This window comes from Acinetobacter sp. YH01010 (assembly GCF_013420775.1).
Classification (GTDB): domain Bacteria; phylum Pseudomonadota; class Gammaproteobacteria; order Pseudomonadales; family Moraxellaceae; genus Acinetobacter; species Acinetobacter amyesii.
In genome coordinates, this window is the sequence record NZ_VOYF01000005.1 from 57,672 (window position 1) to 173,014 (window position 115,343).

The following is a 115,343-nucleotide window of genomic DNA, read 5'->3' on the forward strand; positions in this document are numbered from 1 at the left end:
AGTAGACTGAATGGCTCAATTCTTTATTCATCGCCCCATTTTTGCGTGGGTGATTGCATTGGTAATTATGCTAGCGGGTGTACTCACGCTATCTAATATGCCAATTGCACAGTATCCGACCATTGCGCCGCCAACGGTTTCAATCTCTGCGACTTACCCAGGTGCGTCTGCAGAAACAGTTGAAAACACCGTAACCCAAATCATTGAACAACAAATGAATGGTTTGGATGGCTTACGTTATATTTCGTCAAACAGTGCGGGTAACGGTCAGGCATCTATTACATTGAACTTTGAACAAGGGATCGATCCAGATATCGCCCAAGTTCAAGTCCAAAACAAACTCCAGTCTGCGACAGCGTTATTACCTGAAGATGTACAGCGTCAAGGTGTAAAAGTCACCAAATCTGGCGCAAGCTTCCTACAAGTTGTAGCATTCCACTCACCATCGGGTAAGTTGACTGCGGACGACATTAAGGACTATGTAAACTCGAATATTTCTGAACCTCTCAGCCGTGTGGCAGGTGTAGGTGAAGTCCAAGTATTTGGTGGCTCTTATGCGATGCGTATTTGGCTAGATCCAGCCAAAATGGCAAACCTACAAGTTACACCGAGTGATGTGGCTGCGGCTATCCGTACACAGAATGCTCAGGTTGCTGTTGGTCAGTTAGGTGGTGCGCCTGCAACTGAAGGTCAAGTGCTGAACGCGACAGTTACAGCACAAAGTTTGTTGCAAACGCCTGATCAATTCAAAAATATTTTCCTGCGTAATAGTATCAATGGTGCTCAAGTACGTTTAGGTGATGTTGCACGTGTTGAATTAGGTGCAGACAACTATCAGTTTGACTCTAAGTTCAACAACAAACCTGCTGGTGGTGTAGCGATCAAACTAGCAACTGGTGCAAACGCATTAGACACAGCCGAAGCTGTTGAAGCACGTTTAAAAGAACTACGTCCAAACTACCCTGAAGGTTTAGAAGACACGCTTGCATTTGATACGACTCCATTCATTAAGTTATCGATTGAAAGTGTTGTACATACCCTTGTAGAAGCCGTGATTCTCGTATTCTTTGTGATGTTCTTGTTCTTACAGAACTGGCGCGCAACGATTATTCCGACATTGGCTGTACCTGTAGTGGTATTGGGTACTTTTGCTGTCATTAACATGTTTGGTTTCTCTATCAACACTCTCACCATGTTCGCGATGGTACTGGCGATTGGTCTCCTCGTGGATGATGCAATTGTTGTCGTAGAGAACGTTGAACGTGTCATGGTTGAAGATCATCTTGACCCAGTGACTGCAACTGAAATCTCAATGAAACAGATCTCGGGTGCCCTCATCGGTATTACCTCTGTGTTAACCGCTGTATTCGTGCCGATGGCATTCTTCGGTGGTACGACAGGTGTAATTTATCGTCAGTTCTCAATCACGCTGGTAACAGCAATGATTCTGTCATTGATTGTGGCATTGACCTTTACCCCTGCCCTATGTGCGACCATGTTGAAACAACATGATCCAAACAAACCTGAAAGCAACAATATCTTTGCCCGTTTCTTCCGTTGGTTTAACAGCTCTTTTGATAAAGTTGCGCATAAATACCAAGGCGGCGTGAACTTCATGACACACCACAAGATTTTCTCTGGTGTGATTTATGCAGTTGTAATCGGCTTATTAGTGCTTTTATTCCAAAAGTTACCATCATCATTCTTACCTGAAGAAGACCAAGGTGTTGTAATGACACTGGTACAGTTACCACCGAATGCCTCACTTGAGCGTACGGATAAAACTGTCACTGCAATGACCGATTACTTCCTGAAAAACGAAGAAAAATATGTCGAGTCTGTATTCAGTGTTGCCGGCTTCTCGTTCACAGGTGTGGGTCAAAACGCAGGTCTTGCTTTCGTCAAGTTAAAAGATTGGGAAGACCGTACATCACCTGAATCTCAAGTAGGTGCGATTATTCAACGTGGTATGGCATTGAACATGATCGTGAAGGATGCTTCATACATCATGCCAATCCAATTACCAGCAATGCCAGAATTGGGTGTAACTGCTGGCTTCAACTTGCAGTTAAAAGCTTCTGCAGGTCAAACCCATCAACAACTTATCGATGCCCGTAATATGGTGCTCGGTATGGCTGCTCAAGATAAACGCCTCATGGGTGTTCGTCCTAACGGTCAAGAAGATACGCCACAGTACAAAATCACGATTGACCAAGCTCAAGCCGGTGCTATGGGTGTCAGCATCTCTGAAATCAATACCACAATGGGTATGGCATGGGGTGGTTCTTACATCAACGACTTCGTTGACCGTGGTCGTGTGAAGAAAGTCTATGTACAGGGTGAAGCTGCGGCACGTATGATGCCTGAAGACCTGAGCCAGTGGTATGTTCGTAACAACCAAGGCACAATGGTTCCATTCTCGACCTTCGCTACTGGCGAATGGACTTATGGCTCACCACGTCTTGAACGTTATAACGGTATCGCATCTGTGAACATTCAAGGTTCACCGGGTGTGGGTGTAAGTTCGGGCGACGCGATGAAAGCGATGGAAGAAATTGTACAAAAACTTCCTTCGATGGGCGTTCAAGGCTTTGACTATGAATGGACTGGTTTATCTCTAGAAGAACGTGAGTCTGGCGCACAAGCACCATTCCTATACGCACTTTCATTGTTAATCGTCTTCCTATGTCTTGCTGCCTTGTATGAAAGCTGGTCTATTCCGTTCTCAGTATTACTGGTTGTACCATTAGGTGTATTGGGTGCGTTATTACTGACTTTCCTTGGAATGGTGTTCTTCAAAAATCCAAACTTGGCGAATAACATTTACTTCCAGGTGGCTATTATTGCCGTCATTGGTTTGTCCGCGAAGAATGCGATCTTGATCGTAGAATTCGCCAAAGAACTTCAAGAAAAAGGTGAAGATCTGTTTGACGCAACTTTGCATGCCGCTAAAATGCGTCTACGTCCAATTATCATGACCACTTTAGCCTTTGGTTTTGGTGTACTTCCGCTTGCCCTTTCTTCGGGTGCAGGTGCAGGTAGTCAGCACTCTGTAGGTTATGGTGTATTGGGTGGCGTAATCAGTTCTACCCTACTTGGTATCTTCTTTATTCCTGTGTTCTACGTATGGATCCGAAGTATCTTTAAGTACAAACCAAAACAACAAAATAATCAGGAGCATTTATCGTGATGCAAAATGTATGGTCTATTGCAGGTCGTAGCATTGCGGTTTCTTCACTTGCGCTTGCTTTGGCTGCCTGCCAAAGCATGCGTGGTCCAGAGCCGGTTGTTCAGACCAATATCCCCGAAAGCTACACAGCAAGTGCTTCTGGCACTTCTGTGGCTGAGCAAGGATATAAAGATTTCTTTGCTGACCAACGTCTGGTACAAGTTCTTGACTTAGCTTTAGCCAATAACCGTGACCTACGTACGGCTGCTTTAAATATTGAACGTGCACAACAACAGTATCAAATCACTGCCAATGGTCAATTACCAACCATTGGTGCAAGTGGTAGCGTACTTCGTCAAGACACGTTGAATACGCAAAAGCCTGTAACTTCTTACAATGTCGGTTTAGGTGTCACTGCCTATGAACTTGATTTTTGGGGTCGTGTACGTAGTTTAAAAGACAACGCCTTAGATAGTTACCTTGCAACTGCAAGTGCCCGTGATGCAACGCAAATTGCGCTCGTGGGTCAAGTGGCTCAAGCATGGTTAAACTATGCGTATGCCAACTCAAACTTGAAGCTTGCGGATCAAACCTTAAAGGCTCAGCTTGAATCTTATAATCTCAACAAAAAGCGTTTTGATGTCGGTATCGACAGTGAAGTTCCTGTTCGTCAGGCTCAAATTTCTGTAGAAACTGCACGTAATGATGTTGCGAACTACAAGACTCAAATTGCTCAAGCACAAAACTTATTGAACCTATTAGTGGGTCAACAAGTGCCTGCGAACTTGCTGCCGAACCAACGTGTCAATCGAATTACTTCGACCAATACCATTGGTTCAGGTATTCCAAGTGACTTGTTGAACAATCGTCCAGATGTCCGCGCAGCTGAATACAAACTTTCTGCTGCTGGTGCGAACATTGGTGCAGCTAAAGCACGTCTGTTCCCTACTATTAGCCTGACAGGTTCTGCGGGTTATGCTTCAACGGACTTAGGTGATCTATTTAAATCAGGCAACTTTGTATGGTCTGCTGGCCCGAGCCTAGATATTCCAATCTTCGACTGGGGTACACGTCAGGCCAATATTAAAGTTTCTGAAACTGATCAGAAAATTGCATTGTCTGATTATGAAAAATCAGTTCAGTCTGCTTTCCGTGAAGTGAATGATGCGCTTGCAGTTCGTCAAAACATTGGTGACCGTATTGCAGCACAGCGCCGTTTAGTTGATGCAACCAATACAACCTACAAACTATCAAATGCTCGCTTCCGTGCTGGTATTGATAGCTACCTAACTGTACTGGATGCGCAGCGTGCATCTTATGCAGCTGAGCAAGGTTTGTTGTTGCTTGAACAAGCAAATCTCAACAACCAAGTTGAATTGTATAAAACACTTGGTGGTGGTATCAAAGCCAACACTTCTGATGCTGTGCAATACCAACCGTCTACTGCTGAGCGTAAAGCTGCGTCAAAACAATAATTTGATTTAGCCTAGCCAGTAATATTTGAAAAGCTCACTTCGGTGGGCTTTTTCATTTTTAGATCGAAACTTCAAAATAAAAATGAACATATTGCTTTTTGCTGAAGAGTTTCCTATCTTCAATTCACCTTTTTATATTGATAACTAAAAAATGCTTTTAAGTAATCTAGAATCTGTTCCGGGTCATACCATTACACAACAACTTGATGTCGTTTATGGCAGTACTGTCCGCAGTAAACATGTTGGTCGTGACTTTATGGCTGGCCTAAAAAATATTGTAGGTGGTGAGCTCAAAGGTTACACAGAACTACTCGAAGAATCCCGTCAAGAAGCCATGAGCCGTATGATTGATAAAGCACGTGCCTTAGGCGCGAATGCGGTCGTCGGCATCCGTTTTTCAACCTCAAATATTGCTCAAGGTGCTTCTGAATTATTTGTGTACGGCACAGCAGTTCGCGTAGAAGCCAACTCAGCAAAACTCCCAGACCCATTTCCAACTCAGGACTAAGTCATGGATGCCTTTATTTTTAAAGTCCTGATCTTTGTGGTGCTCTTTTGTATTGGTTGGGGCTTCGGTCGCCATATCGAACAAAAGCATCTCAAAGAACTCGAAGCTCAAGAAAAGCGTTTGGCACATATACGAATAGACAACAACCGCTTTAAAACTACTGAACATTTTGGACAACTGATTTCAAGTAATGTGGTAATTTCGCATGATTATTTTAAATATGTGATTGCCAATATTCAGAACTTCTTTGGCGGACGTTTGACCAGTTATGAAAGCATCATCGATAGGGCACGTCGTGAAGCCGTGGTGCGTTTAAAGCAAGAAGCTGAAAAGATGGGCGCAACGCAAATTATGGGCCTGCGTCTAAGCACCACTGAGTTGGGTATGCAAGGCGGCATGGTCGAAGTCTTTGCGTATGGAACAGCAATTCAAAAGAGAGACATCTGATCTCTCTACTTCTCCCCAATTCATTTTTACTATTTAATTTACTTTACACAATGTGTTTTCAAACTCTTCATAACTCACATTTTCATTGCGACAAATTTTAAAGCAAACCTCATTAAATTTCTTTTCATCAATATTTGGATCATGATAACTAAATGCAACATCTCCAGCATAAGCACGTGCCAGATCTTGCACCACAATGTCAGCTTTACATCCATATAAAGTTGGACATGCCTCTAATGTTCCTTCGTAATACTCTTTACACTGAGTCGGTTCGACATCCACCTTATTGGGTTTTTGCATCGACACATTTAAACCATTTTCATTCATTAGAAGAAAATATTGAAGTTTTCTAAATGGTTTTAAGTCAATCTCGAGTCCCGAATGATTGATACGAGCCAATTGATCTTTGTAAGAATTATGATCATCTGAGATTAACTCTGCATTACCAGCTTTGTCGATTTTGATAAAGTTATAGTTGACAGGCATATATGCACCACTCCCCTTATGTGCAATCACTTCGATCAAATGATCTTTCGCAATAAATGCTCCTGTAAATACAGTCGATTCAACACTGGTCAGCAACTTACCTTTCACTAAAATACAATATCCAAAACATTGATCTTTGAATCTAGCCTGATCGCCTTTAAAATCATCAACAGGATGAAATTCAGCTCGCCATTTAAAATCACCAATTTTATTCGAGCTATAAGGTAATTTATCAACATCTGAATCTTGAGGATTTTGACTGTAATACTCAGACTTCAATAATCCTTTTTCATCAAATAGTGCTTCGATCGGTAACCACCCCTCATTTGGTCCTCGTATTACAACTTCTGCACTCGCCGCTTCAACATTAGGTTCAATCTCAACAGATTCAGTAACTGGTTCTGATACAGTTCCTATTTCTTTTTCAGGCTTTTCGAGCGTTGACTTCTGCTCAATTTTTTGAGTTTTCTGTTTAAAATAAAAATAAGCCACCGTACCAATTACACCAATGATTGCGCACAAAATGATGGCTATTCCCCATTTGTTAAAATTATTCTTTTTCATTTCTTATAATCTCGATACTCATTAAAAAAGTCACTGTTAAGAGTGACTTTTAAACTATTTAAACTTGATAAAATTTACTTCACTTTGGTTTTACGAATCATTTTATACAACGTTGTTGGTGATAATCGAGATACCCAAACACCGAGCTTTTCTTTAGAACCACCCACCACGATGTATTCTTCCCCACGTTGCAAAGATTGCACCACCGTTTCGGCAAACTCATTGGCTTCTAGACCATTTTCAATGGCTTCATCCTGATGCCCTTGTGGCTTGCCTGCACCATTGAGTGCATTAAATGAAACATTGGTTTTGACAAATCCGGGGAATATCACTGATACGCCCACCCCTTGATCCGCAACTTCCGCACGTAGACTGTTTGCCCACATATGAATAGCAGCTTTTGCAGCAGAATAGGTCGCGCGGTATTGTGTCCCTAATAAGCCTGCAACACTTGAAACAAAAGCAATTCGACCAGACTTTTGCGCTAAAAAAGTCGGTAGAACGGTTTTAGTCAAAAATACTTGAGAAAAATAATCTACTTCCATGATGGCTCGTTCAGTCTGCATGGTCGTATCCGTGATCAATGCACGCTGACTCAATCCCGCATTATTGATTAGCCAGTCAATTCGACCTTTATGCGCAAGGACTTGTTCATAAGCATGGCGAACTTGTTCTTCATTGGTAATGTCTGCACACACTGAAAGATGCTGATCTGGATGTAATAATGAAACACGGACTTTTTCCAACTCTTCAAAACGACGTGCGGTCAAAATGACCTGCGCCCCTTGCAAAGCACATTCTTTTGCTAAAGCTTCACCCAAACCTGAAGATGCCCCAGTAATCCACACCACTTTTCCATTCAAATCATCTCGTTTTGCCATTTTGACATCCTTTTAAATAACTAATTTATTCATTTATATGTATTTTATGCTTTATGTAGTACAGGCTCATTGCTCAAAAACACCATAAAATGGTCAAAGTACTGACTCATCGATTGTGCATCATAAATTTTGCCGAGTTTATCAAAACGTTTATAACCGAGTTGCGTGGTGAGATTGATGACACCGGTTAAAGTTTTATCCACCACCATATTAAATTTCAGCATTTTTTTTGGTTCTCGCACCAAATGCGTCACCCCGGCATCGACCACTTGTGTAAATGCCTTCAATGCGAGTGGGACATATTGATTCTGCCCTTCTTTCATTTGACTGACATAGGCAAGCAAGTCGGTGGCTAAAGAGGCATCGATCGGATAATGCATATAATGCTGACCATCTTCGCTGTAAAAACGTCCATATAAATAATTTACCATCGGTACAAGGCGGTCATTGCTGAAAAAAGACACCGACCACGGCATATATTTACGGGTCGTTTCACGTATTTGCTGAATAATTTTTTCGGATTCATTGTCTCCAGACTTATTCATGCGCGCCATTTGGCCAAAAACTTGATCTAAAATTTCACATGCAATATCCGCTAAATTATCCCCTAAGGCTTTGGACTGACTTTCTGTTTCACCTTCATTGAGTTTTTGATGAATCGTCTCAAAACGTTGATATGTCGTAGGTTGAATCTTTAAAGAAATAGAATAAGTCATTTGATATTGCTCCTTTTATCTTAGTTTTGGGATCAATGGATACTTCTTATCTTAGGTCCTATCATACGGACTCTTTTATTTACTGCCAAATCCTAAAAGTTAACATTCGCCCAACATCCCTAATTCACCATTTTTTTTGCTACAATAGATCTAATTTTTTATCCACTTTTGATCTGTTTAGACTATGACTGATTCAGCGCAAAATATTGCTACGACCTACGATCCGACCGAGATCGAAAAAAAATGGTACAAGACTTGGGAAGAGAGAGGCTACTTCAAGCCATCTCAAAAAGGTGATTCATTCTGTATTATGATTCCGCCACCAAACGTCACTGGTAGCTTGCACATGGGTCATGGTTTCAACAATGCCATTATGGATGCGTTGACTCGTTATAACCGTATGTCTGGCAAAAATACCCTTTGGCAGCCGGGTACTGACCATGCCGGTATCGCAACGCAAATGGTTGTTGAACGTCAATTGGGCGCTGAAGGCATCAGCCGTCACGACCTAGGCCGTGAAAAGTTCATCGAAAAAGTGTGGGAATGGAAAGAACAATCTGGTGGTAACATTACTCGTCAAATTCGTCGTCTAGGCTCATCTGTAGACTGGTCACGTGAACGCTTCACCATGGATGAAGGTTTATCAAATGCCGTTAAAGAAGTGTTTGTTAAGCTACATGAAGAAGGCTTAATTTACCGTGGTAAACGCCTTGTGAACTGGGACCCTAAACTACAAACTGCCCTTTCTGACTTAGAAGTTGAGTCTGATAAAGAAGAAGCAGGTTCACTGTGGCACTTCAAATACTTCTTTGAAGACAAATCAATCCGCACCCATGACGGCAAAGATCACATTGTCGTTGCGACCACTCGTCCTGAAACATTGCTTGGCGATACAGCTGTTGCGGTTGCGCTTGATGATGAACGCTATGCAGCGCTTGTTGGCAAGAACATTATCTTGCCAATTACAGGCCGTGCTGTTCCAATCGTTAAAGACGAATATGTAGACAAAGAATTTGGTACAGGCTGTGTGAAAATCACCCCTGCGCACGACTTCAATGACTATGAAGTGGGCAAACGCTGTGAACTTCCAATCATCAACATCTTCAACAAAAATGCTGAAGTTCTTGCTGAATTTGAATACATCGCGAAAGCGGGCGAGCAAATTTCTAAAACCATTCCTGCCCCTGCGGACTACATTGGTTTAGAACGTTTTGCTGCACGTAAAAAATTGGTTGCTCAAGCTGAAGCTGAAGGCTGGTTAGATCAAATTCAACCGTACACCTTGAAGCCACCTCGCGGTGACCGTTCAGGCGTGATCGTTGAGCCACTTCTAACTGACCAATGGTATGTGAAGATCGCTCCTCTTGCTGAGCCTGCAATTAAAGCGGTTAAAGATGGCGACATCAAATTTGTACCTGAGCAATACAGCAACATGTACATGGCGTGGATGAACAACATTCAAGACTGGTGTATCTCACGTCAATTATGGTGGGGTCACCGTATCCCTGCTTGGTACGATGCTGAAGGCAACGTATTTGTAGGTCGTGATGAAGCTGAAGTTCGTGCGAAAAACGGCATTGCACCTGAAGTTGAATTAAAACAAGACGAAGATGTACTCGATACTTGGTTCTCTTCAGGTCTTTGGACATTCTCAACTTTAGGTTGGACAGGCGACGCTGCGAAAGATAAAGAAAACTATTTCTTAAATACTTTCCACCCGACTGATGTGTTGGTAACAGGTTTCGATATCATCTTCTTCTGGGTTGCGCGTATGATCATGATGACCATGCACTTCATGAAGAATGAAGATGGTACGCCACAAGTGCCGTTCAAAACTGTGTACGTTCACGGTTTGGTTCGTGATGGAGAAGGTCAGAAAATGTCTAAATCTAAGGGCAACGTGCTTGACCCATTAGATTTGATTGACGGCGTTGATCTTGAAACTTTAGTACAAAAACGTACAACTGGTTTGATGAACCCGAAACAAGCAGCGAAGATTGAAAAATCTACCCGTAAAGAATTCCCTGAAGGCATTCAATCTTACGGTACGGACGCTGTTCGTTTCACTTTCTGTGCGCTTGCAAACACAGGTCGTGACATCAAGTTCGATATGAAACGTGTTGAAGGTTACCGTAACTTTGCCAACAAAATCTGGAACGCTACTCGTTTCGTAATGATGAACTGCGAAGAGCAAGTGATTGGTATCGATGCTCGTCAAGATCTTTGGGAATTGCCTGAACAGTGGATCGTGAGCCGTCTGCAAAAAGCTGAACAAGCAGTGCAAACAGCATTCGCGACTTATCGTTTAGACTTGGCTGCACAAGCGACTTACGAGTTCATTTGGAATGAATACTGTGACTGGTATGTAGAGCTGACTAAGCCTGTTCTAAATGACGAAAACGTATCGGTTGAACGTAAAGCTGAAGTACGTCGTGTTCTTCTTGCTGTAATGGAAGCGTCTTTACGTTTGGCTCACCCATTGATGCCTTACCTAACAGAAGAAATCTGGCAAACACTTGCGCCAAAACTGAACATTTCGGGCGAAACAATCATGTTAGCTCAGTACCCTGTTGCTGACCAAGCGTTAGTGAATGAACAAGCTGAAGCAGATATGCAATGGCTGCAAGGTTTGATTGGTGCGGTACGTAACATTCGTGGTGAGATGGGCTTAGGTAATGCTCGCTTGTTGCCTGTTCTACTTCAAAACACGACGGATGCGGAAAAAGCTCAAATCGCTCGTATTGAACCATTGTTCAAAGCATTGGCAAAAGTTGAAAGCATTACCTTCTTGGCTGATGCTGAACAACCACCATTGTCTTCTTCATCTGTTGTAGGTCATGTATCAGTATTTGTTCCAATGAAAGGTTTAATTGACCCGAAAGCGGAATTGGGTCGTCTACAAAAAGACTTAGACAAGGTTCAAAAGCAGCATGACCAAATTGCGACTAAACTTTCTAACGAAGGTTTTGTTGCGAAAGCTCCTGCTGCTGTAGTTGAAGGCGAGAAAGTTAAACTTGCTGAGTTTGCTGACCAGTTAGCGAAGATTAAAGCGAATATGGAGCAGATTGCAGCGCTTTAATGCTGTAGTTTGATTCAAAAAATCCCCTCTTAGTGAGGGGTTTTTTTAATCTTTTACCCATATTTTAGATTTAGCCTCCAACACATACTTACGACCTTCAGCAAAAAAATCTGGTACAGATAAATTAGACTTACGGTAGTCATCAATACAATTTTGTATTTTTGAAATCAGAGCGATGTTCATTTTTTTTGCGAAGGACATCCCAACTAAATCTTTTAATTCACAAAACAAAAAAATACACCTATTAAGTTTATATAAGTCCAAAATATGTTTTATCAATGGCATCAAAAAAGCACTCATATAACATAAATAAAAAATGATAATTTCATAAATCATTTTTTGTTTAGAATAGAAACCATCAGACCAGAAAGAAAAAACAATGAATAAAGAACCACCTAAAATTAGAAAATTTAAAATAGATAAAAATATTACATAATGTTTTTTAAGTTCTCTAGTCCACATAAGATTTTGCTTTTGACAAGATATGATATCTTCTGGAAATGCTTTATTACCAATTGCTGATGTATACCAGCCTTCAATCTTTTCTAGATTACCTACTTTTGAATTATGTTTTTCAGCATATTTTGATGCTTTTATCTCATCTTGGGTTGTTATGTCATAATTCAAATCGAATAAATTACTATCAAATTTTTTTTGAAATTTAGATGCAGACTCCCTATCAGACTCAAAACCCCATATTAAAAAATAAGAAACAATAGCAACACCAATACAAAATAACTCTCTAATTACAGAATAAGTATCATCTGCCTGTATAGAATTATTTAAGACCAAGACACTTATGGCAAATATCAGAATACTAAACAGCCTTACTATTGACCTTTTTGCTTTAAGGTCACTATTTATTTGTCTTTGAGCTGCTAAAAATCTTAAATTTTCGTCTAGATTTTGCTTATGTAAGATATTAGACACTTAAATCATCCATAAGCAGGAAAAAATGAACCCAATACTTTTTCCCAATATTCAAAGGCTCTTTCTTTTTCACCAATACTTTCATAGTAATTACCATATTTAATATTTTCCAAGTCATTGGTAACACGTGCATGAATTTTATTTTGAACATCATGATCTAATCTGTTGATATTACCTTCAATCCCTTTTGGATCTTCAACCCAAGAGTAAATATTATCACGTATATAAATTAGACTTTTTTCAACTTCTTCTTGCAAAGTTCCTGCTGTTGTCAACCATCTTGATTTATAAAAATATAACAACATAACTTCCAACAAATATGATGATGGTATAGACGGCTTTCTATCTTGTTTGTTCCAATATTTCATCAAACGAATAATTTCTAATACTTTTCCATTATGCTGTCGATTAACTTCCGTTGCTAAAGTCTGATCTTTCCTTGGATCAGTTTGCATCCAATAATTACCATTCCCACTTGGGATTAAATAAACTCCACTTTGAGTATAAAAACATGGAACTAAATCGAAGTTCCATTCATTACTGGTCATTTGAAATGTCACAGCTTGCTGACGTCTGTTTAATTGTGGATTTTGATACCCGCTCATTCCACTCAACATGCGCTTAAATCTATTCAGAACCTTAATAGGACTCAAAGTATCATCATCATTCAGAAGTTGAGACCAAATCCCTTTATCCAATGGATTTAGAATTGAAATAATAGCTTCATCATAATTGGTAGCTTCATTCCATACTAGTTTGCCACCATTTAGACCTATCATTTGATCGATATCATCAAGTGGTTTAACTTTAGTTCTTCTAGAAAATGAGCCAAATGGCAAATTATAGGTTTCTGCAAAATCTAGCTTTTCCAAACTATTGTCATTAAGTCTTTTAATTTGCTCTAGCAAGTGATCTCTGCTTCTTCTACCTGCATCAGTGCGACTTTTTACCAAATTAACTTTATCTTCAACTAATCGAGTAAGTGCACCATTAATCGTTCTTGCCATTTTTATATCTCTTATTTCTAAATGCATTCTTTTATAAATATGGGTTATATACATTTTTTCAACAAAAAATCGTCATTTCTTTACAATATTAATTAAATTATTGTTTTTATTATTTTTAATTTCTATAACGGGGGAGTGAGTAATGCTAGATTCAATGAGTATAGGAATTTCACAATGGTGTTCCCTCTCCTCTCAGGAGAGGGTTAGGGAGAGGTGCTTCTAGTTTTTTCCATTATAAATTCTACCCTCACCCTAGCCCTCTCCCCGAGGGAGAGGGAATTTTTCATTCTTGATTTACTTTCAGCTCAAGACATAAATTCCACAAATCCTCCAACACCACATCCGTCCTCCCCAACACATCATAATTCCAATATCGTACAACAGTTAAACCCAAAGCCTCTAAAAACTTAGTTCGCTCAGCATCGTATTCAATCGCATCATTCGTTCCATGCTGACTACCATCCAACTCAATCACTAAACCAATTTCATGACAGTAAAAATCCACAATATAAAGTTTGATCACATGCTGACGGCGGAATTTCAGGTTCATAAAACGTTTGGCACGTAGAATTTGCCACATGAGGTTTTCAGCATCGGTGGCTGTGTGGCGCATGTTTTTGGCAAACTCTAATAATACAGGGTCTATTTTCATTTTTATTTCCCTCTCCCTAGCCCTCTCCCATAGGGAGAGGGAACATTCATTGTGAATCTAATTTTTATTATGAAATTTCAGCCCCACTAATACATCCAAATTTATAACTTAAATTTGATATGTAATGGATTTCCCCTCTCCTTTCAGGAGAGGGTTAGGGAGAGGTGATTTTATAAAACCCCATTCCCCAACAACACTTCCAACCCTTTCACCTTCTCCATATATTTCAGCCGTTCTTTTTCCCACTTCACTTGCTCTTTCAGCACTGCAACATCGCCATCAATCACCTTATACACATCTTTCACCTGCATATTTTTCGGCTTCGGCTTTTCGCTCCAGTGAAAACTATCCGTAATGTCATCTATCTGACTGGCTAGGCGTTGGCTTTGAGCCTCTAAAGCCGTTTTATAAAACTTTAAATGTTCATCAGTTAAAGCTTTAGGGCTTTTGCCTTTATTGGTTTCAAGCTGTAATTGCAGCTTTAATAAATAAAACAAATCCTGTGCTTCATGAGCTTGATTCACCACTTGCTGCAACTCGGTTTTTTCCGCTTTTTTAGCTTCATCAGGTTCACGGTCTGGGTGAATCATAGCGGTGATTTTTAAATACACGGTTTTCAGTGATTGATTCACTAACTTTTCAGTTTGCTCACGTTTTTGCTCTAACCGTTTACGCTGATGCTCTTCTTTTTCACGTTGATATTGCTCACTGTCCCATTCTTCATAAGACTCATGTTGTTCTGTAGCTTCTTGTTCAACATCAAAATGACCTTCTACTTTGCTCTGTTCAGTTTGGGTCAACTTAGCTTTTTTATTCGGCTTTTGATTATGTGCATGATGCTGCTGATAAAAAACATCCACCTCAGCAACCTTTTCAAGTTCGGCAGTATTTAAGTAATTGGATTTTTTCAACTGCTTTGCCAATTTCGCAAGCTTGGCATCGAGCTGAGCTAAATCCGCTTTGGCAAAGTCTTCTTGCTGTATGTGCAACCAAAGCTGTGCAAGCTGACGGTAGTACACCGCATGCAAATCACGATATATCGGCACAAGTTTCAGTTGGATATAACTCTGAATCTCACTTTTGGCATTTTGCCAAAGCTGTAAGTCTTGCTTTTGCTGTTCGATTTGCTCAATCAGTTTGTTCAGCTTTTTATGCTGTGGGGATAAAGCTTCAACACTCGGGAGTAAACTGACTTTTAACTCAAAAGACATAAGCAAATTTAACGCAAAAAGAAAATTATAGCCGATCTAAGCACTAAACTTTTGAGCACTTTGCCTAAATCAAAAATCACGTTTTATGAATTAACGCTCAAACCGATGCAAATATTGACTCAACTCTTCCCGAACCACCACCTCATGTCCTGCATGACTTCGACTTTGTTCCAAAAGATGCTCAGAGTCGATCACTGCCACGCGATGACCATCCGCAATTAAACGATCTACACCTTCAAACAACATTCGGACACCAACATCGTGTATCAAAGAAATATTAGTCAGATCTAAAACAATATGGTTATTCGCGACAGGTTCATTCTGCAATAGTCGCTGCCTCATTACAGATGAAGCGCTGTTGAACACATTTTTGTACCCACGCCGCTAAGCCATGATCAAAATGAATATTCTTTTGCTCGGTCTGAAAGTGGAGCTGCGCTAATCCGAGCTGAAATTGTAATTGCTGCATAACTATCATTTAAATTATTTAATCTTCTGCCAAGTTTAACTCACGAAAGCTGCGTACTTGGTTACGACCTTGTTGCTTTGCCATGTACAGCGCTTGATCGGCCATACGCGTGACCACAGCAGACGGTGTTCCCTCAATTGCTGTTGCCACACCAAAACTTGCACTAATCTTCAACATTTGATGGTTGGCTATCATGGTTTCAGCTTCAAAAATTGCCAATCGACAGCGTTCAGCCACATCTATCGCCTGCTCTAAACTCTGATTTTTTAGAATTAAAATGAATTCTTCACCGCCATAACGCCCAACCACATCTTGTACACGAGTATTGTCATTTAAAATTTGAGCAACACGTTGTAAAACGGCATCTCCTGCATCATGTCCATATTGGTCATTGATCAATTTAAAATGGTCGAGATCAAGCAAAACCACTGCAAATTCAGGCCGTGTCTGTTTGCTGAGCGTATCAAGTTCATGACTGACATAACGACGGTTAAACACATTGGTCAGGCCATCAACACGGCTGAGGACTTCCATCTTTTGTTCACGGTGTCGCCACTGTAAAAGCAAAATCTGAAAAAATACTGCACTGACGATCAATATGGGCAAATACAACTCCGCCATACTCATGAGCCAAAAGGCGTTGTCGTAAAACTCACTCTGTTTTAAAGCTGGGCTGAAAATCGGTGCATATTCTAGATGGTCAATCGAAGTTTGATAGCAAATGTAGCCAATAAACAGTGTGATCGGAAATGTAATACTGAGCATAATCGCAGGACGATAAAAAACCAAACCGACCATCAGCAGATTGACCGTCCCCGCCATAGTGGCAGGACTATAGATCCCGATCATATAGCCACCATAGATCATGCCGATCCCAAACAGGACGGGCGCAAAATAGCTAAAAAACAGTCTAAAATTTAAATATTTTTTGAAATAAAGACTGAGTACTGCCAATACGCCATAACTGAGTAGGACTATACAAGCGACGATGATCCTGAACTTGAGTTCACTCGGATTAAACCAAATCCGATTGGTCGAATAATAAAAATTCATGATGCACCACTTCAACACGCTAACTTGACTCAGCATGCCAAAGATGAGGAGTAAACGCCCTTTATCGTAGTCAGACCAATTGATGATGAGATAGTCTGACTCAAACAAAAGATGCTTCAATTTACGCCATTGTACGCCCCATTTTGTACAGACAGCATTGCCCCAATTTTTCCCCATTAATCTACTTTTTTATTTTATTATTTCGCTAGTTATACAAGGTTTTAGCTTCAAAAAGAAAGTCTATTTTCACAGTTAAGCATGCAATCTTTGAAGCCTTTAAACTTCACTTGCACCACTATTCAAATTACTTTTCCGCTATTTTTTTAGCTCAATTGGTCACTTTTATATTTTTGGAATAGCACGGTTTTTATTCTAAACGCTCGGTGAATAAGATCCCATTCAGATGATCGACCTCATGTTGTACGATCCGTGCGGGAAAGCCATTCAAGGTTTTCTCTTTGACTTCACCTTGAAGGGTCAAATATCGCACGTGAATTTGCTCGGCTCTCGGGACTTGTCCTCGTGCATTCGGCACACTTAAGCAGCCTTCTTCACCCAAAACCGTGGTCGTAGATCGAGATGTAATCACTGGATTGACCATCACGATCGCCTCCATTTCAGGCGCATCGGGATAGCGTAAATTTGCACGTGAAGCCACGATAATTACCCGCTTAGAAACATAAATTTGCGGTGCGGCAATGCCTACGCCTTGACGCTCAAGCATAGTGGCATGAAGTGTTTCACTTAGTGCAGTTAACCATGCAGAACCTATTTCAGATGCTTGCACCTCTGCGGCAGTGAGCGTCAAAATTGCTTCACCACGTTGTGCAACAGCAGCAATATGACTCATGTATTTATCCTTTTTTAAGTCTAGCAAGCTTAAATTATTTAACTGATGTTACGCACGTAAAAGTAATTACGCATTTTTAAAATGATATTTAAGTTTATTCGACGAAGTCTTACATCTAGGATTTAAATAAAGGGATTAGCCTTCGGCTGGAGGTACTCTTACGAAACAATGTTTCTCATTAGGCAAAATGAGAAGCAAAGCTTCGCAAGGAAACCATCTTGCGGTGCAATGCACCTCACCGACAAAACTCGTTCACTAGTATCAAATTATTCAAAGTATCGCAAAAACATTTTTGATTAGAAGGAGTCCTGTCTCAAACACTTGCGGATGACGTTACCGCTTATCATTCTTTCATTTGAATCAAATTACGCTTCTGATGTTACTGCGTAACATCAGTTATTTAAAAAAAAACAACCATGCAATATGCATTATTATCGGTTCTGAGTATAAAACAACGGCATGCTATGGCTTTGAATCTTTTATGGTTTATATAGAGCACAAAGTAAAATAGCAGATCACACCGCCCTATACTATTGATATTTATCATTTATATTCCAAGATTTAACGCCATCCATCACCAATCATTCTTTAAGTTAATGCGACTTTATCTATATTATTTTGTTCTTAATTCACGATATTTTCATAACTATAAGTTTTTAATAAGGCAACAAAGTTTGATTATTCAATAAAAATTTGAATCACTAAAATCCTCAAATGCTATTTGCTGCTGGAAAATATTTGCATGGAAGCTCAGCCACGCCTGACTCGTCAAGATAAACGTACCCTCGGACTGTCATCCCTCGGTGGCGCACTCGAGTTTTATGACTTTGTCATTTATGTGTTTTACGCCAAAATTATTTCGGAACTGTTTTTCCCCACTGGACTCAGTCCATTTTGGGCGATGCTGAATACTTACGGTATTTTTGCAGCCGGATATTTTTTCCGCCCGTTGGGTGGTGTGGTGATGGCGCATTTTGGCGATTTGATTGGTCGTAAGCGTTTATTTAGTTTGTCTATTTTACTCATGGCTCTACCTACACTGATGATCGGTGTGATGCCGACTTTTGAAAGTATTGGTTATGCAGCACCACTTTTGCTCCTACTGATGCGTGTGATTCAAGGCATCGCGATTGGTGGTGAAATCCCTGCGGCATGGACTTTTGTTTCAGAGCATGTGCCTGAGCAAAAAATTGGGATCGCCAATGGCTTACTCACTGCTGGCTTATCTTTAGGTATCCTATTGGGCGCACTGATGTCTTTGTTTATTTCATTACAATTTACAGAGTCAGAAATCCATGATTGGGCATGGCGGATTCCATTCATTCTAGGCGGAATCTTTGGTTTTGTTGCGCTCTATCTCCGCAGTTATTTAAAAGAAACGCCTGTATTTAAAGCCATGCAAGAAAAGAAACAATTGGCTAAAGAGCTTCCTGTGAAACAAGTGCTGCAACAGCACAAAACAGGCGTTGTGATTGGTATGCTGTTTACATGGTTCTTAACTGGCTGCGTTGTTGTATTGATTTTAGCGATGCCAAATCTACTCACGGGCGCCTTTGGTTTTGAACGGGCCGATGCCTTTAAAATGCAAAGTGCCGCTATTGTGATGCAAATGGTCGGTTGTATCTTGGCAGGTCTTTTGGCAGATCGCTTCGGTGCGGGTAAAGTGATGTTATTCGGTTCCCTCCTTGTTGCGATAATTGCGGGCGTGTTCTATAACAGCTTGGGCCATGTGGCAGCATCGACCGTGTTTGCGCTCTATATGCTGCTCGGTTTGGCATCAGGCACGGTTGGTATGGTGTCTTATAGTATGGTGAAAATGTTCCCTGCACAGATTCGTTTCTCGGGCATTTCATTTTCATACAATTTGGCCTATGCCATCGCGGGTGGTATCACCTTGCCATTGGTTCAATGGTTGAGTTTATACAGCAACATTGGCGCCATGTATTATATATGGAGCGTCTGTTTGGTGACCTTCTTTACTGCGATGCTTTATCGTCAACGTTTTGAAAAAACTTCGCACTAAAAATAAAAAAGCGGTCAATGACCGCTTTTTTTAACTTGCTTTCAAATCAATTCAGGCTTTTAAATTTTTACGCAATTCATCTTCTACAATTTCAATCTCAAGCTGACTAAAACGACGAATTTCACCTTCTGCATGTTTTTCAAGTAATCCACCAATCAGTGGAACTTTGACTTTCACCGTCCAGTCCAAATTGAAACTCACTTGTGTTGCATCACCACTGACACTTCGTTTACAACTGGCTTCGAGCGGTAGGTTCGGATCTAGTTTGACGTCAGAGGTTAATGCCGCCAAATTACTAATATCCGTACGTTTCAGACGAAACGCATCTTTTAAAAACTTCTTGGCAATATCTGGAATATTTACATCCAAGTTATAGGCACGTTTTAAGGTATACATATCACCTGTTTTTTTTGATTCTAAAATTTCTAGATTTTCACCCGGTATGCGTTTGCACACCGCTTCATGCAAGCTGATATCTGCGGCTAGTCGTTTAAAATCTTCAAGTGAAACGCCATGAATTGTGGCATTGACGGTAAATTGATGTGCCATTCTCGTAATCCTTCAGGTCAATATTGGTTTTATTGTTTTATTTCGCCCAGTCTACAGTTGCTAAAACTGTGCTTTGGATTAAATCGGAAAGCGCTGTGGCTGTCATTGACCTGAAACCAAACTGAAAAAACAGAATTGCCATACTGCAACTCATTGGACTCTGCCTTAAAGGACTTTTTGATAGATTTGCCCATGCTGATCTTTAAACTCGAGCTGAAATTCCCAGCCCGCATCAATTTTTAAATACATCTCCGCGTAGGACAACTTTGCGTACCAATGACCAAAGTCGAGGCTAAAAATATCAAAGCTGGCTTGTTCAGGAAGCTGTTGCATTGGTTTTGCATGTATTAAAGCGCTAGGTTCAAAAGACTTGCAGTGCGAGCCATAATGATGAAACAGTTCAAAACATAGCTGATTAAAAATTTCAAATGTTGAATCTTTGGGATCAAGTTGCGTCATTGCTTTAATAGCTTCCCATATCTTTTCATTTCTTCTTGCGCTTATTTTTATATTTCTATAACAAATCTTTGTGGTACTGCTTTTATAAATCTCAGTTTAATTTAAGTTGTTAATTTAACAGCATGCTATGCACTACACCATCCCGATCACGGTGTACCAATTTGATCGGTTGTGAATAATCGATCAAGATGCTTTGGTGTTTATAACTGATTTGGATGCCGTATTCATCTGCACCATCATCCAAACCGCTGATGCTACATTGCGTCCCTTGTGGAAATGCCTTGAGCCATTCAGCGTTATACACATCTGCTATTTGCTCAAACTGAAAAAAGCTCGCTTTTTGCTGCAATAGAAACCCAGCTTGTCGATCAAAACGCAGTTGCTGCTCAAGTTGAAAGTCGATAATCATGACTCTGCACGCTCTTTACTTATTCATCGGGTTCGGAATCGGCTATTAAAAGTAGCTTTGCCATCACCCAATGATCCTTATAAAGCTTTCATCGCCTGTTGCTGCTGTTTATTTTTGACTTGTGTCCATTGCCACCAACCAAATGCCGCCAAGCCCACAAAACCAGCATACAACGCCGCAGTGAGATACAGGTCTTTGTATATAAACATACCCACATAGATAATATCGACAAATACCCAAAGCACCCAAGTAGCAATATGTTTCCGGCTGGTCCAATACGTTGCGAGTAAGCTAAACGCGGCCAATTGTGCATCCAAAATCGGTACGGCTGCATCGGTAAAATAGTGCAAACTTAAACCAAAAATCAAACCGCCCACCGCTGCTAAGAGCATTTGAAAGATCACGAGTTTGGTCGCAATCGGTTCAATACGGATGTCATGATCTTGTTGTTTGCCCTTCAACCAGTGATAAAAACCGTAGAAGTTCACCACCACAAAGAAAAACTGCAAAATGGTTTCGCCATAAAGTTTGTAGGTATAAAACAAGTAGGCATACAGCAAAAAAGCTGCAAAGTTAAACCACCAACACCACATATTTCGCTTAATGGTTAAACTCACCCCGATTAAGCTAATAATAACTGCAAATATTTCTAAGTTCGACATGGTTGATTGGGCCTTAAAAAAGCTGCAGCTATTATGGAAAAAATCAGCCCAAAGGCAAGCTATATCCCACACTATTTCATATCAACTCTGTAAATTTTAAATCAAACCACTCATCCACCAGACGATGATTTTGATGTTTTGAACGCATCAGTTTTGACAGTTTTCTAACAATCGTTTAAAAACTTAGCTATGCATAAAGAATAATTAGAAGGAATTATCCAAATGTCAGAACAACAAGGTCGTGTAAGTCGAGAAATTCGTGGTCATCTTTATTTAATCGGTTTGGACCGTGCAGATAAACGAAATGCGTTTGACAGTCATTTAATTCATGACCTTTCACTGGCGCTCACTGAATATGAAGATGATCCAAATTTACGCTGTGCGGTGATTTTTGCTCATGGCGATCATTTTACTGCGGGTCTAGATCTGGTCGAACTACAACCCAAACTTGGCAGCGGGCTGTTTAATTTTCCTGATCAGCAAATTAATCCGTGGGGAACCAACTCACGACAACGAAAAAAACCAGTTGTGGTCGCGGTACAAGGGTTCTGTTTTACAGCGGGTATTGAACTCATGCTGAATGCCGATATCGTGATCGCACAGCGTCACACGGAGTTTGCTCAAATGGAAGTGCAACGTGGCATTCTTCCCTTTGGTGGCGCAACAGTTCGCTTTGTGCAAGCAGCGGGTTGGAATAAAGCCATGCGCTATTTACTCACAGGTGAACGTTTCAATGCGCAAACGGCATATGACATGAACTTGGTGACTGAAATCACCGACCAAGCGCCCTTATCTCGTGCAATAGAACTTGCAGAACAAATTGCACAGGCTGCACCACTGGCGGTTCAGGCAACACTCGCTGCAGTACAGCAAGGGGTGCATTTGGGAGCCGATGCTGCCTTTGCTCAATTGGATCAGCACTTACAACCACTACTAAAAACACAAGATGTACAAGAAGGTGTGATGGCCATGCTACAACGTCGCGCAGCCAATTTTCAGGGCAAATAACCCTTTATTTAAAGTGAGTAAACCCTTTACGTCCTACCTATCAAGAGAAAAATTATGTCAACGGATTTAGAACCAGCAGCGCAAGAAATACATAGTACACCCGTGAGTTTCCCTGCAACCGATGGTTATACGCTTTCAGGCGTTGAATATCGGCCTAATACTGCCGCTAAGGCCAATATTATTATTTCAAGTGCTACAGGTGTACCTCAACAATTTTACCGTCGTTTTGCCGAGTATGCCGCAGGACTCGGTTATCAAGTATTAACTTTTGATTATCGTGGTATTGGACGTTCTGCTCCTCCAAAACTCAAAGGCTTTAAAATGTCCTACCTCGACTGGGGACGTTATGACCTTTCTGGTGCCATAGCTTATATGCAACAACACGGTCAGGAAACTTTTCTAGTGGGACACTCCTATGGCGGTCAAGCACTAGGACTTACCTCAAATCACGATCAGATACGTGCCATGTATTGTTTTGGCACTGGCGCAGGTTGGCATGGCTATATGCCCTTTAAAGAAAAAATGAAAGTTCATGTTATGTGGAATATCGTTTTTCCGCCGATGGTTGCCATCAAAGGGTATTTGCCTTGGAGCAAACTCAATATGGGCGCTGACCTTCCTGTCGATGTCTATAAACAATGGCGCCGTTGGTGTAAAAACCCAACCTATTTCTTTGCCGACCCTGAGCTGAGTGAGCTATCTCAACAATATGCTGCAGTTCAAACGCCGATTTATGCGGTCGCTGCACTTGATGAAGACTGGGCATTACCCAATTCACGACATGCTTTTATGCAACATTATGCGCAAGCGTCAATGCACTATATCAATATTGAAGCGGAAGATTACGGCCTAAAACAGATTGGTCATATGGGATATTTCCGCAAAGGTGCTGAACCCTTATGGCAGGAAGTGATAGGAAGGTTTGATGAACTATTAATCGCCTAGAGCAATTTACTCCATACACATCACATTGATTTATTCATATAGAGAGATACATGCGTCCACGGAAAAACACCTCAGAATATCTATTGCTACAGTCAGCACACGCCTTTAAACGCTATGGCTATATGGGCTGCAGCATGGGGAAATTGGCTGAAGCCTGTGGACTCTCAAAAGCTGCGTTTTATTATGACTATCCGAATAAAGACGCTTTACTGATGGAAATTTTAAACCTGACGCATATAAAGTTACAACACAGTATTTTTCAGCAATTACAGCAAACTACTAAATCCCCTCAACAGGCTTTCTCGAACATCCATCAACAGGCCATCCAGTTTTTTAGCCAAGGTGGATTAGGTTGTTTGGTCGGGATTTTAAGTATGGAACGGCAACATTTGCCTACCGAGATTTTTGCAAAATTACAGTCCATCTTTCACGAGTGGCAACTTGCCTTTGAAGTGTTTTTTCAGCGATGCATGAGCATCGAACATGCCGCTCAACTTGCCAAAGTCAGCTTGGCGGATTATGAAGGCGCGATTTTAATGGCCCGAATAACCGATGATTTGAGTTATCTCGATTTAGTCCAAGATCGCATTTTGCTTCAACTTGCGGAGTCTTGATAGCGATATTCAATTTTATGTTCTTCGCCAAAACGGTCGACATGTGTATAAAACTCACCGTATCGGCCTAAATAATACTCGAGCGATTGATTGTAAAAACTCCAATAAATCGACCATTCATTCAGATCTAATTGGCGAATTTGAGTTTTACAATTGACTGGCATGCGACGTAAAAAAACTTCTTGTAACTGTTCGGCCGCCTGTAGCGAATCTAATTTGTATTGTTGTTGAAAGAAAATTTCCGCAATATCATCAAAAAGTTGCTGTTCATATTCATCAACTTCAATGACCTGATCGACTTGGCGTATAGCATCATCATTCGATGCTAAAGAGATACTTTTCGATTTTTTTGGTGCTTGGTAACGCGTATATTTTTGACGATATTTTTCTGTTTTTATTATTTTTTTGACCACGATTCCTGCTGCAGACAACGCAATCAGAATACACAGCACAATGAGAAAATTAACCATAATGACAATCTACTGCCGATGACACGCCTTTACATCTTGAGCCATCGAATATTTTTATGAACTAATATAACGCACAATAACGATTAAAATTCATACAAAAATATTTTAAAGCTGAAATTTGGCCTATTTTCTTCGCTAATTTATTTCAAATTATTACTCCTGCTCAATTCATTGAATATGTATCGATTCATGCTACATCTATTTTTAGTTTTAAAATCAGTATGGATGGATGCATTTATGTCGATCTTTCTCTGGATTTAGCGATTAATCCATAAATATACATTTGTAAATTTTGCAACAATTTTGAAATAAAAACCCAACCCAACAGCGCAATGGCAGCAAAAAAACATAAAACGCAACAATAAGCCTCTTTAAGCACAGGGCGATATCTTCTGAAATGGCAGGCTGTTGGAGTTTTTTATAAAAAGAAAAAATTATGATACGCGAAGCACAAATCCAGGACATACCCGAAATTATTCACGTGATTCACAACAGCATTCGTTCATGTATCCAGGACCATCAACGTAATGAAAGTGTGATTCAAACTTGGCTTGAGGAGGCAAACCAATCAAATATTTTAATGTGGATGCTTTACAACGACAGTTGGGTCTACGTCAGTGACAATCGAGTGGTCGGCTTTATTTTAGTCAGTGATCAGGGACAAATTTTACTGAACTATATCTGCCCTGAACGTCAGTACCAAGGCATTGGTAAGGCGTTATTGTTAAACATGATGCACTGCGTCCGGAAAAAGAATATTACCGAGATCAGTCTAGAAAGTACCCATACGGCACTCGCCTTTTACCAAAAATATGGCTTTGTCGCACATCAGGATTTTGAGCCTACTGATGTTCCGCTCAAATTGGTTAAACAGCTCTGTTAGTAGAGAGATAAAGTTCATAGAAGATAGATTTTCAAATAGGATGAATATGATAGGTGAATTTAAAAAGAGATCAATCTAAATAAGTATTGGCAAAGGATACTAGCGATATCACCTCAGAGTTTTTAAACCTATACAATTCATGGTATCAAGGCTTAAGTTGATCGCGTCCTGCCTGTTTGGCCATATATAAATAATGATCTGCATGCTTCATTAAGGCTTCGATACTGTCGAAGTCATTTTGCTTATCCATCCATGCCATGCCCAAACTCAGTGTGACATAATTTTTTTCATCACCCCGATTAACATGTTCAAGTTGTTCATTACGCATGGCTTCGAGTACCAATTGTAATTGCTCTTGGGCAATCGCATACGGAACATCATGCATCAATATGGCAAACTCCTCTCCACCGTAGCGAGCCACATAGGCTGAACTTGGCAGGGTATTTTGCATGGTTTTCACGATCTGCTGTAACACCTCATCGCCTTTGAGATGTCCATAGTGGTCATTATAATTTTTAAAATAATCGACATCTAGCATGGCAAAGACCAATGTTCGATGGCTATGAAAACGGACCTCCGAATATAAGCGTTGAATTTCGGCATTCAGCGCACGGCGGTTGAATGCCCCTGTTAAGGCATCAATACGAATTTGTAGCTCTAATTTTTTATTCAGTTCGTGAAGCTGTAAGGTGCGCTCTTTAACTTTCTGATCGAGTGAACTGTTTAGCTCAAGCAAACTATTATTCAACTGCTCGGTATGCATCGACTGCTGTGCATAATGGTGCGATTGCTGAAACATGATCAACAAGGCATACAAACTGGTTGAAATGAACGATAAATTGACTGAATCAATCAAATTCATCATCAGCAAGAAGTCGTTTAAAAAAGTAATGCACAGGAAAATAACCGCGATTAAATTTAATTTTGAATACGGTTCTTTCTTTTTCAGTGTTAGGTAAAAACCATACGCAAAATTACTCAGAACAACGATCACATAGGCAAAGCTGTAGGTTGCCAAAGGCTGAAAAATTTCAGGCATCGAAACAAATGTCACTGAAATATTCAAAGACAACAGCAACATCACGATCTGATAATTTAAGGTAAATAAATAGCGACGACTGAGTAAGTGGATATAACTTAAAAAGAAAATCGACGCCAAATAAGTAAATAAATATTCTAATCGCGTGCCCCACAACCAATTGATATCGGTAAAAGTGGTATAGGCATAAGGTGCTGAAAATAAATTATGGAATGCTAAAAAGACAATAAATAAGCCAAACACCAAATTACTTCGGCTATTGCGACCGCGTAAACCTCGGAAAACAGAAAATAGGATCGTAAAGAGTCCCACACCCAAGACGGCGCCCGACACCATTCCAATACTCATCATTTGTTGTTGGAATTGGCGGTTTATTGTCTTAGCAATACCAATACGCATCGGGTTTTCAAACCCGCCGTGCATACTGTTAAAACTTGAAGCCTGAATGGTTAAAGTGAAATATTCATCTTGTGCCACAAAATAGGCAATTCGCGGTGCATTCTCCGTTTTTTGTTCTGCTTCAGTACCCCCCACCTCGCCCAAACGAACGATCGCATCACCATTTAAAAATACCCGATACGCACCGTACTGATTTGGAATCAATACCGCGATACGTCGACCAATAAATTGTTTAGGGATTTGGAAATGTCCAGTAAATGTCCCAAAACCTTTACTGTCCCCTGTGATGTCTTTAAATGATGCAGGCAGATAGACCGTTTGACCGACTAGAACCGAACTCGGAGACGTTAAAAATTGATTTGGATAAAACAACCATTTGCCTTGTAAGAGGCTACTGGTGTCTTCCGTGAAGTAGATTTGGTTAACTTCGTTTTGATGTTTTAAATAAAACGATTTAGGAGCAGTTTCATACTGTGCTTGAGCAGTCGATACAGTGAGTGCCAATGTAAAAATAATAAAGGTAAGAACCCAGAACAATCTGGTACAAGGCAACTGTAAAGACAACGGCTTTGATTCCTGCGTTTATACTCGAGCAATTATTCTAATCTACGGTAAAAGACAAAAATAACAACTACTATTTTATCAAATTGATCAATAACTTCCATGTCACTGATCTAAAACAGTCACTGTATTAATCGCGCGTTTTTACATCATACAATTCAATCTCAAAAATAAGATTTGAATTGGCAGGAATCACATTGCCCATTTTACGCTCACCATAAGCCAAATGTGATGGCACGATTAACTTACGTTTACCACCGACTTTCATCCCCATGATGCCCTGATCCCAACCTTTAATCACACGGCCTGTACCAATTACCGTTTCAAAATAATTACCACGATCCAGTGATGAATCGAATTTAGTGCCGTCTTCTAACCAGCCTGTATAGTGTGTTGTAATCAAAGCGCCTTTAACCGCTTCTTTACCTTCGCCTACCACTAAGTCAATAATTTCTAATTCTTTGCTCATGCTCTCAACCTCAAATGCCGCAATCAAAATAAAACCCTATTATAAACAGGATTACTTTGGATGCCGTAGTAAATACGCTGTTAAAAATTGAGCTCCAGAATATCCTGATCATTCATTAGATCTTGAGTTAATTTTCTATGGTTTGTCGCAGAGCCAATTAAGATCCAACGCCCACTGATTTTATGTTCAGTTTTATGTCGCACACTACGAACCACTTGCATTTGATAGGTTTTAAACAGCTCTTCATAGTCATCCAGCGTTTGTTGTCGAAAGTGACAAACGATACGATAACTCCGTGCTTGGTTTTTCGCTTCAATCCACGCTTGAATATAAATCAAAACAATTAAAACTATCAGCACAATCACCGTACCAATCAAGCTCAGCATGACATAGCCCGCTCCCGCAGCCATGCCTAAGGCAGCGGTCATCCAAATGGTAGTTGCTGTGGTAATGCCTGAAATTCGATTTTCATCTTTAAAAATTACCCCCGCACCCAAAAAGCCGAGGCCAGTCAAAATATTGGCCGCAATTCGATCATGACTATCAACGCCGATACGTAACGATAAGATAGTAAATAAACATGAACTTAAACTGACCATAATCATGGTGCGCAGACCTGCCGACTTACTTCGGTACTCACGTTCCGCACCAATGACAGCGCCAATCATAAGCGCCACAAATAACAAATAAAAATCAGGGTACATCGGCTGCTCCCCATCTTTAAAATTTTCTCATTGTTTGTAGATATACCGAATTTTATAGTCAGGATGCAAGCCTGAACTCACATCCATCGTGATGAGTTAAATCACATCAAATGCTTATTGCAATTGTGTCCATTCAATCACCGCTTGAGCTTTATCACCAATCAAAGTCCATTCGCCATCCATTACATTTAATTGTAAAGACATGGTTCGTTCGCATAACTCTTGAATGGCAGCTGTACTCGCTTCAGATAATTGCCAAATTTCAACATTCTTCAGGGTTTTCAGTTTGCTGTTGCGTTTATACCATTCGTCTACTGAAGAACCATAGGTAATCACAGCAACGTGTGGGCAACGAGCACTGGCTTTTTTGACTTTGTCTTCGTCAGGGCAACCGACTTCAATCCATTTCACCAATTGACCTGTTAAATCTTTTTCCCACAGCGCTGGTTCGTCTGTTTCGAAAAGATCTTTGGTAAATTCTAATGCTTCATCTGCATAGCGTGCATATGCCAAGACACGTACCATCAAACGTTCAATCGTTTCAGAAGGATGCAAAGCCATCGTCAATTGATAATCACCATATTGGTGTACATCCATATTGGCAATGTTCAAATCTGCTTTATAAATTGTAGCTTTTAGCGCCATGTGAAAGTCCTCAAATTTGGCGCTTAGCATATAAGATTTAGCAAGCTTTTGCTGCGTTGATTTACTTATTTCTCCGCTTTATCGGCATCGATACGACACTGCATTAAGCGATCTTCAAATTCGAGCCATTCACGTTCAGTTTGGTAAATAATTTCGACACGATTATCGATACTTTCCTCGCTCGACTGATAATTAAACTGATCAGGATTAAAGTTAAAGGTTTTCCAACCTTGGTCTGTCTGAAAAATACCTTTGATCCGTAGCCAATCTTGCTGCTCACAGAGTAAATCTAACAACTCAAAAAAATCGAAGGTCCATCGTTTTGGGAGTTTCCAACCTGCCACACTATAGCCCTGAGCGGATTCAACATAATGATAAGGCAACTGTTTAATTTCTGTGGGCACATCGACCAACGTTTGCTTTTGTATTGCCAATAAAGGCTGAATTTTACGAGGACTTCCCACATAGGCAAGATCAATATTTGTCAGTTTTAAATCACCTTTGACAACATTGATCCATTGCTGCTGATACGGTAAATACGCTAGTTTCAGTCGTTCTAAACCAGCTTGATCGGCATCACTCATACAATCAACATGAGACACCACAACGATTTGTGCCACTTTGAGTTGATCGGCATACAGATTTTGCGAAGTCCACTCTTGATCATGTAAGCGTGAGCCATCAACCACGGTTACCAATGCCCGCATGGCTAAATGCGGATGCCAATGTGGCTCGGTCAATTGCTCCAATAGTTGTCCCGGATGCCCTAAACCTGTCGGCTCAATAAACAGTCGGTCGGGTTTCACCTCTGACAATAATCGTGACAACGCAATTTGCATCGGCAGTTGGCTACTACAACATAGACATCCACCCAATAATTCCTTCACCGCAAAGCCCTGATCTTGCGGCAACATCTGTTGATCGACCCCGATTTGCCCAAACTCATTCATCAGTACGGCCCAAGTTTCGCCCGCTGGCTTTTGCTTTAATAACTGCTGTAAAACTGTGGTTTTACCCGCACCTAAAAAGCCAGAAATAATATGAACCGGAATCGCACCGTGGGTAGAAACTAATTTCAAAAGTGAGTCACTCAAATAAATAGCCAATGATTGATGGCCTTTACCATAATGATTTCAAAAAAATGCTGCAAGTCTAGTCTTCATTTCTCTGTCTTCATTTTTCTAAAGCATAGATCAGCCTAGTATCCGAGGCATTGAATGATGATCTGGCTGTTAAACAGCCTGTTTATTCCATTTGCATGAATGCATGACATATCTGGTCATACTTTATTGACAAAGTTAACTCTTATATTTAAAAAAAATAGCCATATCGAAAAGAATCCTTACATTTGGATTTTAGTGAAATTTCTAGATTCTGCTTATTTACGACATCGATGTAATCATCATGTAAACAATGAATGAATCATAAAGTCGATTTGGTCATTTTTTCTTGCAAAGTTAAATGAAGATTCCGATATTTTTTTTACATTTAAAACACAGGATGGACGGTTATGTATTCATCCAGTTAACCAGTCTGTTTCACTTTGTTGCTCGCATTGATCACTCGGTTTTCTCGATTTAGCATGAGCTCTCTCCTGATGGACGTGATGATCTTTTCAGGACTTACTAAAATATATAAGGATGCTCAAAATGAAATTAACTCAAATTTTACTTGCTTCTACTCTAGCTGCTGCAGCTGCAACAAGTTTTGCTGCAAGCAAAGATAAACAAGAAGCGCCTGAACAAGAAAAAGTAGTGGTTAGCACTCAAGAACAGCCAGCGACTGAAACAACTGCTGCTGAAGGTACTGCTGCTCAACCTGCTTCAGAAGCAAATGCTGAAGGTTCTGCACCAGCTCAACCTGCTCAGTAATAGACGAATAGCGTACTCCACACGCTAAATTCATTTAGTCTGCTGCTCAACATTTATCCCTCACTAATAAAATGTTGTGCTAAATGAATTAAAGTCGCCGGATCATTGAAAAATGGTTCGGCTTTTTTATGCTCAAAGCTACTAATTGATAGATTTTAATGATCGATAAATCATTCAAAATGATTGATCATTTTAATATAAATAAATATATATCATTCACTTAAAATAAAACCCTGCAAAAAACACGACAATTCGATTCATCGTTTCGACTTATGCCTAGCTTGTTGAAAGCCTCGGGTTAGAACTTAATAGTGGCATATGTGAAGTGATTGGATGTTTACGCATGAGCAATAAAGCAAATTACACAACGGAAGTTGCCATTCTGGGCGCAGGTCCTGTCGGCTTAACCATTGCAAACTACTTAAGTAAGCAAGGTGTCAAAGTCACTGTGATTGAACAACTAGACAGCCTGATTGACTACCCACGTGCGATTGGTATTGATGATGAATCATTACGTACCATCCAATCATTAGGTTTAGTGGACCAAGTATTACCACATACAACACCGAACCACGCGATGCGTTTCTTAACCCCTAAAGGTCGTTGTTTCGCTGACATTCAACCGCTCACTCGTGAATTTGGTTTCTCACGTCGTAATGCCTTTATTCAACCACAAGTCGATAATGTACTGCTACAAGGTTTAAAACAGTACGAAACCACAAATGTTTTATTCTCTCGTCAATTGTCTGATTTTAGCCAAGATGCCAATGGTGTAACGCTAAATATTCAAAATAAAGACGGTGAAGCTGAAAAAATTCAAGCGCAGTATTTGATTGCTTGTGATGGTGGTAACTCAGTGGTACGTCGTACCCTCAACATCGGCTTCGATGGTAAAACTGCACCGAACCAATGGATCGTGATCGACATCAATAACGACCCACTTGCAACGCCACACATTTACCTATGCTGTGACCCTGTGCGTCCTTATGTATCTGCTGCGCTTCCACACGGTATTCGTCGTTTCGAATTTATGGTGATGCCTGGTGAAACTCAAGATGAATTAAGCAAACCTGAAAACATTGCCAAATTATTGTCGAAAGTGCTTCCAACGACCGACGGTATTGAAGTGATTCGTCAGCGCGTTTATACCCACAATGCCCGTATTGCAGATAAATTCCGTGTAGACCGTATTTTACTTGCAGGTGATGCTGCGCACATCATGCCAGTATGGCAAGGTCAAGGGTATAACAGTGGTATGCGTGATGCGTTCAACCTTGCGTGGAAAGTTGCAATGGTTGTACAAGGCAAAGCTGGCCCTGCGCTTTTAGATACATACCAAGTTGAACGTAAAGATCATGCAAAAGCGATGATTGATCTTTCTGTAATGGCGGGTCATGTCCTTGCTCCACCGAAAAAATGGCAAGGTTTCGTCCGTGATGGTATTGCCTATGCACTCAATTACATCAAACCGATCAAGCAATATCTATTGGAAATGCGCTTCAAGCCAATGCCGAAGTACAACGACGGTGCATTGATCAATAACGGTGTTAAAGACTCACCTGTAGGTAAAATGTTAATTCAGCCACATGTTCAACTTGAATCTGGCGAAAAAGTCCTACTTGATGAAGTCATCGGTAACGACTTTGCAATCATTGCTTGGGGCGTCGATCCGAAATGGGGTCTGTCAGATGCGACCATGAAAAAATGGCAAAAATTGGGCGTTAAATTTATCCAAGTATTGCCTGCTGTTCAGCTTAGCAATGAAAATCGCACCAAGTACGACAATGTGATTACGATTGGTGATATTGGTACCGATATTCGTGGTTGGTTTGGTAAAACCACTGAATCTGTTACGATTCTTCGCCCAGACCGTTTTGTTGCAGCGATTGCAATTCCACAAACTTTAGACAGCGTGAGCCAACAATTGTTTGCAAAATTGCATGCTTAATAATCTAAATAGATCTGCAAGAATTAAAAATCACCATGCATAAAGCATGGTGATTTTTTCTATAATCACTATAAACATCGCATGCTATAATCGTTCAATACATAATTATAAGCTTCGCAAAATGCAAAAAAGATTTCAGAAATTATTCATTTATAGTTTGTTGGGCTTTATTTTTATCTGTTCACTCATTTTCGTAGAGATACATCATTTTCATGCCAATAGTTGGTTAGCTATTTTCGTTTTTTGCCTCTGTTTTCTTATTTCTTTGAATTGCTATTTATTACGCTTAGAAAAAGATGTGAACAAAAACGAAGAATCTAATTTTTTGTCCTTCCATTTATACATTTCATTTTTTTATGCAGTCATTGCCAGCTTTTTTCTCACCACAGTGATTCTTGCTTTATTTGCATTACAAACTCAATATTTTGGTCAAGACAAAAATATCATTCTAAAAGGCCAAGTCTATTCACCCACATTTACACTAGAAAAGAAGCCCTGCCGAACTCGCCTTAAATTTCCCGAAAGTGGTTGGTCTACCTTCGCCTATCTCTGTCTAGATACCAAGAAACACAACTTTTATGGTTATTACAAACTCCATTTGAAAACCAGTTTCGCCGGGTCTACGATACAGGATTATGATTGGATTGATGATCAATTAACATATCAGCAGCATCGTGCCTTAGATATGGACCCACATCAAAAAAGACTGCTTGAAATATATGCCAAACTTGAAAGAGATTTAGGCCCACCTCTATCTGATGATGAAGCCCATGATTTTTTAAATAGAACCAACAATGATTGAGTCTATTTAATTTAGCTCAACATTTGCCATACATTATCTAAGCAATAATTAAAATCGCTTTATCATCTTAGTGATTGATATTTAAAACTCTTTCTTTTTAATTCTCAAAGAAAGAGTTATATGAATAGACATATAGCAATACCACGTTCAGCCAACAATCAAATAAGCATCCAAGTTAAACCGACTGAAACCAATGCACATCTTTTACCGATTCACCTTGCTGAATCTGCTGAATAAAAGTTTTAAATTCATCTAAATATGGCAATATTTTGAATGAAATTGCATACACCATCCAATAAGCTAAATACAAATCTGCTGCGCTAATTTTATCCCCCAACAGATATGGCTGTGCCTGCGCAAGCCCTGTTTTAATAAAATCTAAAAGTATTTTTTCATTACCAAAACTCAAACTGCCACGTTTTTCATCCATCAACTCAGTACTAATGCCGACATTTTTCATGTCCATATATTCAGTCAGCGGACCATGACAAAAAAACATCCATTTCAAATATTCACCCCGTTTTGGATCATCCAATGCGGGTGCTAAACCTTTGTCACTGAATTTATCGGCTAAATAACTAAAGATGGCTGCAGTTTCACTGATCACGGCAGTACCATCGACCAAGCAAGGAACTTTGCCCATGGGGTTAATCTTGAGATATGCCGCTTGATGCATCTCTTCATATGGCACTTCAATAATCTCAACTTCTGACTCGATGTCTAATTCTTTCAATAAAGGCAGAATAGTATTACTGCGTGAGCGTGGATTGCTGTAGAGTTTCATTGCTGGGTTCATTGTAGATATCCTTATTTTCATCCTTGTTGTTCTGTCTATTACTATACGCGGCTTTATGTAGAATTATGTTGCGTTCATCCGTGCTTTAAACACTTTCCGATACAATACGCCCGACTAATAATTACGCTAAATTTGAATTTATATTTAAAGCAAAAAGTATTTACTCCGACTTTCTGACAATCAAACAATTGAGCTCTACATCAATGAAAAATAAATATTTAATTGCCATGTTAACGGTGATTTTAATTTCAGGCTGTTCCAAGAAAACCGAAGAAATGGCAACTGAAGCCAGCGCAGATGCACAACCTGCTCAAGTCAGTACACAGCAAGATCAAGCAGCGGAAAGCACTTCCAATGAGCCGTCTACCACGCCTGCAACAACACAAAAACCTGAAACTATTTTAAATGAGCAGGTCAACCCAGCCGAAGCCTCTCGTAAAATGGTTCGAGAAGCCAATGTCAGTTTTGAGTCGAAAGATGTGGTTAAAACGGCCTTAGAAATTGAAAAACTCACGCTAAGTTTAGGTGGCTTTATTGAACAGAAAAATATCGACTTTGTGGTGCAAGAGAGTCAATCCTACCCGATTGCTGACGGCAAAATTAAAATCTTTGAAAAAATAAATCCGCAAGCGGAAATGATCATTCGTGTGCCAAGTGAAAAAGCTGCACATTTCGTTAATCAACTGTTGCCCCTTATGCATTTTTTGAACCGTCAGCAATATTCGGCAAAACGCTATGAGCTAAAACTACTCGAAGAAAAAATGTCACAAACACAGGTCGTGCCCGACCATGTTGCAGCAGCACAAATCAATGAAATCTCACGTCTGACCCGCTTAGAAGTTCAAGATCGTGTCCGCTATAGCACGATTGTGATTGGCTTTAGCCAACCTGCCACTGTCCGTGAACATATCGATATTAACCTTGATGCTATTGCTCAGTTAAATGGCGATAGTTTCTGGCAAAGAGCGTGGTACGGTATTCAAAAAGGTTGGCAATTTGTGTTGAGCCTGTTGGTTGTTCTCATTACGATTTGGCCACTCTATCTGATTATTATTATCGGTTTGATTGCCTACCGCGTGATGAAACCTTATTTACAAAAGTGGTTTAAATGAATGAGCTAAAAAAGCTCCATTCTTCATTTAATCTGTGATTAAAAATACGATAAATAAAAAATCCCGAAGCGCTTAATTCAGGATTTTTTATTTAACTGATGTTACACACGAAAAAGTAATTTCGCATTTTTAATATGCTTTTTAAGTCTATTCGACGGAGTCTTATATCTAGGGATTGAATAAAGGGATTAGCCTTCGGCTAGAGGTACTCTTACGAAACATTGTTTCTCATTCGGCAAAATGAGAAGCGAAGCTTCGCAAGGAAACCATCTTGCGGAGCAATGCTCCTCACCGCAAAACTCGTTCACTACCGTCAAATTATTCAGAGTATCGCAAAAACTTTTTTGATTAGAAGTTGTCCTGCCTCAAACACTTGCGGATGACCTTACCGCTTATCGTACTTTATATTTGAATCAAATTGCGCTTCTGATGTTACTGCGTAACATCAGTTATTTAGATCTTACGGCAATATGTAAAAGCTTAGAAAAAGCCCATATAGAACTGCTCTTTTAAGACTTTTAAAATCAATTCGATTGCATCATTTTTACGATCTTTTCGATAGCTCGCATACAAACCAATGGTCGGCAAAGGTTCAACCGTACTTTTAACCAATATTTTATCACCGAGCAATGGAATGACATAAGACGGTACCAAACTCCACCCCACGCCCATACCGACCAAATTGACATTTAACAAAATATTGGTCGAATGCTGTACCAAGTTCACATTCAGTTTATTTTGCTTAAAGAAATCTTGAATAATTCGGTATAGCTCAGGTGATGAATGTTCATCACTAATAATAAAATCCTGATTATTCATGTTTTTAATGCTAATGTGCCGCTGTTCTGCCACAGGCGAATTTTTCGGTACAATCAGCGCCAAAGGCTCAGTAAAAATCTGAACAGATTCTATATCAGGGCTTTCTTCGACATAACGGGTAAAGGCAATATCAATTTCCCCTTTATGCACTGCGCTGATCTGATCGACATCCATTAAACTATGAAAATGAATTTTTAACTCAGGAAACTGAGCTCGAATATTTGGCATGATATAAGGAAAGACCTTCATTTCAGCCACAGGAACAAAGCCGATATTCAGTTGTTCTTTACTGAGCTTCGCAATTTGACGCGCATCTATCATGGCTTTTTCAGCATGCTCTAAACTCAAACGCGCTTCTTTTAAAAAGGCCTGACCTTCTGCAGTCAGTTCAACTTTTCGGTTGGTTCGCATCAATAATTGCACCCCAACTTCCTGTTCTAGGTCTTTAATTTGCTGACTTAAAGAAGGTTGCACAGTACACATTCGCTGCGCAGCCTTGGTAAAATTTAGCTCTTCGGCAACCGCAACAAAATATCGTAGATGTCGTAATTCCATTATTCAGCTCCTAAAGCACTGCGTTTGAATTGGTTTGCCACGAATAGACGATACATCCACGTAGTGAACAGCACCATCACCGCACAAAATAAATAGGTTGCCTGAAATCCAAAGTATGCAATCAGCACACCCATCATGACCGAACCAACAGCAAGGCCAATATCAAACAAGGCAAAAAAGGTGGATATTGCATGTCCCATTCGGGCTTTTTCTACCGTTTGAATCGCGACCGTTTGCAGACATGGGAACACTGAACCGTAGCCGATGCCCATAAAAACTGCCGATATCCAAAGCACCCATTGATTCGTGAGAAAACTCACAATCACCAAACCAATGGCAAAGCAAATAAAGGACGGATAGATGACTGCACTCGGGCCTTTGCGATCATAGACTTTGCCAACCCAAGGACGGACGACCAACATCGACACAGCAAAGACAATAAAAAAGATACTGGTATAAGCGAGTAAATGCTTCAACTCTGCATAAGCGGTGATAAAGCTCATCACACTTGAATATGCAAACGCAGTGAGTAGCGCCACAAAACTGATGGCAAGTACCCGTGTTTCGATCACATCACGCCATTGGATGGCAGCGGATTTGCTCGCTTGATCACTTGATTTAAGCTGTACGTGTTCTTGTATTTGAACTAACCACGTAAAAACATAGCCCACTGCAACCAAGAAGGCTAATACTGCAAATAAGGTACTAAAACTGCTGAATTGAATCATGCTCAGCGCTAAAAATGGCCCGATCACCACGCCTAAGTTGGTCGACATGACAAAGTAACCCATGCCCTCGCCTTTTCGGTGATCTGGAATGTAATCATTTACGATGGGAACATTGACCGTGGTTAATATACTGAACCAAAAACCATGTAAAAAACGAATGACCAACAACGACCACATGCTGTCAATCCACAAATAACTCAGCGCAAAAACGACAAAAATAAAGCCTGAAATACGCACAGAATTGGCTTTACCAAAACGCTCAACAATCATGCCGGAAAAGGGACGAATCGCAATGGATGACACTAAAAATAAGGTCAAAGCCATACCCGCTTGCTGAATCGTACCACCCAATTCTTTCATAATATAAATGGGCAATATGGTCAGCAGCGCAAAGTAATAGCTAAATAAAAACAAGTTATTACACAAACAAAAAACAAAAGACTTGTTCCATAGTGATGCATGATTTTGATGGATCATGATGTCCTTGCCTCACCACCATGTGTGGCTTCTGATTCAATCAGAATCGGCTTAAGCGCCAACTGCACCAGTCGCTTGATATAGTCTTCATCTGGCTGAGTATTAAAGAAAATGATCTGATAATGAATCGGGCCATACAACATATCTAACATCAGCTCAAAAGGATAATCCGCTCGAATTTCTCCACGTTGAATGGCCAATTGAATCAGCTCACGTGTCGCTTCGCGTCGAGGTAACAAATACTGTTTAAAAAACTCACCCGCTGCTTCACGATGCTCCGCCAAAACGACCAGCAATGCTCGACCCACATGCTGATTTAAAGCCCGTGATAGTTTGAGCAATTGTTGATTTAGATTGAACTCTAAACTTTGTGATAAATCGAGCTCAAACACCGACGCGGTGTGCGCTTTAAAAGCATCGAAAACCAGATCGGACTTATGGTTCCACCAACGGTAAATCGTCGATTTTCCCACGCCTGCGCGAGCCGCAATATCTTCAATGGTCATGCTTCGATAATCACTTTCCGCCAAAGCATCTGTGACCGCTTGTAAGATACATTGCTTACGCCGAGAAGTTTTTTCAGTTTCACTCATAATTTAAAAAACGAAACGATACGTATCGTTTTATATTAAACAGTATTGGACTGAATGACTATCTTTAACTGAGCTTTGAAGAATAAACTTTAGTCGCACACTCGGAATTAAAATCCTTACTGCACTATCCAAACAAATTTCAGATTAAAAAAAAGATCGCCTAAGCGATCTTTTCAAATATTCAGCCACCAAAGCGATTAGCTTTGTGTCGACTTTTTATAAATACTGCAAGAAGGATGATGATTTTCCTGTAAACGCGCCACTTTACGATGTTCCGCAGCTTCGAAGCGACAACGTTTCCAGTCATTATCTAGATTTAATGCCGGAATTTGTTTTGGTTTACCTTGATCATCAACAGCGACCATTGTGAAATAGCAACTATTGGTATGACGCACTGTACGTTTTTGAATGTTCTGCGCTTCAACACGAATACCAATTTCCATAGAAGTACGACCTACATGGTTCACACTTGCAAGGAAAGTCACTAACTCACCCACGTGAATCGGTTCTTTAAAATTTACTTTATCGACTGATAGTGTCACCACGTAGCTACCAGAATAGCGACTTGCACAAGCATACGCGACTTGGTCTAACAATTTTAGAATCGTTCCACCATGCACATTACCCGAAAAATTCGCCATGTCAGGAGTCATTAAAACTGACATCGATAATTCTGACTGGTCGTCTAGTGCATTCGCAATTTGATCTAATGGGGACATCTTGTTTCTCTAGACTCGTGATATAACAATGATTAATGTGATTATTATATAGATTTTAATCAAAATTAAATGTTCAAATCGGCAAAAAAACCATCATTATTATTTATAGTGATCATACCATCATTCAGTAAAATATATATCGATAACGATATACACCCGATAAACAAGTATTTATCGCGCTATCTATCAGTTTTTTTTAATCCAAGCTATGCTGTGTTTTATATTTAAAACATATTCATTAAAACGCGTTGTTCATCGATTCAACATAGCACGGCATTAAACTTAATCTTCTAAGACTTTTAACATCTCGAAAGATACGTTGTCATAGCTGGTTTTTTGTCCACCATCATTGGTACTTTCTAGCGTGTAAGAATTATCTACATGTACATGAGTGACAATAAATACGTTATCTTCCATCATCGCAAGCTTTACTTTTTGTCCTACATCAAGCGTTTTCATCTACAGCCACCTTTAAAATATTTATTGGTTTTAAGTATTAATAACCTGATGATATTCTAAACACTTCAACAGTATTGGTAAACGTAAGCACATGAATAAAAACGCTAATATAGGTATATACTCTTAAAATCTACGTAAAACCAATTAATATGATTTTCTTAATTAATTTCAAATAATTAACTGTATATTTTCTTATCATTACGATTTTTATATTTGGCAAATCTTGTGATTAAGACCTAAAACCAATCAACATCCAATATATTAATGATTACTGGATACTATTGAGCATGGGAAAAGCTGAGAGCAAAAATTAAAATGCTTTGCTGAAATAAAAATGCACCCTGAGAGGTGAACAGGATGCATATCAATTTGCTGATCGTACCTGCCTAATCTTTGGCTGCTAAATAAGGAATATGATGCCCCTTGCTGTATTGATGTTCAGCATAAACCCGAGAAATCTCTCCAAGTTTTTCTAAGGTCGCCTCTTCACCTGCAAGCATCGTCGCTTCACGCCCTTTTACATCAAATATATGTGCTTTTTCACGTAAATCAGGTTGAATCACAATGTCTGCTCGCTTGAGCTCTTCTTGAGCTAAACGATTTTGCATAATATTGATATTTTGGTTAAACAAGCCCCAAACATTCGACGTTTCGGTATGAATCGGTCGTGCCAAAATATCCACCGCAATAATAATATCTGCCCCTAAATCGCGTGCAACGTCCACAGGAACAGGACTGACCAAGCCACCATCGACATATTCTGTATCTTCAATAATCGTTGGAATAAACATACTCGGAATCGACACCGAAGCACGAACGGCCTGCCCCGTATTGCCATAGTTGAACACGACTTTTTTGCCATCCTTTAACTCGGTTGCCACCACATACATTGGGGTTTTTAGCAACTCTAAAGGCACGTCATCAACTTGCTCATTAATATAATCTTCAACTTTTTTACCGTCAAAAAAGCCTTTTTTGTCCAAACGTATTTCTCGAACATCATTGGCTTTCATATTCAAAGCGATATCTCTTAACTCATTGGCACTTTTACCTGATGCATAGATTGAACCCACAATACTGCCCGCACTGGTTCCGACAATAAAATCAGGGTGTATTCCCTGCTGTTCAAGTATCTGAATGGCGCCAATGTGCGCATAACCACGTGCCCCACCACTCCCTAAAACCAAAGCAACAATCGGACGCTTTTCCTGCTTTTTCACTTTTTTAAAGTCAATGCGGTTATTCGCCACTTGAGCAGGTGCTGCGGTATAAGTCCGAATTTGTGAGGTTGTTTCAGCGCTGACCGTTTTTGAGCCCACACTTTGACAACCCACAAGGCTGATTGCGAATGCAGTCATCAAAACAGTTATGCTTTTCATTGAGAGATATTCCAAATGCAACTCGAGATTTGAAGAGAAAAAGTAGTCTAATCAGTCCGCATTCACGTCACTGTTATTATTCGTTAATGCCTCTGACCGATGCACATTATATTGACATACAACCTAGAAAGTCATTGGCTGTCAAAATTTCAATGTCTAGCAGAATTTCCACATCAGGATTTAAGCTCTTATCTAGCAAAAAAAGCCCCCGACAACGGAGCTTTTTAAAGTTAATTTTTGACTTTACCAAATATCGGAATTAACACGATCCTTATATTTTGGATGTTCATCCATCTTAAACACTGGCTCTTTTACACCACGTTTTAACTGTGAGGTGTAGTCTTTCATCAACATCAATAAGAATGGAGTCAGCAATAAAATTGCAAAGAGGTTAATACTCGCCATCACGCCCATGAAGAGATCCGCTAAGTTCCAAATCAGAGGCACACTCATGATTGAACCAAAGTACACCATCATGAGGACGAATACGCGGAATACAAACATGACCTTAGGATTGTTATTGATAAACTGCACATTACCTTCAGCATAAGCATAGTTACCGATTACTGAAGAATAAGCGAATAAGAACAAGATAATAGCAAGGAAGTCATCTCCCCATGCGCCAATCTGGCTTTCAAGCGCCATTTGCGTCAAAGCAACGCCTTCAAAGCCTGCATTTTCATACAAGCCAGATGCCAAAATAATGATCGCCGTACAGGTACACACGACAAATGTATCGACAAAGACACCGAGCATCTGAACTAGGCCTTGATTGACAGGGTGTTTAACATCTGATGCTGCCGCAGCGTTGGGTGCAGAGCCCATACCCGCTTCATTCGAGAATAAACCACGTTTAATCCCCTGCATCATTGCCATAGAAACCATGGCACCGAAAAAACCACCTGCCGCAGCATCAAATTCAAAGGCTTTACTGAAAATTAACTGGAAAATATCTGGGAGCATCGCAAAGTTAGCAAATGCAACATAGAAAGCAACTGCGAGATAAAGCAACGCCATAAAGGGTACAAATCTTTCTGCAACTTTGGCGATTCGTTTAATCCCGCCAAAAATAATCAGCGCAGTAATGAACACCAAGAACAAGCCCACCCAAGAGATTTCGAAACCGAAACCACCTAAGTCTAAAATGATATTGGCTTTATCCCAGCCCCACGCATGTGAGGTCGCACCTGTAATCGCATTGGCTTGCACCGCATTAAAGACAAAACCGTAAGTTGAAATCAGCGCGATGGCAAAAACCACACCCAACCACTTTTGCTTCAAGCCTTGCGTGATGTAGTACGCTGGACCACCACGAAATTGCTGATTTTGCGTATCACGCACTTTGAAGAGCTGTGCAAGTGAAGATTCCACAAATGCTGAACTCATGCCTAAAAATGCGGTAAACCACATCCAAAACACTGCACCTGGCCCACCAATTGCAATCGCAATTGCAACACCTGCGACATTACCTACGCCGACACGACTGGCCAGTCCCGTCACAAAGGCTTGGAATGGTGTAATCCCATGTTCATCATCGCCTTCTTTACGGCTAGATTTCATCACTTTAATACTATGAAAAAATAGACGAATCTGAACTGCGCCAGTGATTAAGGTATAGAAAATACCAACCGCCACTAAGAATACGACTAAGAAATCCCAAAGCGGATCATTAAAAACTTTGACCCAGCCCATGAGAGTTGCATTTAATTGTTCATCCATAATCAATACCTAAAATGCGAATACAAAAACAAAGGCTCTAATTTAGAGCCTTTGTAGAATTAAGCGAAAAATTTGAGAATTAATTGAATAACCGTCGCATTAATTAAGTCAACAAAGAATGCACCACATAGCGGTACAATTAAAAATGCCTTATGTGAAGGGCCATACATATTTGTAATCGCTTGCATATTTGCCACAGCCGTCGGCGTTGCACCCATACCAAAACCACAGTGACCTGCTGATAAAACAGCAGCATCATAGTTTTTACCCATGACACGGAAAGTCACAAAAGCAGCATACAAAGCCATCGTCAGCGTTTGTGCACCCAAAATGACTACAAGTGGGCCAGCGAGATCGGATAATTGCCATAACTTTAATGACAACAATGCCATCGCCAAATACAAAGATAGAGATGCATTACCAAATACATCGATAGCGCGGTCGAAAATTTGTACACGGAAAATACCTTCCAGTACATTTCGTAAAATTACGCCGCCAGCCAGTGCCCAAACAAATGTCGGTAATTCAAATACAGTACCTTTACTAAAACCTGTCATGAAGTCCGCAAATGCTAAACACCCTGCAAATAAACCTAATGTGGTAATTGCATTATCTGCTGTAATAAGACGAACTCGATGCGGATATTCAAACGGTACATATTCTGTTGAATTAATATCTGCTAAAGGCGTGTTATCACTTTTTTCAATTTGTTCATGAGTACGTGGCGTTGCAAGTTGATAGCGGTTAATTAATAGCTTAGCCAGTGGACCACCGATAATACCGCCAATAATCAAACCAAATGTCGCACTTGCCATACCTAAGGCTAACGCACCTTGAATGCCATGCTGAACTTCTAAAATTTCACCCCATGCACCAGCTGTACCATGACCACCTGTCAACGTAATTGAACCTGCAATCAAACCAATCAGTGGATCAATACCCAATAAAGTCGCAAGACTGATACCTACGAGGTTCTGCACCATGATGAATGAAGCAACAGCGACTATAAAGATGACCAAGCCGATTCCTCCCTCTTTTAATTTGGCAAAGTTTGCGCTTAAACCAATGGATGCAAAGAAAATCAGCATGAAACTCGTTTGTAATTCACTACTCGTTGTAATGCTATAGCCCCAAAGACTGTGCACTACTAAAGAAATAATCGCTGCAACTAAACCACCGGCAACAGGCTCTGGAATGTTATATCGGCCTAAAAAACCAATACGATTAACAAGAAACCGTCCCAACAAAAGCACAATTACCGCTGCGATTAAGGTATAAAACGCGTTAAAACTAAATTCCATATAATTTGTCCAAAATTATTTGAATATTTTTAAAGCTCTTCTATCAGCATTAGCTGCCTTTATGGTCTGAAATACAACTACATTTTGTAATTTCAAATCAATAATGCAATTCAACGACTCAAGCTAAAGAGTTTGAAAAATATTCATCATCTGATTCAAATAAGTAAGTCTGAGTTTTAAAAATCAACTCAAAATGACTAACAAATCGCTAAAAGTTTTAAATTGAGAAACAGCCTCAAATGAAGCAAATTCAATGACAGAACATTGTGTATGTCTGTACTGTTTCGCACTATTTCTGAAAAGTCGCACATTATGCAGCCTGAATAATAAAATTTCAGTACTTTTTATTACAAAAAGTTAATTTTTCTATAATTTAAAGTTATATCCAATTGTTTTTATTTAAATGCATTCGTATTTTTTATCTATATAAAATATTAAAGATTTGAACATGATGCTCATATAGGACGTGGTTCAACAACCTCTTTAACTAGCAGAACATCATTACTCAGGCGATTTAGTGAATCCATCTGCTTAGTGCTGTGGGTTAATTTGCGTTAAACGTCCTCTGTTTTAACAAAAAAAGCCTGAACTGAGTCAGGCTTTTTTGATCGATTAGAGTCGTTAGTTGAACTTAGAAGCTATATTTAGCCATTAAGCCAACGCGGTCATCGTTATAAGATTCACCCGCAAAATTTTTGCGTTTACCGTTTACATATTCCAAGCCAAGTTCAACTGGTTTTACAGGTGCGTAAATAAAGTTAATCCAAGCTTGCTGTGCTTCTTCGTTCGCATTTGAGTTAGATGCATCTTTCGCATACGCGCTGCCATCATCCGCAAATAGCGCGCCGTAAGCTAAAGTCGAACGTAGTTTTTCATTAAACTTATAAGTTGCACCCACTTGTACAGCAGTGAATTTGTTTTGCTCGATGTTGCCATCGACTACAGAGTAAGCCGAGTTAGAACCATATAAATAGTTACTGTTGCCTTCTGTATACGAAACATCACCATTCAATTTCAATTGATCAGTCACTGCATAAGATGCACCCGCTGCTACACCCCAAGCTGTTTCAGTATCATCCGCAGCTTTAGATTTGTAGTTTTCAACCAATGCACGAGCTGAAGCTGTGCCTTTACCTGCTGCAAAACCTTGAGTCACTTTGGCAGTTAAGTTTGGAAGGCGATATGTCGGATCTGCAGCAACAGTCCCTTTACTATCCCCTTCTTCCGCAGAAACAAATAATTGAGTATCTGGAGCTAATTTGTAGTTATAACGAACTTGAGGAATACGTGTAGTACCACCACCCAAGTTTGTATTGAAATCAATCATTTCTGGTGCATGACTAGATAAGAAGTTAGATGTCGTTTGACCAAATAACCAGTTGTTAAAGGTTAAGTAACCGTGACGTAAGCGAAGTCCATCATTTGAACCACTTGCATCTGCAAAGTCGACTTCAATTTTACCGCCCACTTTATTATCACCACCGACAGGTGCTGTAAAATCTAAACCAAAACGTGTGGTTTTTGCAGTTGCGCGAAGTTTATCTCGTGCTTCTTCTTTAGACGTATGTACGTTGTTGAAGTCGTTATCCGCACCTTCGATGATGTAGTTCGCATCACCACGAACAAAACCGTAAAGGCTTACATCTGCACCTGTTTTAGATTTTAAGCTTACAGCTGGAGTAGCTGGTGGCGGTGGTGGTGCAACAGGACGCGCTTTAACTTGCTGAATCTCTGTTTGTTGCTGTTGTTGAACTTGCTGCTGCGCTTTAATCAAACTTTTCAGTTCTGCAACTTCTGCACGTAATTGTTCAATTTCAGAAGTATTGCTGCCTGCATGAGCCATTGAGACCGTTGCCAAACTCATGGCAACAACAAGGGTTTTCATTGGGTGGAATACAGTTTGAGTTTTCATCCTAAGCTCTCTATTGTCCTGTCATTGTTGTATGCCCTAACTCTGGGCGCTTTGTTATTCGCCTATTTGAGCGGACAAATTTCAAGCTGCATATCCGTGCTTTAGTCGCATTAAAGCCTCAACTGCGAGCCGCCAATAACGAAATACTTGAAAGCAAAAAGCAAAAACGCTGAATCCATCACTGAAAATAGACTGAAATATTTAGTTAAAATTCAGACTTAGCCGATTCAGATGGCAAAAAAGCTCAACACCCATACCTTAAAGGTAAATATCCATACCCTATAGGTATGTCATAAAAATGATAAAATCCGACATATTACCGATAGAGACATTCACAATGTATTGATCCAGCATAAAGCACTGTGTTTAATGCAAATAATACTTATTTATCAGTTGCTCTATTTCATAAAGGTGGGACAACAGCGATCTACAGTTTCTCTTTTTATTTTCAAATGCATGATTACTTAGATATATGTTTCGAGTAAACAGCAATAGAATTCATAATGGGAAAATAGCGCCCTCATTCATCGTTATGGATGATGAACATTTATAATGAGTGACGCGGATATTTGATCAATAATACACGTACGTTGATGACCGACGTTTAAGTCAGACCTGCTAAACGTCATCACCTGCATTTAGTTCACCCCATGGCTGAAGCTTTTAAACTACGCATGGTGAACATTGCAACAACCACAAATAGCAGCATAATCAGGGCCATATTGATCAGCGCTGACCATACTAAAAAGTTCAAAAACACTCCGGCCAATAGACCACACGCAAATTGCATACTTCCCATGATTGCACTGGCTGTGCCAGCTCGTGAGCCTTGTTCAGACATCGCCAAAGCCATTGCATTTGGACCAGTGAAGCCGATTGATGCAACACATAAGAACATGCCCAACATTACAACAACGATAGATGAAAGATTAAATAATCCTGCCGCCAATAAGATCAGCACACCACACAATTGAAGTGCATTACCCAATTGCAAACGATGTCGAACCTCCAGTCGATTGGCAAGTTTCTTGTTGAGGGTCGAAAACACCATAATCCCTAAAGCATTCGCACCAAATACATAAGCAAATTGCTGTTGGCTCAGACCATAACCATCCATCAAAATGGCAGAAGAACCACTGATATAACAAAATAAAATCGCGCCAGAAAAACAGCCTGTGAGCATCGGCTTGCGGAAACTTGCATCCTGCAAAATGGCACTATATAAACCTAAGACTTGTTTCAAACTTAAGTTTAAGCGCCGCTCAACAGGTAGGGTTTCTTGAAAGAAAAAATGTACGCAGAAAAGACAAAAAATACCGACAAGCGCCAATACCGCAAATATGTATTGCCATTCAAACACCTGCAAAACCCATGCGCCTAAAGTAGGTGCAATGATTGGTGCAATTGTTGTCACGATCATCATGCTGGCAAAGGCTTGAGCAGAAGCTTGCATACTTAAGCGATCACGAATTGCAGCACGGGCAATCACTACACCGACACAGCCACCCAACGCTTGCAAAACACGAGCAGCGATCAAGCTCCATTCACTATTGGCAAAGACACATAGAAAACTGGCACAAATATATAAAACCAAACCGAAATATAGCGGTGTTTTACGCCCAATGCGGTCGCTGACTGGCCCATAAATTAACTGGCCAATCGCCAAACCCAAGAAATACGCTGGAAGACTATTGGCCACTTGTTGGGTTGTGACACCAAAATCGTCGGCCATTTGAGGCAAAGCAGGCAAATACATGTCGATTGAAAGTGGCCCCAAAGCAGTCAGCAACGCCAATAAGACGATCCAGCGTTGAGAAAATTCCTTTTGTGATTCGACGCTTTTCATAAGAATAATTCATTTATTGCAAGCAAGTTTTGCAGACAAGTTTACACTGCACATAGTATTATTTCTTGGCTTCAATGTGAAAATTCACACGATACACATTGCTTACTGCCCCATCGCTTTAGCAAAGGAAAAATTTTGAACGCCTGGCTCGCACGACTGAAACAAGCAACCTATAACACGACCTTTATGTATAACTTGCGCATGGTCATTGCCTTCGCAGGAACAGCCTTTGTCCCATATTTTTTAGATCAGCAATTGATGACCATTCCCCTCACCTTGGGTGTGGTTGCCGCAGGTCTAAGTGATATCGATGACCGCTTTTCAGTCCGCGTGCTCAATCAAATTTATACTTATATTGGGTTCTTTGTTACTGCGGTATCCATTTATCTGTTGTTCCCGCATCCGATTTTATTTGCATTGGGGCTGATCGTTTCTTGTATTGGTTGGATTCTTTTGGGTTCATTGGGTCGTCGCTATGCCACTATTTCTTATGGCTGTCTGGTGATCTCCGTGTATTCCATGCTAGGGGTCGAACTTTTTGAAAATTGGTATACACAAGCAGGTTTATTGGTCATCGGTGCGATGTGGTATGGACTGCTTTCGACTTTGAGCTTTCTACTGTTTCCTGTACGTCAAGTTCAGGACAAATTGGCGCAAAGCTATTCGTCCCTTGGTGACTTCTTATTTGCAAAATCTAACTTGTTCGATGTCGATATGACGCCGGAAAGTTATCAGCAAAGTTTGATTGAGCTATCGCTAGAAAATGGCAAATTAATTGGCATTTTCAACGATATGAAAACGGCCTTATTAACGCGTTTAAAAGGCGACCGTGGACAAAAAGATACGCGTCGTAGCCTGCAATATTATTTTGTCGCGCAAGACATTCATGAACGTGCCGATTCCGCGCATATTGATTATCAAAAATTGACCCGTATTTTTGAACATAGTGATATTTTATTTCGCTTTCAACGCGTGCTTTCGATTCAAGGTAAAGCTTGTAAAGATTTGAGTATCAGTATCTTACAGCGAAAACCTTATCATCATAATCAACGTTTTAAACATGCGTTCCACAATCTAAAATTGTCACTCGAAAAGCTGCGTGAAGAACAAAAATACGATGAAGTCTGGATCAACTCTTTATTTGCTTTATACCAAAACCTAAAAGGCATCGATGCGCAATTACGTAATGTCGAAACCGAGCGTTATATTGACCGACAAGCCCTGATTGAAAATCGTTTAAAAGATGATGATTTAAAAGGTTGGGACGACATCGTCATTCGATTCAAACAACATTTGAGCCCTGAATCGGTGCTGTTCCGTCATGCTGTGCGTTTATCGACTGTCTTATTTATTGGTTATATTTTTGTCCAAGTGACCAATATCAGTTATGGCTATTGGATTTTATTGACTGCCCTGTTTGTCAGCCAGCCAAACTTTAACGCCACCAAGCGCCGCCTCTATTTACGTATCATTGGCACCTTGGTCGGAATTATTTTAGGTTATGCGATTTTATATTTTGTTCCTTCTGTCGAAGGTCAGTTACTGCTACTCATTTTAAGTGGCGTGCTGTTTTTTGAATTACGCAGTAAGCAATATGCACAAGCCACTGCATTTATTACCATTTTGGCGCTGATCAACTTTAACTTAGATGGAATGGGTTTTGCCGCAGCTATGCCGCGTATGATTGACACGCTCATTGGTTGTGCCTTGGCATGGTTTGGTGTGAGTTTCATTTTCCCAGATTGGAAATTCCGTCGCCTGCCTCGAACCATCAGCCGTTCGATTCAAGCGCAGTGTGATTATTTGGCCGAAGTGGTTGAACAATACAAATCTGGTCGTAATAACGGGTTGAATTATCGTGTGGTCCGTCGTGCAGCCCATAATACCGATGCAGAAGTGGCTTCACTGATTTCCACTTTAGCCACCGAACCCGATACCGATCCGACTCAAAAAGCTTTGGCCTTTGAGTTTTTGTGTCTCAATCATACCTTTATTAGTTATATCGCAGCCTTAGGTGCGCATCGTGAAAAAATTCAAGATCAACAAGTCTTAACCTTATTGGATAAAGCTACGGATGACATTCAAGGTGCATTACTACGTGACGAAGTACCGGACTTAACGGCGCAAAATATGTTGCAAGAAATCCGTCAGCGTTTGTCACAAAATAGTGAGGAAGATCAAAAATCCTTAATCGTGCTACAACAGCTTTCTTTGATGTTTAACGTGTTGAACCAATTTAGCCAATTGAAACAAAATCTAAGTCATGAGCATGATCAAGCATCGACTGAACTGGCTTCGCTATAATTTGGATGATTTTGAAACAATATACTCACTGAATTGGTATAAATAATGCTAAACTTTTTACAGTTTTAAATCTGTTACTTTCACTATGACCGCAAAAAATTTATACGCCTACACGCTAGAGCCAGTGGCTTATGAAATTTCTGAAGAAGAACAACGTTATGCTCAACTTGTTCTGTCTCGCAGTAACTTCAAAATTGGCAAAAAAGCATGGCTAATTATGGGTGCAATTCTTGCACTGGCACTCTTGGGCCTCATCTTTATTAAGAACTATTCAACAGTATTTTGCTGGGTAGCTATTGTCTGTGTTGTGATTTACTTCCTTGTGCGTAAATTCGGTATCGAGTGGTATGCGAAACGCAAACTAAACGAGGTTCCTGTACAAGAAATTAAAGGCATTCGCATGGGTGTTCAGCCGCATGGGATCTCTATGCAGCAACGTATGGGCGCAAACATGGGTACGATGACTGTCGGTTGGAAAGACATTCATGAATGGTATGACACTAAAGACTTCATCCTTTTAAACTTTAAAGTGAAGGGTCAAGACGGCGCATACATCTTGCCTAAACGTATGGATAGCAAGAAGTTTCCATTTTCGACCATTCGTAAACACTTAAATGAAACTGTAGGCCCAGCTAAAGCAATTTAAGCCAAACAGACATTTATGTATAAAAAACCTCCGTTTTTTGGAGGTTTTTTTATCTGTTTAATTTTCAAATGATCATTGATAATTACAATAATGAGAATGAATATTACTTACTTTTTCCACATTCTCTACTACATCATCGTTTATAATTCGTCGCAATTCAGCAACCTTTTATCAATATTAAATCCATCATGTTTAAGAAAACCCTTTTCCAGATTCACTGGTTCTTGGGGATTAGTGCCGGCTTAATACTCTCGCTCATGGGGGTTACAGGTGCCATTTATTCCTATGAACAGCAAATACTTAAAGCAATCAATCAGGATAGCTATGTGGTTCAGGCTCAACAGCAGCCCAAACTAACCCCTGCTGAGCTTTATCAGCACTTTAGTCAGTCTGATCCTGACATGAAAATTAACAGCATCTCTATTGCCTCAGATGCTACCGCCTCAAGTACCGTGAATATTGTCAAAGAAGGTGCTCGTCGTGGCTATAACATGATGGTTAACCCCTATACAGCCGAAGTTTTACCTGAAATCAAAGGTCAAAAATTCTTCCAGTTTGTACAGCAACTACACCGTAATTTAACCGTTGGCCCTGTAGGTAAACAAATTACGGGCGCATGTACACTCATGCTAATTTATTTTGTCTTGAGTGGTTTATATCTGCGCTGGCCAAAAAGACATTCTGTAAAACAATGGCTTGCAGTTAAACCAAAGCTCAAAGGACGTAATTTCCTGTGGGATCTACATGCTGTCGTCGGCACATGGGTGATTATTTTCTATCTGATTTTGGCATGTACAGGTTTGTATTGGTCTTATGACTGGTGGCGTAATGGCATGTTTAAGGTCATGGGCGTTGAACGTCCACAGCCCCAGTTACAAGAAGGTCAAAAAACCAATGGGCACCCTACTGAACAGGCAGGTGCAAAGCAAGGTGGTGAAAAACATGCCACTGAGACAGAACAAACTCGTGGTGAACACCAAACACGTTCTGAAAGAAATCCTGCAAGGTCAGGTCCCTCAGAACACGGCGCTCAAGAAAACAAACATGGTGCTGAAGGTCGCGGAGAAAAACGTGGTCTAAAACCAGAACAAGTGAATATTGCTCTTACGCACAGTTGGAACGGCTTTAATCAAAATATTGGTCGTGAATACTCAAGTGTCACTTTTAATATTCCGAAAAAAGCCAATGGTGAATTAGAAATTAACTTTGTGGATGCCATCCCTCAACATGAGCGTGCTCGCAACAAAGCGACTTATAACTACAAAACCGATGCACTCACCGATATCGATTTATACGAAGATAAAAAGTTGAATGAAAAAATCATGACCAGCATGTTACCTGTGCATCGTGGTAGTTTCTTCGGACCGATTTATCAGTTCTTTGTGGTTATTGCATCCCTCATGATGCCGCTGTTCTTTGTCACAGGATGGATGCTCTATCTCAAACGTCGTAAACAGAAAAAACTCACACAGCAAGCCCGTCAAAGCTTAGCACCTGTTGCCATCGATCCCAATGCACAGCCTTGGTTAATTTGCTATGCATCACAAACAGGTCTGTCTGAACAATTGGCATGGCGTACAGCAACAAGCTTACAAGAGGCTCGTCAGCCTGTAACAGTGAAACCTGTTCAGCAACTTTCAGCAGATGACTTAACTCAAGCCTCTCAGGTTTTATTTGTTGCAAGTACTTATGGCACTGGCGAAGCACCTGACCTCGCTTCAAGCTTTGAACGTAAACTGATGACACAACGCCTCAATTTGAGTCATGTTCAGTTTGCCGTATTAGCTTTAGGTTCTGAAGAATATCCGGATACTTTCTGTAGCTTTGGTCATGCGATTCATCGTTGGATGCAGAGTAATGCTGCGAAGCCCCTGTTTGACACAATTGAAGTCAATAATGGCGACACCCAAGCCATTCAAGCATGGAATAGCGCTTTAGCCAAAGCGACTAAACTTGAACTTCAGCACATGCAAATTGAAAAAACTTTTGATGCATGGACATTGACCAAACGTGATTTACTCAACCCGAACAGTTTAGGTGCACCTGCATTTAATATTGAGTTAAAACCGCAACATGAAGCCAATTGGCAAGCGGGTGATATTGCAGAGATTCAACCAGGTAATAGTGCTGAACGTATTGCAAACTTCATGCAAAAGTACCAAATACAAAGTCAGCAAGTGGTTGATTCTACTCAGCAACGTATTGAAGATGCATTATGGGATCGTAACCTAAATACGGATGTTGAACCATTTGCCAACCTTGATCATTTGCTTGAACAGCTTCCACCGCTTCCAACTCGTGAATACTCCATTGCCAGTATTCCAAGTCAGCAAGTATTACGCTTAGTGGTACGTCAGCAGTCCAATGCGGATGGTGAGCTTGGTTTAGGCTCTGGTTGGTTAACACAACATGCAGCGATCAACAGCACACTACAACTGCGTATTCGTACCAATGAATCATTCCATCTGATTGCAGATAATCGTCCTGTGATTTGTATTGGTAACGGTACAGGTATTGCAGGTTTACTCAGTCTTTTACATGCACGCGTTCGTCAAGACTATACGCAAAACTGGCTGATTTTTGGTGAGCGTCAACGCGCACATGATTTCTTCTATCAAGACATCATTGAAGCATGGCAAAACACAGGCTTAGTTCAACGCATAGACCTCACCTTCTCTCGTGATCAAGCGGAGAAACGCTATGTGCATCATGAGCTACGTGACCATGCGACCTTACTAAAATCATGGGTAGAACAAGGTGCCGTGATCTACGTTTGCGGTAGTATCAACGGTATGGCAACGGACGTTGACTACGCACTGATTGATATATTAGATGAAGATGTTGTTGCTGAACTGCGTCAAGCTGGACGTTACCGTCGTGATGTTTACTAATAAGATGTTTACTCATAAATAGTCCCAACTAAAAACCAGACCTCGTGTCTGGTTTTTTTTTCGCTATACTTAGGCCAAATACGGATACTGCTTTAATTTTTTGAATGAAAAGAATACTACTGCTTTGTGTAGGCTTGCTGCTCTGTGTAGATGCCATTTGGTTGCTTACATTAGATAAAATTCATTTAGGCATCCTTTTACCCTTAGTCATTGGGTGTATTTTTCTTTTATCAGGACTATTTGCAACGCAAATCCACAATATTTTAGATCAATACCCTAAGCTCAAAAGGCTCTGGCGTGCGGCATGGTGGTTGTTTTGGCTTTGGCTATTGAGCCTTTTACTGTTTTTTGCGTATTTACACTTCAATAGCCAGCAATCCAAGCCATTTACTTCCATCCAAGCCATCATCGTTTTGGGCAGTGGCATTGAAAATGGTCAACCCTCTCCGACCTTAAAGGCGCGTCTCGATGCCGCAGCACCGTATGCCTTGAAACAGCCCAATACAATTATGATCATGACGGGTGGTTTAGGCTTTAATGAAAAAATGACCGAATCTTCTGTCATGAAACGCTATTTACTTCAACACTATGACATTTCAGCTGCACGCATATATGAAGAAAGCAGAAGTACCAGTACAGAATTCAATCTGATTAACAGTAAAATGATTTTAAAACGACATCAGATTTCGCTTGATGCCCCCATTGCGATTGCCAGTAGTGATTTTCATCTCCCACGTGCAAAAGCAATTGCACAAAAGCTAGGCTATACACAGGTGTATACCATTGCAGCGCCTACACCGCTGTACATCCGCTACAACTCTTGGCTACGTGAATATTTTGCCTTTTTGAGCGGTTTTGTACTTAACGAATATTAAAAAAAGCCCTTGTTTAATCAGTAAACAAGGGCTTTTTTATGTTGTAAATAAACCATTAATTTAAACGAATGCTACGTGGCAAAGGAATTTTAAGGTTTTCAAAAATTTCTGGGCGCTGCTGGTAGACTTGATATAAATAATTTTTAATATCTAACAGCATCTTTTCAGGTGCAACCAAAATATTTTGCCCTTCTGGGGTCAAATCTAAAGATACTGTAGTGCTCTCGCTACGTAAAAACGGAATGACTTTTTCGATAAAGTCTTTTAATGAAATTTCCTGAATTTCATAATTGGACCAATTGTCTTTAATTAATAAACGCGCTAAGCCACGATTTTGCCAAATGGCGAAGGAACGTTGACCTGTAGGTGTCGCACAAAGTGCCCAACCATCTTGATATAACGCAATCACGCCACCTTGAGCGACCATATTTTCAATAAATTGCTTATAGGTTTCTTGAGGATTGTAATTTGTAGTTTGAGTTTTAGACGCTGCCTTGCGCTGATATGGATTTCTCATAGATCACATACAATATTAAAATTATTATAGAGCGGATTCTATGTAAATCAGAAAATTTAGGCAAGCTTTTGGAGAAAGAAGTTTCTATAGAAGAATATGGTGGGCGCTGACGGGATCGAACCGCCGACATTCTGCTTGTAAGGCAGACGCTCTACCAACTGAGCTAAGCGCCCTGAGCGAAGAGTAACAAAGCGAAGCTTTGTCTGAGCGCAAGAGAAAAATCAAAGATTTTTTCTAAAGGCATTCTCTTGAACAGAGATTTTTAAGATAAATGGCGCAGCGGACGGGACTCGAACCCGCGACCCCCGGCGTGACAGGCCGGTATTCTAACCAACTGAACTACCGCTGCATCACGTAGTTTCTTTCGAAACACAACCAATATCATAAAGATATGGTGGGCGCTGACGGGATCGAACCGCCGACATTCTGCTTGTAAGGCAGACGCTCTACCAACTGAGCTAAGCGCCCTCAAAGGGTACAACAATTATATTCTTTGAAATGGCGCAGCGGACGGGACTCGAACCCGCGACCCCCGGCGTGACAGGCCGGTATTCTAACCAACTGAACTACCGCTGCATCGCAAAAAATATGGTGGGCGCTGACGGGATCGAACCGCCGACATTCTGCTTGTAAGGCAGACGCTCTACCAACTGAGCTAAGCGCCCTCAAAAGGTCTATCATGTAAATGGCGCAGCGGACGGGACTCGAACCCGCGACCCCCGGCGTGACAGGCCGGTATTCTAACCAACTGAACTACCGCTGCACTTACACAATGTCGCTATTGTGGTTCAAACGAATTAAGATTTAAAGTGGCGCAGCGGACGGGACTCGAACCCGCGACCCCCGGCGTGACAGGCCGGTATTCTAACCAACTGAACTACCGCTGCACTCTAAATATCTTAACGTTGAAAAGGTTTGGTGGGCGCTGACGGGATCGAACCGCCGACATTCTGCTTGTAAGGCAGACGCTCTACCAACTGAGCTAAGCGCCCTTTTCAAAACATGTTCATCGTTTGATGAGGTGCATTATAGAGAATCCTCACGGTCTGTCAAACGCTTTTCTAACTCTTTTCCACTTTTTCTGTTTGAGTGATTAAAAAATAAGTTATATTACGGAAAAATCAGTATTTTTGAACATTTTTTAGCTATAAACCTGTAAATTTATTACTAAAAATATGACTTATATTCTGCATCATTCACATAAAAAACAGTTTTTCAGATGGACTCATAACTAATCATTCAGCAAACCGACGATTAATTCACCACACATCCGGCATTCTAAAACAACCTAGTGTACAAAATACATTCAAACACGATTTTCTGTTGGTTTGCGAGCATTAGTCCTGACAAAAGTCCTGACAAAAAAACGCCTTTCAAACTCACTTTAATTTTTCAAATCTTTGTTTTGATGCCATGAACTTCGGTTTTCATGGCTTGTGCTTTTAACGACGTGTTCAATGTTCAGTGATGTAAACCAGCGCATTTAATGGAATCAATTGATAAAGTTCTACAACATCGCTGTTTCGCATGCGAATACAACCATGTGACATAGGTATACCCATTGGTTCAGTATCTGGTGTGCCATGAATATAAATATAACGTTGATAAGTATCACAGCCCTCACCCACATTAAAGCCGGGTTCCAAACCACTGAGCCACAATATTCGAGATAAAATCCAATCCCGCTCAGGATGTAATGCGGCAAGTTGCTCGTCGTAAACCTCACCTGTCCACTGACGTGCTTTAAAAACTGCATTTTGAGGTTGTTGTCCACCAAACTTTTCCGCAATTTGATGCCAACCACGTGGAGTCTTACCACTATTTTCTTGTTCACCAATGCCATTTTTACCCGATGAAATTAGATAAAACTTATTGAGCTTCGGCAAAGTTAAAGTTTGATCTTTCAAGTTAATCAGGATATCGGCTTGATCTTGGGTATATTCAGACATGCTCTTGCTCTTTCTGCTTATCTTTATCTACTGGTTGTGTCTGCGGCGATGTTTCAATAGTCCGTATCTGATTTGGCTCAGGTCGTGTCCATAACCAAATGCCAACGATCAACATGGTTAAGTCAGTGAATATCTTGACGGCAATCGGTGCAGAAGTAAAAAGCATAATCAGACCACTCACCAACATCATGATTGATGCGAACCATTTTGCTTTGCGGGGGACGGTGCCATTTTCGCGCCAAGCACGCAAGGTTGGCCCATATTTAGGATGATTCAACAACCACGCATCCATTTGAGGCCAACCTTTTGAAGCCGCCCATGCCGCTAATATTAAGAAGACTGTCGTGGGCATTCCCGGCAATAAAGCCCCTATAAAGCCTAAAATGACAAAGACAACCACTAAGCTTCGCCAAAACAACGTCTTCATACCGCTACCCTGAACTTTCAATTCAGGTAGTATAAGATGTTTTTAACAAATATCCGTTGTTATTCTGCATTATTCAAAAGGTTTCAATATGGCTGTAGCCCCGACAATGTCGTCTTATTTTGAGCCATGGTTGCAATTTAAACAGCCCTTAGTTCGCCAATTGGCTTTCTGTATTGCTAGCCCAAATATTCTGCAGCAAATTCCCAATGAACTCGAAATCCGCTATCCCTTTCATTTTCATCCAAACGAGCTTTGGCATAAATATTTTGAAGCCTATCTTCCCCGTTTAAAACAACTCGAACAACACCCAAGTGAATTAGTAGAATTTTTACAAAAATTAAAAAGTACTCGCCTTGGTTTACGTTTCGAAATGTTTATATGGTTTTGGCTGCTCGATCACCCATACCATCCATACCAGTTACTCGGACATAGCATTCAAAAAATTGACGGCCCTCGTACAGTTGGTGAACTGGATTTTGTTTTAAAAAATACCGAAAGTGGTAAAGTTGAACATTGGGAAGTGGCTTTAAAATATTATCTAGCCGAGCGCGATTTTCAATTACCCTATTGGTATGGCTTAAATCGTAGTGATACTTTGGCTCGTAAGCTTAATCATTTTACCCAAAAACAATTCCAATTTGATGAAGCACTTGGGCAGCAGATTCAACAGCGCTATTGCGTTTTAAAGGGCCAATTATATTTACCTATTCAGCGTACCAACGCATTGCCAAACTGGGTCAATCCTGCGCGTAGAATAGGTCAATGGGGACATGTCATTCCATCTACGAGTCAAGGCTATTATCGCCTACAACGACATGAATGGATCTGCGTGCAGCAGCAACCGACGAGTGCAACCGCACATTGGTGGACAGATGGTTTATATAAAAAAGACAGTGATGAAAGCTATTATATGTATAGACAGCCACGCTTGGTTTTGCCGCAAACAATTTAAGACTCAATGCACCATTTAGTAGAAATTTACATTTATTTACTCAACCACCGTAAAAACCACCTACTGTTTGATACGGCTATTTTTTAATCTAAATCTCACAACAGAATAATTTAGTCTTCTAAAAATTATTCTTTCATAATGGAGATTACATTCAATGAAAAAAATTTTAGCTGCATCACTTATGGTTGCTTTCGTACTGACAGGTTGTAATACAGTAAAAGGTGTTGGTAAAGACGTATCTAAAGCTGGAGATGCTGTAACCAATACTGCTGAGAAAACTTCGGAAGAAATTCGCCGCAATTAATTTCTTTCCCAAGAATTTATAAAAGAGCCCTATTTTTTTAATAGGGTTTTTTACGTCTAAATTTCCCTTCGCTTGTTGATTCGCCTATTATATTGCGACATTTTTGACTTCTGTATTTAGCATGACCTCAACAGCAACTCTTGATCTCAGCCTAGAACTACTTCGCCAACCGTCGGTGACACCGATTGACCATACCTGCCAGAACATTATGGCGGATCGTTTAGCCAAAATTGGCTTTAACATTGAAAATATGCGTTTTGATGATGTAGATAATCTTTGGGCACGTAAAGGGACTGAAGCACCAGTATTTTGCTTTGCAGGTCATACGGATGTAGTACCTACGGGTAACTTGGATGCATGGGGTTCTGACCCATTTCTTCCTGAAATTCGCGACGGAAAACTATATGGTCGTGGCAGCGCAGATATGAAAACCGCGTTGGCAGCTATGGTTGTTGCTTCCGAACGTTTTGTTGCGAAACATCCAAACCATAAAGGTTCTATTGCATTTCTCATTACCTCTGACGAAGAAGGTCCTTCGATCAATGGGACAGTCAAAGTTGTTGAAACTTTAGAAGCGCGTAATGAAAAAATGACTTGGTGTTTGGTGGGTGAACCTTCAAGCACCAACACACTTGGCGATATTGTTAAAAATGGTCGTCGTGGTTCGCTAAATGCCAATTTAACAGTTAAAGGTAAACAAGGTCACGTTGCTTACCCACATCTAGCAATCAACCCAATCCATACAGCTTCAAAAGCATTGGCTGAGCTTTGCGATACCGTGTGGGACAATGGTAACGAATACTTCCCTGCAACGTCGTTCCAAATTTCCAATATTAATGCCGGCACAGGTGCAACCAACGTTGTTCCGGGCACGATGAATTTACTGTTTAATTTCCGTTATTCAACAGAAGTAACGGCAGATGAACTCAAAGCACGTACCTTGGAAATTTTAGATCGTCATGGTGTTGAATATGACATCTCTTGGACGTTATCTGGTCTTCCATTCCTAACCCCAGTCGGTGAGTTAGTGAATGCCGCACGTGATGCCATTCGAGATGTTACTGGGACAGAAACTGAACTTTCGACCAGTGGTGGTACTTCTGATGGTCGATTCATTGCGCCTACAGGTGCACAGGTGCTTGAGCTGGGTGTTTTAAATGCCACGATTCACCAAATCAATGAACACGTCAATGTGGCAGAGTTGGAACCACTTTCTGAAATTTACGAAAAGATTTTAGAAAACCTGTTGGCTTAAATATTCCCCACATAGTCAAAAAAAGGAACTCAATGGAGTTCCTTTTTTATATCTCGTTTTTACAAATACTAAGCCGCTTGAAGCCCAATGCTGTTTTGAATATTGGCTAAATTTGGAATATGAAATACCTGATCGGCCATGCGTACATATTGGAAAATATTGGCGTCTTTCACGGTTTTTTCTTCATCAACCACTTCAGAAATACGCAGACGAATGGTTTTCGGCATTTCATTACACATCAGTGCAAAACGCTGTCCAACATCATCGCCTTCAATCACCAAAGCCACGCCCTGATTTTTTGCAGGATCATTGACCGAGAAAACAGGCAATTTCAATTCATGCCATTCAACAAAAGGAACCTTGGTTGCACTATCGAGCGCTGAAAGCACAATATTTTGTGGCAACAACATTGGCTCTTTACCATGACAATCGATGATATACGCATCGATAAAACCGGTAGAAACCGTAATGAGATGTTGCAGTTCCTGCTGATCAATTTTATCGCTGACAACCTGAGAAACAGTGTTTTGGCTCATAAATTACCCCTGCTTTTCTGCAATTAAAGCTTCAATATTGGCAAGCAATTCAGCTTCTTGGAATGGTTTACCCATATAGTGAGTCACACCTAAGCTAAATGCACGCTCACGATGTTTTTCACCAGTACGCGATGTAATCATAATGATTGGCAAGTCACGGTGAATGTCGTGGTGACGGACTAAGTTTGTCACTTCGAAACCATCCATACGTGGCATTTCAATATCGAGTAGCATCAAGTCTGGACGGACATTTTCAAGCTGCTCAATTGCATCTACACCATCTTTCGCGGTCACGATGTCATAACCTTGACGTTCAAGTAAGCGTGAAGTCACCTTACGTACTGTCACCGAGTCATCGACAATCATCACTAAACGACGTGCATTGGATTGACGGCCCAAATCACGCTGTTCAGCTGAATGTTTAACACGCTGCGTAGTTTGAATTTGACGTGCAATATTTTGCCCATCCAAAATCAAACATACATGACCATCACCTAGAATCGTGGCACCTGCAATCGCGGCCACACTGGTAAATTGTTGACCAATTGGTTTCACCACGATTTGAGAACGTGAACCCACCAGCTGATCTACCAATAAAGCAATGGTTTGACCACTGTTGCCTTTTATTAGCAATACAGGCAATGAATGGCCGACATTATTTAAACGTGGAATTGGCTGATTACCCACAAACTCTGATAGATAACGTAGTTTGTAATTGGTGTTGTCAATTTTAAACACGTCATCCTTACTATTGAAGTAAGTTTCGAGTGCCGTAGGTGCAATACGGACAATACGTTCAATTTGCGCTAATGAAATCGCATATTGCTGATCGCCCGCTTTCACCATCAAGGCATCGCTGACCGCTACTGTGGTTGGTACACGAATGGTAAAGGTCGTCCCTTTACCTAACTCAGACTCAACGGAAACATGACCACCCAAGGCTTTAATTTCACTTTGCACCACATCCAGACCAACACCACGACCCGAAATTTGCGTTACCGATTGTGCCGTTGAGAAACCTGGATGGAAGATCAATTGCAAGATTTCTTGTTTATCGAGGAACTGATCCGCTTTGATTAAACCAAGTTTTAAGGCTTTGTCTTTAATTTTGGTTTCATCAATCCCTTTACCATCATCACTGAAAGACACCAGTACATCAGTACCCTGACGACTAATGTTCAAGACGATGCTACCTACTTCTGGCTTTTTTAAAGCCAAACGGTCAGCAGTATCTTCTAAACCATGGTCGACCGCATTACGCAGCATATGTTCAAATGGTGTCACCAAACGCTCTAAGATCGTACGGTCCAATTCACCTTCTGTATTTTGAACAATCAATTCTGCAGGACGGTTCAAGGTCGAAGAGGTTTGACGCACAATACGTTGTAAACGTGGTAACAAACGATCAAATGGCACCAAACGGGTACGCATCAGACTTTCTTGAATTTCTGACTGAATACGTGATTGTTGTAATAACAGACCTTCCGCATCACGGATTTTTTCTGCCAAAGTACTCTTGAAGTCAACCAAATCCGACGCAGATTCGGCTAGAGATTTTGACAATTGGTTAATCGATGAATATTGGTCCATCTCCAATGGGTCGAAATCCGCATAGCGTGAATTTTCAGAACCATGTTTGGCAATAATTTGTGACTCAAGCTCACCATCCATTCGACGTAACTGGTCAGCAAGTCGCTTAATTGCTAACTCCATTTCATTCAAGGTATTGCCTAGCTGACCTAAGTCCATTTCAATACGTGAACGGTTAATCGAGTTTTCGCCTGATAAGTCAATCATCTTCTCGACGAGATCAGCCGAGATACGAATCATCTCATTGCTGTTATCAGAAGAATTGGCTTCAGTCCACTCACCCAACATCGATGGCGGTTCAACACCATCACCTTGAATAAATTCAAAGCCTTTGCTGACGATACCTTGTTCCAATTCTGCAACACGGTTTGGCAGTTGAACCGTAACATCCACATATTGAATGGACTCTAAGCTCAATTTGATGCTGTCAAAATTACTATAGTCGTGGTTGAAGATCGCTTCTTTTAACCATGCCAACGTCGTTTTGAGTAAGCCGTCATATGCATTTGAGTTGAAATGATGAACCGCGAAATGCTCAAACGTCGTCTCAAGTTGATACGCAATTGCGGCAACAGGTTCATTTTCAACCATACGCGCACCACCCTTAATACTGTGGGCAGCACGTTGTAATTGAAGCAATACGTTACGGTCACTACGTTGTTCAGTCCATTGATTTAATAATTGAACGGCTTGTTCAAGAATTTCCTCAGACTCTTCAAGGAAGGTTTCTTCCATGACAGAACGTAGATCATCATCTGGATGCTCAACATGATCAGCAACCGCATGTTCAAGATGTTCAACAGCGGACTCAGTGTGAGCAGTCGTTTGAGCTTCAACCACTGCTTCTGCTGTGTCTTCAACAACATTCATCGGCTCTGACACCGATACATCTGGTTCTACTGCTGCTTGTTCAGTTTCAGCTAAAATAGGAGCCGAAGCCAATGCAACAGGTTCTGAATGTTCTCCTGCCACAATTGACTGAATATTCCTTAGAATATCGATCACATTATTCGCTGGGTAGTCGATCCCTTGGTCACGAATGGTTTGAATACGATCTGAAATATCATCCTGCACCAAGCGAATAATTTGAATTAACGCAGGAGTAATCGAAATTTGCTGACGAATAATGCGCTCATAAATTGACTCCAATTCATGCGAAATTAAACCCACATGAGACGCGGCAATCATATTTGCACCACCTTTTAGGGTATGCAAATAACGCATTAAATTATTCAAAGCTGAAGTATTGGTCTTATCACGTGTCCAAGTACTGAGGTCTTGGTCAATCCCCACCAATAATTCTTCTGCCTCTTCAATAAAGATCCCTAAAAGATCTTCATCAAAGTCATTATTCGCATCCGCCGCTTGCATCTGTTGATGATCAAGTTGGATACGCTGACTTAATTGTGCAAAGTCTACTGCTGTTGTATTTGGAACAGCGGCTTTATCTTCTGCAGTGGCAACAGGTTCGGCAACGATATTGGCTTCTTGTGTAGTCGTTGCTGCAACTGCTTCAATGTCTTGTTGAACAAATGCAGCTAGCTCATTTAAGAAACGCTGAACCTCTTCACTTAACACCACACGCTGACCCGCAGCTAAGGTGTCAAATAAGTGAATGAATTCTTGATGCGCTTGTGCAAATAACTCATATCCATAATCAGCATGGAGCAATTCAGGCTTTTCAATTAAAGACTGATACGCTGCACGCATTTGAGTCGTGAAATCATGGATACCAACAGACGCACGATTATCCGTATGTTCAATCAACTCTAAAGCTTGTTGACTGAGCTGTTGAATATAGTCTGGGAATTCAGCTAGAGCACGTTTATCAAACTCAAATTCAGCATCTAATAACTGATCAATATTTAATTCGATTAGTTTAGAAACCAAACCTTGCGGATTATCTTCAGGCGCCAATTGATCTTGGCTTGCAAAACCATAATCATCCCAAGCGGCTTTGAAGGTTTCATAAATAGACGCAAGATTTGCCTTATCCCCTGAACGGAGCACGTGTAAATAATCACGAACAAATTCAGCATATTGAATCAATAAAGCAGTTTCTTTCGAGCTCGATACGATTTCGTCTTGCAATAAGGTTTTGAATAAATTTTCAACTTTTGAACTGGCTTCAAAAATCTCTTCGATTTGTGCCATCGACGAACTACCACGTAAGGTGTGTAGCGCGCGAATCAAGCCATTATAGTCTTGTGATTTACTATCATCAGATTGGAGGAACTGATCAATCGTTTGTAGATGTTCTTCAGCTTCTTCAATAAAAATGCTCACAGTCTCTTCGACCAGTGATGCATCTGCATCCACTTGCTCAAGATTTGTTTCTGATTCGGCCACTGCATCGATCGTGCTTTCAACTACTTCCACATGTTCTGTAGTTTCAACTTCAGTCAGCTCTAAACCAGTGACACCATCTTCAGATTTTAATTGATCTGCCAGTTTTAATAATTCTTCGAGTGCAGGCTCAAGGCTGATATTTTGTTGTAATTGTTGCCCCATTAAAACCAATGGACGTAAGTCAACATCTAATTCGGCAACATTTTTAAACCGTGGATAGAGCTTATATTGATAAACATTTAAAACTGTTTGTGCAAACTTTTGAACGGTCGGCGTTAACTGTACTGAACCCGCAATAACACGGTTCAGCGTATCTTCAACTGCCCATGCAGATTCACCCGCCGATTTTGCCCCGACCATACGACCTGAACCTTTCAGGGTATGGAAATGACGACGAATCGTCGTTAAAGTGTCTTTATCTTGTGGATTTTCCAACCAAGTTGTAAATAAACCCGCCAGCTCTTCAAAGATCTCTTCTATTTCTTCAACAAAAATCTCTAAAATTTCTGCATCTTGATCAAGATAACTATCTTCAGGAAGCGTAGTTGTTTCAACTAAATTTTTTAATATTTCTTTCATAGCTAAGGCTTCTTATGTTTTGCCACCAAGAAGGTTGCTCAAACTTAATTGTAACCATCACCTAAGACTTAACTGTGACGTTAAGTTCACCTTATCGATGTGTTATCTGTAATCGGTGCAGTACCCTAACCGTAGCTAAGGTACTGCAGGTTTGCGCCTGACTTACTCTGGGAGTTTAAAGTCAGATACAGATTCACGTAATGATTCAGCCATGTTCGCCAATTCAGATACCGAACGTGCAGTATCAAATGTTGCACTGGTGGTTTGCGAGGTAATTTCTTGTACAACGTTCATCGTTGTCGCAATATGACCTGCTGAAGCAGACTGAAGTTTTGCAGCATCCGAAATGTTTGCAATCAGTTTCGCCAAGTTACCCGATACAGACTGAATTTCATCCAGTGCTACGCCGGCATCCTTAGACAAGTTCGCACCACGTACAACTTCCGAAGTCGTTTGTTCCATTGAAATTACGGCTTCGTTAGTATCCGTTTGAATGGTTTTTACCAAGCCTTCAATCTGTTTGGTTGCAGACGCTGAACGTTCCGCAAGACGCTGTACCTCATCCGCTACCACGGCGAAACCACGACCTGCTTCACCCGCCATCGACGCCTGAATTGCTGCGTTTAATGCCAAGATGTTCGTTTGGTCGGCAATATCGTTAATCAGTGCGACAATGTTACCAATCTCTTGAGAAGACTCACCCAAACGTTTAATACGTTTTGAAGTTTCTTGAATCTGCTCACGAATCGTGTCCATACCTTCAATTGAACGGTTTACAACATCTGCACCGTTTGCAGCAATTTGTACTGAACGTTCTGCTACGACAGCTGATTCTTCAGCGTTCGAAGATACTTGGTCAATCGACATTGCCATTTCGTTAATCGCGGCAGATGCACCAGCAATCTCTTGCGCCTGATGCTCAGATGCTTCTGCAAGCTGGTTGGTAATACCCTGCGTATTCGCCGTATATTGTGCAACTTCTTGAGAAGTTTCTGTAATACGCGATACAAGGTCACGTAATTGGTCGATTGCGAAGTTAATCGAGTCGGCAATCGCACCGGTAAAGTCTTCAGATACCGTCGCATACGAACGCAAGTCACCGTCTGCAAGATCGGCAATTTCATCGAGTAAACGTAAAATCGCGTTCTGGTTACGGTCATATTCTTCTTGAAGACGGGTTACACGGAATTTATCCGATTGACCACGTAAAGAAAGAAGTTTGAATACACAGATCAAGAAGGCTGTTAATGCAAGAATCAACAGTACCGCAGGTAAAATGGTTTTCAGACCAGTGTTAGAAGACAATTGATTTAAATTACCCAACAAATTGTCTGACTCAGCAAAAATTTGTGAAGATGCTTTACGTACGTTCACAATTTGCGTTGAGTTTTTCAAAATCGTCGCTGAAGCTGATTTTAATACGTCGTCATATTCGGCTTTAATACCTTCAAGTGATTCACGTAATTCAGGGCTTTCAATACGCTGTACACCGAGCTCTGCACTACCGTCCAATTGAGCATTTAAGTACAAACCGAAGGTTTCCGTATCGGCACTGAAGTCATCCGCAGACTCACGTGAGCTATCAGAACCTGAAAGCACCGAACTGATCGAACGTAAAATACGTTCCGCAATCAATACTTGGTTTTTCGCAATAACCACCTGGTTCGAAGGCATGTCTTGACGCGCCATTTGGTCGACCATCAGGTTATATTCCGCCTGAATCCCCGGAATGGTTTCACCAATCGCGATGTTCGTGTCATATAACTTGTTAATGATTTTTTGTTGCGAGGTAATCAAGTCAATACTTTTTGAAACTTCAGTCCACTGCGTATCTACAGATTTCAACGCATCGGTATTTGCATGAATATCTTTTACTGTTTCTAAGTTTTCTTTGAACGAATCTTGAGAGGCAATTAATTTTTTCATTGCATCTTCAGTACCTGAAGCAGTTGCCTCAGTTGCTTGACGCGAAATTGTTTGCGAAAGAAGACGGAGTTCACCCAAACTTTGCGTTAATTGGTTACCGCGAGGAACGCTATAGAATAGGTATAATAAAATGATCGTTGCCAGTACTAATGAGCTAATCGCACCATAAATAAATGGTTTGGATTTTTCACTATCACCAAAAACTCGAGATAATTGATCTGTCTGTGATTGCAGTTTTGCCAGAAAAGCATTACCGCCTTTACGACCACTGGTGCTTTCACCCGTATTTTTCTTTTTAAGTTTAAAGCCCATTCAGCTTCTCCCCGATTACGCCTTCTTTCGTTCGTGCGCGACAATTAATTTATAAATTTTATAGATGCGTTCATGTATTTTGGATTTTGCAGTAAACGACTGAAGAGAAATACATTCCACTGCTGGTTATGCTGGTGGAAATACCCCTGACAATATTCCTGTAAATTTCGATCCAACTCATTATGTTTAGAAAAATAACTTTTCTTATTAAAGTGTTGAATACCCAAAACTTGATCGACTACCAAACCGACATAATGGTCATTATGACTAATACATAAAACTTTTTGAGTGGGTGAAAAACTACTTCGATGACCGGTTATATATTGTGCTAGGTCAGACAAAGAAAGTAAGCGTCCCCGAATATTGGCTAGTCCCATCACCCAAGGTTGGGTGTTGGGAACTGGCGTATATTTTGGTGGGTAGATCACTTCAGCTACTTCACCTAAAGGAGCAACGTAATATTGCCCCATCATCTCAAAAGCAATGCCTGACCATCGGTTTACTTCATTTTCAGTGGAAACGTAGTTTTTGTTTCCTCGTTTTGCGATTCGAAGTAATTCGATAAATCCATTTGCTGCCATAGAGCTTTATCCTGCATTGAGGTGTTGCTTAATCACATCAATTAATTGTTTTTCGTCTACAGGTTTAGTTAGATAATCAGAAGCACCCTGGCGTTTACCCCAAACACGGTCAGTTGCCTGATCTTTGGTACTTACAATGACAATCGGGATATGCTTGGTGGTCGCACCACGTGCAATTTGACGTGTTGCTTGGAAACCATTCACACCCGGCATTACCACATCCATTAAGACCAAGTCTGGTAACTCAGCTTGAGCCATTGTCACCCCATCTGCCCCATTTGAAGCTTCAATCACTTCAAATCCGTGTTTACCTAAAATTTCTTTAAAACGGAAAGTTTCTGTTGGTGAATCATCAACGATTAGGATACGTGCCATGCTTTTTCCCCAAAAAATAAAAAATCTAATTAAGCTGTAACGTGATTACGGATTGCATTCAGCAATTCATCTTTACTGAATGGCTTAGTCAAGTATTCATCAGAACCTACAACACGACCCTTCGCCTGATCAAATAAACCATCTTTACTTGAAAGCATAATCACAGGAATATTTTGATAATTTTGAGAGTTTTTAATCAGGGCACAAGTTTGATAGCCATCAAGACGTGGCATCATTATATCGACAAATACGATATCTGGATTCGCATCTGCAATTTTTGAAAGTGCTTCAAAACCATCTACAGCAGTGACTACTTCACATCCTTCACGCTGAAGCAGCGTTTCGGCCGTACGACGAATGGTTTTTGAATCATCAATTACCATGACTTTTAGATTTTGGAATTTATCGTCCATTTATTGACCCTACCCATTGAGGATGTACAAACAATTAAGTTAGCAGCATTATTATTTACAAGTTGTGAACATTTTTAACATATCTTTACTTGCGTTTTCAATGAACATTTTCTGCGCAAACACACAAGATTTCTTGTTTTTATTAACTGCTTCACACTTTCCGATGACCAACGATTTTTTTTTAACTTGGAATAGTATTTAATTGTCTTAATTAAGCATATTATAGCAAGATTATTACTTTAAAATAAGTAATTTAGTCAACTTTAAACTGGGGAGTACAAGGTTGAGTCCGTTTACAAAAAAAATTCACTTGATTGGCCTTAAACATTTCTCAAAAAAAGTCATTCTGACGACTTGTTTACTGGCTTATACCCCGCTTTTATTTGCTGCACCAACCAATACGCAGCAACCACAAAAGGCGACTTGGTATCGTTACTATGACAGTAAAGGCATAGCAAACATCAGTACCAATGTGACACCAAATCACATCCGCTATGGTTATGAAGCACTTGATCAAAATATGCAAGTGATTAAACGTAACCGCCCCTACAATGCTGAAGCGGACGTTAGACAAGCTCCTCAGCGTGCTGCCCAAGCACGTCAGCAAGCATCAGATATCAAACTTAAAAAAGCCTATACCAATAGCCGAACTGCGGCCATTAAAAAGCGTGATGCACTGACGGGTATACGTAAACAGATCGTGTTTGAACAAGAACAATTAAAACAATTACAAAATGATCGTGTATTATTTGTTCGCCAAGAACGTGAACATTTTCGAAAAGGTGAAACCGTTCCGGCAAAATTAAAAACAATGTTGGATAATAATCAAAAAAATATGGTAGCGAAAAAAGAATACATTCAATCGTTACAAACTCGCTATCGAAATACAGAAGCTGAATACGACAGAATTATTACGCGTTTAAAAGCGATGGAATAAACTTGTTATTCAATTGCTTTTGTAGACCGCTGATATAAGGACCATTATGCAATCTGCACAGCAATCATCCCCTTTTTTAAAGCTTAGCCTGCTTTGCATAAGCCTGACTTTGGCTGCATGTCAAAAAGAAGATCCGCAGCAAAGTGTAAAACCAGAAAATAAGATTGAATTGATTCAACAAGATCTGGTGACGATCGAACAAGGCAACGCCATTTCAAAAACAGCCTTTACAGGCACCATTCGGGCAGTCAATCAGAGCAGTATTCAAGCCCAAGTCACTGCGACTGCAACCAATGTTAATGCAGAGGTCGGACAACGTGTCAGCAAAGGCCAAGTGTTGGTGCATTTAAATAATCAAGACAACGCAGCACGTCTTGCTCAATCACAAGCGAACCTCGCATCCACACAAGCTCAAGCCAATCAAGCCAAACTGATGATGGAGCGCAAACAGCGTTTGCTAAATCAAGGCTTTATTTCCAAAGTAGAGTTTGAACAAAGTCGTGTCGATTACCAAGCTCAACTGGAAAATGTTCGCGCCCAACAAGCCAATGTCGATATTGCACGTAAAGCCAATCAAGACGGCACCATTTATAGCCCTATCCAAGGCGTGATTACCAAACGTGATGTTGAACCGGGACAAACGGTTGCTGCGGGACAAACCCTTTTTGAAATCGTCAATCCAGACCAATTGGAAATTCAAGCCAAATTACCAAGTGATCAGCAAGCTGTACTGAAAATTGGACAAAAAATTGAATATAACATCCAAGGCAATAGCAATTTACTCACTGCACAAATCAGTCGGATTTCACCGATTGCTGATCAAGCAAGTCGCCAAATTGATTTTTTTGCAGCCCCAAATGAAACCATTACATCATTAAGTATTGGTGCTTTTGTCGAAGGTCACATTTTAGGTACAGATAATATTTCAGGCCAAAAAATTCCACTCGATTCCATTCAAAGTCTAAAAGACCAACCTTATGTCTGGGTCATACGTCAAAATAAAATTGCCAAAGTGCCTGTACAAATTTTGAATCAGAGTTATAGCAATAACACCGCGATTGTTCAGGGCTTACAAAATAGTGATCTGATCAGCCGAATTAAATTTAATGATTCAGATATCAAACAAGATGTAAGTATCAGCCAAAATTAAAAGAATAAGGCAGGACAGTTGTTATGTGGTTAACCCGAATTAGTGTGAAATATCCTGTTTTCACCATCATGATGATGTTCTGTCTGATGGTGCTAGGACTCGCTTCTTGGCAGCGTATGGGCGTTGAAGAGTTTCCTGATGTCGACTTCCCTTTTGTTGTGGTCTACACCAACTATCCGGGTGCTTCTCCTGAGTCTGTCGAATCTGAGATCACCAAGAAACTTGAAGATCAAATCAATACCATTTCAGGCCTTAAGCAAGTCATTTCACAGTCCAGTGAAGGTTTATCCACGGTCATTGTCGAATTTAATCTAGACGTCTCATCCTCTGTAGCTGCACAGGATATTCGAGATAAAATTGCACCGGTAACCGCACAATTTCGTGATGAAATTGATGACCCCATTGTAGAACGCTACGACCCTACTGCCAGTGCGATTATGTCGATTGTTTTTGAATCAAAGGACATGTCTTTACGTGATTTGAGTTCCTATCTCAATCAACGGATTGTGCCACAGCTCAGAACAGTTCCCGGTGTAGGTACGGTCAATTTATTGGGCGATGCGCAGCGACAAATTCGAATACAAGTAAATCCGCAAAAATTACAAAGTTTCGGGATTGGGATCGATCAAGTTATAAACACCCTAAAATCTGAAAATATTGAAGTTCCGGGAGGAACCTTAAAACAAAAGAACTCAGAATTGGTGGTCGAAATTAAATCTCGGGTTATTCACCCAAATTCTTTTGGAGATTTAGTGGTTGCCAATAAAAATGGCGCGCCGATTTATCTCAAACAAATTGCCGAGATAGAAGATAGCCAAGCCGAAATGGAGTCGAGTGCCTATCTGAATGGTAAAACAGCCGTTGCTGTCGACATTCTGCGAAGTTCGGACTCTAATGTGATTGAGGTGGTTGATAATACCCGTAAAACTTTAAGTAAAATTCAACAGCAATTACCACAAGGCACGACGGCAGAAATTGTGGTTGATTCATCTAAAGGTATTCGTGGCAGCATTAAAGATGTGGCACGTACCATTATTGAAGGTGCTGTACTTGCAGTCTTCATTGTTTTGCTATTTCTCGGTTCATTTCGTTCGACAGCTATTACAGGTTTAACCCTACCGATTTCGCTACTGGGCACCCTCACCTTTGTTTGGATTTTTGGTTTTACCATCAACATGATGACCCTACTGGCTCTCTCGCTGAGTATCGGTCTACTCATTGATGATGCCATTGTGGTTCGTGAAAATATTGTCCGCCATGCCGATATGGGCAAAGACCATGTCACCGCCGCACTCGACGGCACGAAAGAAATTGGTTTAGCTGTATTGGCCACGACCTTGACCATTGTCGCGGTATTTTTACCTGTGGCATTTATGGGCGGTATTATTGGGCGTTTCTTCTATCAATTCGGTGTAACCGTTAGTACCGCTGTACTGATTTCGATGTTTGTGAGTTTCACCCTTGACCCGATGTTGTCTGCTCACTGGGCAGAACGCCACGATCCAAATAAAAAGCCCGGCAAAATCAAACGCTTTTTTAACTGGATTTCGGGCAAGCTCGATAACTTAAGCCATCATTATGAAAAATTACTCAAGCTTGCTTTAAAGTTCCGTCTCATCACCCTTTTAATCGCCGTCGCATCATTATTTGGTGCATTGGGTTTATCCAAACTGATCGGAACCGAATTTGTACCGGTACCAGACAAAGGTGAAATTCGGATCAAATTTGAAACACCCGTTGATGCAACCCTTGAATATTCACAGGCGAAGCTTAAGCAAGTCGATCGTATCATTCGCCAGCATCCAGAAGTCAAAGCCACTTATGGTGCCATTAATAGTGCCACTGATCGCGGTAAAAACCATGCCAGCATTCGTGTCACCGTTTCACCACGTACAGAGCGTAGTCAAACCTTAACGGATCTCAACAATGAATTCCGTACCCGTTTAAAACATGTGGCAGGAATTACTATTACCTCGATTGCCTCAGCTGATGAAACAGTTTCGGGCGGTCAAAAGCCGGTCATGATCTCGATTAAAGGCCCAGACTTAGATGAGTTACAACGCATTTCAGATCGATTCTTGGTTGAAGTTGCCAAAGTCGAAGGTATTGTCGACTTAGAAAGCTCGCTTAAAGAACCTAAACCGACGCTAGGTGTACATATCAATCGCGTTTTAGCCAGTGATTTAGGTTTATCCGTCAATCAGATCGCCAATGTGTTACGCCCTCTTCTTGCGGGGGATAATGTAACAACGTGGAAGGATGATAAAGGCGAAACCTATGATGTAAATTTACGTCTCACTGAAGATCAGCGTCGACTACCAACAGACATTCAAAGCATGTACATCACATCGCAAAAAACCGATGCCACAGGCTTACCTATCTTGGTTCCATTGGCAAGTGTGGCTAGCTTTGAAGAAACATTGGGTGCTTCACAAATTAACCGTCGTGATCTGGCACGTGAAGTGATGGTTGAAGCCAACACGGCAGGTCGTCCCGCGGGTGATATTGGAGCCGAAATCAATGAGATTGAGAAAAATTTCGACTTGCCACCGGGTTATAGTTTTGTCACGCAAGGTGCCAATAAAGATATGGCTGAATCAGCGGGTTATGCAATGACAGCGATTACGCTCTCTATTGTGTTTATTTATATTGTTTTGGGTTCACAATTTAATAGCTTCATTCACCCTGCAGCCATTATGGCGTCATTGCCCTTATCATTGATTGGGGTGTTCTTAGCCCTATTCTTATTTAATTCAACCATGAACCTCTTTTCCATTATCGGGATTATTATGCTCATGGGCTTGGTGACAAAGAACGCAATTCTACTCATCGACTTTATTAAAAAAGCCATGGATCATGGGGTAAATCGTTATGAAGCGATTATTGAAGCAGGTAAAACCCGTTTACGCCCCATTTTAATGACCACCAGCGCAATGGTGATGGGTATGGTTCCGCTTGCACTTGGTCTGGGTGAAGGCGGTGAACAAAGCGCGCCAATGGCACATGCCGTGATTGGTGGTGTGATTACCTCTACCTTACTGACACTCGTGGTTGTTCCAGTGATTTTTACCTATTTGGATGATTTCCGAAACTTCCTTGCACGTCAGGCCAAAAAAATCATGTCATAATGACAAAATCTAAAATGAGGTGACTTTGGAAAATGTTCACCTCATTTTTTATTGTATACTCTCCACTTTAACGCTTAATTTTTTAGGACAGTTTCCATGCGCGCGAGTCGCTTTTTATTTGCAACGTTAAGAGAAACCCCAAACGATGCTGAAGTTATTTCACATCAGCTTATGCTTCGTGCCGGGATGATTCGTAAATTGGCTTCAGGTTTATACACTTGGCTGCCGATGGGCGTTCGCGTATTAAATAAAGTTGAAGCGATTATCCGCGAAGAGATGGATCGTGCTGGTTCACTTCAAGTCCTGATGCCTGTCACTCAACCTGCATCTTTATGGGAAGAATCAGGTCGTTTCGTACAATATGGTCCAGAACTTTTACGTTTTAAAGACCGTCATAACAATGACTTTGTACTTGGCCCTACACATGAAGAAGTGATTACAGATCTTGCTCGCAATGAGTTGAAAAGCTATAAGCAATTGCCTGCAAACTTCTACCAAGTACAAACCAAATTCCGTGACGAAATCCGCCCTCGTTTCGGTGTGATGCGTTCACGTGAATTCATCATGAAAGATGCCTATTCTTTCCATGTTGACCAAGCCTCTTTACAAGAAACCTATAACAACATGTATGCAGCTTACTGCAAGATTTTCACGCGTTTAGGTTTAAATTTCCGTCCAGTTCAAGCGGATACAGGTTCAATTGGTGGTTCGGGTTCTCATGAATTCCACGTACTTGCTTCTAGCGGTGAAGATGACATCGCATTCTCTACAGAGTCAGATTATGCTGCTAACGTAGAAATGGCTGAAGCCGTACTAGTTGGTGAACGTGCTGCTCCGACTAAAGCACTTGAAATTATTGATACACCAAATCAAAAAACCATAGCTGATGTTTCTGAATTCCTTAAATCAAAACCTGCTCAATCTGTAAAAGCATTGTTGGTTCAAGGTGTTGCTGAAGAAGGTAAAGCTGCGCCAGTGGTTGCCTTATTCCTACGTGGCGACCATGAACTGAATGAAATTAAAGCTGAAAAACACCCATTAATTGCTGCTCCATTGGCCTTTGCAACTGAAGCACAATTGGCTGACTTAGGTTTAACGGCTGGTTTCTGTGGCCCTCAAGGCTTAACCGAAAAAGGCATTACAGTTATTGTTGACCGTGCAGCGTCTGTACTTTCAGACTTTGTTGCTGGTGCAAACCAAGTCGATAAACATGCTGTAGGTGTAAACTGGGAACGTGATGCACAATACACCGAAGTTTATGACCTTCGTAATGTTGTTGAAGGTGACCCTTCTCCAGACGGTCAAGGTACAATCTTGATTAAACGTGGTATCGAAGTTGGTCATATCTTCCAGTTGGGTCAAAAATACTCTGAAGCACTTGGCTGTAAAGTCTTAGGTGAAGACGGCAAACCTCTCGTTGTGACTATGGGTTGCTATGGTATTGGTGTAACCCGTGTTGTTGCTTCTGCAATTGAACAAAACTTCGATGACAAAGGGATTATTTGGCCGTCTGCAATTGCTCCTTTCGAAGTTGCTATTGTGCCAATGAATGCGCATAAATCACCGCGCACGTTAGAAGCAGCTGAAGCACTGTATGCAGAATTAACTGCTGCTGGTTATGATGTTCTTCTAGATGATCGTAATGAACGTCCAGGTGTTAAATTCTCTGATATCGAGTTAACAGGTATTCCACACCGTATTGTCATTGGCGAGAAAGGTTTGGATGCTGGTACATTTGAGTACAAAGGTCGCCGTGATGAAGAATCAAGCAACCTCAGTAAAGAAGACCTTTTAGCGAAAATTGCAAAATAATTTGCGCTAAATATAAAAAAATCCCGCTAAGTGCGGGATTTTTTTATATTAAATACTTTAAGCCTTAACAGAATTTCAGCCCGCCGAAGCAGTTAGAACGAAACTCCTGTCCAGAAAGTTTTAAATTGTTTAATGGGAAATCAATTAATGACGGGTTTTTAATCTCTTTAACATCCAAAGCCGAACCTGCAACACAACCAAAAAGTAAATCTCCACAGTTACGAACATTGGTACTTAGGTCATGGTTAATTCCGGCGATCGTTTGTTTCAATACTTCATCCGTAATCGCCACTTTGTCTGAAGGTGTAATACTCCCCAAATCGACCTCATCTTCCATCGCCAACCACCAACCTCTTTCTGCTGCAACTGCAGCTCCAGGCCATAGTATTTTTTGAGCTTGTAAGGATAACGAAGCAGGGTTATTTAGATAAAGTGCATGGATCAAACCTAAACTTTGATTTACCGTAATATCGGTTTGTAGTCCAGTAAGATAGCCTGTTACGTCTTTATTCAAATTAATATTTAACCCAAGTAGAGAGATCTGAGCTTCTAATGGACCACTAAAATCTAGACGATCAACTGTACCTGTGCCTTTTAATACCGCAATATTATCCTTAATTCTATTCCCGCTCACGACAGTGGCTGGAATTGTAAAAGGTGCTGTGGTTGATTTTAAATTAAAAGAATAATTATCTGATTTGTAGTGAAGCGGTAGATCAACTTCAGCACCAAATAATGTCCCCTTAACTGCCCCTTCAATGTATTGCTGCGTAGAAGCATAGTCCATCACACGCTCGGCAGTTGTTGCAACACCCGCAGACGCTTTGGTTTTCATATACCCACTAAAGGTGTTGATACCATTGGGTGTATTACTATTTTCTGTACCTAATGTCATTAACCCAGAAATTTTTTCAGCGCTCAGACGAAAGCCCATCACTTCACGAGTTGCAGCTGATTTGGGATCTTTAATTGCAATTTCGATAAAAGGATTGGTCAACAAAGCAGAAGTTGCCGCACGTTCATCAGACGTATAATTGCTATTTACAGGCAATCCACTCAATGAAATATGATCGATATCAATATCACAAGCACCTGAGCCATTTGCACCACCACAACCCAATTGCAGCTTTTTAATATTGGCATTGAGCTCCATTTCAGCTTCTAAACCAAGCTTATAAAAGCCGACATTGGATTGGTCTACGGCTTGTCCACTCTCATCCACAGAATTATACCCCTGCGTATATTCCATGGAGAGTAATGCTTGACCATCAACTTTTGATAAGCTTTCATCATCTAAAGCCATCATTGCATGAGATAAGCTACTCATCGCAAATGTCGAGAAGATCAAACCTCTGATTAACTTCTTTTTCATAACAAATTCCCTGTTCGTTATTTTATTTATTTGTTATTGATTTAATATTATTAGCGTGGAGTAATCCCCATGGTGCTTCGCATTGTTCCACCGGTTAGGGCTATATCCGCCATCTTTTGCATATTGCCATTTGTTAACATCGATACTTCTGCACGAAACGCTTTAGACATATTATTGGTTGGATTAAATTTCACCTGATTATCAAACTCTACCGAATCTTGCTTCATTTTAATCCGAGCATCAAATCCGAGTTCACCCTGCATTTTATTAATATTGATACTTGAAGCTGAAACGACACCGCTAGCATTTACATCTTCATTCATCAAACTTAAATAGCTTCCCATAACTTTTTGATCTTTCTTTTCAGCATCTGTTAAGGCTTTAAATTCAAAGCTTCCACGGAAAGACAAATAATTATTTTCTGCACTGTCATTTAGACCCGGTACTATAAATAGCTCCCCCTTACCATCGAGCTTAAACGCAATATTCGTCAACACATCATCACGTTTAGAGAAATTATCTAAAGGTACTGTAGTCCCACATTTGACAGAAGCTGTAGTCGCACAGTTATAGGTTGAACCCGGAAGTTGACCAATCGCTAACTCGGCATTGGCTGCAATCAATAAATTATCTGCACGTACATAGATACCGTCATTTTCATAGCCAATCACACCATCAGATTGAATCAGCGCATTGATGTTTCGCAAGCCTGCATAATAATTGACTTCTTGGCCATTTAAGCCTTTTTTACCATCGATCAAGATAATAGAGGTCGTACTTGGTGTTCCTGTTTTTTTATCAACACCATAACCATCCGTGCTCATCACGAGGTTATAGCCAATACCTGATTTTTCAGTCGTATTTTTATAACTATATTTTTTCTCTGATAATGCAACATTGGCATTCATATTGTAAATTGGAATACCAATCCCCCAACTATTGTCATTACTTGCAATTGCAGCAATTGAGTTATCAGAAATAAATCGTGCTGTACGTGCGATGGACTGAAAATCCATACCACGAATCGCTACTAAGGCAAAATTTCCACCTGCCGTTTGATTTGACAGGTTTTGGGTCAAAACATTATTGGTTAAACCTAATGTCGCTTTTAATTTATCATTCACTAGAAAATCAAGGCTTTTCGCTTGAATGGTATTGATATAAATATCGCCAAAATCAATATAGGCATTTTTATCAGCAACTAAAGACGTTAAATTAGAAAATTCAATGGCATAACTACCAATACCCGTATGGCCAATTTCTAAGGTTGTCGGTGCTTGACCTGCAACAAGGCTAGGATCATCCTTTGAAGTGAAATCCGCGCGCACACCTAAATGTAAACCACCTAAACCAACGGACTCATATCCAGAAGCCTTCGTTGCTAGACCAAAATCTTTAATTCCGTCTTGATTGGCATTTAAGGCAACTCGTGCATTGGTGACAGCACCCGATGCTCCCATACGAATTAAATTCCGCTGCGCACCACCATCAGTACCATAGCGTAGATCAATATTCACTCCAGGGTTTGTTGCATCACTACGTGAACTATGAACATCTGATGTATCTTTTACTCGTCCAAGGTTAATCGTATGGTCTTTGCTTCCCGTTGATTTTGTGGTGAGGACAATACCTTCATCTGCTGCGACATACATATAACCTGAACCCGCAAAGTTAAAGTTAAAATCCTTTAAGGTTACGCTATGTCCATTCATCCCATGACTAATACTGGCATTTTGCAATTGAAATTCCATATACGCCGTATCATTGCGGTTAAATAGACCATTGCTGGTTTCAAGTAATACTTTTAAAGGTGAAGATGTTGCAATCGTAAGTGAACCTAAATTTTGCGTAGGCGTTTGGCACGTTGCACCTTGACACAGCAGCATAATATTTTGTGCAACAGCCGTAAATGGACTGACACTTGCAGCTATACGCATGCCTACACCAGCATCCGTCGTCCCCACATCAAAATCTAATTTTGATGTAATGGTGCTTTGCCCAACACCATCTATTTGTACATTGTGCAAACCCATTTTCATCTTATTTTGGTCAGTTGGGTCAACCCAATTTAACTGATCAACTTTGACTCTAGAAACTTCATAGGTAATCGAAATACCATCTTGGCCAGTAACTGCACCCAAGCTTTCATCGGTCATCGCTTCAAAAGCATATGCATGTTGAGCAAGTAAAATACTGGTTGCGAGTGCCGTTAAAGTTGTTATTTTTTTCATCACTATATCCTTATATTCAGTCACAGCTGATTAACAGCGACCTGCACCATTTCCAGTGCAGTTAAAACTGAAGATGTTTAACTTTCCACTCATGTGCATGTTGCCGTGCACATTAACACCCATAAATCCTTGTTCTGAACCACGATCAAAATCAGGCACAGCTAAAGTTGAAGTTGTTCCATCAGCTTTCTTTTCGGTATAGGTCGTATAAGTACTGGTATTCTCATAACCTTCCTTACCTGTCGTACCTGTTTCCACCGCCAACGTAGCAAAGCCTAAATTCCTAATTTTTAATGGCTTATCATCATAAAATGTCAACTGCATAGCCGTTTGTGGATTACCTTCACGATTGATAATCGTCACACCATCTAGTGAAAATTGATCGATCTGTAACGTTCCTTGAAACTGTTTAAACACCAACCATTTCTTATTACCATTTGCATCCACATGATTATTGGGCGCAAGTGCTAAGCGACAAAACTCATTGGATGAACATTGATATCCATAAAATGCTTGCGTTGTTTTACCATTCGCATCCATGATTGATATGTTGTTTTTTGACATATCATTGGCATATTGATGATTTAAGGAAAGTGTCCAACTGAGATCTGCACCGCCTTGACCGGTTGCAGCGGTAAGTTCCCTATTATCCATAGACACTAAACCTGCATGAGTTTGTGTCAGTGCAGCACAAACAACAGCGCATAAAATTTTATACATGTGATTTCTCCTACAGCCCTGTTGTTCTTATTTTTAAGTGCTGAATCAATACGCCATCTATGGCAACAGATCCTAAATTCGTGCTTTGTCCATTGACACCTTTAAACACCACACCTGTCGCAGTATCCGTACTTTTTGCATTCAACAGATTACCAGGCAAGCGCTCTACTGTACCGATCGCAATGCTACTGTGTGTTGCATTACGTCCTTGATATAGTGCTGTCGCATCTGAAGAGTTTGCTTTTAACTCCGTGCCACAACTATAGACGTTACAGGTTGATCCTTTAAAGTCTGAGGCATTTAAACCCGATGTACCTGTGGTATTACCAGCGATATCCGTATAGTAAGTATAAATTTTACTGTAAATAGAAGGTACATTTGGAATACGTGTCACTTCCAAAATAATATTTCGACCTTCTGAACCCACAATAAAGGGCTGATACATATTTCCTAAAACTAAATTGATATTTGGGCTATATAAATATAGACCTTCAGTTTCATGAAAGATTGGAGCTGCAGATCGATCCATCGCTGGTGTCGCTGCTGTTCCATCATCCAATTCAGGGCGTGCAGCTGTACTGATACGCATGCCGCGAGCATCCAAATCTCCATCATTGATACTCAGTGACTCAGCACGATCATTGGTATTAATACGAATTAAACTGGCTAAACCTAAGGTTTGGTTGTAATTTGTATTTGTAGATTTTAGGGTTTGAAAAATTCGAACTTGTGAACCATTAAAACTCAGGCCATTCGCAACAATTTGAGTACGTAAACGATAGTCTTTATCTAAGCCGCTAGTCGGCGCACCGGTAATCGGATCGACGACATTACTTGAATTTAAAGACCGTGAAAATACATCCATCCACAAACCAAGCTTGATGTTGTTAGATGCATCATCTGCCGCAATTTTCTTTAATGGTGCCTCAATCGCTAAGTAACCAACATTCCCCTTATTATCTTTCGCAAATTGTTCAACATCTTGATTACCCGCATGGAAAAGCCATGGGTTTTCTGCTGTACCCCAATTAAATCCTTGGTCTGTATAGCGCGTTGCTAATGAACTTTTGCCATTTTTATCTTTGCTATTGGACAGGGCTAAGCCATATATAAATACATCTGCTTTCGATCTGAGGCTCGATACGGTCGCAGTCGAGGCAATTTGTTTTGCTGTAATTTCAGCATTTTTTTTCACCGTTGCTAATGCTGAATCACTCGCCTTTTGAGCTTCAAGCTTGGCATAGTCCGTTGCCAACTGATTGAGGGTTTCTGCAGCTTTGGCATTTAACTGAGCATCTTTTGTTGGATCAATAAGATTTGAACGTGTAATTTTTCCTGAGACATAATTTTTATAAAACGTAGACCCAGTAGGTAAATTACCCGTACTATTGTTACCGTATAGTAACTCAATCATTTCATAGGTATTTTTTAAAGCAGCAGCTTGAGACTTTTCTTTTAACCACGGTGTAATTGATTCTTTCGTTGTACCATCATCTTCTAATTTCAAACCAGACGATGAACCATCATAATAATCTGCATAACGCTGATCGTAATATGCCTTCATCGTTGGTGATTCAAGATAAGACTGTACTAATCGGCCACGATATTCTGTTGAATATGTTGCGATGGTTTCATTGGTTACTCGTGTAGCATTATTGGTCTCATAGGTGCTTTTAGAACTTAAGAAAGTGGAGTCATAAACACCGTTATAGCCCGTAACTCGGCCTTGCTGATAGGCATCAACATATGCAGCTTTATAGATTTTATCGTAAGCACGCTGGCCTAATTGTTCATAGTTTTCACCTGTAGGAATAATCCGAATAAAACCTGTATCGCTTTTCCCTGGATCAACCATACCAGACGCATAACTAGAAGCCGTAGAACGGTCATTTGGCCCTTGAAAGACCATTTTGAAATTTTCTAAAGTGAGTGCAACACCTTCACCTGTTGTGGCTGAAAGTGCTTCATCTGATAAATCTTGAAGCGCATAAACAGATGGTGCAGCAAACATGCTGACTGCGGCTGCTAAGCAACTCTGGCGGAATAACTTAGCCTGGGTGAATTGAGTCATCTCGACCTTCCTTTTATCAGATGCTCTGCATCTCTCTTATATTTATTCCTGAGAACTGGCTTTGATGTTATTGTCCATTTATTCCTTAAATGGAGACTTGTGATAGACCAGTCACTTAACTTTTTATTATGCTGAATAATTACTCAATTGCAAAAACTTCCCCACCGAATGGTCTATTTTCCGATGAATGACCCAACAAAAAAGCGGGCTAATTCGCCCGCTTTTTTTAAACTAAATCCGAAGGATTAAGCTTTCGGTAAAGTCACACCGGTTTGACCTTGGTATTTACCACCACGGTCTTTATAAGAGGTTTCACACACTTCGTCTGATTCAAAGAACAACATTTGTGCGACACCTTCACCCGCGTAAATACGTGCAGGCAAGTTGGTTGTATTCGAAAATTCTAAAGTCACGTGACCTTCCCACTCTGGTTCAAGAGGCGTCACATTGACAATAATACCGCAGCGAGCATAGGTTGATTTACCCAAACAAACGGTTAACACATTACGTGGAATACGGAAATATTCGACTGTACGTGCTAGTGCAAACGAGTTTGGCGGAATGATACAAACGTCTGATTCGATATCAATAAAGCTTTTATCGTCAAAGTTTTTAGGGTCAACAATTGCTGAATGAACATTGGTAAAGACTTTAAATTCACGAGCACAGCGCACGTCATAACCATAGCTCGACACGCCATACGAAATAAGCTTTTCGCCATTTTCATCATAACGGACTTGGTTTTCTGCATACGGTTCAATCATGCCGTGTTTTTCGCTCATTTCGCGAATCCAACGATCAGACTTAATAGCCATTTATCTCTATCCAAAAACTTAAATCAATTATTGCGTGGTACTTTAACTGAAATCCAACTTAATGAAAATAAGCTTTGCCGAACTAAGCGGATTTAGTCATTTTCAAATCAATTTAAAGTTTTAAAATCGCAGAATAACTCAGTGGTATCGAAAAACTAACCAAGACTAGCGATGCTGTTCGTTGTAAATTGGCTTGATTGAGCCAACTAATTTTATTCGATGCCAAAACTGAACCAAGGAAGGTCCAAAAAAATGCAATAGGAACGATCAACAACAAAAAGATCAGCATGTGAGCTACATAATACTGCGCATTTTGCCAAGCCAATGCAGGAAAAATCGCAGATGCGAATAATAATGCTTTGGGGTTTAATAACGTCGCAACAAAGAGTTCGCGTGCACGAATGCCCTTTTGATTAAAATTTTCAGCAACAGTTGCTGTACGCCATAATCGCATAGCCAAAAATAGAATATAGCCAGCACTAAACAGTTTTAAAATGGTCGGCAGTAAAGGCAGATGTACGGAAATTTTACCAATGAGAAAACCCCATAGGCTAATCGAAATAAGATAACCAAAGGCTTCCGCTGGAATGAGTCGGAATGATTTACGTAGCCCAACTTGAATACCCGAAGATGCGAGTAGCGTATTGGTTGGTCCCGGCGTTAACAAAATACTGATAACTAGACCAATAAAAAACCATGAAATCATACTTTGACCTCAAACTTAATCCGCGAAGATTAATTCAGTTGTTTCGTATTAGCAAAATAAAAAATAGAAATGCTTATAAAAAACTCCTTATTTAATTATAAATTCAGTAACTTAAATAGAAAAAACAGAACCTTAGCTGAACAGTCATTCAGAGCACCTTACAATTCAAAGAAATAGTTTGAACTTATATTTATAAAAGAAATTTCACATGATTCCATGTATACCCTACAGTTTTTACACGTAACAAAATATTATTAAAATAAACGATATAGCTCCATGCCATTCTTACGCATAACCATTATTTATTGGAGACTAAAAAATCAAAAAAAAATACTTTTCAAAAATAATTGATTAAGTTATGTTCAATTGAGTAGTGGAAATTAAAATTAAAACTCATCAAATCAATATTCAAAATTTATGTGTAAAAGGACGTTTCTATGAACCAATGGACAAAACTCACGTTACTCTCGGTTACTTTGGCGTGTATTACTGCTTGCTCAAATGATCAATCTACTTCAAAAAATACCACGGAAGGAAAAAGCGCAGAAACTGCTACATCTGACAAACTTCAAACCAAGTTCGTAACCATTGCAACTGGTGGGGCATCAGGACCTTACAATGTGATTGGGACAAGTCTTGCAGAAATTTATAACAAAACCTTTGGTGTAAATTCTAAGACTCAAACTACAGGTGCATCCGTCGAAAACTTAAACCTTCTGAAACAGAATAAAGTTGAAATGGCATTTGTTATGAGTGACAGCTTAACAGAAGCACTGAACGGAACAGGAAGTTTCGCAAATGGTAAAGTTGAGAATGTCAGCCAAGTCGCAGCGCTTTATCCCAACTACGTACAAATCGTAACCTCTAAAAAATCAGGGATCAAAAATATCGAAGATTTGAAAGGTAAACGTATCGCTGTAGGTGCACAAAATTCAGGTGTAGAAGTAAATGCACGTACACTGTTGAATGGTTTTGGAATCACCTATAAAGATATTAAAGTTGATTATTTGGGCTATGCTGAAGCCGCTGATGCTTTAAAAGGTGGCAAGCTTGATGCAGCATTCCTGACTAGTGGCATTCCAAATTCATCACTCATGGAACTTCAACAAAGCTTTGATCTACAGTTGGTTTCAATCAATGCAGATAAAGTCAAAGAAATAGCTAAAGATCAAAGTTATTTCTTACCGATGATTATTCCAAAAGGCACATATGGCAATACTGCGGACATTCAAACTGCCGCAATTAAAAATGCATTAGTTGTTCGCACAGATATATCGGATGATGATGTCTACAAACTAACAAAAACTTTCTTTGACAGTTTGCCTCAATTGGCAACTTCACACCAAGCAGCAACAGAAATCACGCTTGAAGGTGCTCAACAAGGCCTTGTAGCGCCTCTACATCCAGGCGCGAAACGCTACTATGATGAAGTGGCTAAAAAATAATAAGCTTCAAAAAAATGCAGTTTATACTGCATTTTTTATATTGTTCTTCTTAATCTATGCTAGCTATCCAACACTGTATACGCAGGTTAGAGTTGAAACTGATATATGCAAAATTTCAACTGATCAATTTGATTTACAGTGGAAGCATTCAGTAGAAAAGACGGCTTGGTCTGAACAATATCAGCGTCAAAAGAATACGTTTTTACTGCGCCACACCGATTTGATTTCATTTGGTGCAGGTACACCCTCAAATTATCCCATTGAGTTTCAAAAAAATGGTGTGATTAGAATGCGGGTCAATCAAAATATAGATGAAATCAACTGGGTGATTTCTAGAAATATGCAAGGCACGATCCTCGCTGACCAAAAAATTTGGTCTATTTTTCAAAGTTACCCAGACTATAGTTTGGTCAACATCTCGGTTCAATATCAACCCAAATGGAAGTCTTGGTGGATTGGAGAATGCCTATGAATTCCAAAGAAGATAAAGTTGTATTAGAACAACTCGATGAGAAACAACAACAAGCCATATTAGAAAAATTTGATCGGGAATCTGTTACTCGAATCAATATGAGCAAATCTGTTACCTACTTTGTTGCATTTGTAGCGATCTTTTATTCATTATTTCATTTATTTATTACGTTTAATCCTTTACCTGAGTTAATACAGCGTGCAGCCCATGTCGCTATTGGCCTAGCACTCATTTTTTTACTCTATCCAGCTCGTCAAACAAGCTCCCGACAGCATATTTCACTTCTCGATTGGTTCTTGGCTTTGCTTTCCATCTTCAGTTTTTTATATTTATGGAAAGAATATCAATCTATTATGACCACTCGAGGTGGTATTCCAAATACCTTAGATATCGCGTTTGCAATTATGAGTGTGGTATTAGTCATAGAAGCAACTCGCCGGGTCATGGGGTGGATGTTGCCCATTTTAAGTTTAATTTTCCTGACCTATACATTTATCAGTCACTTTGATTGGATGCCAGATCGATTACTTACTCGCCCTTATACAATCAGCGACATTTTCGGACATATGTATTTAAAAACCGAAGGCTTATATTCTTCGGCAATTGGTGCATCCGTCACCTTTATTTTCTTATTTATCCTTTTTGGTGCTTTTCTTGCAAAATCAGGTATGGGGAAATTATTCAATGATCTTGCCATGGCGCTGGCTGGACATAAACAAGGTGGGCCTGCCAAAGTTGCTGTAATTTCAAGTGGATTTATGGGCAGTATTAATGGCACTGCTGTTGCCAATGTTGTTGGTACAGGCTCATTTACTATTCCATTGATGAAAAAGATTGGTTATCACAAGAATTTTGCTGGTGCCGTTGAAGCCAGTGCATCCGTTGGTGGACAAATTTTGCCACCAGTCATGGGTGCGAGTGCCTTCATTATGGCCGAAACAACTGGCGTGAGTTATGGCACAATTGCACTAGCCGCCTTATTACCTGCTTTATTGTATTACCTTGGCGTCATGGCTCAAGTTCATTTCCGTGCGGGTAAAGATGATCTGAAAGGCGTACCTAAAGCTGATTTACCAAAAGTAAAAGAAGTTCTAAAAGAGCGTGGACATTTACTTATTCCAATTTTGGCACTGGTCTTTTTCTTATTTCAAAATATTCCTGTGAGCTATGCTGCTGTCTACACCATCGTCCTGACCATCTTTGTAGCAGCTATAAGAAAATCAACACGAATGGGTGTAAAAGATATTTTAGATGCGCTCGTTGATGGAGCCAAACAATCATTATCTGTGATGGCTGCTTGTGCTGTCGTTGGTATTATTATCGGCGTAGTAAGTCTGACAAGTTTTGGTTCAGTAATGACTTCTTCAATTATGAGTTTAGGTGCAGGTAGTCTCTTTCTCACTTTATTTTTGACCATGATTGCATCGATGATTTTAGGCATGGGGCTTCCATCTATTCCGGCCTATATCATTACTGCCACCATGGCAGCACCAGCACTCGCAAACTTTGATATTCCTGTATTAGTCGCGCATATGTTTGTGTTCTATTTTGGTTTATTTGCAAACATCACCCCACCAGTTGCCCTTGCCGCCTTTGCGGGCGCAGGAATTGCAGGCGGTGATCCAATGCGCACTGGGTTTCAGGCCTTAAAACTATCTCTTGCTGGTTTTATTGTTCCATTTTTATTCGTTTATAACCCTGCCATGCTGATGATTGATACCACCAATGTTGCAGTCAATGCTCGAGAATTTGCCTTTCCTGCATGGACAACTATAGTGAGTATTACTGTCACTTCAGTGATAGGAATTCTCGCTTTAGGCTCCGCAGTTGAAGGTTATTTCAAGACTTATCTCAACTGGTTCTGGCGTATTTTTTTAGGTGTGGGTGCGCTGTGTATGATTATTCCAGAAACCATTACAGATATTGTAGGCATTATCATGGTCATCATCGCAATTACGGTGAATATTATCACTGCTAAACGTAAAGCAAACCCGTCTCTTTCCTCCTAAAAAACCAATTAAAAAGCCCGGTAATTACCGGGCTTTTTAATTTCTTAGACTAAGGCGTACCCTCATTTGATGGGTGGGTTTTAATGACTTCAAATAATATTTAAAATTATTTGTTCCTCTATATTTTTTCAATGCTAAGCCCCTTGTAACAGAGGACATTTGGCAAAAAATCTAAGACACAATGCGTTTGTACAGTTACTGCCGTTCAGAGAATTGATCCTAGCCAAAATAATAGAAATATCGTGAAAGCTATTTTGTAAAAACTAAGTACAAACGCGACATCCTTTGATATGCCTCAAGAATTTTATCCTTAGCAGACGGCTTATAATCGCAGGAAAAATAAGAAATTGTGCAAATCGTTTTTTAGATGTGTAATTCATAGACATCGTTGAATGTCTAAAGTTCAGTACTCATAATTTTCAAACACTCCCAATACCACGTTATAAAAAATCTGGCACGAGGCCAGATTTTAATACGATCAACTTAAATTTCAGTTCACCCTTAGAAAATACGGTTTTTATCTTTTTCAGCCTGAGGTAATGCATCTGCAACTTTTTGTGCAATCGCCATGTAGCTTTCAGCAGCATCATCACCTGCTATCACAGATGGTTTCCCTGCATCGGCATTTTCACGAATTTGTAGATTCAGCGGTAAACGACCTAAGAGCGGAATGTCGTATTGGGCTGAAAGTTGGTCGCCACCACCTGTACCAAAGATTTGCTCTTCATGCCCACAGTTCGAACAGATGTGAGTCGACATATTTTCAACCACGCCCATCACGGGAATATGTACACGATTAAACAACTCAATGCCTTTGGTCGCATCCATTAATGCAACATTTTGTGGTGTCGTCACAATCACAGCACCTGTCACCGGTATACGCTGTGCAAGCGTCAACTGGATATCACCTGTGCCTGGTGGCATATCAATGACCAATACATCCAGATCAGGCCATAAAGTTTGGTTAAAGAGCTGCATTAACGCCCCCGTCGCTTTCGGCCCACGCCAAGCCACAGGGGTATTGTTATCACCTGTTAAATGGCCAATCGATAAGACTGCCAAACCATAAGCTTCAATTGGTACAAATTGTTCAGCTTCAATCATAGGCGTACGGCCTGCATTGCCGAGCATCGTTGGAATACTTGGACCATAGATGTCTGCATCTAATACCCCAACCTTTAAACCCAGCTGTTGTAATGCGAGCGCCAAGTTCACAGTGGTGGTCGATTTACCCACACCGCCTTTACCAGATGACACCAAAATGACATTTTTAATGCGTTGATGTTTCGGTACATCACGCTGTTGTGGAGCCGCTTTTTGAATCGGCGGATTATTCGGATCAACTTCAGCAGGTGCTTCAGGTGTTTTCGCAGACGCATCCACAACTGGAGGTAACTGACTTTTTGCTGCTGAACTTTCAGCTTTTTCATGGCTAGAACAGCTTTCGCCTTCTGCATGATGGTGACCACAACCACCTTCAGATTTATGCCCTGTTTTTTGTTGAATCACATGCATATTCAGCTCATTAATACCGCATTTTTCCAACGCATCAGCCAAATCATCATGAATTTTTTGTAAGTCATTAGCTTCTGAAGGAAAGGTGTTAATCGTAATCTGTAAGATCTGACCTTGCACATTGACCTGTGAAATACGGTCTTTTAAGGCATTATTTGAATTGGGAAGTACATAGTTTTGTAAAACCTGTTGGATTTCCTCTTCTTTCACCTCTTGGGAGGGTGAAAACACAGATTTTAGAGAAGAAAGCCACGACATTATGTTGTCTCCAAACAGGAAAATCAAAAGATAATAGCGATAGTTTACCTGTTCATTTGCCACAGAGTAAGAGGGAGATGAATGACTTATCCCTATAAGCTTATAAAGTTGAGTAATTTAGTCAGCTTTCAAACAATTTTTCTAGCGTGCGCCACTTAAAATGCCCGTGTAGTTGATCTATGCGGCTAAACCAAAGCCATTAAATTTGAATTGATTACATATCAACCATACTTTTACAGCGTAATTTCAGTTTATATTTCAGTCGTTTCAACAGAATAATCATAGCGATGGATGTGCAATCTAAAGGCACATTTTGTGCTTTTTAGTTTTTAAAATGGGGATGACGATGTATCCGAAGACTATCTATAAGAAGAATATTTATAAAACGACTTTATGTGCCTTGATGCTCCTGACTTCAGCAGCCTATGCAGAAATTGCGACTGAAGCCATTCAAACACCTGACCGACAAACTGTAGCGATTGGTGATAGCATCGATCTCATGCGCTCGCGTATGCAAGCTTCTCCGATGAAAATGGTGTCTTATCCGCTGCAAGAGAAAAATCTGCCTGCGAAACTAGCGGTAGATTACACCTATGAAATTGCCAATATGCGCTATGTGATTACCATAGTCGATGATCAAGTCAAAAATATTAAGACTGAAAATTTAGATGGATTAAAACAATGAATCCTAAAAAAGCCGCTCTTTATAGAACGGCTTTTTTCATCAAACCTAATTAAGCTTGGTCATCTTTTTTAAACTTATGCAGTGTGTCAGTGGCTTTCTTTTTTAACTCGTCAAATTTCTCTGTCGCCTGCACTTTTAGTTCATCAAATTTTTCGACAGCCTCATGTTTAAGTTCGGCTGCTTTGACTTTGGCTTCATCAAATTTATGACTCGCTTCTGCTTTTAACTGCTCTAGACGGTCTTTGGTTTCTGCATGCTGTTCTGCATGTTCATGTTTGGCCTCATTTAAGGCTTTTTCACCCTCAAGCTTGAGCTCTTCAACTTTATGCTTTGCACCATCGAGTGCTTTTTCGCCTTCTAGTTGCGCCTCTTTGGCCTTGAGTTGTATGTCATCACCGAGTTCTGATGCTTTATTTTTTAAATCATTTAATGTGCTTTCTGTTGTCATCTCGCTCACCCTATTCTCAGTTATTGTCTAACAATAGTTATAACGCGATTTGAAGCAGATACCTGAAATAGACGCATTTAGAAACAAATCAACCACAGGAAAACGCCATGTGATTGCCTATTTTCACAATGGCTTGATACAAATATGTATGGTCGATTTTACTCTATGCTTTTAATTTTAAAGGATGATGTAATGCAAAGAGATCAATGCCACTCCTATGCATTGATCTCTTGAAATTAAACTTATTTGCTGACCGTACTCATAAAGCTCACTGCGGAAAACAGCCAAATAAACAGGATGAAACTCCGTCCCTGATTAAAATGCGCGACATCGGTACCATGCAAAATATTATGACGGGTCATCGCTACGGTAGAGCTGTTATCCATTTGATAGGCCGCCAATTCGGCAAAATACGGATTTAACTCATTGGCAATTTTAGATTTGTGCCAAAGGCTTTTAATTTCACTGCCTTTAAGCCCCGGTACAATTTTATAGACATCGACAAATTTAGTGCCATTTTGACTTAAGAAACCCGTTTGAATCAGCACGTCTGTCAAGATGCCTTCAAGCTGTGCATATAACACTGGGATACAGCCTGCATGAATGTCTAATTTATACAGTTTAAACGCATCTAAAAGTACCTGACGGCGCGCTGCTTTATGTTCACCAATATTCAAAGCATCAAAGGCTTTCAACATTTCAGTTTGGAAAAACTCGCTATTGATGACATTCAGAAAATCAAAGTCTGCATCATTTTCATGTTGATGAAGCAGTTGCCAAAAATACAATAAATTTAAAGCATCATTCGCTACTTTCATTTCTACCGGCTGATCTAATTCATCGGCCAAAATATCGAAATAAGGCTCATCTTGTGCCAAATGACGCAGAGTTTGAATCAGTAAGGCATGTTCATCTGCTGAAATCTGTTCTAAATATTGCTGCGCATCTTTAATAATGTGATGCCCCAATTTATGACGCTGTTCATTTTGAGGAATACGAGTGATTGGCTGATCGTCTTCATAGTCATCTTCATACATGGGCTTGTTACTCTTAGGCATCACAGTTATGCCCTATTATCACTGTAATTGTGTCAGCAATATAGAATTTTTTACTTTTGCAAAGATTTCACCTATTCCCTTGTGCAAGTACTGGCTATCTCATGTAAAATTACAGCCCATTGCATAAATACGAATGAGAGAGTCATATCCGTGCGTAATATTTTAGTTACTAACGCCCTTCCATACGCGAATGGCCCAATTCATATGGGTCATTTACTCGGTTATATCCAAGCAGATATTTGGGTACGTGCGATGCGTGCAATGGGTCATAACGTGACTTATGTATGTGCGGACGATGCTCACGGCACAGCGATCATGCTCCGTGCGGAAGCAAACGGTATTACACCTGAACAGCAAATTGCCAATGTTCAAAAAGAACATGAGCGTGACTTTGCTGGCTTTAAAGTTGACTTTGACCATTACGACTCAACCAACAGCCCTGAAAACCAAGCACGCGCTTCTGAGATTTATATTAAGAACCGTGAAGCAGGCAACATTGCTGTACGCCCTGTTACGCAATTGTTTGACCCTGAAAAAGCGATGTTCTTGTCTGACCGTTTCATTAAAGGCACATGCCCAAAATGTAAAGCAGAAGACCAATACGGCGACTCTTGTGAAGTGTGCGGTACAACCTATAACGCAACTGAATTGTTGAATCCGAAATCGACTTTAAGTGGTGCGACTCCTGTAGAGAAATCTTCAGATCACTACTTTTTTAAACTGCCGAACTTTGGTGAATACCTACAAAAATGGACACGTGATGAAGGTCGTCTACCTGTGTCGATTGCCAACAAATTGGATGAATGGTTTGAAGCAGGTTTATCTGACTGGGACATCTCACGTGATGCACCTTACTTCGGTTTTGAAATTCCAGATGCGCCAAACAAATACTTCTACGTTTGGGTAGATGCACCGATCGGCTATATGTCGAGCTTTGAAAACTACATCAAGACCAAACGTCCTGACCTAAGCTTTGACGATTACTGGAAAAAGGATTCTCAAAATGAAGTCTATCACTTCATTGGTAAAGACATCGTTTACTTCCACGCGTTGTTCTGGCCTGCAATGCTTGAAGGTGCAAACTACCGTACCCCAACAAGCTTATTCGTTAATGGTTTCTTGACTGTAAACGGTCAGAAGATGTCTAAATCTCGTGGTACATTCATTAAAGCAGAAACGTATCTTGAGCATTTGAACCCTGAATACTTACGTTACTACTTCGCGTCTAAACTTTCTGACAAAGTTGAAGATTCTGACTTGAACCTTGATGATTTCGTTCAAAAAGTGAATTCAGACCTTGTTGGTAAAGTGGTAAACATCGCTAGCCGTTGTGCGAAATTCATCAACACCAAGTTTGATAACAAACTTTCTGCAACGTGTGCAGAGCCTGAATTGGTACAAAGCTTTATTGATGCAGGTGCATCAATCGCTGCTCAATATGAAGCACGTGAATTCTCTGCGGCAATCCGTGAAATCATGGCGCTTGCTGACAAAGCCAACCAATATATCGACGAGAAAAAGCCTTGGGCTTTAGCGAAAATTGAAGGCGAAGAACAACAAGTACATGACGTGTGTTCAGTAGGTATTAACCTATTCCGTCAATTGGCTGTTTACCTTGCACCAGTACTTCCTACCTTGGCAGCAGAAGTTCAAAGCTTCTTAAAATTAGAATCTTTCGACTTTGCGTCTGGTAAAACGATTTTGGTGGATCATGAAATTGCTCAATTCCAACCATTAATGCAGCGTGTAGATCCAAAAGCTGTTGCTGCTATGGTTGATGCGTCTAAAGACTCTTTAGCTGCACCTGCGGAAGCACCAAAAGCTGAGAAGAAAAAAGAGAAGAAAGCTGAAAAGAAACCTGAGCTTAAAGTTGGCGAAGCTGAAATTATCGGTATCGAAGACTTTATGAAAGTTGACTTACGTGTAGCGGAAGTTTTAGAAGCTGCTCACGTTGAAGGTTCAGACAAACTGCTTCAATTGACCTTAAATGTCGGCGAAGCTGAGCCACGTAACGTGTTTAGCGGTATTCGTGAGTTCTACCAACCTGAAGACTTAAAAGGCAAATTAGTGGTGATGGTGGCTAACCTTGCACCACGTAAGATGCGTTTTGGTATTTCTAACGGTATGGTTTTAGCTGCGGGTAATGGCGAAGGTGTTTGGGTAATTTCACCTGAATCTGGTGCTAAAGCTGGTGATAAAGTGTCTTAACTTTTAAGATTAAGATTGGAAAAAGCCTCTACGTTGTAGGGGCTTTTTTTATGCCTAAAAGTTCCCTCTCCTTTTAGGAGATGAGAAGCACTGCTTCGCAAGGTAACAAAAAATCTTTTGTTTACTTGATGGTGCGTCCATGTATCACAAGTGAACGGCGACATCCATGTCGCCTACCATCTAAAACAATGCTCTGTGACTAGTTCTGTTTTTTATGAAATCGAGCAAATCAGCTGTAAATTTTAGAACTTCAGCATTTGCCTTGTCGTATTGCAAAGAATCACTTTTAGCTACTCATATACTTTAAATAAATGATTCATTTCGACAAATTGACGTAGCTTTTGATCAAGTTGATCTGGAAACTCCCCAAAAAATTTATCCAACTGATCCAATTGAATACTTTCAGCTTCGGTGCTGTTTTTTAAAATATTAAATCTTAATCCTTGCTCAACTGGAACCTCTAAAGCACCAAATAATAGTATTTTCGCACTTTCTAATAATTCTAAACTTTCAAAAGCCTGTAACGCTTTTAGAGCTTGTATCGTTTCAGCATAATAATCGCCTGAGCTATTATGAAAATATTGATCAAATCCACCATTAAAAACTTCTGCAATTAATATTTTCACAACAAAATAGACTTGATTCTCAAAACTTAGTTTTTTCAAATCCGCTAAATCAGATACCTGCTGTGATAAATTCAACCAATATACATATTCTTCAGATGCTCTATATTTTTTCTCCTCATCGTAGTATTTCTTAGCTGCTTCTATTTGGTTTCTATAGCCTTTAGCACAAGGAACACATAAACCCTGATTCTTTATTGCCGTATCAGATAAAATAAGTGCTTTACAAGTCAAACAAGCAATTCTTGTTTCCATTTACACCTCCATATATTTTATGCTTGCAGATACACATTACCCTAAGCAACTTCCAATAATAAGATTATTCCTACTTAAAAAATAAAAATTTAACCAAAAATAATCACATTTATATTCGAGAAACGATCAATTTTTTTATTAAAAGGAAAAACAACCTAATGTATGCTAAAAACATCCACTATCTTACAAGCTATAAGAATTCCATGAAAAATATAAAACCCCTATTCTTTGCACGTATTCTCATCAACACATAAACATAACAACTAAAAAGCCCCTAACTAGAGGGGCTTTTTATTATTTCTGCGGACTTAATCCATTCTGCGCAAAGTTTGGCGAACGAGGCCCATACAACAAGCCCTTCTGCTCACTTAAACGAGGTGAATAAAGTAAATGACTAACTGTCCCAGACAACACATAAGCTTTATCGCTTAAATGATTCGAGATTTGGTCAACTAAAGCACCCACTAGCATACCGACTAAACCAGCATTATTGTTGCTGTTAGACAGCACTTGCTTTTCAGTTCCTTCCCAAAGTAACTCACCTGTTTTTAGATCAACTAACTTCGCTTCAACAGCAACCGTTGCAACAGTTTGAATAACTTGATACTTAGAACCGTATTCCTTCACTTTGACATAAAGCGCAGCATCAGCACCAAAGATTTCTTGAAGCTTTTTAGGGCTAATCGTTTGTGCATCTGCGCCGTTATAAACACCATTTTCTTTAAACATGGTGTCAACAACACTGATTGGAAAAACGTAATAGCCAGCTTCAGCTACTGGCACCGTCACAGTCGACCAGTAACTATTGGTTGCACGAGTATCAGGTGATTCATTCACAGGTGGCATCACCAAAATAGATTTTGGCATATTTGCAGTATAGGTACTTAAATCACGTGTATTTTTAGGTGCAGTTGCACAACCCGTTAATAAGCCAACAACGGCAGTAACTGTAAATAAAGTTTTTAAATGCTTCATTTTTTTGCTCCTGCTGAAGTTTGACCCGTCATTTTTTTCAATAAACGATCCATTAATACAGTCGACTCAGGATAGACCTGACGCTCAAGCTCAAAATATTGAATCGCACGCGGTGCATCATTCATATTTAGGTATTGCAGTCCCAAATGTGCATACAGTCCAGGCGGAACAGCTAAGTTTTTCGCCTTAGCTTTTTCAACGTCTTTTTCAAGTTTTAATACTTGATCTTGTGGCATCGCTTTCTCAGGCAAACTTAAAGATAAATAAGTTTGCTGTGGAAATTCACCCCAGCTGTACAATGACTTTGGCGCAGTTGCGCACCCAACCAAACTTAGCGAAATAAGACCGCTCATCAATAAAAAAATATGTCTCACAGCAACATCCTATTACTTGTTAGACCACTTGCCAGTCTGTAAATCAAGCACAAGATTATTCACTGCTTCACGTACAGCTAAATCTAAAACTTTACCATTTAATGTTGAATCGTAAGATGCAGTAGAGCCAAAGCCAAGTACTTCTCGTTCGCTGAGTGCGTACTCACCAGCACCTTGTACAGAGTGTACAATCTCAGCCGTTTTTACATCTACAATGTTTAGATTAACTTTTGCATAAGCAATTTGAGTTTTACCACGACCTAGTACACCAAAAAGCTGGTGATCACCCACTTCTTTACGACCAAACTCAGACACATCACCAGTTAATACAAAACGCGCACCTTTAATCGACTGCGCAGATTTACTGAATCCAGATTCCTGCTGTAATTCAGATAAATTATCGCGGTTAAGTACAGAGAAATATCCAGACTGCTGAAGATGCGTTTCTAAAATTGTTTTTGCTTGACCACCTAAACGATCAACATTATCCGAAAAAATACCACGCATATAGCTTGAGCGATTGTCAAATTTACCAATCGAAACAGGTGTTTTTACACCAGTATATTGAACCGCTGCGGTTGCTGCTGTGACTTGCGGCGCTTGTATAGTTCTAGAAGTCTCTGTTGTTGAACAAGCTGTTAAAGACATACACCCCAATGCAGCTATTAATAAAATTTTATTAGACATATCATCCCTCTGATATTTATATAAAAAGCATACAAATAATAACAGTAAATAACATGATAAATGAAGAAATTTACCCGTTTAATAGCAACAATATCGATCTAATTAACTTGTTTTTAACTCAGCTCTACCAACACATATAGCAGAATTAATACGCGACAGCCTGCAAAGATACATTTGACCTCAAAAATTTCAGCATAAAAAAGCCTCTATTCGTAGAGGCTTTTTTTGGGGAGCTAAGTTCAATCACTTCATCCCAAAAATCAGCTTTAACCCAAGCACTGTCATCACTGCCCCTGCTGCCCGATCAAAACCCGCTTTAAACTTCAAATAGACTTTACGTGGTTTTTCTGCTGACAAAGCCACAGCGACCAATGAGCACCACCCTGCATCGATAAAGAAACACAAAACTGGCAGTACAAAGTAAAAATACGTTGGAATCTCTTTCGGTAAAAGTGCCGTAAAAATACTGGCTAACACAATTGCAATTTTCGGATTCGACAACTGGGTAATTAAACCAGTGGTAAATGCACGACGGAGTGACATTTCCGAACTGCTCGCATCGCCTGCTTCGATGGGTTCTTTGGCATGTTTTATAATTTTAAATGCCATCCAAAGCAGATATAAACCACCACAAATTTTTAAAGCCAAATAAGCAGAAGGTACAGCCAATAAAAATGCCTGCAAACCCAATACCGCTAATAGCCCAAATATTGCAGCGCCTAAACCTGTACCAAGCGCGGTAAATAAACCGTGTTTACGTGAAATCGCAATGGAATTCTTCGCCACATAAATTGACGTTGGCCCCGGGCTCATTGCACCAAGTAATAGTGCTGCCGCAATCGAGCCTAATATCCAAAATGATTCCACTGTCACACCGTTTTCACTTAAATTCGTGGCAATTTTACAGATAGAATCTCTGAATTTCTCCCTATAATTTGCAGTGTTTATTTTAATTGACCAAATTTTTCACTATAAATAACTTGAATACCGCATTAATCCATCGCATGATCGCTAAAAGTACAAATTAATATCAAGACAATGAAATTAGCCGAAGCCCTACTTTTACGCAGTGACTTACAAACTAAATTGGCCTCGCTGCAACAACGAATCAATAACAACGTGCTCATTCAAGAAGGTGATGCACCCAGCGAAGAACCAAATGCTTTAATTCAAGAAGCATTTGCTGTAAATACAGAACTTTATGGCTTAATTGAAAAGATTCACGCCACCAACGCACAGGCTAAAACCAGTTCAGGACGCTGCATGCTTTCGGTCCTCAATGAACGTGATTTATTGACCCAACAGCATCGTATCTTGCAACAAGCGATTGACAGCTCACGCCGTGAAAATGGTCGTTATAGCTCAAGTGAAATCCGTTGGATTAAAACCATTGCAGTGGCAGATTTACAGAAACAAGCCGATAGCATTAGTCAGCAACTTAGACAAAATAACTTAGAAATTCAGGCATCCAATTGGCAAATAGACCTAATAGATTGACCTGATTTAATCAATTGAACCGCGGTTCATTCCAGTTCGGGCATACTGGGCGAGTACAGAGCCTTTTTAAATGTTTGTAAGGCTTTAATCCAACAAACTAAACTGCAGAAGTAAGACGTCTACTTCAAAATGTTCACACATGTGACGTAGCACACTGCATCTGTGACTCTTTACATGTCACGTCTCACTACCGTGTACTGACAGTATGTCCACCCTATTTTTGACGGATCTATCTGCTAGTCGTCATCCGCAGCGGCTTCATTGAGTGCAACATCCTCACGGGGTAATTTATAGTCATGGTCATTTACAGGGACACCACCAATGATCATGGTGCGATGTTCGTTTTGAGGACGATGCAATTCGTCAGTCGTATCACAACCCACCATCCAAAAACTGCACAGGCACAGCATAGGCAGCACAGCCCGACTTAATTTGCTCATTGGATGCCCTCCATTTTTATAATTATCTTGCTTATAAATTCAGCATAGCATTTTTGTGCAGATATTCACCTTATTTATCTGCCGATTTAGGGTCAATTGTCAGGAATTATGTCTCGGCGGTCTTTCCAATGCGGATGCAGATTGATGCCGATAGAAAAATATTTTCTTTTTAAAATAAATAATTTATTCATTTTCTTATAACCACATAGAAGACAAGTTACAAAACTGCTATCGAATACGATTTTACTTCGGACACTTTTGTCCGTTTAATAGCTAGATAAATTTAGAATGATGATGTCAAAGAATAATGTCCACACGTCAACAACTCGCTGCGCAAAACCGAGAAGTGCTTTTAGAAGCTGCGATTGAGGTATTCCGTATTCACGGGATCAATGCGCCTTTACAACTCATCATCAATCAGGCTCAAGTTGGACGTGCGACGTTTTATCGTAATTTTAATGACCGTCGTGAGTTGGTACTCGCCTTAATGCAAGCTGCCTTGAACCGACTTGAACAGCGTGCGCTTAATTATGCACAGTTCGATGATGGATTTATTCGCCTCATTCAAGACCATATTTATAATATTCCCTATCTCACGGCTTTAATGGAATATTGGCGTGTGATCGATCGGGATGATCCTGCCATGGTTGAAATATACCAACGACGTGATGCCATTTTGCAACCGATGATTGATCAGGCCATTCAAAATGGTCGCTGCCGAGCAGACTTTAAACCGGCAGACTATGCCATGGTCACCTCCATTTTACGTGCAGCTTTGCAAGGCCATACCGAGGCAGATCAGGAAAAACTCGCCAAACGTGCCGTGGAATTTTTACTACATGGTATTTGCGGGTAACACGTCATGTCCAAATCACCGCGTTTATTGGAACCTGCTCCGGATTGGACACCCGAAGAAAAACCGACTTTGCCCGGCTCTCCGGCTGCCATTGCACATCCCACCTATAAGCGTTTTTTATACTTCTTTATCGGTTTATTTGTTGCGATCTCGGGGAGTTTAAGTAATGGATTTATCACGGCAAATTTACCCCTTCTACAAGGTGAATATGGATTAACGCCTTCAGAAGCGGCATGGATCCCTGCGGCATTTGTTATGGCCAATGTCAGCTCTAACCTGATCTTATTTAAAGCCCGCCAACAATATGGACTTAGGCTATTTTCAGAAATTGGCTTGGTATTATTTATCGCGGTGATGGTGCTGCATTTATTTGTCCATACCTATGAAATGGCAATTTTTGCACGGGTGATCAGTGGCTTACTTGCAGCTCCACTCAGTTCGCTTGGGATGTATTACATCATGCAAGCCTTTAAACGTGCTCATTTTGGTCGTGGGCTTTATCTGGCTTTGGGCTTTCAGCAGTTGGGTATACCGCTGGCATGGATCATGTCGCCCTATCTGGTCGATGTAAATGATTGGTCTATTTTCTATACCTTTGAATTAGGTTTAGCCTTATGTTGTTTGGCGATGGTGGTCTCTCTAAAACTGCCACGCAGTCTACGTATCGAAGTGTTTGAAAAGCAAGATTTATTCACCTTTGCATTATTGGCACCCGGCTTTGCGTTGCTATGTATCGTGTTGACTCAAGGCCCGATTCTTTGGTGGTTTGAAGCTGAATGGTTGGCCTATTTACTCATCGCCGCTTTGATTCTTTTAGTTGTTGGTCTGACCTATGAACATTTTCGGGTCAACCCCCTTATTGTCACACGCTGGCTCGGAACATCGTCTACCGTGAGTTTTATTATTGGTGCCTTTGCCATTCGCTTTCTCATGTCTGAACAAAGCTATGCGGCAGTGAATTTTTTGAAAACCATGGGCATGGGACCCGACCAATTCGTTTCTTTTTATACCGTTGTGCTGATCGGAATTGTCTTAGGCACAGTGTTTAGTGCCCTGACCTTTTCCAAAGAAAAAATTGTGCTTCATCTGCTCGGTGCAGCAGGTCTCGTGCTCTTTGCCTGTGCACTGGATTACCACCTGACCAGTGATGTACGACCGCATGATTTTTATTGGAGTCAGTTTTTGGTGGGCTTTGCTAGTGGCATGTTTATTGGCCCACTTTTGCTTACAGGCATTGTCAGTGCTTTGCAAAAAGGCCCATCGCACATGGTGACGTTTATCGTGCTGTTTTCTGCGACACAGACCTTTGGGGGACTGGTTGGATCATCGTTCTTTTCGACCTATCAGCAAATGCGTACCCAAACTTATCAGGCACAGATTTATAATGATTTATCGCAAACCTCCCCTATAGTCGAACAGCGCCTACAACAATTGGCGCAAAGTGCGCATCAATATTCTTTAGACCCTAATTTAGATCAACAACAAGCCATACGTAGCCTTAATCAAACCATCACTCGAGAAGCCCAAGTTCGAGCCTATAACGATGTGATTTTTTTAAATGGCATATTCGCCGTTTTATTGTTGCTTTGGGGTTTATTGCTGATGGGCAAAAATAAATATCAATTACGCCAACAGCAACGCACGGATAGTAGTTAAAATTTTCCCGACTTAAACAACATAAGCAACCGCCCAATGACCTAATTGATATTGAGAACAACATGACCGAAGACCATAAACCCACTGAGCAAGCAGCACCGCAGCAACCACAAACAGCAACCGCTATGCCTGCGCCATCGAGCAAGCTTATTTCTACGCCGCAGCGTACCCTGGTTTTCATGTTGATTATCCTCTTGTTGGGGATTGCACTGATCTTATGGGCGTGGCGGATTGGTCCATTTCATAACAGTATCGAGTCGACTGAAAATAGCTATGTCAAAGGCAAAACCACGGTGCTTTCATCACAAATTAATGGTTATGTGAAAGATGTTTTGGTGACGGATTTTGATCATGTGAAAAAAGGTCAAGTGCTTATGCATATCGATGCAACGACCTATGATCAAAAAGTCACACAGGCTGAATCTGGGGTGGAACAAGCACAGAACTCACTTGCCAATCAAAGCCAGGCCATTGAACAACGCAGAGCAGATATTACGGCAGCCGAAGCGAAAGTGGACCAATCACGTGCGGCCTATGAATTAGCTCTTGCACAAATGACGCGCTACCAACAACTCGGCAATACTGGCGCTGCATCGAAATCAGAACAAGATAAAGCGATTGCAGACGCTAAAAATAGTTTGGCCCAACTTCATCAAGCAGAAGCCAATTTACTGGTTGCCAAAGAATCATTCAAAACTGCACAAGTTGCAGCGACAGGGCTTAAAGCGCAAGTGAATAGTGCTAAAGCACAATTTGATCAGGCAGTGACCACCAAAGACTACAGCACGATTGTGGCACCTATGGATGGTCAACTTGGCGAAGTCAGCCCGCGTATTGGTCAATATGTTGCGGCAGGCACTCAACTGATGTATTTGATTCCACAGCAGCGCTGGGTGACTGCCAACTTTAAAGAAACGCAAATTGCAGATATGCATATTGGTCAAAAAGCGTGGTTCAGCGTCGATGGCATGAAACATCAAAAATTTTACGGCAAAGTTGAGCAAATCTCCCCTGCGGCTGGTTCTGAATTTAGTGTATTGAAACCTGACAATGCCACAGGAAATTTCACCAAAGTCGTGCAACGCATTGCCGTGAAAATTGCGATTGATCCCAATCAACAAGGTTTGGAAAACTTAAGACCCGGTATGTCTGTCGTGACCTCTGTTGATGTTGCTAGTTAGCGGATGCTGGTAGTGAAGTGCATTAAGTAAAGTTGAGCTGAACAAGATGTAAAGGATTTCATCTTCCGCACCTACCGTTTTACAATGCCTACCTATTTGACCTCTAACCACCAAGATAACGATTACCAACATGTTTGAATCTATCGCCCACGCCATTCCTGAGCAGACTATTCAATATCAAGGGGTTGATTTGTGTATTAAGCGTTTGGACTTGGTACACCCACAAATATCAGGCAATAAATTTTATAAACTCAAATATAATTTTATTGAGGCGCAGAAATTAGGGTTTAAACAGGTGCTTAGCTTTGGCGGTGCTTATTCAAATCACATTGCAGCCACAGCATATGCTGCACATTTATTTGGATTCGGTAGTCTAGGCATCATTCGTGGAGAAGAATTACAACATCAAGCCCGAAATCCTACTTTAGCCACCGCCGAACAGTTTGGTATGCAGCTCAGTTTTGTCACACGCCAACAGTATCGAGAACAGAAACAAGCAGACGCTTTAGCGCAATTACGACAGGAATTTCCCGAACATTATGTCATTCCTGAAGGTGGAACCAATGCATTGGCTATCCGTGGCTGTAGAGAAATCTTAAGCCATGAAAATCAAAAAAATTTTGATCTCATCTGCTGTGCAGTCGGTACAGGTGGAACCATAACGGGCTTGATTGAAGCCAGTGCTGAACATCAACATGTTCTTGGCTTTTCAGCGCTCAAAGGCAATTTTCTTTGCGACGATGTTGCTCAGCTGACGCAGAAAACCAATTGGAGCATCAGTGATGAATTTTGCTGTGGTGGCTATGCCAAAACAACGCCGGAACTTTTACAGTTTATGCATGACTTTGAGCAACGCTATGCGATTCCATTAGAACAGGTCTATACGGCTAAAATGCTGCGAGGTATTTTCTGCATGATTGAGCGGGGTCAAATTACAAGCCATCAACGTGTTTTAGTGATTCATACTGGTGGCCTACAAGGTCGCCTGAAAGGTTCAACCGAAGCGCTAAAAAGCGTATAATCCTGCGTCCTTTCTTCCACGCGGAAACTTACCATGTCGCAAAATCAATATGATGTCCTTGTTTTAGGTGCTGGCGCATCAGGCTTAATGACGGCATTTAAAGCGGCGCAGCGTGGACGCAAAGTTTTGGTGGTTGAAAAAGCTAATAAAGTTGGCAAAAAAATCCTAATGTCTGGCGGCGGTAAATGCAATTTCACCAATTTATATGTCGAACCAGAAAATTATATTTCACATAATCCGCACTTTGTTATTTCAGCATTAACTCGCTATACCAACTGGGACTTCATTGGTATGGTCTGCGAATATGGCATTGAGTACGAAGAGCGCAAACATGGGCAGTTATTTACCCAAAATGGTGCAAAAGAAATTCTCGCCATGCTATTGGCAGAATGTGACAAAACAGGCTTGGTGGATATTAAAACCAACTGTGAAGTAAAAGCAGTCAATGCCTTGCCAGAACAAGGCTTTCAAGTAGCAACCAATCTAGGCTATTTTGAAGCAGAATCGGTGGTTATTGCCAGTGGAGGTCTTTCTATTCCTACTTTAGGTGGTTCAGGAATTGGCTATGAGATTGCCAAACAATTTGGTCATTCTGTCTACCCCACTCGCGCTGGCTTAGTACCCTTCACTTTCTCCGATAGTTTTAAAGAAGTCACCACACGCTTGAGCGGCAATGCTGTTGAAGCCACGTTATCGAATGAGTTAAACAGTTTTACTGAGGCTCTACTCTTTACTCACCGTGGTTTAAGTGGCCCAAGCTCATTGCAGCTTTCAAACTACTGGGATGTCGGCCAACGCTTTAATATCAATTTCCTTCCAGCTTTAGATGTTTTAGATTTCCTCAAATCTAAGAAATCTAGTCAACCCAAAGTGTTACTGCGTACACTGTTCAATGAACACTTACCGAAAAGTGTAGTTATAGAATTACAAAATCTGATTTGGCCTGAACAAGCTGAATTAGCCATTGGCAATATTAGTGATGAAAAACTAGAACTTATTGCAAGCCGTTTAGAAAGCTTTGAAGTGAAGCCATCAGGCACTGAAGGTTACCGTACTGCTGAAGTTACACTCGGTGGTGTGGATACCACTGAAGTCTCATCAAAAACCATGGAAAGTAAAAAACAGAAAGGCTTGTACTTTATTGGCGAAGTGCTCGATGTAACGGGTCATTTAGGTGGATACAATTTCCAATGGGCATGGGCTTCTGCACATGCGGCTTCTGAATACGTCTGATCTCGACATAGAATGAATTAATCATAATCTGCAGATGATCTCTGCATAAAAAAGGCTGATTCATTCAGCCCTTTTTTTATGCCCGATCTGACTTATTCAAGATAGTCGGTTTTAAATAATGATACTGACGACGACGAAGTTCGTTGAATTGTCAGATCCATTTTTTCAACGGCAACTGAAATATGTTGTGGTTGCACGCTTGCGGTTTGTTTGAGTGTCGATACTAAAGTATTGAGCATTGAAATTACCCCCATTTTGCCATTCCTTTGCACGGATCATAAGTGTCATTCATGACAGCAATATGAATCCTAAGTTTTTATATTTTAAGTAATATTCCATATATCACTATTACTTAAAATACCAATTTTCGAGTAAATTTCAATCATTATTTTTGGACTGATTGGTATAATTTTTTTCACTGTTTGGCGGTGATTGTTCTGCCTGCTCCAAATTAGTGCGTTTTGATTTTGCAAAAATAAAGCGTCGTGCGCTTGCCAAAAAACCCACCGTGATTCCTGCAATAATCACTGGGGCTAAAAATTTATTCGGTGCTTTTGCCATACAATATTCCTTAATAGAGCATTAAAATCGACCACTTAAGCGTGGCCGATTTTCTAAAGACGGAACAGGTTAATTAGGGTCATCCGGTTTTGGCGGAGTTACAGGTGCCGAAGGTGCATCGACCTGTTTTTCAGCCTCGCCTGTCGATCCAAATGGATTATTTTGTGGTTGATCACTTGGGTTTACATCCAACTGATCTGGCGTGGCCGTTTCTTTTTCACTGACGCCGGGTGCAGCCTGTTGAATGTTTGGATAGCCATCGTCGATTTTCACTTCAGAAGTCATCACAGATGTTGATGGCGTTGGACTCGCTACAGACGATGTAGGCGTATTAAAGGTGGTTTTTGCCTTCGCCTGTTCCTGTACTGGATTCGGTTCGTTGGCTTCACGTTTCGCTTTATCGATAAGATCTGATAACAATCGTTCCGCCGGATTGCGACCACCTAAACCAAAGGCCAAAGCGAAAGCAACTGCAACCGCACCGAGAGTTAAACCAAAGGCCAAATTCACGATCGAGTCGGCAATACCCATGGCACGCAAACCCATGGCAACAACCAAGCCCATAATCAGCACACGAACCAAATTACCTAACCAACGTGAACTGTTATATTCCCCTCGTTGCACCACATTTGCCACAATATTGGCAAGCCAGAAACCCACCACCAAGATTACAGCACCAAGTAAAATACTTGCACCGAACTGGATAAACATAGCAATAAGGGCACTGATTTGCTCAAAGCCTAAACGGTTAGCAGCTTCAGATACCGCAAACAACATGGTGAAAAATACGATCAGGCAACCGACCACATCCGACACTTTGGTATTGCCCAAAAAGCGTTGAATGTCTAATTTTTCTGGTACAGCATCGACACCAGTACCCGAGATCACATCTACCACTAGACGTGCCACAAAACGTGATACCACATAAGCCAAGATTAAGATTAAACCTGCGGCAATGATGTTCGGTATCGCATACATGATCTCATGCAACATGGCTGTTGCAGGCTGAGAAATCGCCTCGATACCAAGTGCTTCGAAAGCCACAATTAAAGCAGTGATAATAACTATAGCAAAGACAAAATTACCCAAAACTTGAGCAAGTTTTGCGTTTTTAAACATGCCCACTTTTTCGACTTGCTGCTGCAAACTCAAACTGTTCACCAAGCCTTCCACGATACCTCGCACAATCTTCGCCAAGATGTACCCCACAAAGACGATGACACCGGCAATAAAGATATTGGGAAGATAAGAAACAACTTCAGTGACCATATTTTGGATTGGGAACAATAGACCGTTCAAACCCAAGATCGATAAAACAATCGGTAGGAAAAGTAACAAAATCAGCCAATATACAATTTCACTGATATTTTGACTGATTGGGCTGACACCAACCTCAGAACTAAGTTTTTCATCGAGTTGGGTTTTATCAAGCAGTTTCTTTGAACCGACTTTGACCAAACTCGCCACGATCCAACCAATAAAACCTACAGCTACCGCAGCCAAGAGCTGTGGAATAAATAACAAGAACTGCTGAATCATGTTACTGAATGGGCCACTGACACTAGTCAAATTCAGTACATTGAGTGCACCAATGACGGCAATGATCAAAATTATCCAGAACACAACTCTGGAGACTATATTTTCAACATTGGAACGGTGCCCAGTTGCATTTGAAAGTTTTTGATTTGTACCTAATTTTTGCAGAACTTTTTTGACGCCAGCAGCAACCAATAAAGCAATGACCCAACCTATCAGGAGAATTGCTACTGCACTTAAAATGGGGTGAAACTGTTCCCAATAATACATGGCATCAAAACGGCCACGCGGACCACCCAGATAATCATTCATACGTTCGCCCTCATTGTTATACATGATCTGTTGTTATGTGCATTTTTACGTATGCCGCGTATCACACAGCATTAATGCTTTGAACTTAAGCTTTCTTTTCCACCTTAGTTTTTGCGTATTTTTTAATCAACCAAAGTATGCATAACTCCAACAAAAGCTCACAATTGAATGTAAAAAAGCCTTGGCATAACCAAGGCTTTATTTGTGTCATTCTGATGAGATGCTTAAGGTTCAGATCTTGCAATCATGTAAATCTGACTCATGTATTTATCATCAATGATCTGTCGCAGTTGCAGTATTTGAATCATTGGCAACAGCTTCATCCCCCGCTGTACCGCTAGTCGTATCATTGGCAGTTGCAGTTTGTGCATTGGGTGCAGGATGATCAGGTGGTGCATCCGAAGCAGACGGTTTCATATCTGCAAACATATAAAACAATAACGCGATTAAGAAGATACCCACTAAAATTAGCATATACACTGGGATACGTTTTTTTTGTGTTGTTTCTTCTGCGCTGGTGGTATGGGGCGGTTTATTAAAATCGTGTGTCATATTCCCCTCGCTATTTTGTTGTTCGTCGTTCACTTTTTATACTAACAATACAATATCCTTTGTTGTGTGAAGAACAATTACAATCCGTGAAAACATGTAACTTGAAAGATCAGTTCAATTTACATCCGTCTTGCTGTTTAAATAGATGACTGATTTTTAGATTTAAAATCAATCGCTAAGGTAAAAATATCGGAGCATGAAATGAATGTACCATTTCAATCGTATTCATTTTCAGAGTATCAAGTGTTGCAAAAATAAATGCTTTTTTGAGCTAGATGGAATTCTCTGCTTTTGATGAATGAAATGAGCTATAATCATGCACCTTATTTTTCACCTGTTATCAAATCTATGGCGTACCATCAACAAGGTGTAACGCTTGATCTTGACACTGACGTCACTCATCAATGTTCCCTTCATTACACTCGTGATCAGCATCTTATTGGCATTATTGAATTTAGTAAGCCAAGTTATGTGTTGAAATGGGGTGATTTGGAATATTTCCGCCGACGTACTGAAGAGTTTTCAGTGATGCCATTCCCTGAATGCATCAATGCGATGGTGATTGATATTCGAAATATTGCGGCTTTTTTAGATAATGAAGTGCCTATTATTCCTTGGCGCTTGCTCGAAGAAGAATGCCCGATTCGCTTAGTTGTTCCCCAAGATCGACTGGAGCATTATGCTGGCTTTTTTGAACCGACTTGGTTGACTTCCGACGTAGACACAGCGATTCAAGAAATTCGTGAATTTATGGATATGTTTGTGCATTAACACGGAGATTAAACTAAAGTTTAATCCCGAAAACCTCCATTTGGAGGTTTTTTTATGCCCTTTTATTTTCATTATCTATTTCACAATAAAATTAAATTATTTTATATTTAATGACTTATAGCAAACTTTCTTATAAAAAATGTTCATAACTTATCCCATTTCTTAGTAACAATTCGGCAATAAATTTTGCTTGAGCCTTGTTCGATTTATCACCTAAGATGTAGAAAATGATCTCTTTTTTATTGTTGAAACATTCTTAAAAACAGAGCAATAAAACTAAATACGTAACAAGATCATAAAAAGTGGATATTAAATCAGGGTAAAAGGAGTTTTAACGATGACGTCAAAAAAACATTTAGCAACTTTGTTCTGTGCAAGTGCGCTCACTTTAGGGCTTAGCGCATGTAGTGACAATAAAGCACCTACAACGGATAAAGCTGCAGGAAGTGAAGCTGCTGTTTCTGACTCAGGGACTTTAGATAAGATCAAAAAATCGGGCACGATTGTTTTAGGCTATCGCGATTCATCGATTCCATTTTCATATATCGCAGATAATCCAAACCAACCTGTGGGTTATGCGCATGATCTTCAATTAAAAGTAGTTGAAGCAGTAAAAAAACAATTAAATCTTCCCGATTTAAAAATCCGTTATAACTTAGTGACCAGCCAAAACCGAATTCCATTAGTTTCTAATGGCACCGTCGACTTAGAGTGTGGTTCAACCACCAACAATAAAGAACGCCAACAACAAGTTGATTTCTCAACAGGTTTCTTTGAAGTGGGTTCACGCTTACTTACTGCAAAAGACTCTGGGATTAAAGACTTCGCTGACCTTAAAGGTAAAAAATTAGTCACCACGGCAGGAACTACATCTGAGCGTTATATTCGTCAACATGAAAAAGAGTTAGGTATTGGTGAAGTCATTTCTGCCAAAGACCACGCTGAGTCTTTCCTCATGCTACAAAATGGTCGTGCAGCGGCATTTATGATGGATGATATTTTGCTGGCGGGTGAAAAATCGAAAGCCAAAGATCCAAATAAATGGGAAATCGTGGGTACAGCACCGATTCAAGAAATTTATGGTTGTATGCTACGTAAAGGCGATACTGGCTTTAAACAAGTGGTTGATGATGCAATCAAAGCGACCTATAGCTCTGGTGAAATCAATGACATGTATAAAAAATGGTTCCAAACGCCAATTCCACCAAAAAATATCAATTTGAATTTCCCGATGTCTGATCAATTAAAAGCATTGATTAGCAATCCACATGACCGTGACGAATAACTTTCCCTAAACATTCTAAAGATGCTTAAGCCAAACGGATTTTGGCTTAAGCTCATTATAGGGAGTTCCTATGAATTATAGCTGGAATTGGGGTGTGCTGTTCCAATCTACAGGTGTAGGTGATTCGACCTACCTGAATTGGATTTTAATTGGGATCGGCTGGCTGTTTGTCATCGCTTTGGTGGCATGGAGCATTGCGATGGTGCTTGGCAGCATCTTGGGTATTATGCGTACCCTACCGAGTCCTGTAGCACGAGGTATTGGTACGGCCTACGTGACTATTTTCCGAAATGTACCCTTATTGATTCAACTGTTTATATGGTTCTATGTTGTACCCAACTTCCTCCCCGATGCGATTAAAAGCTGGTGGATGAATGACCTTGGGGCAAATACGACCGCCTTAATTTCTGCAAGTGTCGGCTTGGGTCTTTTTACAGCTGCACGAGTCTGTGAGCAAGTCAGGACAGGTATTGAAGCGCTTCCTTTGGGGCAAACCAATGCAGGTTATGCCATGGGATTTAGTACGGCTCAACTATACCGCTATGTGATCTTACCGCAGTCATTCCGCACGATTTTGCCACCTCTCAGCTCTGAGTTGACCAACTGTGTCAAAAACACCTCAGTCGCGTCTTTGGTCGGTGTTGCAGAAATCATTTCGCAGATGAAAACCATCAGTGAATACACGCAAAACACCATCGAAATTTATACCTACGTCACCATTATTTTCATCGTGATCAACATCTGTTTAATTGGTTTCATGAATTTTCTGGAAAAACGCCTACGCGTTCCTGGCTTAATTGCAGGAGATAAATAATGGAATGGCTCAGTTCTTTTATTCAAGACCTCCAAGCGTCTGGCCCTGCACTATGGCATGGTTTCAGCATCACGCTAAAAGTGGTGATCACGGCAACCATTGGTGGTGTCTTTATTGGGACTTTATTGGCGTTGATGCGCCTGTCCTCGATTAAAGTATTTAATATTTTTGCTAAAGGCTATGTGAACCTTTTTCGTTCTATTCCCTTGCTCTTGGTGCTGATGTGGTTCTACTTTGCCGTACCCTTTATCTACACAGGGATTACAGGTAACTATCTGACGATTGATACTGCCCTCGTGTCGAGTATTGTGGCCTTCATGCTATTTGAAGCGGCTTACTTTTCAGAGATTGTCCGTGCCGGGATTCAGTCAATTCCTAAAGGTCAAACTTCTGCAGCTTATGCTCTCGGTATGAGCTATAGCCAAGCGATGCGCTTAATTATTTTGCCGCAATCTTTTCGCAAAATGACGCCACTGCTTTTACAGCAAACCATCATTCTGTTCCAAGATTCAACCATGGTATATGCCATCGGACTGTTAGACTTTTTCCGCACCAACTATGTTCGAGGCGACCTCATGTCATTGTTAACTCAATACATTCTGTTTGCCGGTCTAGTGTATTTCACTATTAGTATGATCGCTACCTATGCAGTTAAAAAATTACAACGGAGGTTAAGTGTATGACCGATCAAAAAACGATGATTGACCTCCAAAATGTCAGTAAATGGTATAAAGATTTTCAAGTGCTTACCGATTGCACGACTCAAATTAAACAAGGTGAAGTGGTTGTCGTGTGTGGACCTTCAGGTTCAGGCAAATCAACGCTCATTAAAACCGTCAATGGACTTGAGCCTTTTCAAGCCGGTACGATTTTAGTCGACGGTATTTCCATTAATGACCCAAAAACCGATTTAAATAAATTGCGTAGTCGTGTCGGTATGGTGTTCCAGCACTTTGAACTGTTTCCACATTTATCCATTACCGAAAACCTGACCATTGCGCAGGTTAAAGTCTTGGGTCGATCAGAAGCCGAAGCCAAGAAAAAAGGCTTGGCTTATTTAGATCGTGTGGGTTTGAGTGCGCATGCCGCTAAATTTCCTGCACAGTTATCAGGTGGACAGCAACAACGTGTTGCCATTGCACGTGCGCTCAGTATGGACCCGATTGCCATGCTGTTTGATGAACCAACTTCGGCACTTGATCCAGAGATGATTAACGAAGTGCTTGATGTAATGGTGGGTCTTGCCAAAGAAGGTATGACCATGATGTGTGTAACCCATGAGATGGGCTTTGCTCGTCAGGTTGCAGACCGAGTGATCTTTATGGATCAAGGAAAAATTGTAGAAGACTGCAGCAAAGATGATTTCTTTAATGCTCCTCGTGGTGAACGAGCGCAGCAGTTCTTAAATAAAATTCTGCATTAACATCAAAACGTTTATTTAACTGATGTTACGAAGTAACATCAGAAGCGTAATTTGATTCAAATAAAAGTACGATACGCGGTAACGTCATCCGCAAGTGTTTGAGATAGAACTTCTTCTAATCAAAAATGTTTTTGCGATACTTTAGATAATTAGACGCTTGTGAACGAGTTTTGTCGGTGAGGTGATTGCACCGCAAGATGGTTTCCTTGCGAAGCACGCTTCTCATTTTGCCTAATGAGAAGCGTGCTTCGTAAGAGTACCTCCAGCCGAAGGCTAATCACTTTATTCATTCCCTTGATGTAAGACTCCGTCGAATTGGCTTAAAAATCATTTTAAAAATGCAAAATTACTTTTGCATGCGTAACATCAGTTATTTAATTTCCGAAAATAAAAAGCTCATCCATCGATGAGCTTTTTTTCATGGCAGATTACCAATAATTTTCTACAGCAATATTGCCTTCACCACGACGGTTCATAGTCAAACCACGCGCCTTTAATGCCGCCTTGGTGTCATCAACCATTTGTGGATTACCACACAACATGACATGCGTCGTTTCCACATTAAACGCTAAGCCTGCCGCCTGTTCTAACTCGCCATTTTCAATTAAAACTGGTAAACGGTCATGCAGCGGTGCATTTGGATCACGTGTCACAATAGGTATAAATTTGAAGCCCGTATGCCCTTCGCCAAAGGTCTCGGAGATTTCTTGAATACGCTCGACATAAGCCAGTTCTGATGCTGTACGCACACTGTAGACTAGATTAATTTTTTCGTATTTAGACCACGTTTCAAAGTCTTGTAACATTGATAAAAACGGTGCAAGACCCGTTCCTGTCCCCAACAGCCATAAGTCCTTCGGCAATGGCAACTGATAACGCGCCAAGGTAAGGAAGCCATATGGTATTTTTTCTAAATACAGCTCATCGCCCACTTGTAGATGCTGCAAATTTGAAGTAAACGCACCATCTGGAACGACGATAGAGAAAAATTCTAAAGTTTCATCAAAGGGTGACGACACCACAGAATAGGCACGAACCACCAATACATCGCCCACTTTCAAGCCAATTCGTGCGAACTGACCAGCGGTGAATTTAAAATGTGCAGGGCGTGTCATGGTAAAACTGAACAAAGTATTGGTCCAACGGTGTACAGATAAAACCTTTTCTAAGCTAAATTTTTCAATTGACATGATTTGAACGTGGCGTGACAGACTGTGCTCATGTTAGCATGACAGCATAATTTATTAATATTTTTTAAATGTTAAGGCCTGATTCATGCGCATGACTTTACGCCAGTTGGCTGTTTTTGTAGCAGTCGCTCAAGAAGGTACCGTTACCAAAGCCAGTGATGCTGTCAAACTTACTCAAAGTGCAGCAAGTATGGCATTGGCAGACCTCGAAGATGGTCTCGGTGCTCCACTGTTTGACCGACTTGGTAAACGCTTGCAATTGAATGACTTGGGTCGTTTTTTATTGCCACAAGCTTTGGAAATTTTAGGGCGCTGTGAAGCTTTTGAACAAGCAGCGAAAGGCGAACTACAAAGTATTGATCTGCGTTTAGGTGCGACCCTAACTATCAGTGACTACTTGATGCCAGACCTCATGGCAGATTTCTTACAAATTCAGCCTCAAGCACATTTACAACTTCAAGTCGGCAATACCCGCCAAATGATTGAAGCGGTAAACCAATTTCAGTTGGATTTGGCCTTAATTGAAGGTTCATGCCATCTGCCACAGTTGCAATGTATTCACTGGCGTGACGATGAACTTGCCGTGTGCTGTTCACCAGAGCACCCTTTAGCGAAGTTGGATCGTGCACTCACTGCAGCTGACTTTGATAACGTGGAATGGATCTTACGTGAAGAAGGTTCAGGCACACGTGAAGTATTTGACAACGCAATTTTAAAAGACCTGCCAGATGCCAATATACGTTTAACCTTGGGTCATAACGAAGCCATTCTAAAAATCGTGGCAGGTGGTCTTGGTATGTCATGTATTTCTAAACTTGCGATTGAGCCTTTACGTGAAAAAGGTCAATTGGTGGTTTTAGATACGCCGTTCTGGCAACTTGCCCGTCCATTATTTATGTTGGTACATCGTCAGAAATACCAAGGACCGGGTCTCAAAGCCTTTATGCAATTTTGTGAAAAATAAAAAAAGCGCCTTAAGGCGCTTTTTTATCTATTTTTAAATTGGCGTTCACATGGTTCGCCATCATTATTGCCGTCCATTTTCGTATTTGGACAATTATTATTAAAGAACACTGCTTCTTCGTATGAACGCATCTGACTACAATGCGTACGCCCATCACAACTAAACTGAGCTTTTTCTACTGCCCTTGGCGAATCACTTGAAGCAGGTGCCTGCGCAGTGTCTTGAACAACAGACTGAGCTTGCGTTGAAGCTGTGCCGTATAGATTTTTTTCACCTTGCTCAGTCAGCACCCGATCGGGCAAATCACCCTGAGCTTTACGTTGTTCTTTTACAATGTTTTCATTTTCTTGCATGAGCTGTTGTAAATGTAGCTGCTTCTGTTCTTGGTACTGCTGATATTTCCCATAAACAGCCACAGCTAATACTAGAATTACAATGAGTCCAATCATGCTGAAGATTTTACTGCCCCAAACTGTGCCTTTGGCTGTATCGTGAGGAATAGCTTGGTAATTCACTCGATCCGACCTTGATTCAAATGACGGATTTATCTGTTCATGAGTGGACTGCTCTTTTTTCAAATCTAAACGGATGATATTTACAGCTTTAAATTTACCTTGATCTTCTTCAATCCTGTATTTGAGATTTTCTCCAACACGTGGTTCGATGTGTCGGCTAGGAAAATCACGAATATGAAAAAATAAATCCTTTGCTTGATCTTGTTGTATAAATCCAAAGCCGCGCTCAACGTTATAGCTTTTGATTTTCCCCTCTTTAAACATAAAAATTGTCTCTCATCTTTTCTTTTAATACTCTTATGATAATAAAAAAAGAGGCCCTATAGACCTCTTTTCGATTTCAATGATTTCCATGAAATCTTACAATCACATTATTTACGCAAATTTGAAAGCAAAGCTGAAGTAATCGACTGGTTATTTGCCACGACT

103 protein-coding genes, 8 tRNA genes and 2 pseudogenes (1 of these 113 only partly in view) are annotated in these 115,343 nt (G+C 40.5%); 42 read left to right on the plus strand and 71 right to left on the minus strand.

Features of this window, described 5'->3' with window-relative positions:
- Positions 1–10 precede the first annotated feature (10 nt).
- The 4 genes from FTT77_RS06055 (at position 11) to FTT77_RS06070 (ending at position 5,599) form a co-directional block, all read left to right on the plus strand.
- On the plus strand, positions 11–3,190 hold the full coding sequence (locus tag FTT77_RS06055) for an efflux RND transporter permease subunit (protein WP_180007567.1): 3,180 nt from the start codon (positions 11–13) through the stop codon (positions 3,188–3,190).
- Positions 3,190–4,644, plus strand: coding sequence for a multidrug efflux RND transporter AdeIJK outer membrane channel subunit AdeK (adeK, locus tag FTT77_RS06060; protein WP_078191396.1), 1,455 nt, complete (start codon positions 3,190–3,192; stop codon positions 4,642–4,644). Before FTT77_RS06055 ends, adeK begins: the two co-directional genes overlap by 1 nt.
- A gap of 151 nt (positions 4,645–4,795) precedes the next feature.
- The gene (locus FTT77_RS06065; RefSeq protein WP_078192212.1) at positions 4,796–5,152 is read left to right on the plus strand and encodes a YbjQ family protein; all 357 of its coding nucleotides are present in this window, start codon (positions 4,796–4,798) and stop codon (positions 5,150–5,152) included.
- A 3-nt stretch (positions 5,153–5,155) separates the two neighbouring features.
- Positions 5,156–5,599, plus strand: a complete 444-nt coding sequence (locus FTT77_RS06070) for a YbjQ family protein (RefSeq protein ID WP_180109069.1) — start codon at positions 5,156–5,158, stop codon at positions 5,597–5,599.
- A gap of 33 nt (positions 5,600–5,632) precedes the next feature.
- On the opposite strand, the gene FTT77_RS06075 is transcribed toward FTT77_RS06070, so the two are convergent.
- The 3 genes from FTT77_RS06075 to FTT77_RS06085 form a co-directional block, all read right to left on the minus strand.
- Positions 5,633–6,649 (minus strand): hypothetical protein, encoded by a 1,017-nt coding sequence (locus tag FTT77_RS06075; RefSeq protein WP_180007566.1) that lies wholly within the window; start codon positions 6,647–6,649, stop codon positions 5,633–5,635.
- Positions 6,650–6,723: 74 nt separating this feature from the next.
- Entirely contained in the window at positions 6,724–7,530 is an 807-nt protein-coding gene (locus tag FTT77_RS06080; protein WP_180007565.1) for an SDR family oxidoreductase, read from the minus strand.
- A gap of 44 nt (positions 7,531–7,574) precedes the next feature.
- Entirely contained in the window at positions 7,575–8,246 is a 672-nt protein-coding gene (locus FTT77_RS06085) for a hypothetical protein (protein WP_180007564.1), read from the minus strand.
- A gap of 184 nt (positions 8,247–8,430) precedes the next feature.
- Between FTT77_RS06085 and FTT77_RS06090 the strand changes: the two genes are divergently transcribed.
- Positions 8,431–11,325 carry a valine--tRNA ligase gene (locus tag FTT77_RS06090; protein ID WP_180109070.1) on the plus strand — a complete coding sequence of 965 codons (2,895 nt, stop codon included), beginning with the start codon at positions 8,431–8,433 and terminating at the stop codon, positions 11,323–11,325.
- A 45-nt stretch (positions 11,326–11,370) separates the two neighbouring features.
- On the opposite strand, the gene FTT77_RS06095 is transcribed toward FTT77_RS06090, so the two are convergent.
- From FTT77_RS06095 to def, 8 genes are all read right to left on the minus strand, one after another.
- Complete coding sequence (locus FTT77_RS06095) at positions 11,371–12,255, minus strand: S-4TM family putative pore-forming effector (RefSeq protein ID WP_180007562.1); 885 nt, start codon at positions 12,253–12,255, stop codon at positions 11,371–11,373.
- Between the two features lie 5 nt (positions 12,256–12,260).
- Positions 12,261–13,262, minus strand: a complete 1,002-nt coding sequence (locus FTT77_RS06100) for a hypothetical protein (RefSeq protein WP_180007561.1) — start codon at positions 13,260–13,262, stop codon at positions 12,261–12,263.
- Positions 13,263–13,545: 283 nt separating this feature from the next.
- Complete coding sequence (locus FTT77_RS06105; RefSeq protein WP_180007560.1) at positions 13,546–13,914, minus strand: endonuclease domain-containing protein; 369 nt, start codon at positions 13,912–13,914, stop codon at positions 13,546–13,548.
- A gap of 170 nt (positions 13,915–14,084) precedes the next feature.
- Positions 14,085–15,125, minus strand: coding sequence for a molecular chaperone DnaJ (locus FTT77_RS06110; RefSeq protein WP_180007559.1), 1,041 nt, complete (start codon positions 15,123–15,125; stop codon positions 14,085–14,087).
- 90 nt (positions 15,126–15,215) lie between these two features.
- Positions 15,216–15,452 (minus strand): hypothetical protein, encoded by a 237-nt coding sequence (locus FTT77_RS06115; RefSeq protein WP_180007558.1) that lies wholly within the window; start codon positions 15,450–15,452, stop codon positions 15,216–15,218.
- The gene (locus tag FTT77_RS06120; protein WP_180007557.1) at positions 15,442–15,594 is read right to left on the minus strand and encodes a hypothetical protein; all 153 of its coding nucleotides are present in this window, start codon (positions 15,592–15,594) and stop codon (positions 15,442–15,444) included. Before FTT77_RS06120 ends, FTT77_RS06115 begins: the two co-directional genes overlap by 11 nt.
- 18 nt (positions 15,595–15,612) lie before the next feature.
- Positions 15,613–16,824, minus strand: a complete 1,212-nt coding sequence (locus FTT77_RS06125; RefSeq protein ID WP_180048762.1) for a GGDEF domain-containing protein — start codon at positions 16,822–16,824, stop codon at positions 15,613–15,615.
- 190 nt (positions 16,825–17,014) lie between these two features.
- On the minus strand, positions 17,015–17,497 hold the full coding sequence (def, locus tag FTT77_RS06130; RefSeq protein WP_180025816.1) for a peptide deformylase: 483 nt from the start codon (positions 17,495–17,497) through the stop codon (positions 17,015–17,017).
- 742 nt (positions 17,498–18,239) lie between these two features.
- Between def and FTT77_RS06135 the strand changes: the two genes are divergently transcribed.
- Positions 18,240–19,520, plus strand: a complete 1,281-nt coding sequence (locus FTT77_RS06135; protein ID WP_180007554.1) for an MFS transporter — start codon at positions 18,240–18,242, stop codon at positions 19,518–19,520.
- Positions 19,521–19,571: 51 nt separating this feature from the next.
- On the opposite strand, the gene FTT77_RS06140 is transcribed toward FTT77_RS06135, so the two are convergent.
- From FTT77_RS06140 to pnuC, 4 genes are all read right to left on the minus strand, one after another.
- The gene (locus tag FTT77_RS06140; RefSeq protein ID WP_078192225.1) at positions 19,572–20,069 is read right to left on the minus strand and encodes a DUF2505 family protein; all 498 of its coding nucleotides are present in this window, start codon (positions 20,067–20,069) and stop codon (positions 19,572–19,574) included.
- Positions 20,070–20,234: 165 nt separating this feature from the next.
- Entirely contained in the window at positions 20,235–20,528 is a 294-nt protein-coding gene (locus FTT77_RS06145; RefSeq protein ID WP_180109071.1) for a hypothetical protein, read from the minus strand.
- A 109-nt stretch (positions 20,529–20,637) separates the two neighbouring features.
- Positions 20,638–20,937 carry a hypothetical protein gene (locus FTT77_RS06150; RefSeq protein ID WP_180109072.1) on the minus strand — a complete coding sequence of 100 codons (300 nt, stop codon included), beginning with the start codon at positions 20,935–20,937 and terminating at the stop codon, positions 20,638–20,640.
- A gap of 77 nt (positions 20,938–21,014) precedes the next feature.
- On the minus strand, positions 21,015–21,599 hold the full coding sequence (pnuC, locus tag FTT77_RS06155; RefSeq protein WP_180005315.1) for a nicotinamide riboside transporter PnuC: 585 nt from the start codon (positions 21,597–21,599) through the stop codon (positions 21,015–21,017).
- 222 nt (positions 21,600–21,821) lie between these two features.
- On the opposite strand from pnuC, the gene FTT77_RS06160 reads away from it, so the two are divergent.
- From FTT77_RS06160 to FTT77_RS06170, 3 genes are read left to right on the plus strand one after another with little or no spacing between them, the layout of a single operon-like run.
- Positions 21,822–22,607, plus strand: coding sequence for a crotonase/enoyl-CoA hydratase family protein (locus FTT77_RS06160; RefSeq protein WP_180109073.1), 786 nt, complete (start codon positions 21,822–21,824; stop codon positions 22,605–22,607).
- A 54-nt stretch (positions 22,608–22,661) separates the two neighbouring features.
- The gene (locus FTT77_RS06165; RefSeq protein WP_180109074.1) at positions 22,662–23,552 is read left to right on the plus strand and encodes an alpha/beta fold hydrolase; all 891 of its coding nucleotides are present in this window, start codon (positions 22,662–22,664) and stop codon (positions 23,550–23,552) included.
- A 50-nt stretch (positions 23,553–23,602) separates the two neighbouring features.
- A complete protein-coding gene (locus FTT77_RS06170; RefSeq protein ID WP_180109075.1) occupies positions 23,603–24,166 on the plus strand; it encodes a TetR/AcrR family transcriptional regulator in 564 nt (187 codons plus the stop codon).
- Here the strand turns inward: FTT77_RS06170 and FTT77_RS06175 are convergent.
- Positions 24,148–24,636, minus strand: coding sequence for a hypothetical protein (locus tag FTT77_RS06175; RefSeq protein ID WP_180109076.1), 489 nt, complete (start codon positions 24,634–24,636; stop codon positions 24,148–24,150). The two genes, FTT77_RS06170 and FTT77_RS06175, sit on opposite strands and share 19 nt — an antisense overlap.
- A 436-nt stretch (positions 24,637–25,072) precedes the next feature.
- On the opposite strand from FTT77_RS06175, the gene FTT77_RS06180 reads away from it, so the two are divergent.
- Complete coding sequence (locus FTT77_RS06180; RefSeq protein ID WP_180021235.1) at positions 25,073–25,519, plus strand: GNAT family N-acetyltransferase; 447 nt, start codon at positions 25,073–25,075, stop codon at positions 25,517–25,519.
- A 145-nt stretch (positions 25,520–25,664) separates the two neighbouring features.
- On the opposite strand, the gene FTT77_RS06185 is transcribed toward FTT77_RS06180, so the two are convergent.
- The 5 genes from FTT77_RS06185 to FTT77_RS06205 all read right to left on the minus strand — a co-directional run bounded on the left by FTT77_RS06185 (position 25,665) and on the right by FTT77_RS06205 (position 30,415).
- Positions 25,665–27,461, minus strand: a complete 1,797-nt coding sequence (locus tag FTT77_RS06185; protein ID WP_180109101.1) for a diguanylate cyclase domain-containing protein — start codon at positions 27,459–27,461, stop codon at positions 25,665–25,667.
- Positions 27,462–27,648: 187 nt separating this feature from the next.
- Positions 27,649–27,987 carry an FKBP-type peptidyl-prolyl cis-trans isomerase gene (locus FTT77_RS06190; RefSeq protein ID WP_180005310.1) on the minus strand — a complete coding sequence of 113 codons (339 nt, stop codon included), beginning with the start codon at positions 27,985–27,987 and terminating at the stop codon, positions 27,649–27,651.
- A gap of 80 nt (positions 27,988–28,067) precedes the next feature.
- Complete coding sequence (locus tag FTT77_RS06195; RefSeq protein WP_180005309.1) at positions 28,068–28,691, minus strand: MgtC/SapB family protein; 624 nt, start codon at positions 28,689–28,691, stop codon at positions 28,068–28,070.
- Positions 28,692–28,805: 114 nt separating this feature from the next.
- On the minus strand, positions 28,806–29,336 hold the full coding sequence (locus tag FTT77_RS06200; RefSeq protein ID WP_078191423.1) for a YaeQ family protein: 531 nt from the start codon (positions 29,334–29,336) through the stop codon (positions 28,806–28,808).
- A gap of 65 nt (positions 29,337–29,401) precedes the next feature.
- The gene (locus tag FTT77_RS06205) at positions 29,402–30,415 is read right to left on the minus strand and encodes a GTP-binding protein (RefSeq protein ID WP_180109077.1); all 1,014 of its coding nucleotides are present in this window, start codon (positions 30,413–30,415) and stop codon (positions 29,402–29,404) included.
- A 570-nt stretch (positions 30,416–30,985) separates the two neighbouring features.
- Here FTT77_RS06205 and FTT77_RS06210 point away from each other — a divergent pair.
- The 3 genes from FTT77_RS06210 (at position 30,986) to FTT77_RS06220 (ending at position 33,957) form a co-directional block, all read left to right on the plus strand.
- Positions 30,986–31,207 (plus strand): hypothetical protein, encoded by a 222-nt coding sequence (locus FTT77_RS06210; RefSeq protein WP_078191424.1) that lies wholly within the window; start codon positions 30,986–30,988, stop codon positions 31,205–31,207.
- Positions 31,208–31,550: 343 nt separating this feature from the next.
- The gene (locus tag FTT77_RS06215) at positions 31,551–33,155 is read left to right on the plus strand and encodes a bifunctional 3-(3-hydroxy-phenyl)propionate/3-hydroxycinnamic acid hydroxylase (protein ID WP_180109078.1); all 1,605 of its coding nucleotides are present in this window, start codon (positions 31,551–31,553) and stop codon (positions 33,153–33,155) included.
- A 298-nt stretch (positions 33,156–33,453) separates the two neighbouring features.
- Positions 33,454–33,957, plus strand: coding sequence for a hypothetical protein (locus tag FTT77_RS06220; RefSeq protein WP_180109079.1), 504 nt, complete (start codon positions 33,454–33,456; stop codon positions 33,955–33,957).
- Positions 33,958–34,132: 175 nt separating this feature from the next.
- Here FTT77_RS06220 and FTT77_RS06225 read toward each other — a convergent pair whose 3' ends face one another.
- On the minus strand, positions 34,133–34,741 hold the full coding sequence (locus FTT77_RS06225; protein ID WP_180109102.1) for a glutathione S-transferase family protein: 609 nt from the start codon (positions 34,739–34,741) through the stop codon (positions 34,133–34,135).
- Positions 34,742–34,956: 215 nt separating this feature from the next.
- Between FTT77_RS06225 and FTT77_RS06230 the strand changes: the two genes are divergently transcribed.
- A complete protein-coding gene (locus tag FTT77_RS06230; RefSeq protein WP_180109080.1) occupies positions 34,957–35,865 on the plus strand; it encodes a DUF4349 domain-containing protein in 909 nt (302 codons plus the stop codon).
- A gap of 480 nt (positions 35,866–36,345) precedes the next feature.
- Here the strand turns inward: FTT77_RS06230 and FTT77_RS06235 are convergent, their stop codons facing one another.
- The 10 genes from FTT77_RS06235 to FTT77_RS06280 form a co-directional block, all read right to left on the minus strand.
- Positions 36,346–37,239 (minus strand): LysR substrate-binding domain-containing protein, encoded by an 894-nt coding sequence (locus FTT77_RS06235; protein WP_180109081.1) that lies wholly within the window; start codon positions 37,237–37,239, stop codon positions 36,346–36,348.
- Positions 37,239–38,444, minus strand: coding sequence for an MFS transporter (locus FTT77_RS06240; RefSeq protein WP_180109082.1), 1,206 nt, complete (start codon positions 38,442–38,444; stop codon positions 37,239–37,241). Before FTT77_RS06240 ends, FTT77_RS06235 begins: the two co-directional genes overlap by 1 nt.
- On the minus strand, positions 38,441–39,037 hold the full coding sequence (locus FTT77_RS06245; protein ID WP_180009821.1) for a TetR/AcrR family transcriptional regulator: 597 nt from the start codon (positions 39,035–39,037) through the stop codon (positions 38,441–38,443). Before FTT77_RS06245 ends, FTT77_RS06240 begins: the two co-directional genes overlap by 4 nt.
- Before the next feature lie 197 nt (positions 39,038–39,234).
- The gene (locus FTT77_RS06250; RefSeq protein WP_078191431.1) at positions 39,235–39,756 is read right to left on the minus strand and encodes an acyl-CoA thioesterase; all 522 of its coding nucleotides are present in this window, start codon (positions 39,754–39,756) and stop codon (positions 39,235–39,237) included.
- A 282-nt stretch (positions 39,757–40,038) separates the two neighbouring features.
- Positions 40,039–40,215, minus strand: coding sequence for a hypothetical protein (locus tag FTT77_RS06255; RefSeq protein WP_171263721.1), 177 nt, complete (start codon positions 40,213–40,215; stop codon positions 40,039–40,041).
- Between the two features lie 386 nt (positions 40,216–40,601).
- A complete protein-coding gene (locus tag FTT77_RS06260; protein WP_180055511.1) occupies positions 40,602–41,594 on the minus strand; it encodes a patatin-like phospholipase family protein in 993 nt (330 codons plus the stop codon).
- A 243-nt stretch (positions 41,595–41,837) separates the two neighbouring features.
- Positions 41,838–43,313, minus strand: coding sequence for a sodium:alanine symporter family protein (locus FTT77_RS06265; protein WP_180089121.1), 1,476 nt, complete (start codon positions 43,311–43,313; stop codon positions 41,838–41,840).
- 59 nt (positions 43,314–43,372) lie between these two features.
- Positions 43,373–44,614 carry a sodium/glutamate symporter gene (gene gltS, locus FTT77_RS06270; RefSeq protein ID WP_180109083.1) on the minus strand — a complete coding sequence of 414 codons (1,242 nt, stop codon included), beginning with the start codon at positions 44,612–44,614 and terminating at the stop codon, positions 43,373–43,375.
- A 631-nt stretch (positions 44,615–45,245) separates the two neighbouring features.
- A complete protein-coding gene (locus tag FTT77_RS06275) occupies positions 45,246–46,526 on the minus strand; it encodes a DcaP family trimeric outer membrane transporter (protein WP_180109084.1) in 1,281 nt (426 codons plus the stop codon).
- Between the two features lie 643 nt (positions 46,527–47,169).
- Positions 47,170–48,372 (minus strand): multidrug effflux MFS transporter, encoded by a 1,203-nt coding sequence (locus tag FTT77_RS06280; RefSeq protein ID WP_180109085.1) that lies wholly within the window; start codon positions 48,370–48,372, stop codon positions 47,170–47,172.
- 135 nt (positions 48,373–48,507) lie between these two features.
- On the opposite strand from FTT77_RS06280, the gene yccS reads away from it, so the two are divergent.
- From yccS to FTT77_RS06300, 4 genes are all read left to right on the plus strand, one after another.
- Positions 48,508–50,676, plus strand: a complete 2,169-nt coding sequence (gene yccS / locus FTT77_RS06285; protein ID WP_078191437.1) for a YccS family putative transporter — start codon at positions 48,508–48,510, stop codon at positions 50,674–50,676.
- Between the two features lie 85 nt (positions 50,677–50,761).
- Positions 50,762–51,322 (plus strand): YcxB family protein, encoded by a 561-nt coding sequence (locus tag FTT77_RS06290; RefSeq protein WP_078191438.1) that lies wholly within the window; start codon positions 50,762–50,764, stop codon positions 51,320–51,322.
- 188 nt (positions 51,323–51,510) lie between these two features.
- On the plus strand, positions 51,511–54,213 hold the full coding sequence (locus FTT77_RS06295; protein ID WP_180109086.1) for a sulfite reductase flavoprotein subunit alpha: 2,703 nt from the start codon (positions 51,511–51,513) through the stop codon (positions 54,211–54,213).
- A 104-nt stretch (positions 54,214–54,317) separates the two neighbouring features.
- Positions 54,318–55,088, plus strand: coding sequence for a YdcF family protein (locus FTT77_RS06300; protein ID WP_180109087.1), 771 nt, complete (start codon positions 54,318–54,320; stop codon positions 55,086–55,088).
- A gap of 55 nt (positions 55,089–55,143) precedes the next feature.
- Here FTT77_RS06300 and FTT77_RS06305 read toward each other — a convergent pair whose 3' ends face one another.
- The 11 genes from FTT77_RS06305 to FTT77_RS06355 form a co-directional block, all read right to left on the minus strand.
- Positions 55,144–55,605 carry a DUF2750 domain-containing protein gene (locus FTT77_RS06305; RefSeq protein WP_078191441.1) on the minus strand — a complete coding sequence of 154 codons (462 nt, stop codon included), beginning with the start codon at positions 55,603–55,605 and terminating at the stop codon, positions 55,144–55,146.
- 97 nt (positions 55,606–55,702) lie between these two features.
- Positions 55,703–55,778: transfer RNA gene (locus FTT77_RS06310), tRNA-Val, on the minus strand.
- Positions 55,779–55,877: 99 nt separating this feature from the next.
- Positions 55,878–55,954, minus strand: a tRNA-Asp gene (locus FTT77_RS06315).
- A gap of 43 nt (positions 55,955–55,997) precedes the next feature.
- Positions 55,998–56,073: transfer RNA gene (locus FTT77_RS06320), tRNA-Val, on the minus strand.
- 31 nt (positions 56,074–56,104) lie between these two features.
- Positions 56,105–56,181, minus strand: a tRNA-Asp gene (locus tag FTT77_RS06325).
- Between the two features lie 13 nt (positions 56,182–56,194).
- Positions 56,195–56,270 (minus strand) — tRNA-Val (locus FTT77_RS06330).
- 21 nt (positions 56,271–56,291) lie between these two features.
- Positions 56,292–56,368, minus strand: a tRNA-Asp gene (locus FTT77_RS06335).
- A 47-nt stretch (positions 56,369–56,415) separates the two neighbouring features.
- Positions 56,416–56,492, minus strand: a tRNA-Asp gene (locus tag FTT77_RS06340).
- Between the two features lie 29 nt (positions 56,493–56,521).
- Positions 56,522–56,597: transfer RNA gene (locus FTT77_RS06345), tRNA-Val, on the minus strand.
- Between the two features lie 462 nt (positions 56,598–57,059).
- Complete coding sequence (elsL, locus tag FTT77_RS06350) at positions 57,060–57,554, minus strand: cell wall-recycling L,D-carboxypeptidase ElsL (protein ID WP_180007533.1); 495 nt, start codon at positions 57,552–57,554, stop codon at positions 57,060–57,062.
- The gene (locus tag FTT77_RS06355) at positions 57,547–57,981 is read right to left on the minus strand and encodes a YbaN family protein (protein WP_180048956.1); all 435 of its coding nucleotides are present in this window, start codon (positions 57,979–57,981) and stop codon (positions 57,547–57,549) included. The genes elsL and FTT77_RS06355 overlap by 8 nt, the downstream gene beginning before the upstream one ends.
- An 88-nt stretch (positions 57,982–58,069) precedes the next feature.
- On the opposite strand from FTT77_RS06355, the gene FTT77_RS06360 reads away from it, so the two are divergent.
- The 3 genes from FTT77_RS06360 to dapE all read left to right on the plus strand — a co-directional run bounded on the left by FTT77_RS06360 (position 58,070) and on the right by dapE (position 60,492).
- On the plus strand, positions 58,070–58,933 hold the full coding sequence (locus FTT77_RS06360; RefSeq protein ID WP_180048957.1) for a DUF1853 family protein: 864 nt from the start codon (positions 58,070–58,072) through the stop codon (positions 58,931–58,933).
- Positions 58,934–59,087: 154 nt separating this feature from the next.
- Positions 59,088–59,237 carry an entericidin A/B family lipoprotein gene (locus tag FTT77_RS06365; protein ID WP_078191053.1) on the plus strand — a complete coding sequence of 50 codons (150 nt, stop codon included), beginning with the start codon at positions 59,088–59,090 and terminating at the stop codon, positions 59,235–59,237.
- Positions 59,238–59,358: 121 nt separating this feature from the next.
- Positions 59,359–60,492: a succinyl-diaminopimelate desuccinylase gene (dapE, locus tag FTT77_RS06370; RefSeq protein ID WP_180025835.1), complete on the plus strand. Its 1,134-nt coding sequence runs from the start codon at positions 59,359–59,361 to the stop codon at positions 60,490–60,492.
- 68 nt (positions 60,493–60,560) lie between these two features.
- On the opposite strand, the gene FTT77_RS06375 is transcribed toward dapE, so the two are convergent.
- The 7 genes and pseudogenes from FTT77_RS06375 to pilG all read right to left on the minus strand — a co-directional run bounded on the left by FTT77_RS06375 (position 60,561) and on the right by pilG (position 69,153).
- Complete coding sequence (locus FTT77_RS06375) at positions 60,561–61,028, minus strand: hypothetical protein (RefSeq protein ID WP_168379297.1); 468 nt, start codon at positions 61,026–61,028, stop codon at positions 60,561–60,563.
- A gap of 3 nt (positions 61,029–61,031) precedes the next feature.
- Positions 61,032–64,916, minus strand: a pseudogene (locus tag FTT77_RS06380) (Hpt domain-containing protein); the annotation flags it as partial.
- 98 nt (positions 64,917–65,014) lie between these two features.
- A pseudogene (locus FTT77_RS17585) lies at positions 65,015–65,546 on the minus strand (Hpt domain-containing protein); the annotation flags it as partial.
- 162 nt (positions 65,547–65,708) lie between these two features.
- Entirely contained in the window at positions 65,709–67,784 is a 2,076-nt protein-coding gene (locus FTT77_RS06385; protein WP_180109089.1) for a methyl-accepting chemotaxis protein, read from the minus strand.
- A 44-nt stretch (positions 67,785–67,828) separates the two neighbouring features.
- The gene (locus FTT77_RS06390) at positions 67,829–68,365 is read right to left on the minus strand and encodes a chemotaxis protein CheW (protein WP_078191058.1); all 537 of its coding nucleotides are present in this window, start codon (positions 68,363–68,365) and stop codon (positions 67,829–67,831) included.
- A gap of 6 nt (positions 68,366–68,371) precedes the next feature.
- Positions 68,372–68,740, minus strand: coding sequence for a response regulator (locus FTT77_RS06395; protein WP_078191059.1), 369 nt, complete (start codon positions 68,738–68,740; stop codon positions 68,372–68,374).
- Positions 68,741–68,769: 29 nt separating this feature from the next.
- A complete protein-coding gene (pilG, locus tag FTT77_RS06400; RefSeq protein ID WP_078191060.1) occupies positions 68,770–69,153 on the minus strand; it encodes a twitching motility response regulator PilG in 384 nt (127 codons plus the stop codon).
- A 343-nt stretch (positions 69,154–69,496) separates the two neighbouring features.
- Between pilG and FTT77_RS06405 the strand changes: the two genes are divergently transcribed.
- From FTT77_RS06405 to FTT77_RS06420, 4 genes are all read left to right on the plus strand, one after another.
- A complete protein-coding gene (locus FTT77_RS06405; protein ID WP_373683064.1) occupies positions 69,497–70,090 on the plus strand; it encodes a hypothetical protein in 594 nt (197 codons plus the stop codon).
- Positions 70,091–70,136: 46 nt separating this feature from the next.
- Complete coding sequence (locus FTT77_RS06410) at positions 70,137–71,240, plus strand: efflux RND transporter periplasmic adaptor subunit (RefSeq protein WP_180048959.1); 1,104 nt, start codon at positions 70,137–70,139, stop codon at positions 71,238–71,240.
- Between the two features lie 23 nt (positions 71,241–71,263).
- The gene (locus FTT77_RS06415) at positions 71,264–74,368 is read left to right on the plus strand and encodes an efflux RND transporter permease subunit (RefSeq protein WP_180007526.1); all 3,105 of its coding nucleotides are present in this window, start codon (positions 71,264–71,266) and stop codon (positions 74,366–74,368) included.
- A 96-nt stretch (positions 74,369–74,464) separates the two neighbouring features.
- On the plus strand, positions 74,465–76,180 hold the full coding sequence (locus tag FTT77_RS06420; protein WP_180007525.1) for a proline--tRNA ligase: 1,716 nt from the start codon (positions 74,465–74,467) through the stop codon (positions 76,178–76,180).
- Positions 76,181–76,244: 64 nt separating this feature from the next.
- Here FTT77_RS06420 and FTT77_RS06425 read toward each other — a convergent pair whose 3' ends face one another.
- The 6 genes from FTT77_RS06425 to FTT77_RS06450 all read right to left on the minus strand — a co-directional run bounded on the left by FTT77_RS06425 (position 76,245) and on the right by FTT77_RS06450 (position 84,095).
- Entirely contained in the window at positions 76,245–77,552 is a 1,308-nt protein-coding gene (locus FTT77_RS06425) for a hypothetical protein (RefSeq protein WP_180007524.1), read from the minus strand.
- Between the two features lie 50 nt (positions 77,553–77,602).
- Entirely contained in the window at positions 77,603–79,783 is a 2,181-nt protein-coding gene (locus tag FTT77_RS06430; RefSeq protein WP_180048962.1) for a DUF6160 family protein, read from the minus strand.
- A gap of 30 nt (positions 79,784–79,813) precedes the next feature.
- A complete protein-coding gene (locus tag FTT77_RS06435) occupies positions 79,814–80,503 on the minus strand; it encodes a hypothetical protein (RefSeq protein ID WP_168379306.1) in 690 nt (229 codons plus the stop codon).
- 10 nt (positions 80,504–80,513) lie between these two features.
- On the minus strand, positions 80,514–82,574 hold the full coding sequence (locus FTT77_RS06440; RefSeq protein ID WP_180048963.1) for a hypothetical protein: 2,061 nt from the start codon (positions 82,572–82,574) through the stop codon (positions 80,514–80,516).
- A gap of 245 nt (positions 82,575–82,819) precedes the next feature.
- Positions 82,820–83,389 carry a dCTP deaminase gene (gene dcd, locus FTT77_RS06445; protein WP_005008040.1) on the minus strand — a complete coding sequence of 190 codons (570 nt, stop codon included), beginning with the start codon at positions 83,387–83,389 and terminating at the stop codon, positions 82,820–82,822.
- A 112-nt stretch (positions 83,390–83,501) separates the two neighbouring features.
- The gene (locus FTT77_RS06450) at positions 83,502–84,095 is read right to left on the minus strand and encodes a LysE family translocator (RefSeq protein WP_078192265.1); all 594 of its coding nucleotides are present in this window, start codon (positions 84,093–84,095) and stop codon (positions 83,502–83,504) included.
- A 437-nt stretch (positions 84,096–84,532) separates the two neighbouring features.
- Between FTT77_RS06450 and FTT77_RS06455 the strand changes: the two genes are divergently transcribed.
- Genes FTT77_RS06455 through FTT77_RS06465 form a run of 3 tightly spaced genes read left to right on the plus strand, consistent with a single transcriptional unit; the run spans position 84,533 to position 88,021 of the window.
- The gene (locus FTT77_RS06455; RefSeq protein ID WP_168379308.1) at positions 84,533–85,540 is read left to right on the plus strand and encodes a TAXI family TRAP transporter solute-binding subunit; all 1,008 of its coding nucleotides are present in this window, start codon (positions 84,533–84,535) and stop codon (positions 85,538–85,540) included.
- Positions 85,518–86,012: a DUF1850 domain-containing protein gene (locus FTT77_RS06460; protein WP_257222191.1), complete on the plus strand. Its 495-nt coding sequence runs from the start codon at positions 85,518–85,520 to the stop codon at positions 86,010–86,012. The genes FTT77_RS06455 and FTT77_RS06460 overlap by 23 nt, the downstream gene beginning before the upstream one ends.
- Entirely contained in the window at positions 86,009–88,021 is a 2,013-nt protein-coding gene (locus FTT77_RS06465) for a TRAP transporter permease (protein ID WP_180048964.1), read from the plus strand. Before FTT77_RS06460 ends, FTT77_RS06465 begins: the two co-directional genes overlap by 4 nt.
- A 501-nt stretch (positions 88,022–88,522) precedes the next feature.
- Here the strand turns inward: FTT77_RS06465 and apbC are convergent.
- Positions 88,523–89,794, minus strand: a complete 1,272-nt coding sequence (gene apbC, locus FTT77_RS06470; RefSeq protein ID WP_180109090.1) for an iron-sulfur cluster carrier protein ApbC — start codon at positions 89,792–89,794, stop codon at positions 88,523–88,525.
- Between the two features lie 346 nt (positions 89,795–90,140).
- Between apbC and FTT77_RS06475 the strand changes: the two genes are divergently transcribed.
- Positions 90,141–90,479 (plus strand): hypothetical protein, encoded by a 339-nt coding sequence (locus FTT77_RS06475; RefSeq protein WP_180025844.1) that lies wholly within the window; start codon positions 90,141–90,143, stop codon positions 90,477–90,479.
- Between the two features lie 49 nt (positions 90,480–90,528).
- Here the strand turns inward: FTT77_RS06475 and FTT77_RS06480 are convergent, their stop codons facing one another.
- Both FTT77_RS06480 and FTT77_RS06485 read right to left on the minus strand, forming a co-directional pair.
- Positions 90,529–90,927, minus strand: coding sequence for a hypothetical protein (locus FTT77_RS06480; RefSeq protein WP_180025845.1), 399 nt, complete (start codon positions 90,925–90,927; stop codon positions 90,529–90,531).
- 242 nt (positions 90,928–91,169) lie between these two features.
- Entirely contained in the window at positions 91,170–91,964 is a 795-nt protein-coding gene (locus FTT77_RS06485; RefSeq protein ID WP_180007599.1) for a hypothetical protein, read from the minus strand.
- Positions 91,965–92,135: 171 nt separating this feature from the next.
- Here FTT77_RS06485 and metG point away from each other — a divergent pair, with 171 nt between their 5' ends.
- A complete protein-coding gene (metG, locus tag FTT77_RS06490; protein WP_180007517.1) occupies positions 92,136–94,193 on the plus strand; it encodes a methionine--tRNA ligase in 2,058 nt (685 codons plus the stop codon).
- Between the two features lie 290 nt (positions 94,194–94,483).
- Here the strand turns inward: metG and FTT77_RS06495 are convergent, their stop codons facing one another.
- The 5 genes from FTT77_RS06495 to FTT77_RS06515 all read right to left on the minus strand — a co-directional run bounded on the left by FTT77_RS06495 (position 94,484) and on the right by FTT77_RS06515 (position 97,974).
- Complete coding sequence (locus tag FTT77_RS06495) at positions 94,484–95,071, minus strand: DUF4375 domain-containing protein (RefSeq protein WP_180007516.1); 588 nt, start codon at positions 95,069–95,071, stop codon at positions 94,484–94,486.
- Between the two features lie 294 nt (positions 95,072–95,365).
- Positions 95,366–96,046, minus strand: coding sequence for a GNA1162 family protein (locus FTT77_RS06500; RefSeq protein ID WP_180007515.1), 681 nt, complete (start codon positions 96,044–96,046; stop codon positions 95,366–95,368).
- Positions 96,043–96,399, minus strand: a complete 357-nt coding sequence (locus FTT77_RS06505; protein WP_180007598.1) for a DUF4810 domain-containing protein — start codon at positions 96,397–96,399, stop codon at positions 96,043–96,045. Before FTT77_RS06505 ends, FTT77_RS06500 begins: the two co-directional genes overlap by 4 nt.
- Before the next feature lie 33 nt (positions 96,400–96,432).
- Positions 96,433–97,107, minus strand: coding sequence for a CsgG/HfaB family protein (locus FTT77_RS06510; RefSeq protein ID WP_180007514.1), 675 nt, complete (start codon positions 97,105–97,107; stop codon positions 96,433–96,435).
- 243 nt (positions 97,108–97,350) lie between these two features.
- Entirely contained in the window at positions 97,351–97,974 is a 624-nt protein-coding gene (locus FTT77_RS06515) for a LysE family translocator (RefSeq protein WP_180007513.1), read from the minus strand.
- A 171-nt stretch (positions 97,975–98,145) separates the two neighbouring features.
- Between FTT77_RS06515 and FTT77_RS06520 the strand changes: the two genes are divergently transcribed.
- Positions 98,146–98,604, plus strand: a complete 459-nt coding sequence (locus FTT77_RS06520; protein ID WP_168378581.1) for a DIP1984 family protein — start codon at positions 98,146–98,148, stop codon at positions 98,602–98,604.
- A 236-nt stretch (positions 98,605–98,840) separates the two neighbouring features.
- Here FTT77_RS06520 and FTT77_RS06525 read toward each other — a convergent pair whose 3' ends face one another.
- Positions 98,841–99,044 (minus strand): NF038215 family lipoprotein, encoded by a 204-nt coding sequence (locus FTT77_RS06525; RefSeq protein ID WP_078191077.1) that lies wholly within the window; start codon positions 99,042–99,044, stop codon positions 98,841–98,843.
- A 307-nt stretch (positions 99,045–99,351) separates the two neighbouring features.
- Between FTT77_RS06525 and FTT77_RS06530 the strand changes: the two genes are divergently transcribed.
- The 5 genes from FTT77_RS06530 to FTT77_RS06550 all read left to right on the plus strand — a co-directional run bounded on the left by FTT77_RS06530 (position 99,352) and on the right by FTT77_RS06550 (position 104,991).
- A complete protein-coding gene (locus FTT77_RS06530; protein WP_180007512.1) occupies positions 99,352–99,900 on the plus strand; it encodes a TetR/AcrR family transcriptional regulator in 549 nt (182 codons plus the stop codon).
- Positions 99,901–99,906: 6 nt separating this feature from the next.
- The gene (locus FTT77_RS06535; protein ID WP_078192276.1) at positions 99,907–101,556 is read left to right on the plus strand and encodes an MFS transporter; all 1,650 of its coding nucleotides are present in this window, start codon (positions 99,907–99,909) and stop codon (positions 101,554–101,556) included.
- Between the two features lie 62 nt (positions 101,557–101,618).
- On the plus strand, positions 101,619–102,737 hold the full coding sequence (locus FTT77_RS06540; protein WP_180007511.1) for an HlyD family secretion protein: 1,119 nt from the start codon (positions 101,619–101,621) through the stop codon (positions 102,735–102,737).
- Positions 102,738–102,867: 130 nt separating this feature from the next.
- On the plus strand, positions 102,868–103,758 hold the full coding sequence (locus FTT77_RS06545) for a 1-aminocyclopropane-1-carboxylate deaminase/D-cysteine desulfhydrase (RefSeq protein WP_180025847.1): 891 nt from the start codon (positions 102,868–102,870) through the stop codon (positions 103,756–103,758).
- A 33-nt stretch (positions 103,759–103,791) separates the two neighbouring features.
- The gene (locus FTT77_RS06550) at positions 103,792–104,991 is read left to right on the plus strand and encodes an NAD(P)/FAD-dependent oxidoreductase (RefSeq protein WP_180025848.1); all 1,200 of its coding nucleotides are present in this window, start codon (positions 103,792–103,794) and stop codon (positions 104,989–104,991) included.
- A 378-nt stretch (positions 104,992–105,369) separates the two neighbouring features.
- On the opposite strand, the gene FTT77_RS06555 is transcribed toward FTT77_RS06550, so the two are convergent.
- From FTT77_RS06555 to FTT77_RS06565, 3 genes are all read right to left on the minus strand, one after another.
- The gene (locus tag FTT77_RS06555) at positions 105,370–105,552 is read right to left on the minus strand and encodes a hypothetical protein (protein ID WP_180025849.1); all 183 of its coding nucleotides are present in this window, start codon (positions 105,550–105,552) and stop codon (positions 105,370–105,372) included.
- 69 nt (positions 105,553–105,621) lie between these two features.
- Entirely contained in the window at positions 105,622–107,400 is a 1,779-nt protein-coding gene (locus FTT77_RS06560) for a mechanosensitive ion channel (RefSeq protein WP_180007507.1), read from the minus strand.
- Positions 107,401–107,673: 273 nt separating this feature from the next.
- Positions 107,674–107,952, minus strand: a complete 279-nt coding sequence (locus tag FTT77_RS06565; RefSeq protein WP_078191085.1) for a hypothetical protein — start codon at positions 107,950–107,952, stop codon at positions 107,674–107,676.
- Between the two features lie 348 nt (positions 107,953–108,300).
- On the opposite strand from FTT77_RS06565, the gene FTT77_RS06570 reads away from it, so the two are divergent.
- The 5 genes from FTT77_RS06570 to FTT77_RS06590 all read left to right on the plus strand — a co-directional run bounded on the left by FTT77_RS06570 (position 108,301) and on the right by FTT77_RS06590 (position 112,245).
- Positions 108,301–108,723, plus strand: a complete 423-nt coding sequence (locus FTT77_RS06570; protein WP_078191199.1) for a hypothetical protein — start codon at positions 108,301–108,303, stop codon at positions 108,721–108,723.
- Positions 108,724–109,060: 337 nt separating this feature from the next.
- Positions 109,061–110,008: a transporter substrate-binding domain-containing protein gene (locus FTT77_RS06575; protein WP_180004747.1), complete on the plus strand. Its 948-nt coding sequence runs from the start codon at positions 109,061–109,063 to the stop codon at positions 110,006–110,008.
- Between the two features lie 70 nt (positions 110,009–110,078).
- Positions 110,079–110,822 (plus strand): amino acid ABC transporter permease, encoded by a 744-nt coding sequence (locus FTT77_RS06580; RefSeq protein WP_180007506.1) that lies wholly within the window; start codon positions 110,079–110,081, stop codon positions 110,820–110,822.
- The gene (locus tag FTT77_RS06585; RefSeq protein WP_168378570.1) at positions 110,822–111,505 is read left to right on the plus strand and encodes an ABC transporter permease subunit; all 684 of its coding nucleotides are present in this window, start codon (positions 110,822–110,824) and stop codon (positions 111,503–111,505) included. Before FTT77_RS06580 ends, FTT77_RS06585 begins: the two co-directional genes overlap by 1 nt.
- A complete protein-coding gene (locus tag FTT77_RS06590) occupies positions 111,502–112,245 on the plus strand; it encodes an amino acid ABC transporter ATP-binding protein (RefSeq protein ID WP_078191089.1) in 744 nt (247 codons plus the stop codon). The genes FTT77_RS06585 and FTT77_RS06590 overlap by 4 nt, the downstream gene beginning before the upstream one ends.
- A 428-nt stretch (positions 112,246–112,673) precedes the next feature.
- Here FTT77_RS06590 and FTT77_RS06595 read toward each other — a convergent pair whose 3' ends face one another.
- Positions 112,674–113,435 carry a ferredoxin--NADP reductase gene (locus FTT77_RS06595; protein ID WP_180109091.1) on the minus strand — a complete coding sequence of 254 codons (762 nt, stop codon included), beginning with the start codon at positions 113,433–113,435 and terminating at the stop codon, positions 112,674–112,676.
- Between the two features lie 85 nt (positions 113,436–113,520).
- Between FTT77_RS06595 and gigC the strand changes: the two genes are divergently transcribed.
- On the plus strand, positions 113,521–114,399 hold the full coding sequence (gene gigC, locus FTT77_RS06600; RefSeq protein ID WP_111884894.1) for a LysR family transcriptional regulator GigC: 879 nt from the start codon (positions 113,521–113,523) through the stop codon (positions 114,397–114,399).
- A gap of 23 nt (positions 114,400–114,422) precedes the next feature.
- Here gigC and FTT77_RS06605 read toward each other — a convergent pair whose 3' ends face one another.
- Both FTT77_RS06605 and FTT77_RS06610 read right to left on the minus strand, forming a co-directional pair.
- Entirely contained in the window at positions 114,423–115,178 is a 756-nt protein-coding gene (locus FTT77_RS06605) for a cold shock domain-containing protein (RefSeq protein ID WP_180109092.1), read from the minus strand.
- Positions 115,179–115,285: 107 nt separating this feature from the next.
- Positions 115,286–115,343 carry the final stretch of a cold shock domain-containing protein gene (locus tag FTT77_RS06610; protein WP_168378567.1) on the minus strand. Its footprint extends 236 nt past the window's final position, so the window shows 58 of its 294 coding nt (coding positions 237–294); its start codon lies beyond the right edge, outside the window; its stop codon occupies positions 115,286–115,288.

Excerpts from the sequence above, each read along its gene's own strand:
- FTT77_RS06055 (WP_180007567.1), top strand. The coding sequence starts at position 11 with ATGGCTCAATTCTTTATTCATCGCCCCATTTTTGCGTGGGTGATTGCA.
- adeK (WP_078191396.1), top strand. The coding sequence starts at position 3,190 with ATGCAAAATGTATGGTCTATTGCAGGTCGTAGCATTGCGGTTTCTTCA.
- FTT77_RS06065 (WP_078192212.1), top strand. The coding sequence starts at position 4,796 with ATGCTTTTAAGTAATCTAGAATCTGTTCCGGGTCATACCATTACACAA.
- FTT77_RS06070 (WP_180109069.1), top strand. The coding sequence starts at position 5,156 with ATGGATGCCTTTATTTTTAAAGTCCTGATCTTTGTGGTGCTCTTTTGT.
- FTT77_RS06075 (WP_180007566.1), bottom strand. The coding sequence starts at position 6,649 with ATGAAAAAGAATAATTTTAACAAATGGGGAATAGCCATCATTTTGTGC.
- FTT77_RS06080 (WP_180007565.1), bottom strand. The coding sequence starts at position 7,530 with ATGGCAAAACGAGATGATTTGAATGGAAAAGTGGTGTGGATTACTGGG.
- FTT77_RS06085 (WP_180007564.1), bottom strand. The coding sequence starts at position 8,246 with ATGACTTATTCTATTTCTTTAAAGATTCAACCTACGACATATCAACGT.
- FTT77_RS06090 (WP_180109070.1), top strand. The coding sequence starts at position 8,431 with ATGACTGATTCAGCGCAAAATATTGCTACGACCTACGATCCGACCGAG.
- FTT77_RS06100 (WP_180007561.1), bottom strand. The coding sequence starts at position 13,262 with ATGGCAAGAACGATTAATGGTGCACTTACTCGATTAGTTGAAGATAAA.
- FTT77_RS06105 (WP_180007560.1), bottom strand. The coding sequence starts at position 13,914 with ATGAAAATAGACCCTGTATTATTAGAGTTTGCCAAAAACATGCGCCAC.
- FTT77_RS06110 (WP_180007559.1), bottom strand. The coding sequence starts at position 15,125 with ATGTCTTTTGAGTTAAAAGTCAGTTTACTCCCGAGTGTTGAAGCTTTA.
- FTT77_RS06120 (WP_180007557.1), bottom strand. The coding sequence starts at position 15,594 with ATGCAGCAATTACAATTTCAGCTCGGATTAGCGCAGCTCCACTTTCAG.
- FTT77_RS06125 (WP_180048762.1), bottom strand. The coding sequence starts at position 16,824 with ATGGGGAAAAATTGGGGCAATGCTGTCTGTACAAAATGGGGCGTACAA.
- def (WP_180025816.1), bottom strand. The coding sequence starts at position 17,497 with ATGAGTCATATTGCTGCTGTTGCACAACGTGGTGAAGCAATTTTGACG.
- FTT77_RS06135 (WP_180007554.1), top strand. The coding sequence starts at position 18,240 with ATGGAAGCTCAGCCACGCCTGACTCGTCAAGATAAACGTACCCTCGGA.
- FTT77_RS06140 (WP_078192225.1), bottom strand. The coding sequence starts at position 20,069 with ATGGCACATCAATTTACCGTCAATGCCACAATTCATGGCGTTTCACTT.
- FTT77_RS06145 (WP_180109071.1), bottom strand. The coding sequence starts at position 20,528 with ATGACGCAACTTGATCCCAAAGATTCAACATTTGAAATTTTTAATCAG.
- FTT77_RS06150 (WP_180109072.1), bottom strand. The coding sequence starts at position 20,937 with ATGATTATCGACTTTCAACTTGAGCAGCAACTGCGTTTTGATCGACAA.
- pnuC (WP_180005315.1), bottom strand. The coding sequence starts at position 21,599 with ATGTCGAACTTAGAAATATTTGCAGTTATTATTAGCTTAATCGGGGTG.
- FTT77_RS06160 (WP_180109073.1), top strand. The coding sequence starts at position 21,822 with ATGTCAGAACAACAAGGTCGTGTAAGTCGAGAAATTCGTGGTCATCTT.
- FTT77_RS06165 (WP_180109074.1), top strand. The coding sequence starts at position 22,662 with ATGTCAACGGATTTAGAACCAGCAGCGCAAGAAATACATAGTACACCC.
- FTT77_RS06170 (WP_180109075.1), top strand. The coding sequence starts at position 23,603 with ATGCGTCCACGGAAAAACACCTCAGAATATCTATTGCTACAGTCAGCA.
- FTT77_RS06175 (WP_180109076.1), bottom strand. The coding sequence starts at position 24,636 with ATGGTTAATTTTCTCATTGTGCTGTGTATTCTGATTGCGTTGTCTGCA.
- FTT77_RS06180 (WP_180021235.1), top strand. The coding sequence starts at position 25,073 with ATGATACGCGAAGCACAAATCCAGGACATACCCGAAATTATTCACGTG.
- FTT77_RS06190 (WP_180005310.1), bottom strand. The coding sequence starts at position 27,987 with ATGAGCAAAGAATTAGAAATTATTGACTTAGTGGTAGGCGAAGGTAAA.
- FTT77_RS06195 (WP_180005309.1), bottom strand. The coding sequence starts at position 28,691 with ATGTACCCTGATTTTTATTTGTTATTTGTGGCGCTTATGATTGGCGCT.
- FTT77_RS06200 (WP_078191423.1), bottom strand. The coding sequence starts at position 29,336 with ATGGCGCTAAAAGCTACAATTTATAAAGCAGATTTGAACATTGCCAAT.
- FTT77_RS06210 (WP_078191424.1), top strand. The coding sequence starts at position 30,986 with ATGAAATTAACTCAAATTTTACTTGCTTCTACTCTAGCTGCTGCAGCT.
- FTT77_RS06215 (WP_180109078.1), top strand. The coding sequence starts at position 31,551 with ATGAGCAATAAAGCAAATTACACAACGGAAGTTGCCATTCTGGGCGCA.
- FTT77_RS06225 (WP_180109102.1), bottom strand. The coding sequence starts at position 34,741 with ATGAAACTCTACAGCAATCCACGCTCACGCAGTAATACTATTCTGCCT.
- FTT77_RS06230 (WP_180109080.1), top strand. The coding sequence starts at position 34,957 with ATGAAAAATAAATATTTAATTGCCATGTTAACGGTGATTTTAATTTCA.
- FTT77_RS06235 (WP_180109081.1), bottom strand. The coding sequence starts at position 37,239 with ATGGAATTACGACATCTACGATATTTTGTTGCGGTTGCCGAAGAGCTA.
- FTT77_RS06240 (WP_180109082.1), bottom strand. The coding sequence starts at position 38,444 with ATGATCCATCAAAATCATGCATCACTATGGAACAAGTCTTTTGTTTTT.
- FTT77_RS06245 (WP_180009821.1), bottom strand. The coding sequence starts at position 39,037 with ATGAGTGAAACTGAAAAAACTTCTCGGCGTAAGCAATGTATCTTACAA.
- FTT77_RS06250 (WP_078191431.1), bottom strand. The coding sequence starts at position 39,756 with ATGTCCCCATTAGATCAAATTGCGAATGCACTAGACGACCAGTCAGAA.
- FTT77_RS06255 (WP_171263721.1), bottom strand. The coding sequence starts at position 40,215 with ATGAAAACGCTTGATGTAGGACAAAAAGTAAAGCTTGCGATGATGGAA.
- FTT77_RS06260 (WP_180055511.1), bottom strand. The coding sequence starts at position 41,594 with ATGAAAAGCATAACTGTTTTGATGACTGCATTCGCAATCAGCCTTGTG.
- FTT77_RS06265 (WP_180089121.1), bottom strand. The coding sequence starts at position 43,313 with ATGGATGAACAATTAAATGCAACTCTCATGGGCTGGGTCAAAGTTTTT.
- gltS (WP_180109083.1), bottom strand. The coding sequence starts at position 44,614 with ATGGAATTTAGTTTTAACGCGTTTTATACCTTAATCGCAGCGGTAATT.
- FTT77_RS06275 (WP_180109084.1), bottom strand. The coding sequence starts at position 46,526 with ATGAAAACTCAAACTGTATTCCACCCAATGAAAACCCTTGTTGTTGCC.
- FTT77_RS06280 (WP_180109085.1), bottom strand. The coding sequence starts at position 48,372 with ATGAAAAGCGTCGAATCACAAAAGGAATTTTCTCAACGCTGGATCGTC.
- FTT77_RS06290 (WP_078191438.1), top strand. The coding sequence starts at position 50,762 with ATGACCGCAAAAAATTTATACGCCTACACGCTAGAGCCAGTGGCTTAT.
- FTT77_RS06295 (WP_180109086.1), top strand. The coding sequence starts at position 51,511 with ATGTTTAAGAAAACCCTTTTCCAGATTCACTGGTTCTTGGGGATTAGT.
- FTT77_RS06300 (WP_180109087.1), top strand. The coding sequence starts at position 54,318 with ATGAAAAGAATACTACTGCTTTGTGTAGGCTTGCTGCTCTGTGTAGAT.
- FTT77_RS06305 (WP_078191441.1), bottom strand. The coding sequence starts at position 55,605 with ATGAGAAATCCATATCAGCGCAAGGCAGCGTCTAAAACTCAAACTACA.
- elsL (WP_180007533.1), bottom strand. The coding sequence starts at position 57,554 with ATGTCTGAATATACCCAAGATCAAGCCGATATCCTGATTAACTTGAAA.
- FTT77_RS06355 (WP_180048956.1), bottom strand. The coding sequence starts at position 57,981 with ATGAAGACGTTGTTTTGGCGAAGCTTAGTGGTTGTCTTTGTCATTTTA.
- FTT77_RS06360 (WP_180048957.1), top strand. The coding sequence starts at position 58,070 with ATGGCTGTAGCCCCGACAATGTCGTCTTATTTTGAGCCATGGTTGCAA.
- FTT77_RS06365 (WP_078191053.1), top strand. The coding sequence starts at position 59,088 with ATGAAAAAAATTTTAGCTGCATCACTTATGGTTGCTTTCGTACTGACA.
- dapE (WP_180025835.1), top strand. The coding sequence starts at position 59,359 with ATGACCTCAACAGCAACTCTTGATCTCAGCCTAGAACTACTTCGCCAA.
- FTT77_RS06375 (WP_168379297.1), bottom strand. The coding sequence starts at position 61,028 with ATGAGCCAAAACACTGTTTCTCAGGTTGTCAGCGATAAAATTGATCAG.
- FTT77_RS06385 (WP_180109089.1), bottom strand. The coding sequence starts at position 67,784 with ATGGGCTTTAAACTTAAAAAGAAAAATACGGGTGAAAGCACCAGTGGT.
- FTT77_RS06390 (WP_078191058.1), bottom strand. The coding sequence starts at position 68,365 with ATGGCAGCAAATGGATTTATCGAATTACTTCGAATCGCAAAACGAGGA.
- FTT77_RS06395 (WP_078191059.1), bottom strand. The coding sequence starts at position 68,740 with ATGGCACGTATCCTAATCGTTGATGATTCACCAACAGAAACTTTCCGT.
- pilG (WP_078191060.1), bottom strand. The coding sequence starts at position 69,153 with ATGGACGATAAATTCCAAAATCTAAAAGTCATGGTAATTGATGATTCA.
- FTT77_RS06410 (WP_180048959.1), top strand. The coding sequence starts at position 70,137 with ATGCAATCTGCACAGCAATCATCCCCTTTTTTAAAGCTTAGCCTGCTT.
- FTT77_RS06415 (WP_180007526.1), top strand. The coding sequence starts at position 71,264 with ATGTGGTTAACCCGAATTAGTGTGAAATATCCTGTTTTCACCATCATG.
- FTT77_RS06420 (WP_180007525.1), top strand. The coding sequence starts at position 74,465 with ATGCGCGCGAGTCGCTTTTTATTTGCAACGTTAAGAGAAACCCCAAAC.
- FTT77_RS06425 (WP_180007524.1), bottom strand. The coding sequence starts at position 77,552 with ATGAAAAAGAAGTTAATCAGAGGTTTGATCTTCTCGACATTTGCGATG.
- FTT77_RS06430 (WP_180048962.1), bottom strand. The coding sequence starts at position 79,783 with ATGAAAAAAATAACAACTTTAACGGCACTCGCAACCAGTATTTTACTT.
- FTT77_RS06435 (WP_168379306.1), bottom strand. The coding sequence starts at position 80,503 with ATGTATAAAATTTTATGCGCTGTTGTTTGTGCTGCACTGACACAAACT.
- FTT77_RS06440 (WP_180048963.1), bottom strand. The coding sequence starts at position 82,574 with ATGACTCAATTCACCCAGGCTAAGTTATTCCGCCAGAGTTGCTTAGCA.
- dcd (WP_005008040.1), bottom strand. The coding sequence starts at position 83,389 with ATGGCTATTAAGTCTGATCGTTGGATTCGCGAAATGAGCGAAAAACAC.
- FTT77_RS06450 (WP_078192265.1), bottom strand. The coding sequence starts at position 84,095 with ATGATTTCATGGTTTTTTATTGGTCTAGTTATCAGTATTTTGTTAACG.
- FTT77_RS06455 (WP_168379308.1), top strand. The coding sequence starts at position 84,533 with ATGAACCAATGGACAAAACTCACGTTACTCTCGGTTACTTTGGCGTGT.
- FTT77_RS06460 (WP_257222191.1), top strand. The coding sequence starts at position 85,518 with ATGATGAAGTGGCTAAAAAATAATAAGCTTCAAAAAAATGCAGTTTAT.
- FTT77_RS06465 (WP_180048964.1), top strand. The coding sequence starts at position 86,009 with ATGAATTCCAAAGAAGATAAAGTTGTATTAGAACAACTCGATGAGAAA.
- apbC (WP_180109090.1), bottom strand. The coding sequence starts at position 89,794 with ATGTCGTGGCTTTCTTCTCTAAAATCTGTGTTTTCACCCTCCCAAGAG.
- FTT77_RS06475 (WP_180025844.1), top strand. The coding sequence starts at position 90,141 with ATGTATCCGAAGACTATCTATAAGAAGAATATTTATAAAACGACTTTA.
- FTT77_RS06480 (WP_180025845.1), bottom strand. The coding sequence starts at position 90,927 with ATGACAACAGAAAGCACATTAAATGATTTAAAAAATAAAGCATCAGAA.
- FTT77_RS06485 (WP_180007599.1), bottom strand. The coding sequence starts at position 91,964 with ATGTATGAAGATGACTATGAAGACGATCAGCCAATCACTCGTATTCCT.
- FTT77_RS06495 (WP_180007516.1), bottom strand. The coding sequence starts at position 95,071 with ATGGAAACAAGAATTGCTTGTTTGACTTGTAAAGCACTTATTTTATCT.
- FTT77_RS06500 (WP_180007515.1), bottom strand. The coding sequence starts at position 96,046 with ATGAAGCATTTAAAAACTTTATTTACAGTTACTGCCGTTGTTGGCTTA.
- FTT77_RS06505 (WP_180007598.1), bottom strand. The coding sequence starts at position 96,399 with ATGAGCGGTCTTATTTCGCTAAGTTTGGTTGGGTGCGCAACTGCGCCA.
- FTT77_RS06510 (WP_180007514.1), bottom strand. The coding sequence starts at position 97,107 with ATGTCTAATAAAATTTTATTAATAGCTGCATTGGGGTGTATGTCTTTA.
- FTT77_RS06520 (WP_168378581.1), top strand. The coding sequence starts at position 98,146 with ATGAAATTAGCCGAAGCCCTACTTTTACGCAGTGACTTACAAACTAAA.
- FTT77_RS06525 (WP_078191077.1), bottom strand. The coding sequence starts at position 99,044 with ATGAGCAAATTAAGTCGGGCTGTGCTGCCTATGCTGTGCCTGTGCAGT.
- FTT77_RS06530 (WP_180007512.1), top strand. The coding sequence starts at position 99,352 with ATGTCCACACGTCAACAACTCGCTGCGCAAAACCGAGAAGTGCTTTTA.
- FTT77_RS06535 (WP_078192276.1), top strand. The coding sequence starts at position 99,907 with ATGTCCAAATCACCGCGTTTATTGGAACCTGCTCCGGATTGGACACCC.
- FTT77_RS06540 (WP_180007511.1), top strand. The coding sequence starts at position 101,619 with ATGACCGAAGACCATAAACCCACTGAGCAAGCAGCACCGCAGCAACCA.
- FTT77_RS06545 (WP_180025847.1), top strand. The coding sequence starts at position 102,868 with ATGTTTGAATCTATCGCCCACGCCATTCCTGAGCAGACTATTCAATAT.
- FTT77_RS06550 (WP_180025848.1), top strand. The coding sequence starts at position 103,792 with ATGTCGCAAAATCAATATGATGTCCTTGTTTTAGGTGCTGGCGCATCA.
- FTT77_RS06555 (WP_180025849.1), bottom strand. The coding sequence starts at position 105,552 with ATGGCAAAAGCACCGAATAAATTTTTAGCCCCAGTGATTATTGCAGGA.
- FTT77_RS06560 (WP_180007507.1), bottom strand. The coding sequence starts at position 107,400 with ATGAATGATTATCTGGGTGGTCCGCGTGGCCGTTTTGATGCCATGTAT.
- FTT77_RS06565 (WP_078191085.1), bottom strand. The coding sequence starts at position 107,952 with ATGACACACGATTTTAATAAACCGCCCCATACCACCAGCGCAGAAGAA.
- FTT77_RS06570 (WP_078191199.1), top strand. The coding sequence starts at position 108,301 with ATGGCGTACCATCAACAAGGTGTAACGCTTGATCTTGACACTGACGTC.
- FTT77_RS06575 (WP_180004747.1), top strand. The coding sequence starts at position 109,061 with ATGACGTCAAAAAAACATTTAGCAACTTTGTTCTGTGCAAGTGCGCTC.
- FTT77_RS06580 (WP_180007506.1), top strand. The coding sequence starts at position 110,079 with ATGAATTATAGCTGGAATTGGGGTGTGCTGTTCCAATCTACAGGTGTA.
- FTT77_RS06585 (WP_168378570.1), top strand. The coding sequence starts at position 110,822 with ATGGAATGGCTCAGTTCTTTTATTCAAGACCTCCAAGCGTCTGGCCCT.
- FTT77_RS06590 (WP_078191089.1), top strand. The coding sequence starts at position 111,502 with ATGACCGATCAAAAAACGATGATTGACCTCCAAAATGTCAGTAAATGG.
- FTT77_RS06595 (WP_180109091.1), bottom strand. The coding sequence starts at position 113,435 with ATGTCAATTGAAAAATTTAGCTTAGAAAAGGTTTTATCTGTACACCGT.
- gigC (WP_111884894.1), top strand. The coding sequence starts at position 113,521 with ATGCGCATGACTTTACGCCAGTTGGCTGTTTTTGTAGCAGTCGCTCAA.
- FTT77_RS06605 (WP_180109092.1), bottom strand. The coding sequence starts at position 115,178 with ATGTTTAAAGAGGGGAAAATCAAAAGCTATAACGTTGAGCGCGGCTTT.